The 115343-nt window shown below is 67.8% G+C and carries 88 protein-coding genes, 3 tRNA genes and 1 pseudogene (1 of these 92 running past the window's edge); 56 read left to right on the top strand and 36 right to left on the bottom strand.

Translation table 11 applies throughout. The annotated features are described in order from the left end of the window. The first annotated feature begins 71 nt into the window (after window positions 1-71). Window positions 72-656 (top strand): VanZ family protein, encoded by a 585-nt coding sequence (locus BQ8008_RS11445; protein ID WP_199907988.1) that lies wholly within the window; start codon window positions 72-74, stop codon window positions 654-656. Window positions 657-913: 257 nt separating this feature from the next. Here BQ8008_RS11445 and BQ8008_RS11440 read toward each other — a convergent pair. Then, window positions 914-997, bottom strand: a tRNA-Leu gene (locus tag BQ8008_RS11440). A gap of 257 nt (window positions 998-1254) precedes the next feature. On the opposite strand from BQ8008_RS11440, the gene BQ8008_RS11435 reads away from it, so the two are divergent. The 7 genes from BQ8008_RS11435 to pknB are packed head-to-tail and all read left to right on the top strand — an operon-like array spanning window position 1255 to window position 10280. After that, on the top strand, window positions 1255-1962 hold the full coding sequence (locus tag BQ8008_RS11435; protein ID WP_108834099.1) for an FhaA domain-containing protein: 708 nt from the start codon (window positions 1255-1257) through the stop codon (window positions 1960-1962). After that, window positions 1959-2435 carry an FHA domain-containing protein FhaB/FipA gene (locus BQ8008_RS11430; protein ID WP_108834098.1) on the top strand — a complete coding sequence of 159 codons (477 nt, stop codon included), beginning with the start codon at window positions 1959-1961 and terminating at the stop codon, window positions 2433-2435. The genes BQ8008_RS11435 and BQ8008_RS11430 overlap by 4 nt, the downstream gene beginning before the upstream one ends. Next, entirely contained in the window at window positions 2432-3862 is a 1431-nt protein-coding gene (locus tag BQ8008_RS11425) for a PP2C family protein-serine/threonine phosphatase (RefSeq protein WP_108834097.1), read from the top strand. The genes BQ8008_RS11430 and BQ8008_RS11425 overlap by 4 nt, the downstream gene beginning before the upstream one ends. 1 nt (window position 3863) lies before the next feature. Beyond that, entirely contained in the window at window positions 3864-5612 is a 1749-nt protein-coding gene (locus BQ8008_RS11420; RefSeq protein WP_108834096.1) for an FtsW/RodA/SpoVE family cell cycle protein, read from the top strand. After that, window positions 5609-7111 (top strand): peptidoglycan D,D-transpeptidase FtsI family protein, encoded by a 1503-nt coding sequence (locus BQ8008_RS11415; RefSeq protein WP_108834095.1) that lies wholly within the window; start codon window positions 5609-5611, stop codon window positions 7109-7111. Before BQ8008_RS11420 ends, BQ8008_RS11415 begins: the two co-directional genes overlap by 4 nt. Then, window positions 7108-8235 carry a serine/threonine-protein kinase gene (locus BQ8008_RS11410; RefSeq protein ID WP_108834094.1) on the top strand — a complete coding sequence of 376 codons (1128 nt, stop codon included), beginning with the start codon at window positions 7108-7110 and terminating at the stop codon, window positions 8233-8235. Before BQ8008_RS11415 ends, BQ8008_RS11410 begins: the two co-directional genes overlap by 4 nt. Continuing rightward, a complete protein-coding gene (gene pknB / locus BQ8008_RS11405) occupies window positions 8232-10280 on the top strand; it encodes a Stk1 family PASTA domain-containing Ser/Thr kinase (RefSeq protein ID WP_108834093.1) in 2049 nt (682 codons plus the stop codon). Before BQ8008_RS11410 ends, pknB begins: the two co-directional genes overlap by 4 nt. Before the next feature lie 95 nt (window positions 10281-10375). On the opposite strand, the gene BQ8008_RS11400 is transcribed toward pknB, so the two are convergent. Together BQ8008_RS11400 and BQ8008_RS11395 are read right to left on the bottom strand one after the other, a co-directional pair. Beyond that, a complete protein-coding gene (locus tag BQ8008_RS11400) occupies window positions 10376-11083 on the bottom strand; it encodes a response regulator (protein WP_108834092.1) in 708 nt (235 codons plus the stop codon). Window positions 11084-11218: 135 nt separating this feature from the next. Next, complete coding sequence (locus BQ8008_RS11395) at window positions 11219-12652, bottom strand: ATP-binding protein (protein WP_234415374.1); 1434 nt, start codon at window positions 12650-12652, stop codon at window positions 11219-11221. A 438-nt stretch (window positions 12653-13090) separates the two neighbouring features. Here BQ8008_RS11395 and BQ8008_RS11390 point away from each other — a divergent pair, with 438 nt between their 5' ends. Further along, window positions 13091-13855, top strand: coding sequence for a DUF4352 domain-containing protein (locus BQ8008_RS11390; RefSeq protein WP_108834090.1), 765 nt, complete (start codon window positions 13091-13093; stop codon window positions 13853-13855). Between the two features lie 268 nt (window positions 13856-14123). Then, a complete protein-coding gene (locus tag BQ8008_RS11385) occupies window positions 14124-15359 on the top strand; it encodes a Fic family protein (RefSeq protein WP_108834089.1) in 1236 nt (411 codons plus the stop codon). A 37-nt stretch (window positions 15360-15396) separates the two neighbouring features. Here the strand turns inward: BQ8008_RS11385 and BQ8008_RS11380 are convergent, their stop codons facing one another. Beyond that, window positions 15397-16587, bottom strand: a complete 1191-nt coding sequence (locus tag BQ8008_RS11380) for a phosphoglycerate dehydrogenase (RefSeq protein ID WP_108834088.1) — start codon at window positions 16585-16587, stop codon at window positions 15397-15399. Window positions 16588-16664: 77 nt separating this feature from the next. Beyond that, window positions 16665-17744 (bottom strand): 3-phosphoserine/phosphohydroxythreonine transaminase, encoded by a 1080-nt coding sequence (gene serC / locus BQ8008_RS11375; RefSeq protein WP_108834087.1) that lies wholly within the window; start codon window positions 17742-17744, stop codon window positions 16665-16667. Window positions 17745-18090: 346 nt separating this feature from the next. Here serC and BQ8008_RS11370 point away from each other — a divergent pair, with 346 nt between their 5' ends. Continuing rightward, window positions 18091-19668 (top strand): DUF4832 domain-containing protein, encoded by a 1578-nt coding sequence (locus BQ8008_RS11370; protein WP_108834086.1) that lies wholly within the window; start codon window positions 18091-18093, stop codon window positions 19666-19668. Window positions 19669-19898: 230 nt separating this feature from the next. On the opposite strand, the gene BQ8008_RS11365 is transcribed toward BQ8008_RS11370, so the two are convergent. The 3 genes from BQ8008_RS11365 to BQ8008_RS11355 form a co-directional block, all read right to left on the bottom strand. Beyond that, a complete protein-coding gene (locus tag BQ8008_RS11365) occupies window positions 19899-21407 on the bottom strand; it encodes a glycoside hydrolase family 36 protein (protein ID WP_108834085.1) in 1509 nt (502 codons plus the stop codon). 136 nt (window positions 21408-21543) lie between these two features. Beyond that, window positions 21544-22761, bottom strand: coding sequence for a Gfo/Idh/MocA family protein (locus BQ8008_RS11360; RefSeq protein ID WP_108834084.1), 1218 nt, complete (start codon window positions 22759-22761; stop codon window positions 21544-21546). Between the two features lie 78 nt (window positions 22762-22839). Then, on the bottom strand, window positions 22840-24330 hold the full coding sequence (locus BQ8008_RS11355; RefSeq protein ID WP_108834083.1) for a CCA tRNA nucleotidyltransferase: 1491 nt from the start codon (window positions 24328-24330) through the stop codon (window positions 22840-22842). 174 nt (window positions 24331-24504) lie between these two features. On the opposite strand from BQ8008_RS11355, the gene BQ8008_RS11350 reads away from it, so the two are divergent. The 8 genes from BQ8008_RS11350 (at window position 24505) to BQ8008_RS11315 (ending at window position 37582) form a co-directional block, all read left to right on the top strand. Further along, window positions 24505-25014 carry an NUDIX hydrolase gene (locus BQ8008_RS11350; RefSeq protein ID WP_003788538.1) on the top strand — a complete coding sequence of 170 codons (510 nt, stop codon included), beginning with the start codon at window positions 24505-24507 and terminating at the stop codon, window positions 25012-25014. Further along, window positions 25011-27614, top strand: coding sequence for a DUF6049 family protein (locus BQ8008_RS11345; RefSeq protein WP_108834082.1), 2604 nt, complete (start codon window positions 25011-25013; stop codon window positions 27612-27614). Before BQ8008_RS11350 ends, BQ8008_RS11345 begins: the two co-directional genes overlap by 4 nt. Beyond that, window positions 27611-31954, top strand: a complete 4344-nt coding sequence (locus tag BQ8008_RS11340) for a murein biosynthesis integral membrane protein MurJ (protein WP_108834081.1) — start codon at window positions 27611-27613, stop codon at window positions 31952-31954. Before BQ8008_RS11345 ends, BQ8008_RS11340 begins: the two co-directional genes overlap by 4 nt. A gap of 86 nt (window positions 31955-32040) precedes the next feature. Then, window positions 32041-32967 (top strand): thioredoxin-disulfide reductase, encoded by a 927-nt coding sequence (trxB, locus tag BQ8008_RS11335; protein ID WP_108834080.1) that lies wholly within the window; start codon window positions 32041-32043, stop codon window positions 32965-32967. 100 nt (window positions 32968-33067) lie between these two features. After that, window positions 33068-33394, top strand: a complete 327-nt coding sequence (trxA, locus tag BQ8008_RS11330; protein WP_108834079.1) for a thioredoxin — start codon at window positions 33068-33070, stop codon at window positions 33392-33394. A gap of 244 nt (window positions 33395-33638) precedes the next feature. Further along, the gene (gene thrC / locus BQ8008_RS11325; protein WP_108834078.1) at window positions 33639-35078 is read left to right on the top strand and encodes a threonine synthase; all 1440 of its coding nucleotides are present in this window, start codon (window positions 33639-33641) and stop codon (window positions 35076-35078) included. A 234-nt stretch (window positions 35079-35312) separates the two neighbouring features. Then, window positions 35313-36626 (top strand): aminotransferase-like domain-containing protein, encoded by a 1314-nt coding sequence (locus tag BQ8008_RS11320; RefSeq protein ID WP_108834077.1) that lies wholly within the window; start codon window positions 35313-35315, stop codon window positions 36624-36626. A gap of 8 nt (window positions 36627-36634) precedes the next feature. Continuing rightward, window positions 36635-37582, top strand: coding sequence for a D-alanine--D-alanine ligase family protein (locus BQ8008_RS11315; RefSeq protein ID WP_108834076.1), 948 nt, complete (start codon window positions 36635-36637; stop codon window positions 37580-37582). Window positions 37583-41266: 3684 nt separating this feature from the next. On the opposite strand, the gene BQ8008_RS11310 is transcribed toward BQ8008_RS11315, so the two are convergent. From BQ8008_RS11310 to rpmH, 8 genes are all read right to left on the bottom strand, one after another. Beyond that, window positions 41267-42919, bottom strand: a complete 1653-nt coding sequence (locus BQ8008_RS11310) for a ParB/RepB/Spo0J family partition protein (RefSeq protein WP_108834075.1) — start codon at window positions 42917-42919, stop codon at window positions 41267-41269. Continuing rightward, the gene (locus BQ8008_RS11305; RefSeq protein ID WP_108834074.1) at window positions 42919-43821 is read right to left on the bottom strand and encodes a ParA family protein; all 903 of its coding nucleotides are present in this window, start codon (window positions 43819-43821) and stop codon (window positions 42919-42921) included. The genes BQ8008_RS11310 and BQ8008_RS11305 overlap by 1 nt, the downstream gene beginning before the upstream one ends. Before the next feature lie 107 nt (window positions 43822-43928). Next, window positions 43929-44573 carry a 16S rRNA (guanine(527)-N(7))-methyltransferase RsmG gene (gene rsmG / locus BQ8008_RS11300; RefSeq protein ID WP_108834073.1) on the bottom strand — a complete coding sequence of 215 codons (645 nt, stop codon included), beginning with the start codon at window positions 44571-44573 and terminating at the stop codon, window positions 43929-43931. A 2-nt stretch (window positions 44574-44575) separates the two neighbouring features. Next, window positions 44576-45226, bottom strand: a complete 651-nt coding sequence (locus BQ8008_RS11295) for a Jag family protein (RefSeq protein WP_108834072.1) — start codon at window positions 45224-45226, stop codon at window positions 44576-44578. Window positions 45227-45280: 54 nt separating this feature from the next. Continuing rightward, on the bottom strand, window positions 45281-46477 hold the full coding sequence (gene yidC, locus BQ8008_RS11290) for a membrane protein insertase YidC (RefSeq protein WP_108834071.1): 1197 nt from the start codon (window positions 46475-46477) through the stop codon (window positions 45281-45283). A 94-nt stretch (window positions 46478-46571) separates the two neighbouring features. After that, a complete protein-coding gene (yidD, locus tag BQ8008_RS11285; RefSeq protein WP_108834070.1) occupies window positions 46572-46856 on the bottom strand; it encodes a membrane protein insertion efficiency factor YidD in 285 nt (94 codons plus the stop codon). Between the two features lie 27 nt (window positions 46857-46883). Next, the gene (gene rnpA / locus BQ8008_RS11280) at window positions 46884-47252 is read right to left on the bottom strand and encodes a ribonuclease P protein component (RefSeq protein WP_108834069.1); all 369 of its coding nucleotides are present in this window, start codon (window positions 47250-47252) and stop codon (window positions 46884-46886) included. Between the two features lies 1 nt (window position 47253). Then, the gene (rpmH, locus tag BQ8008_RS11275) at window positions 47254-47391 is read right to left on the bottom strand and encodes a 50S ribosomal protein L34 (RefSeq protein WP_026426261.1); all 138 of its coding nucleotides are present in this window, start codon (window positions 47389-47391) and stop codon (window positions 47254-47256) included. 577 nt (window positions 47392-47968) lie between these two features. Between rpmH and dnaA the strand changes: the two genes are divergently transcribed. From dnaA to BQ8008_RS11200, 16 genes are all read left to right on the top strand, one after another. Next, complete coding sequence (gene dnaA / locus BQ8008_RS11270) at window positions 47969-49573, top strand: chromosomal replication initiator protein DnaA (RefSeq protein WP_108834068.1); 1605 nt, start codon at window positions 47969-47971, stop codon at window positions 49571-49573. Between the two features lie 521 nt (window positions 49574-50094). After that, the gene (gene dnaN / locus BQ8008_RS11265) at window positions 50095-51225 is read left to right on the top strand and encodes a DNA polymerase III subunit beta (protein WP_108834067.1); all 1131 of its coding nucleotides are present in this window, start codon (window positions 50095-50097) and stop codon (window positions 51223-51225) included. Between the two features lie 13 nt (window positions 51226-51238). After that, complete coding sequence (gene recF / locus BQ8008_RS11260; protein WP_108834066.1) at window positions 51239-52456, top strand: DNA replication/repair protein RecF; 1218 nt, start codon at window positions 51239-51241, stop codon at window positions 52454-52456. Then, the gene (locus BQ8008_RS13485) at window positions 52449-53174 is read left to right on the top strand and encodes a DUF721 domain-containing protein (protein WP_199907987.1); all 726 of its coding nucleotides are present in this window, start codon (window positions 52449-52451) and stop codon (window positions 53172-53174) included. Before recF ends, BQ8008_RS13485 begins: the two co-directional genes overlap by 8 nt. A gap of 326 nt (window positions 53175-53500) precedes the next feature. Continuing rightward, complete coding sequence (gene gyrB, locus BQ8008_RS11250; protein WP_108834065.1) at window positions 53501-55528, top strand: DNA topoisomerase (ATP-hydrolyzing) subunit B; 2028 nt, start codon at window positions 53501-53503, stop codon at window positions 55526-55528. Between the two features lie 88 nt (window positions 55529-55616). Next, window positions 55617-58298: a DNA gyrase subunit A gene (gene gyrA, locus BQ8008_RS11245; RefSeq protein WP_108834064.1), complete on the top strand. Its 2682-nt coding sequence runs from the start codon at window positions 55617-55619 to the stop codon at window positions 58296-58298. After that, window positions 58295-58792, top strand: coding sequence for a DUF3566 domain-containing protein (locus tag BQ8008_RS11240; RefSeq protein WP_108834063.1), 498 nt, complete (start codon window positions 58295-58297; stop codon window positions 58790-58792). Before gyrA ends, BQ8008_RS11240 begins: the two co-directional genes overlap by 4 nt. Window positions 58793-58841: 49 nt before the next feature. Then, window positions 58842-58915 (top strand) — tRNA-Ile (locus tag BQ8008_RS11235). Between the two features lie 30 nt (window positions 58916-58945). Continuing rightward, the gene (locus BQ8008_RS13830) at window positions 58946-59080 is read left to right on the top strand and encodes a DLW-39 family protein (protein ID WP_234415373.1); all 135 of its coding nucleotides are present in this window, start codon (window positions 58946-58948) and stop codon (window positions 59078-59080) included. A 32-nt stretch (window positions 59081-59112) separates the two neighbouring features. Then, window positions 59113-59185, top strand: a tRNA-Ala gene (locus BQ8008_RS11230). A gap of 498 nt (window positions 59186-59683) precedes the next feature. After that, window positions 59684-60073, top strand: a complete 390-nt coding sequence (locus BQ8008_RS11225) for a hypothetical protein (RefSeq protein ID WP_108834062.1) — start codon at window positions 59684-59686, stop codon at window positions 60071-60073. Further along, the gene (locus BQ8008_RS11220) at window positions 60070-60273 is read left to right on the top strand and encodes a helix-turn-helix transcriptional regulator (protein ID WP_009396338.1); all 204 of its coding nucleotides are present in this window, start codon (window positions 60070-60072) and stop codon (window positions 60271-60273) included. Before BQ8008_RS11225 ends, BQ8008_RS11220 begins: the two co-directional genes overlap by 4 nt. Window position 60274: 1 nt before the next feature. Continuing rightward, the gene (locus BQ8008_RS11215) at window positions 60275-60775 is read left to right on the top strand and encodes a MarR family winged helix-turn-helix transcriptional regulator (RefSeq protein ID WP_108834061.1); all 501 of its coding nucleotides are present in this window, start codon (window positions 60275-60277) and stop codon (window positions 60773-60775) included. Window positions 60776-61013: 238 nt separating this feature from the next. After that, window positions 61014-61982 (top strand): quinone oxidoreductase family protein, encoded by a 969-nt coding sequence (locus BQ8008_RS11210; protein ID WP_108834060.1) that lies wholly within the window; start codon window positions 61014-61016, stop codon window positions 61980-61982. 56 nt (window positions 61983-62038) lie between these two features. Further along, the gene (locus BQ8008_RS11205; RefSeq protein WP_442778239.1) at window positions 62039-62494 is read left to right on the top strand and encodes a GyrI-like domain-containing protein; all 456 of its coding nucleotides are present in this window, start codon (window positions 62039-62041) and stop codon (window positions 62492-62494) included. Beyond that, window positions 62494-63342, top strand: coding sequence for an AraC family transcriptional regulator (locus BQ8008_RS11200; RefSeq protein WP_108834059.1), 849 nt, complete (start codon window positions 62494-62496; stop codon window positions 63340-63342). The genes BQ8008_RS11205 and BQ8008_RS11200 overlap by 1 nt, the downstream gene beginning before the upstream one ends. Before the next feature lie 87 nt (window positions 63343-63429). Here the strand turns inward: BQ8008_RS11200 and BQ8008_RS11195 are convergent, their stop codons facing one another. After that, on the bottom strand, window positions 63430-66078 hold the full coding sequence (locus BQ8008_RS11195) for a CshA/CshB family fibrillar adhesin-related protein (protein ID WP_108834058.1): 2649 nt from the start codon (window positions 66076-66078) through the stop codon (window positions 63430-63432). A 550-nt stretch (window positions 66079-66628) separates the two neighbouring features. On the opposite strand from BQ8008_RS11195, the gene BQ8008_RS11190 reads away from it, so the two are divergent. Then, on the top strand, window positions 66629-67387 hold the full coding sequence (locus tag BQ8008_RS11190; RefSeq protein WP_108834057.1) for a Rossmann-like domain-containing protein: 759 nt from the start codon (window positions 66629-66631) through the stop codon (window positions 67385-67387). 57 nt (window positions 67388-67444) lie between these two features. Here the strand turns inward: BQ8008_RS11190 and BQ8008_RS11185 are convergent, their stop codons facing one another. Both BQ8008_RS11185 and BQ8008_RS11180 read right to left on the bottom strand, forming a co-directional pair. After that, window positions 67445-68299, bottom strand: coding sequence for an aldo/keto reductase (locus BQ8008_RS11185; protein ID WP_108834056.1), 855 nt, complete (start codon window positions 68297-68299; stop codon window positions 67445-67447). 138 nt (window positions 68300-68437) lie between these two features. Then, complete coding sequence (locus BQ8008_RS11180) at window positions 68438-68983, bottom strand: hypothetical protein (protein ID WP_108834055.1); 546 nt, start codon at window positions 68981-68983, stop codon at window positions 68438-68440. Window positions 68984-69159: 176 nt separating this feature from the next. On the opposite strand from BQ8008_RS11180, the gene BQ8008_RS11175 reads away from it, so the two are divergent. Both BQ8008_RS11175 and BQ8008_RS11170 read left to right on the top strand, forming a co-directional pair. After that, on the top strand, window positions 69160-69681 hold the full coding sequence (locus BQ8008_RS11175) for a peptidylprolyl isomerase (RefSeq protein WP_108834054.1): 522 nt from the start codon (window positions 69160-69162) through the stop codon (window positions 69679-69681). A gap of 138 nt (window positions 69682-69819) precedes the next feature. Further along, complete coding sequence (locus BQ8008_RS11170) at window positions 69820-70662, top strand: rhomboid family intramembrane serine protease (protein ID WP_108834053.1); 843 nt, start codon at window positions 69820-69822, stop codon at window positions 70660-70662. A 325-nt stretch (window positions 70663-70987) separates the two neighbouring features. Here the strand turns inward: BQ8008_RS11170 and BQ8008_RS11165 are convergent, their stop codons facing one another. Further along, window positions 70988-71389: a cell division protein CrgA gene (locus BQ8008_RS11165; RefSeq protein ID WP_108834052.1), complete on the bottom strand. Its 402-nt coding sequence runs from the start codon at window positions 71387-71389 to the stop codon at window positions 70988-70990. Window positions 71390-71582: 193 nt separating this feature from the next. Between BQ8008_RS11165 and BQ8008_RS11160 the strand changes: the two genes are divergently transcribed. Both BQ8008_RS11160 and BQ8008_RS13480 read left to right on the top strand, forming a co-directional pair. Beyond that, window positions 71583-72356 carry a class E sortase gene (locus BQ8008_RS11160; RefSeq protein ID WP_108834051.1) on the top strand — a complete coding sequence of 258 codons (774 nt, stop codon included), beginning with the start codon at window positions 71583-71585 and terminating at the stop codon, window positions 72354-72356. Beyond that, window positions 72356-72514, top strand: coding sequence for a hypothetical protein (locus BQ8008_RS13480; RefSeq protein WP_199907985.1), 159 nt, complete (start codon window positions 72356-72358; stop codon window positions 72512-72514). The genes BQ8008_RS11160 and BQ8008_RS13480 overlap by 1 nt, the downstream gene beginning before the upstream one ends. A 68-nt stretch (window positions 72515-72582) precedes the next feature. Here BQ8008_RS13480 and BQ8008_RS11155 read toward each other — a convergent pair whose 3' ends face one another. From BQ8008_RS11155 to BQ8008_RS11145, 3 genes are all read right to left on the bottom strand, one after another. Then, on the bottom strand, window positions 72583-75480 hold the full coding sequence (locus BQ8008_RS11155; protein ID WP_108834050.1) for a cation-translocating P-type ATPase: 2898 nt from the start codon (window positions 75478-75480) through the stop codon (window positions 72583-72585). A gap of 297 nt (window positions 75481-75777) precedes the next feature. Next, window positions 75778-79194, bottom strand: coding sequence for a hypothetical protein (locus BQ8008_RS11150; RefSeq protein WP_108834049.1), 3417 nt, complete (start codon window positions 79192-79194; stop codon window positions 75778-75780). Between the two features lie 121 nt (window positions 79195-79315). Beyond that, the gene (locus tag BQ8008_RS11145) at window positions 79316-80692 is read right to left on the bottom strand and encodes an anaerobic C4-dicarboxylate transporter (RefSeq protein ID WP_108834048.1); all 1377 of its coding nucleotides are present in this window, start codon (window positions 80690-80692) and stop codon (window positions 79316-79318) included. Window positions 80693-81198: 506 nt separating this feature from the next. Here BQ8008_RS11145 and BQ8008_RS11140 point away from each other — a divergent pair. The 5 genes from BQ8008_RS11140 to rplI all read left to right on the top strand — a co-directional run bounded on the left by BQ8008_RS11140 (window position 81199) and on the right by rplI (window position 85703). Then, the gene (locus BQ8008_RS11140; RefSeq protein WP_199907984.1) at window positions 81199-83733 is read left to right on the top strand and encodes a transglycosylase domain-containing protein; all 2535 of its coding nucleotides are present in this window, start codon (window positions 81199-81201) and stop codon (window positions 83731-83733) included. 264 nt (window positions 83734-83997) lie between these two features. Beyond that, complete coding sequence (gene rpsF / locus BQ8008_RS11135) at window positions 83998-84285, top strand: 30S ribosomal protein S6 (RefSeq protein ID WP_003788455.1); 288 nt, start codon at window positions 83998-84000, stop codon at window positions 84283-84285. 27 nt (window positions 84286-84312) lie between these two features. Then, window positions 84313-84909, top strand: coding sequence for a single-stranded DNA-binding protein (locus BQ8008_RS11130; RefSeq protein WP_108834046.1), 597 nt, complete (start codon window positions 84313-84315; stop codon window positions 84907-84909). A gap of 86 nt (window positions 84910-84995) precedes the next feature. After that, complete coding sequence (gene rpsR, locus BQ8008_RS11125) at window positions 84996-85232, top strand: 30S ribosomal protein S18 (RefSeq protein ID WP_003783656.1); 237 nt, start codon at window positions 84996-84998, stop codon at window positions 85230-85232. 15 nt (window positions 85233-85247) lie between these two features. After that, window positions 85248-85703, top strand: coding sequence for a 50S ribosomal protein L9 (rplI, locus tag BQ8008_RS11120; RefSeq protein ID WP_009402575.1), 456 nt, complete (start codon window positions 85248-85250; stop codon window positions 85701-85703). A gap of 160 nt (window positions 85704-85863) precedes the next feature. Here the strand turns inward: rplI and BQ8008_RS11115 are convergent, their stop codons facing one another. Then, complete coding sequence (locus BQ8008_RS11115; protein ID WP_108834045.1) at window positions 85864-87309, bottom strand: MATE family efflux transporter; 1446 nt, start codon at window positions 87307-87309, stop codon at window positions 85864-85866. Window positions 87310-88119: 810 nt separating this feature from the next. Here BQ8008_RS11115 and dnaB point away from each other — a divergent pair. Further along, window positions 88120-89544: a replicative DNA helicase gene (gene dnaB, locus BQ8008_RS11110; protein WP_108834044.1), complete on the top strand. Its 1425-nt coding sequence runs from the start codon at window positions 88120-88122 to the stop codon at window positions 89542-89544. Here the strand turns inward: dnaB and BQ8008_RS11105 are convergent. The 5 genes from BQ8008_RS11105 to BQ8008_RS11085 form a co-directional block, all read right to left on the bottom strand. Further along, the gene (locus tag BQ8008_RS11105) at window positions 89535-90329 is read right to left on the bottom strand and encodes an ABC transporter permease (RefSeq protein WP_108834043.1); all 795 of its coding nucleotides are present in this window, start codon (window positions 90327-90329) and stop codon (window positions 89535-89537) included. The two genes, dnaB and BQ8008_RS11105, sit on opposite strands and share 10 nt — an antisense overlap. Beyond that, window positions 90326-91369: an ATP-binding cassette domain-containing protein gene (locus tag BQ8008_RS11100; protein WP_108834042.1), complete on the bottom strand. Its 1044-nt coding sequence runs from the start codon at window positions 91367-91369 to the stop codon at window positions 90326-90328. Before BQ8008_RS11100 ends, BQ8008_RS11105 begins: the two co-directional genes overlap by 4 nt. Then, window positions 91366-91716 carry a PadR family transcriptional regulator gene (locus tag BQ8008_RS11095; protein WP_108834041.1) on the bottom strand — a complete coding sequence of 117 codons (351 nt, stop codon included), beginning with the start codon at window positions 91714-91716 and terminating at the stop codon, window positions 91366-91368. Before BQ8008_RS11095 ends, BQ8008_RS11100 begins: the two co-directional genes overlap by 4 nt. Before the next feature lie 64 nt (window positions 91717-91780). After that, window positions 91781-92587 carry a hydroxymethylpyrimidine/phosphomethylpyrimidine kinase gene (locus BQ8008_RS11090; RefSeq protein WP_108834040.1) on the bottom strand — a complete coding sequence of 269 codons (807 nt, stop codon included), beginning with the start codon at window positions 92585-92587 and terminating at the stop codon, window positions 91781-91783. 96 nt (window positions 92588-92683) lie between these two features. After that, window positions 92684-93295, bottom strand: a complete 612-nt coding sequence (locus BQ8008_RS11085; RefSeq protein ID WP_108834039.1) for an NAD(P)-dependent oxidoreductase — start codon at window positions 93293-93295, stop codon at window positions 92684-92686. 123 nt (window positions 93296-93418) lie between these two features. On the opposite strand from BQ8008_RS11085, the gene BQ8008_RS11080 reads away from it, so the two are divergent. The 3 genes from BQ8008_RS11080 (at window position 93419) to BQ8008_RS11070 (ending at window position 98033) form a co-directional block, all read left to right on the top strand. After that, entirely contained in the window at window positions 93419-93862 is a 444-nt protein-coding gene (locus BQ8008_RS11080) for a winged helix-turn-helix transcriptional regulator (RefSeq protein ID WP_234415372.1), read from the top strand. A gap of 171 nt (window positions 93863-94033) precedes the next feature. Continuing rightward, on the top strand, window positions 94034-96037 hold the full coding sequence (locus BQ8008_RS11075) for an alpha-amylase family protein (RefSeq protein ID WP_108834038.1): 2004 nt from the start codon (window positions 94034-94036) through the stop codon (window positions 96035-96037). 310 nt (window positions 96038-96347) lie between these two features. Further along, the gene (locus BQ8008_RS11070; protein WP_108834037.1) at window positions 96348-98033 is read left to right on the top strand and encodes an L-serine ammonia-lyase; all 1686 of its coding nucleotides are present in this window, start codon (window positions 96348-96350) and stop codon (window positions 98031-98033) included. A gap of 69 nt (window positions 98034-98102) precedes the next feature. Here BQ8008_RS11070 and BQ8008_RS11065 read toward each other — a convergent pair whose 3' ends face one another. Then, on the bottom strand, window positions 98103-98495 hold the full coding sequence (locus BQ8008_RS11065; protein WP_159086797.1) for a MerR family transcriptional regulator: 393 nt from the start codon (window positions 98493-98495) through the stop codon (window positions 98103-98105). Here BQ8008_RS11065 and BQ8008_RS11060 point away from each other — a divergent pair. Beyond that, window positions 98484-99284 carry an MBL fold metallo-hydrolase gene (locus BQ8008_RS11060; RefSeq protein WP_108834035.1) on the top strand — a complete coding sequence of 267 codons (801 nt, stop codon included), beginning with the start codon at window positions 98484-98486 and terminating at the stop codon, window positions 99282-99284. The genes BQ8008_RS11065 and BQ8008_RS11060 overlap by 12 nt on opposite strands. Before the next feature lie 110 nt (window positions 99285-99394). Here the strand turns inward: BQ8008_RS11060 and BQ8008_RS11055 are convergent, their stop codons facing one another. The 5 genes from BQ8008_RS11055 to BQ8008_RS11035 all read right to left on the bottom strand — a co-directional run bounded on the left by BQ8008_RS11055 (window position 99395) and on the right by BQ8008_RS11035 (window position 105135). After that, window positions 99395-101200, bottom strand: coding sequence for a carbohydrate-binding domain-containing protein (locus tag BQ8008_RS11055; protein WP_108834034.1), 1806 nt, complete (start codon window positions 101198-101200; stop codon window positions 99395-99397). A 62-nt stretch (window positions 101201-101262) separates the two neighbouring features. Then, on the bottom strand, window positions 101263-102240 hold the full coding sequence (locus BQ8008_RS11050; RefSeq protein ID WP_108834033.1) for a polyphosphate polymerase domain-containing protein: 978 nt from the start codon (window positions 102238-102240) through the stop codon (window positions 101263-101265). A gap of 24 nt (window positions 102241-102264) precedes the next feature. Then, window positions 102265-103077, bottom strand: a complete 813-nt coding sequence (locus BQ8008_RS11045; protein WP_108834032.1) for a DUF4956 domain-containing protein — start codon at window positions 103075-103077, stop codon at window positions 102265-102267. A gap of 286 nt (window positions 103078-103363) precedes the next feature. Continuing rightward, window positions 103364-104185: a polyphosphate polymerase domain-containing protein gene (locus tag BQ8008_RS11040; RefSeq protein ID WP_108834031.1), complete on the bottom strand. Its 822-nt coding sequence runs from the start codon at window positions 104183-104185 to the stop codon at window positions 103364-103366. Next, a complete protein-coding gene (locus BQ8008_RS11035; protein WP_108834030.1) occupies window positions 104140-105135 on the bottom strand; it encodes a DUF4956 domain-containing protein in 996 nt (331 codons plus the stop codon). The genes BQ8008_RS11040 and BQ8008_RS11035 overlap by 46 nt, the downstream gene beginning before the upstream one ends. Window positions 105136-105839: 704 nt before the next feature. Here BQ8008_RS11035 and nrdH point away from each other — a divergent pair. Genes nrdH through nrdE form a run of 3 tightly spaced genes read left to right on the top strand, consistent with a single transcriptional unit; the run spans window position 105840 to window position 108653 of the window. Further along, the gene (nrdH, locus tag BQ8008_RS11030; RefSeq protein ID WP_003788409.1) at window positions 105840-106085 is read left to right on the top strand and encodes a glutaredoxin-like protein NrdH; all 246 of its coding nucleotides are present in this window, start codon (window positions 105840-105842) and stop codon (window positions 106083-106085) included. A gap of 16 nt (window positions 106086-106101) precedes the next feature. Continuing rightward, window positions 106102-106512 (top strand): class Ib ribonucleoside-diphosphate reductase assembly flavoprotein NrdI, encoded by a 411-nt coding sequence (gene nrdI / locus BQ8008_RS11025; protein WP_108834029.1) that lies wholly within the window; start codon window positions 106102-106104, stop codon window positions 106510-106512. After that, window positions 106497-108653, top strand: a complete 2157-nt coding sequence (gene nrdE / locus BQ8008_RS11020; RefSeq protein ID WP_108834028.1) for a class 1b ribonucleoside-diphosphate reductase subunit alpha — start codon at window positions 106497-106499, stop codon at window positions 108651-108653. The genes nrdI and nrdE overlap by 16 nt, the downstream gene beginning before the upstream one ends. Window positions 108654-109056: 403 nt before the next feature. Here nrdE and BQ8008_RS11010 read toward each other — a convergent pair whose 3' ends face one another. Continuing rightward, window positions 109057-109764 carry an NB-ARC domain-containing protein gene (locus BQ8008_RS11010; RefSeq protein ID WP_108834027.1) on the bottom strand — a complete coding sequence of 236 codons (708 nt, stop codon included), beginning with the start codon at window positions 109762-109764 and terminating at the stop codon, window positions 109057-109059. Between the two features lie 382 nt (window positions 109765-110146). On the opposite strand from BQ8008_RS11010, the gene BQ8008_RS11005 reads away from it, so the two are divergent. The 3 genes and pseudogenes from BQ8008_RS11005 to BQ8008_RS14140 all read left to right on the top strand — a co-directional run. Beyond that, window positions 110147-112780: a DUF7926 domain-containing protein gene (locus tag BQ8008_RS11005; RefSeq protein ID WP_108834026.1), complete on the top strand. Its 2634-nt coding sequence runs from the start codon at window positions 110147-110149 to the stop codon at window positions 112778-112780. 366 nt (window positions 112781-113146) lie between these two features. Continuing rightward, the gene (locus tag BQ8008_RS11000) at window positions 113147-114643 is read left to right on the top strand and encodes a sugar porter family MFS transporter (RefSeq protein WP_199907983.1); all 1497 of its coding nucleotides are present in this window, start codon (window positions 113147-113149) and stop codon (window positions 114641-114643) included. A gap of 98 nt (window positions 114644-114741) precedes the next feature. Next, window positions 114742-115343 (top strand): annotated as a pseudogene (locus BQ8008_RS14140) (IS1634 family transposase) (its annotated part continues 164 nt past the right edge of the window); the annotation flags it as partial.

Here is a 115343-nt window from a genome sequence, read left to right as displayed (position 1 = left end):
GGGCACACCCTTGTGCTGCGATCGTTACCGCCCGCCTTCCGGGTTCCTCGGAGGGCGGGCGGTAGCGTCGCGTGCTCACCCAGCAATCCGCACCCTCGCCCCTGGCATCCGCTGACTCCCCCGAAACGTCCGAGACCTCCCCCGAGGCACCCTCGGTGGCTCCCGCCGAGACCCCCACCGACATCTCGGCTGACCGCGAACCCTTCGTTCAAGCGCTCTCCCACCAGCGCCACGAGAGCCCGCACCCGCACCGTGCCCCGCACGAGCGGATGGCCCGCGTCGCGGCGGTCGTCCTGCTGGCCGTCGTCTGCGTGGCGGTCGTGTGGCCCTCCGGGCACGACGTCGCCGAGCTCAAGGACTCGCTGGGGCCGGCCTTCCTCAGCGCGGAGGGCAAGGACGTCATCCTCAACCTGGTGATGCTGGCACCGGCCACCTTCTGCGCCGTCGCGGGCTGGCGGGACGTTCCTTGGTGGATGTGGGCGCTGGTGGGCTGCGTCGTCGGGCTGAGCGCCGAGGTGCTCCAGAGCCTCCTGCCGATGCTGGAGCGCAGGCCCTCGCTGGCCAATGTCGGCCAGAACGCCGTCGGCGCCTGGGCCGGGGCCCTGGCCGCCTGGTACCTGCTGCGCCGCCTGCACCCCCGGTCCGCCTCGGCATGAGCCGGTCCGCCTCGACCTGAATCCCCTGTCATCACCGGAACGACGACGTACTTTCATCACGAGGACTGCGTTCTCTCAAAGACGGCAACGCCCAGATCCCAGTCATCCTGGACGAAACGCAGTCCTCACCACGGAAGTACGTCCGCAACGGCCACCGAGCCGCTGATCCGCACCAAGGCCGACGGCGTTGACCGCACGACAGGGACGCCGCGGACAGCGAAAGGCCCGGACCTTGCGGCCCGGGCCTTTCCGTTCTGTGCGCGGGGGGGGACTCGAACCCCCATGATCGTAAGATCACACGGACCTGAACCGTGCGCGTCTACCAATTCCGCCACTCGCGCGAGAAGCGAGCATGAGAATAGCCCGCCGGGACCACATTCGTCCAATCCCCAGCCCCACATCGGGCCGTGAGACCGCTCACGACACAATTACCTCACACAGACAGGGCCGTCTTCCCTGCAATGTCTTCGATACCGTTACGATGGGAGAACGGTATCGGCCTGCGAGCAGGTCCGTGCAGGCCCAAGCGAGGCGGGGCAGTCCCGCCTCCCGGCTCCATCCCGGGGGCCGCCACACCACATTGGGGGAGGTACTGTCCATGGGATTCCTGGACAAGTTCGAGAAGGGCGTCGAGAACGTCACGAACCGCGCCATGTCCCGTTTCTCGGACGACATCGAGCCCATCGAGATCGCCTCGAAGCTCCGCGAGACCATGGACAAGCGCGCCGCGTCCTTCGCGCGCGACCGTTCAGTGGTTCCCAACATCTTCCGCATCCACCTCACCCCGCCGAGCATCGAGCGCATCACAGCCTGGGGCCAGGATGAGATGGTGCGTCAGATGGAGGAGGTGGCCACCTCGCACGCCGCCGACCAGGGCTACTCCTTCGTCGGCCCGGTCGAGGTCTCCTTCCTGATCAACAACAACCCCAACGCCCCGGCCATCGAGATCGAGTCCTCGACGCGACGCGGCGCCGCCGCCCCCGCCGCCGCCGCCACCGCCACCCCGGCGCACCCGATCGTCGACATCAACGGCCAGCGATACCTGCTCACCGGCCCGGTCACCGTCATCGGGCGCGGATCGGAGGCGGACATCATCGTCGACGACTCCGGCGTCTCACGCCGCCACCTGGAGATCCGCCTGACGCACGGCAACGCCATCGCCAGCGACCTGGGCTCGACCAACGGAACCTTCGTCGAGGGCCAGCGGGTCGACGCCGTCACGCTCGTCGACGGCAACACCCTCACCATCGGCCGCACCCAGATCCTGTTCTGGGACGGCACCCAGAACAGCGGAGTCAACGGGTGAGCGCACTCGCCTTCACGATCCTACGGCTGGGCTACCTGGTCCTGCTGTGGTTCTTCCTGTACCTCATCGTGCGCGTCATGCGGCGAGACATGGCCGACTCCCCCGCCGCAGCCCCGTCGCGTCGACGCTCCGCGGGCGCCTCCGAGCAGCCGTCGGGCCCTCCCCCCAGGGGCCGACGCCGTAGCGCCACCCGCCTGGTCATCACCGAGGGGCCCCTGGCCGGCTCGACCGTGCCCCTGAGCCCCTCGTCGATCATCATCGGCCGCTCGCCCTCGTGCACCCTGGTCCTCGACGACTCCTACGCCTCGTCACGCCACGCCCGCGTCTTCCCCAAGGACGGCGCCTGGTGGCTGGAGGACCTCGGCTCCACCAACGGAACCATGATGGACGGCCGCCCCGTGCACGGCGCCGTGGAGCTCCCCATGAACATTCCTGTCAGAATCGGCCAAACGACGCTGGAGCTGCGCTCATGACCATCTCCCTGCGCTTCGCCGCGCGCTCCGACGTCGGCCTGGTCCGCCAGTCCAACCAGGACTCGGGCTACGCCGGCCCCCACCTGTGCGTCCTGTGCGACGGGATGGGCGGACCCGCTGGCGGAGACATCGCCTCGGCGGTCGCCGTCGAGCACCTCATGCCCCTGGACGCCGACTCCCACCAGGCCGGCGAGCTGCTGGGCCTCATGCGTGACGCCGTCCAGGCCGCCCACACCGAGCTCGTCACCCTGTCCTCGCAGGACCCCGACCTCGCCGGCCTGGGCACCACCTGCATCGGCGTCATGCGCAGCGGCAACAAGCTCGCCATGGTCCACGTGGGCGACTCGCGCGCCTACATGCTGCGCGACGGCACCCTCACCCAGGTCACCACCGACCACACCTTCGTGGAGTACCTCGTGGAGACCGGGCGCCTCACCCGCGACCAGGCCCGCCAGCACCCCCAGCGCTCGGTCCTCCTGCGCGTCCTGGGGGACACCGAGGGCGAGGTCCAGCTCGACGAGTCGATCCGCGAGGCCGTTCCCGGCGACCGCTGGCTGCTGTGCTCCGACGGCCTGAGCGGCCCGGTGACCGCCGAGACCATCGGAGAGGTCCTGGCCGGAGTCGCCGACCCCGGCCAGGCCGCGGACCAGCTCGTCGACCTCGCGCTGCGCGCCGGCGGACCGGACAACGTCACCGCCGTCGTCTTCGACGTCGTCAAGGACGACCCCGAGCCGCAGACCGTCCCCCAGGTGGTGGGCAGCGCCGCCACCGAGCGCCTGGCCCAGGAGCGTGCGGCGGCCGCCCATCGCAAGGCCGGAGGCCAGAGCGAGGCCAAGGACACTGAGGGCGCCAGCCCCGCCGCCAAGGCCGCGGCCCTCATGGCCACCCTGGAGGATCAGCCCGACTCCACGTCCACGAAGGACTCCTCCGACGTCGACGAGGCCATCGCCGCCGAGGCCGCCACCCAGGAGAAGGCCCGACGCCGTCACCGCCGTCGGGTCCTGGTGGGAAGCCTCGTCCTGCTGGTGACGATCGTCGGCGCCAGCGCCCTGTTCTACCGCTGGACCCAGACCCGCTACTACGTCTCCACCTACGACGGTCAGGTCGCCATCTACCAGGGGATCCCCCAGTCCATCGGCCCCCTCAAGCTGAGCCACTCGGTCAGGGCCTATGCCGACCTGCCGGTGAACAGGCTCGACGACAACATTCGCGAGCGCCTGGAGGACACCGTTGCTCAGGACTCGATGAGCGCCGCCAAGACCTACGTCGACAAGACGGTCCGCTCCCACGTCAAGCCGGCCGGCTCCCGGCAGGGCTCTCCGAGTGCCAGCGCCACGCCCTCCCCGACATCATCCCCAGCGTCCACTCCCGCACCGGAGGCGCCCGCCGATCCGGCTCAGCCCGATCAGGCCGGGCAGGAGGGATGAGATGACTGGAGCACCAGGCCCCCTCGGCGCCCCCGCGGGCGTTGCGACGATCCAGCCCGCCGGCACCGCGCGGCACTCGGGCCGGTGGGCGGAGGCGGTGCTGCTCGGCTTCGCCCTGGTTCTCGGCCTGGGCGGCTTCGTGCTCACCGCCCTCAACCGCACCGGCTCCTCCCCCGCGCAGACCGTCATGCTGGGGGGCGCTTTCCTCGGTCTGACCGTCCTCATGCACCTGTGGGTGCGCTACACCGCCCCGTGGGCCGACCCGGTCCTCCTGCCGGCGGCGGTGGCGCTCAACGGGATCGGCCTGGCCATGATCCAGCGCCTGGACCTGGCGTATGAGGCCAACGAGCAGTGGCAGTTCTACGTCGGATCCAAGCAGCTCATCTGGACGCTTCTGGGCGTCATCCTCTTCTGCGCCGTGCTCTTCCTGCTGCGCGACTACCGGCGCCTGCGACGATGGGACCGCTGGGCCATGTGGTCCGGTCTGGTCTTCCTCGTCCTGCCCTTCCTGCCCTTCATCGGCCAGAGCATCAACGGGGCCCGGATCTGGATCCGGATCGGCCCCATGAGCTTCCAGCCGGCCGAGCTGTCCAAGGTGCTCCTGGCGGTCTTCTTCGCCTCCTACCTGGTGGCCAACCGCGACAACCTGGCCCTGGCGGGTCGCAAGTTCCTGTGGATGAGCCTGCCCCGCGCCCGGCACCTCGGTCCCCTGTTCATCGTGTGGGGCGTGAGCATCTGCGTCCTGGTCCTCCAGAAGGACCTGGGCTCCTCGGTCCTCCTGTTCGGCCTGTTCGTCGTCGTTCTGTACGTGGCCACCGACCGGCCCTCCTGGCTGCTCATCGGCGCCGCCCTGTTCCTCCCGGCGGCCTGGTTCGCGGCCACCCACCTCCACCACGTCCAGCAGCGCATCAACGGCTGGCTTCACGCCACCGACAACGCCGTCTACAACGCCGCCGGCGGCTCCTGGCAGCTGCTGACGGGCATGTTCGGCATGTCCACCGGCGGGCTCATGGGCGCCGGTTGGGGCAAGGGCTCCCCGACGCTCGTCACCTTCGCCAACTCCGACTTCATCTTCGCCTCGCTGGGCGAGGAGCTGGGCCTGACCGGCACGCTCGCCATCCTCATGCTCTACCTCGTCCTCATTCAGAGGGGGCTGCGCACCGCGGTCTCGCTGCGCGACGGCTTCGGCAAGCTCCTGGCCGTGGGCCTGTCCTTCGCGATCGCCCTGCAGATCTTCGTCGTCATCGGCGGCGTGACCCGACTCATCCCGCTGACCGGGCTCACCCTGCCCTTCCTGGCCTACGGCGGGTCCTCGCTCCTGGCCAACTGGGTCATCCTGGCCCTCCTGCTGCGCCTGTCCGACGCCGCTCGCCGCCCCGCCACCCAGGCCCCCCGGATCATCGACACCGCCGAGCTGCCAACCTCTCTGCGCCGTCGGGTCCAGGACGCCGGAGCCGAGGAGCCGGCCGAGGCCGCCGTCGACGACGCGCCTACCGACGCTCCCACCGGAGGCTACGGTCCCACCGGAGGCTACGGCGGCGCCGGAGCCGAGCCGGCCGGCGCAGCCAACGGCTACGCTCTCCCGCCCGCCGCGTCGTCCCCGGGCAACGCGTTTGACGACGCGGCCCGCACGGTCACCGTCAGCCCGGAGGCGCCGCCCCCACCGCGTACCGCACCGGACGGGGAGACGCTGCGCTCATCGCGCGCCCCGGGTTTCACTGACGACAGCGACAGGAGGCAGCAACCATGAATCGACAGATCCGTCAGGTCGCCTTCCTGGTGCTGGTCATGTTCGCCGCGCTGTCGCTGTCCGTCACCAGCGTCCAGGGCCTGGCCCGCCCCGCCGTCTGGGAGCCGCTGTCCGCCAACGGCGCCCTCAACTCTGATCCACGTAATCGCCGCACGGTAAAACGGGACTTCGACACCGAGCGCGGCCCGATCCTGCTCGCCGGAAGCACCGCCATCGCCAGTACCGAGAAGTCCGACGACGGCCAAGGCTCGGAGAGCTACCAGCGGGTCTACGCCAACGGGCCGCTCTACGCCCCGGTGACCGGCTACTTCTCACCCGCCTTCGCCTCCATGACCGGCATGGAGAAGGAGGGCAACTCCGTACTCAACGGCGACGACCCATCCCTGTTCTCCTCGCGGATCAAGACCCTTGTCACCGGCGACTCCCAGAGGGGCGGCGCGGTCGAGCTCACCATCAAGCCGGAGATCCAGGAGGCGGCCTACGACGCCCTGGCCGGACGCGAGGGCGCCGTCGTCGCCCTGGATCCCAGCACCGGGGCCATCCTCGCCATGGTCTCCTCGCCCTCCTACGACCCGTCCGCGTTCGCTACCCGTGACGGGAACGCCGCCAACGAGGCCAACACGGCTCTCAGCGAGGACTCCTCCCGGCCGCTGGACAACCGGGCCATCGCTGGCAACCGCTACCCTCCGGGGTCCACCTTCAAGATCATCACCACCGCGGCGGCGCTGCGCACCGGCAAGATCACGACGGACGCCGAGGTCGACGCCCCCGACACCATCACCCTGCCGGGCACCAGCCACTCCTTGGAGAACTACAACGGGGAGTCCTGTGACGGCGGACGGACCAGCTTCTCCCACGCCTTCGCCGAGTCCTGCAACACGCCCTTCGCCCAGCTGGCCATGGACGTTGGAGACGAGGAGCTCGCCAAGGAGGCGAAGAACTGGGGCTTCGGTTCAGACCTGTCCATCCCGCTGAAGGTGACCCCCTCGGTCTACCCGGACAACGACTCGCAGGCGCAGACCGCGATGGCCGGCATCGGCCAGGCGTCGGTGCAGGCGACCCCGATGATGATGGCGATGGTGGCCGCCACCGTGGCCAACAACGGGGAGCAGATGACCCCTTACCTGGTCTCGCGCACGTTGGACCCTGACCTCAACGAGATCAGCACCACCTCCAAGAAGGAGGCCCGCACCCCGATCGACTCCGCCACCGCCAAGTCCCTGACCTCCCTCATGCAGACCGCCGTCGCCGAGGGCACGGGCACGAGCGCCCAGGTCGCCGGGGTCCAGGTGGCCGGTAAGACCGGTACTGCTGAGACCGGATCGGACAGCGGTCCCACCACCTGGTTCGTGGGCTTCGCCGGAACGGACATCAACAAGCCCCAGATGGCGCTCGCCGTCGTGCTCGACGGCAATGCCGAGACCCAGGACGGCGCCACCGGCGGCAAGGTGGCCGGCCCCGTCGCCGCCCAGGTCATCGACGCGGCGGTGGATCAGTGAAGCCATTCGCCGGACTCCAGCTCCAGGGCCGCTACGAGCTCGTGGAGCAGATCGCCCTGGGCGGCATGGGCCAGGTGTGGCGCGCCACCGACCTGCGCTCGGGCAGGGCCGTGGCCGCCAAGATCCTGCGGCCCGAGCTGACCGGGGACGAGATCTTCCTGTCCCGTCTGCGCGCGGAGGCCAAGAACTCCCAGGGCCTGCGCCACCCCAACCTCGCCGTCGTCCTGGACTCCGGGGAGAAGGACGGCACCGGCTGGCTCATCATGGAGCTCGTCCAGGGCCGTGCCCTGTCCGACATCATCGCCGAGAAGGGCACTCTGTCCCCCGCCGAGATCCTGCCGATCCTGGCGCAGGTGGCCCGCGCCCTCCAGGTCGTCCACGACTCCGGCGTCGTCCACCGAGACGTCAAGCCCTCCAATATCCTCATCAACCGCGAGGGCCTGGCCAAGCTCACTGACTTCGGCATCTCCACCGGCATCAACCAGCGCCCGCTGACGGCCTCGGGCATGGTCATGGGCACCGCCCAGTACCTCGCCCCCGAGCAGGCCATGGGCAACATGGCCACCCCGGCCGGCGACCTCTACGGGCTGGGCATCATCGCCTACGAGGCCCTGGTGGGGCGCCGTCCCTTCAGCGGTGCCACCCAGGTGGACATCGCCTTCGCTCACGTCAATGAGGAGGTCCCCGCCCTTCCCGACGCCGTCCCGCCGCAGGTGCAGGCGATCGTCCTCAAGCTGCTCGCCAAGAAGCCGGCCGACCGACCGCACTCGGCTCGCGAGGTGGCCCGCGCCCTGGACCGGGCAGTCGTGAACCTGCCCACGGACTCCTGGGATCCCCGTGAGGCGCTCAGCTGGGAGTCCACCGGTCGGCGCGGTCCGCAGACCCGCGAGCTGCCGCAGCCGGCCGCGGTGCGTCCCGGCCGTCACGCCGCCGAGGAGCCGACGCCGTCGCGCACCGCCCGGCACGCCTCGGGCCGGTCCTTCCTCGGTCTCAACCTGCTGACCCTGAGGGTCCTCATCCTGGCCCTCGTCGTCATCACCCTGCACAGCACGGGTACGCTTGCCCATGCGCATCAGGTCATGCCAGCCTTGATGCTGAGCATCCCTGTCAAGGAGGTACTGTGACCAGTCAGTTCCCCCAGGTCCTCGCGGGCCGTTATGAGATCCGCGACCTCATCGGACGTGGTGGTATGGCAGAGGTGCACCTCGGCTACGACACCCGCTTGTCGCGGGTCGTGGCCATCAAGTTGCTGCGTTCCGACATCGCCGGCGACCCGACCTTCCAAGCCCGTTTCCGCCGCGAGGCCCAGTCCGCAGCCGCGCTCAACCACCCCGCCGTCGTCGCCGTCTACGACTCCGGCGAGGAGGAGCTCCTTCAACCCGGCGGCGCCAGCCGCACCGTCCCCTACATCGTCATGGAGTATGTGGAGGGGCACACCGTCCGTGAGCTCCTCAGCGAGGGCGAGGCCGTTCCGATCCCGGAGGCGGTGGAGATCGTCTCCGGCGTCCTGGACGCCCTGGAGTACTCCCACCGGGTGGGCATCGTCCACCGCGACATCAAGCCCGGAAACATCATGCTGACCTCCACCGGCGCGGTGAAGGTCATGGACTTCGGCATCGCGCGCGCCATCGAGGACTCCGCCTCGACGGTGACCCAGACCCACACGGTGGTGGGCACCGCCCAGTACCTCTCACCGGAGCAGGCCCGCGGCGAGTCCGTGGACGCCCGCTCGGACCTGTATTCCACCGGATGCCTCCTCTACGAGCTCCTCACCGGTCAGCCGCCTTTCCAGGGCGACTCCGCGGTGGCCATTGCCTACCAGCACGTGCGGGAGATCCCTAAGCGGCCCTCCTCTCTGGCGGCAGACGTCCCCGAGTCCCTGGACCGGGTGATCCTCAAGTCGCTGGCCAAGAGCCGTGAGGACCGTTACCAGGACGCCGCCCATATGCGTGCCGATCTCCAGGCGGCCGCGCGGGGCATGTCGGTGGCCGCTCCGGCCGCCGACTCCTGGTCCCCGGCCACCTCGGTCATGGCCTCACCGGCCGCCGAGCCGGTCCATCCCACCTCCGCCTTCGCCCAGGTGCCCTCCGGGGCCTCCCCGACGCCCGCGGCGAAGGCGGCCGAGGAGCCCGAGGAGAAGCCCAAGAGCCACGCCTGGATCTGGATCCTCGTGTTCCTGCTGTTCGTGGCCCTGGCCGTCGTCGCCGGCCGGTGGGCCTCCGGCGCCTTCGACACCCGGCCGACCCCGACGCCGAGCGCCACCGTCAGTAAGGTGGACGTGCCTGACGTCAGTGGTCAGGATGAGGAATCGGCGAGGAAGACCATCGAGGACGTCGGCCTGAAGTTCGCCAAGGACGAGGTCGCCAACGACACCGTCAGCGAGGGCCTGGCCGTCTCCTCCGATCCCGAGAAGGGGACGAAGGTCGAGGCCGGCACCACTGTCACCGTCCACTTCTCCACCGGCTCGGCCATGGTCAAGGTGCCGGACCTGGAGGGCAAGTCCCAGAGCGAGGCCCGCGACGCCCTGAAGAATGCGGGGCTCGAGGCCGGCAACGTCACCCAGGAGGACTCCGCCTCGATCGCCAAGGACCGGGTCATCTACACCAACCCTTCGTCGGGCACCTCCGTCGAGCGCGGGACCACGGTGGACCTCGTGGTGTCCACCGGTAAAGCCTCCGTCCCCGACGTCTCCGGCCAGGACGAGGCCACGGCCAAGAAGACCATCGAGGACGCCGGCCTGAAGTTCAAGCGGGGCGACGACGTCACCTCCGCCGACGTCGAGCAGGGCAAGGCCGTCTCCTCCGACCCGGCCGCAGGCTCCAGCGCCTCGGCTGGAGACACGGTCACCGTGCACTTCTCCAGCGGGGCGGCAGCCACGCCGACACCGACGCCGACCGCCATGGTCACCGTCCCCTCGAATCTCAACGGGAAAACAGTCGACGATGCGACTGAAGAACTGCGGAATGTCGGCCTCACCGTCGGCACCCAGGTCCAGCAGTCCTCCGACAAGGTGGATTCTGGAAAGGTCATCGGCACGGAGCCAAAAGCCGGCACTCAGGTTCCTGCCGGTTCGAGTGTCAACCTCACGGTCTCCACGGGTAAAGGTGGGGGAGACAATGGCCACCAGCAACCAGCCAACCCCGTTCCTGGTGGCGGGGGCGGCAACTGATCATCGAAGAGCTCCCGTTCTGGACTCGATCTGATCCTTCGCTCATACGGCTGGCCCTTGAGACGTCGCAGTCTCAAGGGCCAGTTGCATAACTGTCACCCCAGCAGGCCGGCGCGCTCGGCGAGGACCGCCAGGTGCACCCGGTTGCGGGCGCCCACCCGGTCCTGGGCACTGTGCAGGTGGGTCTTGACGGTGGAGGGCGAGATGTAGAGCCTGCTGGCGATCTCCTCGGTGGTCAGCCCCTCGGCGGCGGCCGCGATGACGTCCAGTTCCCGCCTGCTGAGCCCGGCCGCGGCCTGCCTGGCCTGCGCCACGGCACGCCCGCGCTCCTCGGCACGGGCGTCGTAGGCCGCCGCCACCGGGGCCGCGGCTGTCGGTTGGGAGCGCACGTACCGCAGGAGCTCGGCCAGCGCCCCCGGGGACAGGACGGACTCGCCCGCCATGACCCGGCGCAGCCCGGCGTCGAGCTCCTCGGAGGCGGAGTACTTGAGCAGGTACCCCACGGCGCCGGCCTCGATGACCCGCACGACGGCGTCGTCCACGTCCCAGGTGGTCAGGGCCACGACGTGGGGGTGGCGCGGCGCCCGGCAGATCTGGCGCGTGGCCTCGATCCCGTCCATGACGGGCATGCCCAGGTCCATGAGCACGATGTCGGCCTCGACGCGACCGACGGCGTCGATCGCCTGACGGCCGTCTCCGGCCTCGGCGACCACCACGTAGTCCTCTCTCGGCCGCAGGAGCGGCTTGATGGCGGCGCGGGTGAGCGGGTCGTCGTCGACGAGGATGATGCGGACAGGGGACACCGGTGGCACGGGTGGGGCACGGGGCCAGCCTAGGTGCGCGCGCCGCCAGGTACACCATCCCTACGGCCCAGGCGCACTGTTTCTTCAGGCCGGCTGGCCAGCGCCCTCGCCGATATCTCCCGAGGCCCGGGCGGGTCAGCGGCCGGTTTGGCGGGAGTCCGCGGAGCGCCAGGGCAGGTGCGCGCTCACCACGAACCTGCCGCGGCCGTCGGGGCCGGCGTGGAACGTGCCTCCGCAGATCTCCGCCCGCCGGGCCATACCTCTCAGGCCGGAGCCGCCCTGGGAGTCGCCGGCCCCGGATCCGGCCCCGGAGCCGACGTCGTCGGCAGGGGGCGTGCTGGAAGCCTGGGCGCCCTGCTCGGTTGCCCGTTCCTGACGGGGGATCTGGTTGGCGCAGGTGATGTCGATGCCGGCCTCCGGCCCTCCCTCGACGCGCAGCTGGACGCTCATGCCGGGTGAGTGCTTGCGGGCGTTGGTCAGCGACTCCTGGACGATCCGGTAGACGGCGCGGGAGAGCACCTCGTCGGCCTCGGAGGCGCGATCGAGGTAGATCGATGAGCTCAGCGGCTGGCGGGCGGCGAGTACTCCGTCCACGACCTCCTTGAGGTCCTCCAGTCGCGGGGCGGGCTCGGACGCGCCCACCGGCTCACGCAGCACGGCGAGCAGGGAGCGCAGGTCCCGCATGGCACCCTGGGCCTCCTCCCGCACACGCTGGGCGGCGGCCCGGGGATCATCCTTATCCGAGGTGCCCGCCGGAGCCGAGCCGTCCTGCGAGTCCGACGTCGCCAGCACCCCTTGCTCGAGGGCGGCGGCGTGAAGGGCGAGCAGTGAGAGGCGGTGGCCGAGTCCGTCGTGCACCTCGCGGGCCACCCGCTCGCGCTCGGCCTGCAGGCTGACGGTGTCCGCCAGACGGGTCGAGGTTCGGGTCTGCTCCTGGGCGGTGCGCTCTGCGCGGGCCGAGGCGTCGGCGGCCTCCCGGGCCCGGCGCCGCGCCTCCTTCTCCCCGTCACGCGCGCGCAGCCACAGTCCGACGGCGATCGGCAGGGCCATCGCCACCATCGTGAGGAACAGCACCTGCGGCGTCGAGACGCGTGTGATGACATGCGGGTCGGGGGATCCGGAGGTGAGATTGCCGATCATCGAGTTCCCGGTGGAGCCGTAACTCGCGTCGCGGAAGAGCGCCACAAGGGTGCCGATGACCAGCAGCACGCCCGTGGCCCAGGGCACGGGGTCACGCAGGGAGCGGGCCCGACGCACCACGGTGGTGAAGGCGATGAGTCCCAACGTGGTGTCCAGGGCGGCCGCGATGCCCGCGAGCGCCGAGCCGACCGTGATCGTCACCGGCCAGCGCCGGCGTAGGAAGACCGCCACGAGGAGCACCAGCCCCATCAGGATTCCGGCGGCGTCGAGGAGTGGGTGACTCTCCTTGAGGACCTGCTCATGAGCGAAACGCGATCCCAGCGCAATGACGACCCCCAGGAAACACAGGGCGAACAGGCCCGCGGAGCGCAGGACCGCGAGGGTTACCTCCAGGGCCCGGCGTTGCGACTGCGACAGGGACGCCGCCATCGAAGGAACCGGACTCGCTGGGGCGAGGGGGGCGACGCCGTCAGGGACCGATGGCATCGGCGCCGGATAGGACGGCCCCGTTCCGACGGCGGTAGTCGGACGCGGAGGATAGGCGGAAGAGGCAGGGGGCGTGGAGTATGCGGGATAGCCGGGGACTGACATGTGCTCACTGTAGAGCCGGGCACTGACACGTGAGATCACCCGATAGGACACGATTCAGGCCGATGGAGCGCCGGCACCGCCGTCCTTTTGGACAGGCGCGATGAGTGCCCTTTTGGACAGCCGCCTCAGACTCATCGGTCGATGTGCACGGGGCGCCTCCGGGGCCATCGTTGTTCCCGTCAGCTGATCCCGTCAGCTCAAGCAATGACTCAAACCAGTACCGGCGCTGCCGCGTCCCGCTCAGCGCCTTCCCCCCATATCTCGAAGGACCCCATCATGACCAACCCAGTCAGCCCAGCCAGCCCAGTCCCGCCCTCGCCCGCCGGCACTCCCGTTCCGGGGTACCCCATGCCGCCCGCCTTCGGTCCTGCTCCCGAGCCGAAGCGCTCCTGGTTCGCCCGCCACAAGATCCTCACTGGTATCGGTGCGTTCGTCGGCGTCTGCGTCATCGCCTCGGCACTGAACGGTGGCGACGGCTCGGGGCAATCCGGCGCCGCCGCTCCCTCGCCCGTCGCCCAGTCAGTGGCCAGCGCCATCCCGCAGGAGACGGCCGGCCAGGACTCCGCCGCGGCACCCAACCCGGAGCAGCCGGCTCAGGCCGACGACGCGGGCAAGGCCGACGCGGGCAAGAGCGACTCCGGCCTGAGCTTCCCCGGGATGCAGAAGGGCGACGTCGTCGGTCATGCGGGCGAGGCGATCGACGACGACGGCATCCAGGTGACCGCCACGCCCGTGTCCGCGGGCGACGCCACTCTGGGCCCCACCGCCTGCTCCACCATCACGATCACCAACGGCTCCAAGAACACCCTGGACGTCAACGCCCTGGACTTCACGCTGCAGGACCCGGCCGGGGCGATCAGCAACAGCGGCTTCCTGGGCTCGAGCAACCACCTGTCCGCATCCAAGCTCATCGCGGGCGGCTCGGTCAGTGGCGATGTCTGCTTCGACGCCGACGTGTCGGCCGGGGGCCAGTACGTGCTCCTCTACAAGCCCACCCTCTCGCTGTTCGGACACCGCCGGGCCTGGGTCAACAATCTCTGACGCTCCACAGTGCCCACGGGTGCGTCTGACGCGTAAGGGGACATTCCGCGCGTCCGGGTGCGGTCCACAACTGGCCGGGGGCGTTCTGCGCGTGCGGGGACGGGAATCCTGTCCCCGCACGCGCCGTTTGTCCGCGGCTGTGCGGATTGTCCCCCGCCGCATGGATCGTCCCCGGCCACCAACCAAGGAGGATCCACGAGGAGTCGACACAACATCTGTTGACACTTATGGTGGTGAAATGTCATCAGATTGTCAGGAGGTGTCAGATATGAACCAGGAGCCCGCAGCCGCCAGCTCGGGCGGCATCGCCTCGTGGCCGCGCGTGACCTGGGAGACCCTGCCCTGGCGCCCCCGCGACGGCGCCATCCTCAGCGCTCGTCAACGTTCTCGCCTGCCGGCCACCTACGACGCAGCCGTGGCGCCGCCCATCGCTGAGGCCGTCGTCACCCTTCCGACGGCGGTCATGGCCCGTGAGGCAGCCGCGGTGGCCGCCGTGGCGCGCTTCGACGCGACCGCGGCCTCCGCTCTCCTTCCCTTCACCGCGTTGCTCCTGCGCAGTGAGTCGAGCGCGTCCTCACGCATTGAGCGGCTGACGTCGTCGGCCCGGCGCATCGTGGAGGAGGAGGCCTTCGGCGAGGACCGCAGCAGCGGCAACGCCGCCCTCATCGTGGCCAACACCCGGGCGATGGAGACGGCCGCCGGGGCACCCTGGCCGCTGGACCTCAGCTCGCTGCTGTCGATGCACCGGGTTCTGCTGGAGAGCTCGGACTCGACGATCGCGGGCAGGCTCCGACAGGAACCGGTGTGGATCGGCGGCTCGGACCTGTCCCCGGCAGGTGCCCTGTTCATCCCTCCTCACCATGAGGGGGTGCCGGCGGCACTGGAGGACCTGCTCGCCTTCATGCGGCGCCCGGATCTGCCGCCGCTGACCAAGGCGGCGCTGGCGCACGCCCAGCTGGAGACGATCCATCCCTTCGCGGACGGCAACGGCCGCACCGGGCGGGCTCTCGTGCACGTCCTGCTGGCGGGGGAAGGGCTGTCCCGCACCGCGCCGCTGCCGCTGTCGGCGATCCTGCTGACAAACGTGGAGACCTATTTCCAGGCCTTGGACGAGTACCGGTCAGGATCTCCACTGGCCGTGGTGGAACTGTTCATCGAGGCGGCGCGGCGCGCGGCGGAGCTCGGGTCCTGGGCGGGCCGGGAGCTCGACGACATGCACACGCAGATGCAGGAACGCGTGTCCTCGCGTGCCGGGACCCCCGACCGGGATCTCGTGCGTCTGCTGGTCTCCCAGCCGGTGATGGACGTTCGTGGGGCGGCCGCCGCACTGGGGGTGTCGGAGCAGGCGGCGCGGCGCGCGTTGGAGCGCCTGGAGGCCGCCGACGTCGTTCGGGGCTACCAGGTCTCCAGGGGCCGTCGCGCATGGAGGGCTCAGGACGTCCTGGACCTCATGGACGAGGTGGCCGCGGGGATCGGACGCCGGCAGGCGCCCGCAGACGTGTGAGGGGACGGGCGTTGAAGAATGAGGAGGCGGACGGCGCTCAGATGCCGCGGGCGGACAGGACGCCGTCGATCGCGCGCAGCTCATCGAGGATCTGGGAGTCGATCTCGCCCTCGATGTCGACCAGCGTCACCGCCAGCTCGCCGCGCGACTTGTTGAGCAGGTTGGCGATGTTCTGCCCGTGCTGGGCCACGATCGTGGAGACCTGGCCGACCATGTTGGGCACGTTGCGGTTGACGATGACGAAGCGGTGCGTGCCCTCCTGTCGCGCCATGACGGCCTCGGGGAAGTTGACCGAGTTGTGCACCTGGCCGTCCTCGAGGAAGCCGCGCAGGGAGTCAGCGGCCATGATGGCGCAGTTGCGCTCGGCCTCCTTGGTGGAGGCACCCAGGTGGGGCAGGGAGATGCACTTGGGGTGCTTATGGACCTGCGTGGAGGGGAAGTCGCACACGTAGCCGCGCAGCGTGCCCTCGTCGAGGGCGGCCACGACGGCGTCGGTGTCGACGATCTCGGCGCGCGCGAAGTTGAGCAGCACCGCGGTCTCCTTCATGAGGGCCAGGCGCTGGGTGCTCACCAGTCCGCGGGTGGCGGGGATGAGGGGCACGTGGACGGTGAGGATGTCGGCGCGGCGGAAGACCTCCTCCATGGAGTCGGCCCGCTCGACCTCGGCGCTCATGTGCCAGGCGTGCTCCACCGAGATGCCCGGGTCGAAGCCGACGACGTTGAGCCCCAGCCCCAGGGCGGCGTTGGCCACCTGCACGCCGATGGCCCCCAGCCCGACGACGCCGAGCGTGCGGCCGGGCAGCTCGAAGCCGACGAACTGCTTCTTGCCGGCCTCGACGGCCTTGGCGATCTCGGCGTTGTCGCCCTCGAGGGTGTGGGCGAAGCGGGCCGCCGGGATGAGATTGCGCGAGGCGATGAACAGGCCAGCCAGGACCAGCTCCTTGACGGCGTTGGCATTGGCTCCGGGGGTGTTGAACACGGGCACGCCGCGCTCGGTGAGTGCGTCCACCGGGATGTTGTTCGTGCCGGCACCGGCGCGGGCCACCGCCAGGACCGAGTCCTCGATGGGGGTGTCGTGGAGCTTGGCCGAGCGCACCAGGAGGGCGTCGGGGTCCTCCACGGAGCCGCCGACCTCGTAGAGCTCGTCGGGCAGGCGGGACAGGCCGGCCCCGGAGATGGCGTTGAGGGTGCGGATACGGAACTTGTGGTCAGCGGTGCTGGTGGTCACGGAAGTACTTTCTTCAGGGCGGTCTGGAAGGAAGGAGCCGGCTGCGGCTCGAGGGACAGAGGGAGCCGGAGGGGAGCTCAGGCCCGAGCGGCGAAGTCGGTCATGTAGTCGATGAGGGCGCGCACGCCCTCGATCGGCATGGCGTTGTAGATGGAGGCGCGCATGCCGCCCACGGAGCGGTGGCCCTTGAGGTTGGTCAGGCCCGCGGCCTGGGCGCCGGCCAGGAAGTCGGCGTCGAGGGCGGGGTCGGCCAGGGTGAAGGGCACGTTCATCCAGGAGCGCGAGCGCTTCTCGACCGGGTTGGCGTAGAAGTCGGAGGAGTCGATGGCGCCGTAGAGGAGCTCGGCCTTGGCGCGGTTGCGCTCGGCCATCGCCTCCAGGCCGCCGCCGTCCTCGATCCAGTGGCCGATGAGTCCCAGCAGGTAGATGGCGAAGGTGGGGGGCGTGTTGAGCATGGAGTCGGCGTCGGCCATCTTCTGATAGTCCAGGACGGTGGGAGTCACCCGGCGGGCCCGCCCCAGCAGGTCCTCGCGCACGATGACGACGGCCAGCCCCGAGGGGCCCATGTTCTTCTGGGCGCCGGCGTAGATGAGGCCGTAGCGGCTCACGTCGATGGGCCGCGAGAGGATCGTGGAGGAGAAGTCGGCCACGAGCGGGACGTCGCCGGCGTCGGGCACGTAGTCGAACTCGACGCCGCCGATGGTCTCGTTGGGCGTGTAGTGCAGGTAGCGGGCGGCCTCGGGGACGGCGAAGGAGCCGGGCTCGGGCGTGGTCGTGTAGGAGGAGGCGGCCTCATCGGCGGGCACGACGACGTCGAGCTCGTAGGCGCCGGCCTGCTTGATGGCCTTGGCGGACCACTGGCCGGTGTTGAGGTAGGCGACCGTGTCACCGGGGGCGGTCAGGTTGAGGGGGATGCCGGCGAACTGGGCGCTGGCCCCGCCCTGGAGGAAGAGGACGCGGTAGTTCTCGGGGACGGACAGCAGTCGGCGCAGCGTGGCCTCGGCATCGGCCGCGCAGGCCACGAAGTCGGCTCCGCGGTGGGAGACCTCCAGGACGGACATCCCCGATCCGCCCCAGCTGGTGAGCTCGGAGGCGGCCTGCTCGAGGACCGGCAGGGGAAGCTGGGCGGGACCGGCGGAGAAATTGAAGACGCGCACGGAGTCATCATTGCCGCTTATGCGCGCAGCGGCAATCTCGTCCCACCTGGCGACGACGACGCCCCGCGCCCTCAACCCATCCCCTCGGTCCCTCGCGAGCACTGGGCGCCCTCCACGGCCGACACCCAGTCGTGACGCTCAGCGACATGACTGTGACGTACGACCGTTGAAAAGCGGAGTAATCTGGATCTCACCAACCCCACGCAGGTTGATGACACCCAGCGCCGTGCGAAGAAGCACAGCGCTTCATGCCTGTCAACTCTGCACGTTGTCAGCGATAGCACAGAGACGTCGACCGACTGACCGGTAGGGTTGCCTTCACCCTCACGCCTACCTAAAAGTTCTCATGATCACATCACAGAACGACGACAACCGCTCGTCAGCCTCCGAAGCTCCCATCTTCGGAGCCACGCAGGAAGCGCCCTCCAACGGCGGAGGCACAGATCGTCCCCGCACACCGAGCCGTCAGGCACTGAGCCGTCAGATGCTCAACCGGCTCCGCAAGGGCCGCAAACCGCGCCTCGGCGTCATCATCATGGCGCTCGTCGCCGTCGTGTCCCTGTCGACCGGGTTCCGGGCCTGCAACTGCAGCCGGGCCTGGACCGAGGTCTCGGCGGGAACCACACCCGAGTCCAACCCGCTCAAGGGCATGATGCCCTTCGCGCCGTCGGACGCCTCCCACTCGCCCGGCCTGCCCGAGTCGGCCCCGCCCTACACGATGGAGTGGCTGACGCTGCCGGTCAGCGACGTCGTCACCGGGCCCGGCTCCTACTCGTGGGACAGGCTCGAGGCGCACCTCAACGCCATCGCCTCACGCGGGCACCAGGCGGTGCTGCGCTTCTACGTCGACTACCCCGGGCGCCCCAGCGGCATGCCGGCCTACATGCTGAGCTCCCACGAGGTCCCGACCCACGAGTACACGGTCTACGGCAACGCGCCGGGCCAGTCGCTCGCACCCGACTACAACGACCCCGAGATGATGTCGATGCTCACCGGCTTCGTCTCCACCCTGGGCCAGCAGTACGACGGCGATGCGCGCCTGGCCTTCATCACCCACGGCCTTGTGGGCTTCTGGGGCGAGGGGCACACCTACCCGATGAACGGTAAGGTCTCCGGGGAGAACCCCTCCGGTGAGAACTGGATGCCCTCGACGGCCAACCAGAACACCCTCATCGACACCTGGGACAGCGCCTTCCAGGTGACGCCGACGATGGCCCGCTACCCGTCCGCGGAGACGGTCAAGTGCGGCGTCGGCTACCACGACGACTCCTTCGGCTACGAAACCACGGGGACCGCCAACTGGCACTTCCTGCCGCAGCTGAAGAACGCGAAGGCGGACCAGGCCTGGCAGCAGTACCCGATCGGCGGCGAGGTCTACCCGGGGATCCAGGAGTGCTCGGTGCGCAACCCGGGCAGCTGCATGTCCTCGGGCTCCAACGGCGCAACGGTGGACATCGACGCCTCCATCAAGGCCACGCACGCCAGCTGGCTGGTGGACAACTGGGCCTTCACGACGACGCTGAGCGGCACTGAGCGAGAGCGCGCCGTGCAGGCCTCCGCCGAGACCGGCTACGACCTGTCGGTGGCGCGCTGGCGCATGCGCCACGGCAAGGTCGAGGTGCAGATCGCCAACAACGGGGTGGCCCCCTTCTACTACAACTGGAGCGTGGAGACGGTGGCCATCAACACCTCGACCGGAACGGAGGTCGGGCGCACGACGCTCAGCGGTGACCTGCGCAAGATCGAGGTCGGTAAGACCCAGACCTTCTCCGGGCAGCTGCCGGAGGACCCAGCCGGTGAGAACACGATCCTGGTGCGCGTGGTCAACCCGCTGGAGTCGGGCCAGCCGCTGCGCTTCTCCAGTGCCGGCCAGGACCAGACGCTCCCCGGCTACCTCACCCTGGGCCGCACACCCACCAAGTAGGGCGGGCCGGCCTTTCTGGCGACGGTTCCGACGACCGTTCCGACGACGCAGTCCCCGGTGCACGCATCGGGGACTGCGATTCGCTTCGGGGACGTACTTCTCCCACAGACGACTGCAGACGGACCGCAGCGGTCTGCGGGAGAACGCAGTCCTCACGGAAAAAGTACGTTCTCGATCGGACCCGGCTGACCCCGGCCGACTCCTAGCCCCGACGCCGTCTCAGCCCCGCCTCACAGCGGGTAGGCCGACGCCGTTCCCTCGATGGCCTCGGTGAGGTCGATCTCGCGCTCACCCAGGCTGAAGCGGTAGCGCCCCAGGATCTCCAGGGGCTCGTCCTCGGCGGAAAGGTAGGCGCGCACGGCCTCCTTCTCCTCGTCGTCGAGCCAGGTCATCTGGTCCGACAGGCACCGGTAGCGGCTGGCCTCGGCCACGTCGCGCAGCCACTGCATCTGGGTGTCGTCCAGGAGGTTGCGGCGGTGACGGAAGAAGACGACGTCGGGGTCGACCCCGATGACCCGCCCCAGCCAGAGCCGGTTGATGCCGGCGTGCAGGGCGTTGTAGGCCTTGGCGTCGGATAAGTCGTCGGAGGCGTAGTTCTCCCACATGGGGGCCACGTCCGGCCCCACCCGCACCGCGTCGAGCAGCCCGAGCGAGGGCATGATGAGGGCCCCGGACCCCAGGAGGAAGGTCTCGTCACCGGCGGTGTCGCGCACAAGGCGCAGCCCGGTGCGGTAGGCCTCCTCGCGGTCGATCTGCCGGTGGCGGTATCCGGGAATGGCGGCGGCGTTGATGAAGTCGAGCTTGAGGTAGCTGAAGCCCCACCGGTGGACGATCTTGGCGATGAGCTTGCGCACGTAGGTCTGGGCGGTGGGGTGGGTCGTGTCCAGCGCGTAGTAGTCGGCGCCCCAGTTGGAGCCGGCCACGGCCAGTCCGCCGTCGGCGTTGTGGACGAACATCTCCGGGTAGTCGCGCACCGCCCGGGAGCCGGGCAGGGCGATGAAGGGCGCCACCCACAGGCCCGGCTGCATGCCGGCCTCGCGGATCCGGGCGGCGGCGGCCTCCATGCCGTCGCCGAAGCTCTCGCCGGCCTCCCAGTCGCCGACCGCGACCTCCCAGCCGTCGTCGATCTGGAGGGTCTTGAAGCCCAGCTCGGCGACCTGCGGGATCTCGCGCTCAAGGGCCTCCTGCGAGATGCCCTCGTAGTAGGAGTACCAGGAGCACCACACGCTCTGCGGCTCAACGGGCCGGCTGCCCAGGCTCTCGCCGAGCTCGCGCGCGTAGCGGGCCATGACGGCGGTGGCCGGACCGGGCAGGATCACCCAGCGCGCCGGATCGCCGGACTCGGTGAAGGCCTCCAGGACCGCGGTGTCGGCACGCACCCGCGGCGTGCGCCCGTCCAGGCAGCCCACGAGCAGCGCCCCGGCGGAGTCCTCCAGGACCGCCATCCAGGCCGAGTGGTGGCGGACCGGGTCGTCCCAGGGGTCGTCGTCGGCGGTCCGACGGCGCTGCTGGCCCGCGATGCGCATCGGCGCCTCGCTCAGACGGCGCCATCCCGACGGCGACCAGGAGTTCTGGCCGGTGCGGTAGAACTCGCCGTCGCGCATGTCGTGCAGGAGGGTCAGGTGCGAGGCCTCCACGTAGACCGCGCCGGTGGCGCCGCCGGCCCCGTGCTGGGTGGACACCGTGCCGTCGCAGGCCAGGGCGATGCTGCGCCCGGTCAAGGTGATGTGGTGAATCATGCGCTCTCCTCGAATCCTGCCTAATCCTGCCTGCGAGCGAGGTCCCCGCGAAACCCCGGCCCCGCCCGGCTCGCACTGTACGTGATGGCGCCGCCCTATCGACGTCTTCTTCATAGGCGACGCGGCTCCGTGCAGTTTATGAAGAAAACGTCGGTGAGTGCGGATTCTGCTGGCCCCGGTGGAAGTAGGCCGCAAGATCCGCGTCGAGCTCGGGCACGTCGTAGGGCATGGACCCCGAGCGAAGGGACCGGGTGGCCAGCACGCCCGCCGCGACCGCCTCGCGCGCGGAGACCGGGGAGGCGTCGGTGAGGCCGCCGGCGCGCACGAAGCGCAGGAACTCGTTGATGGCGAGCTGGTCGGCGCTGTCGTGCCCGGTGCCCTCCTCGGCGATGACGTACTCCTCGGTGGCGCGCTCGGCGTAGTGCTCCGTGCGCTCGGTCCACACCTTGACGACGTCGCCGGCGCCGTCGCCGAGGTTCTCGGCCCGACCGCGGGTGCCGATGACCGTGTAGCTGCGCCAGTAGTCAGGGGTGAAGTGGCACTGCTGGTAGGAGGCCATGACCCCGTTGCGCATGGTCATCATGAGCATGGAGTGGTCCTCGACGTCGATGACCGGGTTCAGCTCGTTGACCTCGTCGGCCGGCCAGTGGTCGAGGCTGAACCAGTCCTGCATGACGGTGCCGGCGCTCCCGCCCGCGGCTCGGCGCTCGGCCTCGCCGTAGACCATGAGCCCGCCCATACCGACGACGCGGGCCGGGTCGGAGCCGGCCAGCCAGCTCATGACGTCGATGTCGTGAGCGGCCTTCTGCAGCAGCAGGCCGGTGACGTGGCGGCGCTCGGCGTGCCAGTCTCGGAAGTAGTAGTCGCCGCCGTTGCCCACGAAGTGACGGCACCAGATGGCCTTGAGCGCCCCGATCCGCCCGGAGTCGATGACTGACTTCAGCAGTCGCACCACCTCCATGTGGCGCATGTTGTGACCCACGTAGAGGCGGGTGCCGGTACGCCGGGCCGTGGTCAGGATGCGGTCGGCGCCCTCGATGGTGATGGCCAGGGGCTTCTCCAGGTAGACCGGGACGCCGGCCTCGAGGAAGAAGCAGGCCAGCTCCTCGTGCGTGTCATCGGGGGTGGTCAGGACGACGGCGTCGAGCCCGCACTCCAGCAGGTCGCGGTGGTCGGCCACCACCGCGATCCCCTCGGGCAGGAGGCGCTCGGCGCGCGCGGCGGCGTCGGGCGCGGTGTCGGCCGCGGCGACGAGCCGGGCCGGCACCGGTGAGGAGTCCGCGAGCGCCGCCAGGTAGCAGCGGGCTCCGATGCCGACAACACCGACCCGCAGCTCACGTGATGATTCAAGCATCTTCTCCGGTCTCATCTGGGTCGGCCCGGCCTCGCGGTCTCGTCCTGCCTGTGCGCCGGCGTCATCGGTTCACCGCCTTCAGCTCTTCTGACGGGCCGCCCACCAGGAGCGCAGTGCCTGACGGGCCAGGTCCTCGCCGATCGGTCCCTTCTCCATGCGCAGGTCCATGAGGAAACGGTATGCCTCACCGACGACCGGACCGGGGGGCACGCCGAGCTCGGCCATGATCTGGCCGCCGTCGAGGTCCGGGCGGATAGCGGCCAGCTCCTCGGCGGCGCGCAGGGCCTCGATGCGCTCCTCGAGGTCGTCGTAGGCGCGGTCCAGCATGGCCGCCTTGCGACGGTTGCGGGTGGTGACGTCGGCCCGGGTGAGCCGGTGGAGGCGCTCCAGGAGGGGACCGGCATCGGTGGCGTAGCGGCGCACGGCCGAGTCCGACCAGGCGGCGTCGGCGTACCCGTGGAAGCGCAGGTGGAGCTCGACCAGGCGCGAGACGTCCTTGATGGTCTGCTTGTCGAAGCGCAGCGCCCGCAGGCGCTTGGCCGTCATCCGGGCGCCGACGTGGTCGTGGCCGTGGAAGGTGACGGTGCCGTCGGGAAGGAAGCGACGGGTGGCGGGCTTGCCGATATCGTGGAGGATCGCGGCCAGGCGCAGGACCAGGTCGGGGCCGGGGACGGGGCCGTCGGGGCCGGTCTCCAGGTCGATGGCCTGGTCCAGGACGGTCAGGGTGTGCTCGTAGACGTCCTTGTGGCGCTTGTGCTCGTCAATGGTCTCGCGCAGGGCGCTCAGCTCGGGCAGGATCACGTCGGCCACGCCGGCGTGGACCAGCAGCTCCAGTCCGCGCCGGGGCCAGGGGCTGATGAGCAGTCGCTCGAGCTCGGCGCGCACGCGCTCGGCGGAGACGATCTCCAGGCGGGAGGCCATCTCCTCCATGGCGGTCATGACGTCCATCTCGACGTCGAAGCCGAGCTGAGCGGCGAAGCGGGCGGCCCGCATGATGCGCAGGGGGTCGTCGTCGAAGGACTGCTCGGCGCTGACGGGGGTGCGCAGGACCCCGGCGGCCAGGTCCGCCAGGCCGCCGCAGGGGTCGACGAGCTCGAGGTCGGGCAGGCGCAGCGCCATGGCGTTGACGGTGAAGTCACGGCGGGTGAGGTCCCCGGCGAGGGTGTCGCCGTAGGTGACCTGGGGCTTGCGCGAGCCGACCTCGTAGGCCTCGGTGCGGTAGGTGGTGACCTCCACGATGGTGGAGCCCTTGCGCGCGCCGATGGTGCCGAAGGCCCGGCCCACATCCCAGGTGGTCTCGCCCCAGGCGGCCAGGATCTCCTCGGTCTGCTCGGGGCGCGCCGAGGTGGTCAGGTCCAGGTCGTGGGGGGCGACCCCGAGGAAGGCGTCTCGCACGGGTCCGCCGACGAGGGCGATCTCATGACCGGCGCGCGCGAAGGCGTGCCCCAGGGCGGCCAGGGCGGGGGGCAGCCCTTCGAGGGCCGCGCGGGCCCGTGGCGTCAGGCCGCGGTCGTCAGCGGAGGCGTCCATGAGATCGGTGGGATCGACGGAATCGGGGTGCGCAGTCATCGGCCCAAGCCTGCCATGAACCGTGACGACGGCGCTGTCGCGCACCGTGCCGCAGGTACCGTCGTGAGGACCGTCTCCCACATGTCACACAGGCCGCCTACGGGCGGCGCGGTTGTGTGCGACGACGTACTCGGCCAGAGGCATCCGGCGGCCTCGACGCCCTAGAGTGTCCCTATGCCCTCGCCACGCACTCGCACGCCCCGCGCCGGAAACCCGGCTCATCGGGCGAGTGCACGCGCTCTGCCGATCGTCAACGAGACCAGTGCCGGCGGCCTGGTCGTTGACGTCCAGAACGGTCAGGCCTTCACGGCGGTCATTGCGCGGCGCAACCGCGGCGGCCGCCTGGAGTGGTGCCTGCCCAAGGGCCATTTGGAGGGAGCCGAGACCCCCGAGCAGGCGGCGGTTCGCGAGATCATGGAGGAGACCGGCATCACCGGCCGTGTTCTTCGGCACCTGGCGACGATCGACTACTGGTTCGCCGGTCACGAGCACCGCGTCCACAAGGTGGTGCACCACTTCCTGCTGGAGGCGGTCAGCGGGACCCTGACCACGGAGAACGACCCGGACCACGAGGCCGAGGACGTCGAGTGGGTGGCTCTGGACGATGTCTCCCACCGCCTGGCCTACCCCAATGAGCGCCGTATCGTGGCCGCGGCCTGGGACATCCTGGTGGGGGATGGATGACCGGCGCCACCGATCTGTGCGCGAAGGTGGTCACCACGCTGGGCTCCGGGCTGCGGAGGAGTGCGATGGTGACCATCGTCGCCCTGCTGGGCGTGGTGAGCCTGCTGGCGTTGCCACTGACCACCCCACCGGCGGCTCAGGCGAGCCCGATCTCCGGCGTCGTCATGGCCTCCGGCGGGATCCCGGGCGGGATCTCAACCGAGATCGCACCGGTCGCCCCGGCGAAGCCGTCCGCACCGCCGACGCCGTCGTCCTCATCATCGGCCTCGGCGACGAGGACGAGCCCGTCCACCCAGAACCCGGGTCAGGGTGCCGAGGGCTCGGTGGCGCCGCACACCGAGGGTGCCGCCAACCAGGTGACGATGAGTATCGACGCGCTGACCCCCGAGGTGCTTCACAGCGATCAGGACCTGACCCTGACCGGCACCATCACCAACGGGACCGGCCAGGTCCTGACCGGGGTGGACCTGGCCGCCCGGGTCCAGCGGTCCACGGAGGTCACGAGCCACAGTCTCAGGAAGTGGCTGGCCGGCACTGACGAGTCCGGTTTGTCCGACCCGTTCACGGTCCCGCTGGGACGCGACCTCCAGCCGGGCGAGGTCACCCAGTTCTCCGTCACGATCCCGGCCGACCAGCTGCCGCTGACCGGTGACGACCAGTGGGGACCGCGCGGCATCGCCGTGAGCCTGCAGTCCCAGGACTCGCCCCTGGCCCAGGATCGCAGCGTCCTCGTGTGGGACAGCGGCGCCTCCGTCGCGCCGGTGCGCCTGACCACCTTCATCCCGGTGACCGCCTCCGCGCAGGAGGCGGCGGTCCTGGCCGGTCCGCGCACCCAGGAGCGCGCAGAGACCCTCACCCGCATCCACAGCCGGGTGCTGGGGCTGCTGAGCTTGGCCGGTGACGGCACTGTGGTGGCCGTGGACCCGGCGCTGGTCGAGGCCCTGGGCGTGACGTCCGCCAGCCTGGAGGAGGCGGCCCGCAACGGCGGCTCCCAGCCCTCGACTCCGGACGCGGCCCCTCAGGCGCCTCAGGGTGCTGAGTCGTCCACGTCGGCATCGCCCACTGCGTCTGCGTCAGCCCCCTCGGCCTCCGCCGACCCGTCGTCATCGACGTCGTCCTCAGCCTCCTCGCCGTCCTCCGGCTCATCGGGCTCATCGGCCTCGTCGTCTCCGTCGGCGAGCGCAACCGCGTCGTCGAGCAGCAAGACCCCCGACGACGTCACCCAGCTCTCCGCCGCCGTCATGCGGGCCATCGGCAACGGCGGTCTGGTGGCCCTGCCGTGGGGCGACTCGGATACCGCCGCGCTGGCGCACCTGCAGCAGACGGGTCTCATCGAGACCGCCGCGCAGCGCACCCGGGAGTCGGCCATCGCCAAGGCGGGGGCGCCGACGTCGCTGTCCTGGCTGGCCTCCAGCGTCATGGACTCCACCACGGCCCAGGCGCTGCCGCAGTCGGCATCCACCGTCATCGCCTCGCCCACCTCCTTGCCGTTGGCCGAGGAGCTCACCTACACCCCCTCCGGCCTCGGCGCGCTCGACAACCGTGCGGTCCTGCTTCCCGAGCAGTCCCTGTCGGAGTCCCTGGCCGGCACGGACTCCGAGGCAGACGCCTCATCCCAGAGCCAGCAGGCGACCCCACCCAGCCAGACCGGCCAGACCGCACAGACCACTCAGGCCGCAGAGCTCGACACCCGCCAGCTGCTGCGCGGCAACAGCGCGATCCTCACCCGCCAGTCCCCGGCCCTGGGACGCGACATCGTCGTGGCGCTGCCCCGCCAGGAGGCCTCCACCACGGATCCCTCCGCCCTGCAGGAGCGCCTGGCCGCCCTGCGCTCCACCTCCTGGACCCAGCCCCAGAACCTGGGCGTCCTGCAGGAGCGCGCTCAGGCGGAGGTCGAGGCCGTCGATGAGGGGACCTCGGGGATCGAGCGCTCCGAGCCGCCGGACAAGGTGACCGACGACGATGAGCTGCCCACCGCGACCCTCGCCGCTGCCGCGGGCACGGCCGGTACGCTCCAGTCGATCTCATCGGTGCTCTCCGACCCGGCTGCACTGCTGGGTGACTACACGGACCTGGAGACCGTCGTCTCCTCCGCCTCATGGCGGGCCGACCCCGAGGCCCGCAGCGCCCAGGTGCCGGCCGCCGAGGCCGCCGGGAGCGCAGTGACCTCCTCGCTGGCCGCGGTGCCGTCGTCGACCATCAACCTCATCAGCTCTGAGGCGCAGCTACCGGTGCGGATCACCTCGTCCCTGGACCAGGACGTCACCGTCCAGGTCTACCTGGTCTCGGACAACAAGCGCCTCCAGGTCCCGCGCACCACCACCGTGACTGTGCCGGCCCACCATCAGGCCACGGTCACGGTGCCGATCCAGGCCGTCGGCTCCGGTGACGTGGGCCTGACGGTGCAGGTGCTCGCCGCGGACGGCACCACCGTGGGCACGCCCACCACCGTTCACATGCGGGTCCGCGCGGACTGGGAGAGCAGGGGAACCGGCGTGATCGTCGCGGTCCTGGTCTCCATCGTGGTGATCGGTACTGTGAGAACTGTACGACGAGGCCGCCGCACCGCGGTGACCCCGGCTGCACAGGAGACGGCATGAGCATGATCAAGCACGCACGAGCCCGGCGCTCCTCCTCCCAGGGGCGCAGCCAGGCGTCGCTGGCACGCTCCTCGGCCATCATGGCCTCGGGGACGCTGGTCTCCCGCGTCCTGGGCATGGTGCGCAACGCCCTCATCGTCATGGCGCTGGGCGCCACGGGTTCGGGAGCCGCGGACGCCTTCAACACGGCCAACAACCTGCCCACCTACCTGTACAACATGATGATCGGCGGCATCCTCAACGCCATTCTGGTGCCGCAGATCGTCCAGGCGCTCCGACGGCGCAACGGTGAGGAGGTCGTCAACCGGCTCCTGACCGCCGCGGCCACGCTCATGCTGACGGTCACCTGCATCGCGACCGCGGCCGCGCCTCTCATCTTCACCCTCAACGCCAACTCCCTGGCTCAGGGGCAGTGGCGCTCACTGTCCTTCGCCTTCGCGATCTGGTTCATGCCGCAGGTCTTCTTCTACGGCCTGTACGCCCTGTGGGGGCAGGTGCTCAACGCGCGCTCGAGCTTCGGGCCCTACATGTGGTCCCCGGTGCTCAACAACATCATCTCGATCGCCTCGATCCTGTTCTACCTCCATGTCTACGGCCGCTACACCGCCGGGCAGAGTCCCGACATCTGGGGCGACGGCTGGGGCACGTTCATCTCGTCCAGGACCATGCTCCTGGGAGCGATGACAACCCTCGGCATTGCGGCGCAGGCCATCATTCTCTACATCCCCCTGGTGCGCTCCGGCTTCAGACCTCGCATCATCTTCGGGGTGCGGGGCCTGGGGCTGGGCAAGACCGTCAAGGTCGCCCTGTGGGCGCTGGCGGGCGTCGGCGTCGCCAGCCTGAGCAACTGGATCACCTCCAACCTGGGGTCCTACGCGGTCACGGCCTCCGAGCAGCCCCAGTACGCCGATGTCATCGTGCCCTCGACGACCATGTGGCTCAACGCCTACCTGGTGTACATGCTGCCCCAGTCCCTGGTGGTCACCTCCATCATCACAGCCCTGTTCACCCGCATGAGCGAGAAGGCCGCGGCCGGTGACAGCGCCGGCGTGCGCGAGGACCTCTCCCTGGGGCTGCGCTCGGCGGGCGTCTTCACTGTCCTGGCAACGGCCGGCATCTGCGTCCTGGCCGTCCCGGCCCTCCAGCTCTTCACGCCGTCGATCACCCTGCCCGAGGCCCAGGCCAGCGCCCCCATGCTCATCGCCCTGGCGCTGGGCATCGTCCCGCAGGGCATCTGGTTCGGGACCCAGCGGGTCATGCTGGCCTACTCCGACACCAAGCGGCTGCTGCTGGCCGACGTCGTCGTCGGCGTCATCCCGGTGGTCCTGTGCGTCATGGCCTACTTCGTGGCCCCGGCCAACCACTGGATGACCTGGGCCGGCGCAGCCAACACGATCAGCCAGATCGGGGGCTGCGTGGCGGTCATCCCCATGATGCGCTCCCACCTGCCCAGCCTCGACGGCCGCAAGATCATCACCACCCACCTGCGTCTGGTCGTGGCGGTCGCGCCGGCGGTCATCGCCGGGATCGTCCTCAACCTGGTCATGGGCAACATCGACGGCGACTCCTCCCTGGCCAAGATGCTGGCGGCCTTCGGGCACATCGTCATCGTGGCTGCCGTCATGTCGATCATCTACCTGCTCATGGGTCGCGTCGTGGGGATCGAGGAGATCGCCGTCGCCTTCCGGCCCTTCTCGCGGATCCTGTCCACGGTCGGTCGTCGGCTGCCCGGTGCGCCCGGACGGGTGGTGCTGGCGATCGCGACCTGGTTGTCCCCGCCGGCACCCACGACGCAGGCCACCGCGCAGATGCCCGCCGTCGCCCCGGCGCCAGCACCGGCACCGCCGCCTCCGCCGGCGACGCAGTCCGTTTCCGACCCGTCGGGTTTTTCGACGGGCCCGGACGTGCATAGTGCTGTTGGCTACACCAATGGCGCCACCCACGCCCCTGCACCCGTGGCGTCGTCGAGCTCGCAGGTGCGAACTCACCCCTGGGGCCAACCGGGTCAAATGGGTCAGACTCCCGCCTACGGCTCGTCGCCACAGGCCCCTGCCGGCTACACCCGGGACGGTCAGCCGGTCTACCCGCTCGCACCCCCGCCACCGGCGCCTTCGCAGGCAGCGGCTCCACCGCCGCCCACGAGCGCCGACTACGCGGCCGACGCCTCCCGCCGCTCCCAGGTCCCCGGGCGCTTCCCGCCCAACACTCCCGGGAGTATCCCGCCCTCACTACCCGCCAGCATCCCGCCTTCCCGCGAGCCCGCAAGGCCGCCTTCCGTCCAGTCGTCCTACAGCCCGGCCCACACGAGCCACATCACCCCAGTTCGGAGCCCCCAGACAGTTACGATGGGGTCAACTGGTTCAGATGGACAACCATCTCAAGGAAGGAGACGCATGTCGGAGGCGACGCCTATCGGCAGTGGTCGCTACGGGCTCCTGGGAACACTGTCCACCACGCTGCCGCGCATCATCAGGCACCGTGGCGTTGACACGATCCTGGATAGAGACGTCACGATCCTGGTTCTCACCGACGCGACGCTTCACCGTGACAACGTCCTGGAGTCGGCCAGCCGGGCCGTCCTGGTCGAGGACCAGCGCCTCCAGCAGGTCTACGACGTTGAGCGCGCCGAGCCCTCCGTCATCATCACCGAACCACTGAGCGGACGCACCTTCTCCTCCCTGGTCTCCCGGGGTATGCCCCCGGCGCAGGTGCGCGCCATCATCGGAGAGACCGCGCAGGCGCTCGACGCCGGTGCCCGCAGGGGCCTGCACCACCTCAACCTGTCTCCCGAGTCCATCCGGGTTCTTCCCGACGGCATGGTCAAGGTCAGTGGCCTGGGGATCGAGGCCGCCGCCTTGGACCTGGAGAGCCGGGTGGCCAGCCATGACCCGTCGGCCGCCGACCGCGCCGACGCCCGTGCCCTGGTGGAGATCCTCTACTACGGCCTGACCGGCCGGTGGCCGGGCAAGCGTCCGGGAATTCCCTCCGCGCCACGACTGGGCGGGGTCCCGGTCAAGCCCTCCACGCTGGTGCCGCGGATCGACCCGATCCTGGACGAGCTGTGCGAACGCACCTGGAGCAGCCAGCCGCCCATCTCAGCGGCGGAGGTGGCGCGCTCGCTGGGTACCTGGGATCCGGTGGTCGGCTACCACGAGTCGGGCACGACGCCGGACCATGCCGTCCAGCGTCCGTCGTCGGCCACGGGCGGGGCCGGTGCCGCGAATGCCGGTGCCACCGCGGCCGTCAGTGCCGCGGGAGCCGGTGTCGCCAGCGCGGCTCGTGGGGTCCTGGACCGGCTGCGGCGCAGTGGTGTCGGCAAGGGGGCTACGGTCGCCCCGTCAGCCGGTTCGTCAGCGCCCGCTCAGCCCGGTCCGCAGCCGCCGTCCGCACCCGCCGGTACTGATGCCGCTCACGCACCGACCGCCGCCATCGAGAACTCGCCGGTCGCCGAGGAGGCAGCGGCCGCGCCTCCCGCATCGCCGGTCGAGTCGCAGCAGCCCGGTTCGCCGACCGTGCAGGAGCAGCCGGTCGATCACACCTACGTGCAGGTCACCGGGCCGGCGAACCCGATCCCGAACGTCCTTTCCACCGCCTCGGAGACGGTCCCTGGGCCCGCACCGGTTCCCGCCGAGCCCTTCACCGGCAGCTTCCCGGCCTTCGAGGACGGCGATGAGGAGGAGATCGATCCCGACGTGGCTCGCCGGGAGCAGCGGACCACCAACGGAATCCTGGTCACGCTCGTCCTCATCGTCCTGGTCTCGCTGGTGGCGGCCAGCTACATCGTCTACCAGACGATCGGTATCCCCTTCGCGGACAAGGACCGCGCAGCTGCGGACACCGTTCCCTCGGCCAGTGCCCAGGACGCCGGCAACGGGGGCGGGCAGCAGCCGGCTCCCACCACCAAGGCTCCTGCGGCCACGCCCGAGATCGCCGGTGTCACGGTCACCAACAACCCCAGTGCCCTGGCCCCTGACAACGCCAGGCTCCTCACAGATGGAGACACGGCGCGTGCCTGGACCTCTCACTACACCAGCAGCCCCGATCTGACGCAGCCGATCGACATCGAGATCAAGCTCAAGAGTTCCGCCAAGGTCTCACAGATCGAGCTTCAGGGCACCAATGAGGGAGGGCATGTCGAGGTTCGTGCCACGGACATCAACAACCCCGGCGGCGGCACGCTGCTCGCCGAGGGGGCCTTTGCCTCGGGAACCACGACCTTCGACATTCAGAAGCCTCAGGAGTCCAGCACGATCGTTCTGCGGGTGACTCAGCTTCCCAAGAACAATGTGGCCGGTGAGCTCGCCTACAAGGCTGCTGCGACGGAGATCACCCTCAAATAAGAGTCTCCCTGGGAACAGCTCATATTGATTACTAGTTGCACTAGGCGGTCGCTCACCGTGACCACCGCCCGTTCGTCAGGAGAGTCATGATTCACGACGTCGTCATTGTCGGCTCCGGCCCCGCCGGCTACACGGCCGCCATCTATGCGGCCCGCGCCCAGCTCAAACCGGTCGTCCTGGCCGGTTCGGTGACTGCGGGCGGCGCCCTGATGAACACGACCGAGGTGGAGAACTACCCCGGCTTCATCGAGGGGATCATGGGCCCCGAGCTGATGACCCGGATGCAGGAGCAGGCCGAGCGCTTCGGTGCGGAGATCCGCTACGAGGACGTCACCGCCCTCGAGCTGGAGGGCGACGTCAAGCGCATCACCACCCCCGACGGCGTCTACGAGGCCCGCAGCGTCATCATCTCCACCGGCTCGGAGTACCGGCACCTGGGCATCGACGGGGAGGAGCGCCTCTCCGGGCACGGTGTGTCCTACTGCGCCACCTGCGACGGGTTCTTCTTCAAGGACCAGGACATCGTGGTCGTCGGCGGCGGCGACTCCGCCATGGAGGAGGCCACCTTCCTCACTCGTTTCGCCCGCTCCGTCACGGTGTTCCACCGCCGCGACGAGCTGCGCGCCTCGGCCTTCATGGCCAAGCGCGCCCAGGAGGACCCGAAGATCTCCTTCGCCTGGAACTCTCGCGTCGTCGAGCTCCACGGCGAGGACTCGCTGACCGGCGTGACCCTGGAGGACACCGTCACCGGCGAGCGCCGCCGGCTCGAGGCCACCGGCCTGTTCGTCGCCATCGGCCAGATTCCGCGCAGCGAGCTCGTCTCCGACGTCCTCGAACTCGACGAGGCCGGCTACATCAAGGTCGAGGTTCCCTCGCAGCGCACCCGCGTTCCCGGGGTCTTCGCCTGCGGTGACGTCGCCGACCCCACCTATCAGCAGGCGATCACGGCCGCCGGCTCCGGCTGCCGCGCCGCCCTGGACGCCGAGCACTACCTGACCACCCTGCAGGCCTGACCGGGCCGCTCAGTTCAGCGAAAGGCAGGCCCCGACGTCGTCGGAGGACCTGCGCTGCGCTATCCCGACTCACCCATCCACAACGTTCGAGGAGAAAACCATGTCCGAGGCACTCGATGTCACCGACGCCACCTTCGAGGCTGAGGTCCTCAAGTCCGAGGTCCCCGTCGTCATCGACTTTTGGGCCGCGTGGTGCGGCCCCTGCCGCCAGATGGCGCCGATCGTAGACGAGGTCGCCGCCGACTTCGGTGACAAGGTCAAGTTCGTCAAGGTGGATGTGGACGCCAACCCGGCCACGGCCCGCTCCTACGGCGTGCGCTCCATCCCGACCTTCGCGGTGGTGCGCGACGGCGAGGTCTTCCACCAGTTCAGCGGCTCGCGCCCCAAGGCCTCCTTCAAGGCCGAGGTGGAGAAGGTCCTGGCCTGATACCGGGCTGCCACCAGCCTTGACCATCAGCCGCGACGCCGGCTTCGTTCGCCACCTTTCACCAGGTGATGAATGAGGCCGGCGTCGCGGTGTCCGTCGTCCATGCGCATGACGTGGGACCACGAGTTGTCTGATGACCTCCCCTGCCTGGTTGACCGCGTCTGTCCCCCTCGGCCGCAGCCCCGTAGAATCGCTCCGGAATCGCAGTGGCATCCCGACATGCGACACGGCAAGAAGGCAGCACATGCAGCACACCCAGTACATCTCCACCCGCGGCCAGATGGCGCCGGCCGGGTTCACGGACGTTCTTCTGGCGGGCCTGGCGCCCGACGGCGGTCTGGCGGTCCCGGACCGGCTGCCGTCGCTCACACCGGCACAGATCGAGGCATGGAGGCCCCTGGGCTACGCCGAGCTGGCCACCGAGGTCATCGGGCTCTTCGCCACCGACATCCCACGTGAGGACCTGGCCGCACTGACCCGGACCGCCTACGGTGAGTCCCGGTTCCCGCAGCCGGTCGTCCCGGTGACCGGGCTCGACGACGTCGCAAACGGCCTGGTCCTCGTGGGCCTGTCCGAGGGGCCGACGATGGCCTTCAAGGACCTGGCCATGCAATTCCTGGGGCAGGCGATTCCCTATGTGCTGGCCAAGCAGGGCAAGGTCCTCAATATCCTGGGGGCCACCTCCGGCGACACGGGCTCAGCGGCCGAGCACGCCTTCCGGGGGCAGGAGGGCGTCAGCGTCTTCATGCTCTCACCGGCCGGTCGCATGAGCCCGGTGCAGCGGGCCCAGATGTACGCCCTCCAGGACGCCAACATCCACAACATCGCGGTGCGCGGAGTCTTCGACGACTGCCAGGCGCTGGTCAAGGCCCTGAGCAATGATGCGGCCTTCAAGGCGACCCACCACCTGGGCGCCGTCAACTCCATCAACATCGGGCGGATCGCCGCGCAGGCCGTCTACTACGTCTGGTCCTGGCTGCGAGTGACCGACGCGGTGGAGGAGGGGGCTCGCGCAGGCTACCGCGTCGACGTGTGCGTGCCCTCGGGCAACTTCGGCAACATCTACGCGGGGTTCCTGGCCCGGTCCATGGGGGTGCCGATCCGGCGACTCATCCTGGCCACCAACGAGAACAACGTCCTCGAGGAGTTCTTCACCACCGGCGTCTACCGACCCCGCTCGGCGGAGGACACGCTGGCCACCTCCAGCCCGTCCATGGACATCTCGAAGGCCTCGAACCTGGAGCGCTTCATCTGGGCCCTGCTGGGGCCGGAGGCCTTCACGCAGCGCTGGGCCGAGCTGGAGACCACCGGCACCCTCGACCTGCGCGACCAGCTCGTGCGCCTGGGTGAGGAATTCGGCTTCGTCGCAGGAACGTCGTCGCACGCCGATCGGCTGGAGGCCATCCGTACCGTCAAGGAGCGCTCAGGCCGGCTCATCGACCCGCATACGGCCGACGGCGTCACGGTGGCTCTGCGCACCATGGAGCCGGGTTTCCCCACCCTGGTCATGGAGACCGCCAAGGCCGCGAAGTTCCCGCAGACCGTCGCCGAGGCGCTAGGGACGCAGCCCGAGACGCCCGACGTCGTCGTCGATCTGCTCGCTCAGCCGCAGAAGGTGGAGACGATCGACAATGAGGAGGCGCCCTTGCGCGCTCTCATCGAGGAGCGGGCTCTGACCTCCTGAACAGGATCGAGTCCTGCGGGGTCCTCCGGGACACCGTTCCTCACCGCGCCGCGCATCACGGAGACGATGCGCGGCGCGGTCTCGTCTGCCGCCTCCCACGGTGGTCCGCCCAGGTTCCGTGTTTCACGTGAAACACCGCGGATTTCTCCTGGCCTGGCCCTGTCCTGCTCACCGTCGTGGCGTGGCAGACTTGGGTCCACGGACGCGGCCACAGCGATCAAGGAAGGACCGCAGGTGAGTGAGGACAACAATCAGGTGAAGGGGAACCGACTCGATCCATGGCTGGATAACTATGCCGCGCGAGCTCATGGTCTGCGCGCCTCGGAGACGCGATCGCTGTTCGCCGTCGCCTCACGTCCGGAGGTCGTGTCACTGGCCGGCGGAATGCCGAATCTCAAGGATCTGCCGCTGGAGCGACTGGCCGACGCCACGGCGACGATGATCCGCAAGGACGGCGGCAGGGCGCTGCAGTACGGAAACGGCCAGGGGCTGCCACGACTGAGGGAGCAGATCACCGAGGTCATGGCCTTGGAGGGCATTGAGGCCGATCCGGAGGATGTCGTCGTGACCACCGGGTCCCAGCAAGCCGTCGATATCATCACCGAGCTCTTCGTCGATCCCGGCGACGTCATCCTGGCTGAGGCCCCCACCTACGTTGGCTCGCTGTCGATCTTCGCGACCTACCAGGCCGATGTGCAGCAGGTGCCCATTGACGCCGACGGCGTCATCCCCGAGGCCCTGGAGGAGATGATCGTCCGCCTCGAGCGCGAGGGGCGTCGCATCAAGTTCTTCTACTGCCTGCCCAATTTCCACAACCCCGCCGGGGTGACGCTGACCGAGGAGCGCCGCCCGCAGGTCATCGATATCTGCCGACGCCACCACATCCTCATCGTGGAGGACAATCCCTACGGACTGCTGGGCTTCGAGGGACAGACCTACACGGCGCTCAAGACTCTCGCGCCCGACGACGTCGTCTACCTCGGTTCCTTCTCCAAGATCTTCGCGCCCGGCTACCGCGTGGGCTGGGCGGTGGCGCCCCCTGCGGTGAGGGAGAAGATGAAGCTGGCCTCGGAGGCAGCGATTCTGTGCCCGTCCTCGGTGGGCCAGTACTCGATCTGCATGTACCTGGACCAGTTCGACTGGAAGCAGCAGATCGTGGACTTCCGAGCCATGTACCGCGGGCGTCGCGACGCCATGGTGGCAGCGCTGGAGGAGTTCCTACCGATGTGCCTGTGGAACGTCCCCGATGGCGGTTTCTACGTGTGGGTGAGACTCCCCGAGGGCCTCGACGCGAAGGACATGCTGCCGCGGGCGGTGACCAACCTGGTCGCTTACGTCTCGGGGACGGCCTTCTACGCCGGCGGCCGGGCAGGGCAGGACCATCTGCGACTGTCCTTCTGCTACCCCGAGCCCGTCGAGATCCGCGAGGGCGTACGCCGACTGTCCGGCGTCATCTCTCGCGATCTCGAGCTGCTGAACCTGTTCGGTCCTACTCATAGCTCCCGTCCGTCCGAAGGCGTCCACGCGCCCGCTCCCGACCAGATCTGAGGTTGACGATGAACCAGTCTCCACTCCGTATCGCCGTCCTTGCCGGCGGATTGAGCCACGAGCGCGACATCTCGCTGCGCTCCGGCCACCGCGTCGCCCAGGTCCTCAAGCACCTCGGGCACACCGTCCTGGTCCTGGACATCGACGCACGCACTATCGGTTCGCTCAAGACCTTCGGGCCCGATATCGTGTGGCCGCTGGTCCACGGTGGTCCCGGAGAGGACGGGGGCCTGCAGAACATGCTCATCGCACTGGGGCTGCCTTATGTGGGCACCCACTCCGACGGCTGCCAGCGGGCATCCTTTAAACCGACCGCCAAGGCGAGCGTCCGCACCGGAGGAGTGATTACTCCTGACTCGTTGACTCTTCCACATTCCTACTTCAGTCAGTTGGGGGCGCAGGAGGTCCTGGCAGTCGTCGCCGGCCACCTGGGCCTTCCGGTGGTCGTCAAGCCCCATCAGGGGGGCTCCGGACTCGGTGTGTCCTATGCGTCGACTGCGGATGAACTGCGGTCTGCCATGGTGGCCTGCTTCGCCTATGACGAGCGGGCTCTCATTGAGCGTTACGTTCCCGGAACCGAGCTGGCTGTGTCAGTCGTTGACACGGGAGAGGGACCACGTGCACTGCCTCCGGTCGAAGTCGTCACCGACGGTCAGTACGACTTCGATGCGCGATACAACCCAGGACGCTCGGAGTACTTCGTTCCCGCGCGATTGGACAGCTCCGTGATCGACATGGTCAAGAACACCGCCGTCACCGTGCACAAGATCCTCGGACTCGGGAACCTCTCTCGAACCGACCTCATTCTTGACGACGAGGGAACACCCTGGTTCATCGACGTCAATGTCATTCCCGGAATGACGGAGACCTCCTTACTGCCGATCGCTGCAAAAGCAGAAGGAGATCTGGAGCGGCTCTACGACGCACTGGCACGAAATCCGCTCGTGCACCCGTAGCTCCTGGTTTCACGTGAAACGGTGGCTCCACTCTGATCGAGTGGAGCCACCGTCGTTTTTGGATACGTCTCAAGATGATTCAGGGAGTAGCCTCCACTAACCACTGGCGCATGACAGTCGAACTCTCCACGCCTGACTGCGCGGAGCAGGACTCGACCCGTGGGCAGGATCCAACGACGTTCAGGGAACGTGTACGCGACGGTACGACGACGGATCTCTGCATGTTTCACGTGAAACCGGGCTGCATGCTCCTCACGTGGATCTGACGAACGTCCCCGGAAGCTCTTCCCCAGGGGAGCGCATATCAAGAAGGACCGGGCGATCGGGGCGCCCCCGCCCGGCGGCACGTTAGATGGATGTGGACCAATGGCGCCAACACGCTCCCTTGTTTCACGTGAAACGCGGAAATCTGCTGCGATCTCCTATGCCGGCTTCCTCCAGTAAGGTCCTTTCGATGTGTCATCGGAGCGTTGGACGTCCTCGCAGGCGCGTGGTTCGGTGCGCCGCGTTCAATCCTTCCGGTGTCTTCGACTATGAGATGGAGTTCTTTTCAGCGAGCGATTGATTCGCGAAGCAGGCGCATGATGTTCCACGTGAAACACCTACCTTGCCGGAATCACGGGCGCGCAGTACCGCGATCTGCTCTCACGGCTACTCACGTCCCTCCACTGCGCCCCGACGTCGCCCTTCACGCCACGATGCAAGGAGGACTCCTAACTCGTCGATCGTCGAGCGAATTTCAACAGGCCATCAGATCCCGAGGCAGCCTTCTCATGCGGAGTAGGGGCTACCTTTCTCAGGTCTCAACCGACTGTCCCATGGGGAGAGCACGGAGCAGACCGATCGACTTCCTGACCAGGGTTCTGCGGCAGCATCACTCCAAGAGGGTCTGTCTTAGAATGCAGCACCAATCAGTAGCACACGACTCGTCGCTTCAGTCGACCTTTCCTGCTGTTTCACGTGAAACCAGGACTCAGTCCACACACCATTTGACTCCATCCAGCCGTTCAGCTGTCGCCCCTCCTCCGAGTAGGCCGAATACAGCACCGACCTTTTGGCTCCTTGGCGACGCCGTGCTCCAAGCTCGCCGGCCATAGCAACCATTGGCCTCGTCCGTTACTCCGTTACGCGGAACCCTCGATGATGATCGAGTTGCCCGGTCTACGAGGGTCTCAAGCCTCATCAGCGAGTCGGATGACAATGACGGGCACCTACGCTTCGTCTCTCAGCGACCAAAGGACTCGTCGTCCGCATCACCTTCCTTCGACGAGCATGATCCTCGTCCTATGCTTCCGTTGCACTCCATCTCTGGGATCTATCGCCGCCATCGCAGGACCAGTGCGTACCCGGTTCTCTTATGATCCTAGTAGTCCGGTAGGAGACTAGGTTCGGCACCTCAACCATCGTTTGCTACTCAGTGTCCCGTCTCTGTTTCACGTGAAACCAAATCGAGCCTTGGCTGCATGAACTCTCCTCCGAACCGTACCCCCTGTCACGAACAGCAGATCGACCGCAGGCGTCACACAAGGACCGGCGTTTCACGTGAAACCTGATATCTACTCCAGCTCCGGCTAGATTGAAAGCCTCGTTACCTCCTTGACGTGAGCGAACCTGCATGGCGGCCTACAGCATGTGCCGCCACGACGACCTAGGGCACGTCGCCGAAACTATCGCTTGAGGTCCGCAACAGTTCTACGCCGTCACTGCAATCCGATATACGTTCCCCTTCTCGAGGCATCGATAGTTTCACGTGAAACGAGAGCCGTATCGTCGCATCGAGGAGAGCTCCCTGCCCTTCTTGCAATGGCGGTAGGCGATTCACCTGATCCGCTCCAGCTGGCCCACTGCTCGCCGTGCCGCGACTCAAGTTCGGCAGGACCTGCCCTTCACTCCCATCCCCGGATACTTGCACGCCTCGTTCGTCAGCGTCATGGTGCACGCCCCCCTCATGTCGACGATCCCCGCGGGGCTCCATGAACATCCTTCTCCCTCTCAGCAGGTCCGCGACCGGGGATATGGACGACGGCGTTCTGCGTGGCGGAATCCGGTTCCCCCTTCACGCTCTTGAAGCGCCTCCTCCCTCCGCATCGTCAGCCTCCGAGGCAATCGGCTAAGGGAAGAGGACACCGTCGTCACACCCCCGCATCAATTCTGATTCTCCTCATTGCGTGGCAGTGCTCGTTTCACGTGAAACCAGCCTCTTCAAGGCTCAGGCGGACAGCAACTCCCGCTCCTTTCAAAGAGCCACGGCAGCACGTCACCCTCGGAAGCTGTTGTCCCTACCGAAAGTAGACACGTGCTACAACGATCATCAGTCAACCCGTCCGGATTGTCTATGTTCCTCATGTCTGCGCATGATGTCGTGCATACCGAGCACCTCGAGCTTTTTAGGGGCTAGGTCCCAGACGTCTCCCTAATGCAGGGCAGCGCATGGCAACCGACAGAAAGGGAGGGGCGACCGCTTGCTCCAGCTGATTCTCTTACCTCACACGATTCAGGCTGAGACAACACGAAGACGAACAGCGATGTTTCCAGCCCGAACAGCGCACCGCCACTCGTAAGCTCGTTTCACGTGAAACCTGGTTTCACGTGAAACGAGAGCCCAACCAGCACTGATCGTGAGCATGCACCCGTTCACTCCGAAGCCCTTCGGTCTGACCGCTGCAACAGGCTCCTGTCGGATCGTTGTGCCGAGTTGTGACGGGTGAAGGAGCACGTCACGGTGCCAACGAACATCGATTCGTTGCATCGAGCAAATTCCTTGAGGATCGTATGCGGGATGTGCGATGCCCATCGGTCCTCCTCCGACTACTACCAACCAACGCCGGAATACGCATTCGCGTCGGGGAAGCGAATGCGGTGGGATCGAACGTCACTCTGCTCTCAGTCGTGCTACCTGAGAGCAGAGTGCGTGGATGTCTCGACGCGACGCACTCAGTTTCACGTGAAACTGTCTTCGGACGGAGGCAGCAGCGTCGTACCGCACTTTCTGTCACATGCATTAGCTGGGTACCCCCTCCACATCGATCCGCCCGCTGTCAAGGCAGAAGCGTTTCACGTGGAACCAAGCAACCCCGATGAAGCGGTTCAGACAGAGGTGTACTCAGGACTGGATCCTTCCCGTTTCGGTGAGCAGGCTCTCGTGTCACCGCAAGCTGAAGACAACGCCTCTACTGCATTCAGCGAAAGGAACCGTCACCCGACCGACGGGAGTGGAGCAAGCCTTCCTCTCTATCAAGGGACTAACTGGTTCTCCCCTCCAGCACACCATTCACCAACCAGTGGTTCGACGATCCCGGATAGTCTCGCGTTCCAGCGCAACTGCCGGATCGTCATCTCGGGACTCCTCGACGGCAACACAACGATGCCAGCGGCTACATGAAACAGGTAGTGCTGTTCTCCGCGGAGAGGTCGGTACGAACGACCACAGCAAGACGGTTTCTTCACAGACAAGCATCCCCGCAGCGGTGTCAGTCATCGCTCCACGGCGCTCGTGATTTCACGTGGAACAATGCCTGAAGCAGCCAAACGCGATCCTCGCACACTCCACTTCGATCCAACGCAGCAACGCAAACGGCACCGTTTCACGTGAAACATGGTTCCTTTACCCTTTCAGGACGAGAAGTGGGGGCCGAGACAGTTTCTGTCTCGGCCCCCAGGTGTTGTTCTCACGTTCGACGTCGGCTACTCCTCGTCGAGCGACGTCCCCGGCGCCAGCGCCCCGACGATGCGGGCGAGGTCCTCGTCCCCGGCGAATTCGATCGTAATGCGACCCTTCTTCGCCCCCCGTGTCACCTTGACGCGAGTATCGAAAGCATCGGAGAGCCGCGTCGAAAGAGCCGGGAGAGGGGTGCTGCGGGCCCGCAGTACCCGAGGCTGATCCGATCCAGGTTCCGACTCCTCATGAAGAGCAACGAGCTCCTCCGTCGCGCGAACGGACAGCCCTTCAGCCACTACTCGTTGCGCGAGCCGTTCCATCTCCGCGGCATTCGGAAGTCCCAGCAGGGCACGTGCGTGGCCGGCCGAGATGACATTTGCGGCGAGCCTGCGCTGGACCAGCGGCGGAAGCTTCATGAGGCGCAGCGTGTTGGAGATCTGTGAGCGCGAGCGGGCAATCCTCTCGGACAGCTCCGCATGAGTGCACTGGAAGTCCTCCAGCAGCTGTTGGTAGGCCGCGGCCTCTTCCAGCGGGTTGAGCTGAACCCGGTGCAGGTTCTCCAGCAGTGCGTCGCGCAGCAGGTCAACGTCATCGGTGTCCCGGACCACTGCCGGAATGGTCTCCAGGCCGGCCTCCTTGGAGGCACGCAAACGACGCTCACCCATGATGAGCTCATAACGCGGCTCCTCTCCCGGAGAGGTAGGTACCTGCCGCACCACGATGGGCTGCAGCAGCCCCACCTCTGCGATCGAGGCCGCCAGCTCAGAAATATCCTCCTCATCGAACACCTGACGGGGCTGGCGAGGATTCGGGTGGATCAGTCCTACCGGAATCTCAGCGAAGTGCGCACCGGGAACGGGAACCAGATCGGGCCCATCGCTCCCCTCAGTGGCGCCCTCGTCGTCAGTGCCGCCAGGAGATTCGACATGACCCTCCGGTTCATTCGATGCGTCGGAAGACTGCGCAGTCTGGGAATGCGAGGGTTCAGCCTCCGCACTCACCGAGTGCTCCTCCTCTGTTTCACGTGAAACAGCGGACTCTTCGGGCTTCTCACCCTCTTCCGAAGAAACAGAATCAGCGACGGCATTGTCGACCCCGGTCGCACCATCGTGCGTCGATTCATCAACTGCGGCAGGTACCTCAACAGCCTCCGGTCGCGATGACTGCTCCTCTACCTTGCCTGCGGCATCCGACTCGACGGAGGTCGTCGCCGACGTCGTCTCTGCCGATCTCTTCGCAGGACGCTTCGGAGCCGTCTTACCACCGGCCGACTGGGCGTGCTTCTTCGAGGTGGTTGCCGACACCGCACGCCGAGTCTTCTTCTTCGCGTCATCCGTCGAGTCAGCCGAATCCACCGTGGTTTCACGTGAAACGGAAGTCGTCTGCTTATTCTTCGCCGGCGTTCTGGAGGACGATGTCGAACGGCTCTTGGAAGCCCGTTTCCGTTGGGACGGAGCCAGGAGAGTAGCGGTCAGGTCGCGAGTACTCCGTGCCTCCGCCGCTGGTTCAGTCTCCGGAGCGTGATCGGCATGTGGTGCGGCGCCTTCATCCTGTGTTCCAGCTTCCCGTGAGTCGGGAAAGAACACGTCGGAGGGACGAGACGCGGATACCTTCTCCTTCTGAGCGTCTGGGATCAGCGCCTCCAGACCCCGACCAAGTCCGCGCCGTTTCTGAGCCATTAGGCTTCCTCGCCTTCATTTCTGGGAGCGCCCCGCAGAGCGACCTCACGAGCCATTTTCTTATACGCAATTGCGCCGGTGGACCGGGGATCCCAGAACACCACGGGAGCGCCGAAGGAGGGAGCTTCGGCAACACGGATCGAACGCGGCACCTTGGTGTCCAGCGTTGCATCAGGGAAATAGGAACGAACCTCGGACTCCACCTCACGAGCCAGGGTGGTGCGTCCGTCAAACATGGTGAGCACAATCATCGAGACACCCAGTCCGGGATTGTGGATACGCGCGATCCTGTCGATGGAGCGTGTCAGCAGAGCCAGCCCCTCGAGTGCGTAGTACTCGGCCTGCATTGGGATGAGGACCTCGTCGGCGGCGACGAAGGCATTGATCGTCATGATGCCGAGGCTCGGCGGGCAGTCAATGATGACGTAATCGAGAGATTCCTGTTCATCGGTTTCACGTGAAACCAGGTAGTCCACCAACGCACGGCGCAGACGCGACTCTCGCTCGGCAGTGGAAATGAGCTCGATCTCCACAGCGGCAACATCGATTGTTGCCGGTACGCACCACAGGGTCTCGCAGAAACGGGTCTTGGACACCACATCCTTGATAGGAGTTCCGTCGACCAGAACGTCGTAGATGGAGGCGTTGTCGTCGTCGTGCTCCACCCCCAGAGCTGTCGAGGCGTTGCCCTGCGAATCGGCATCGATGAGAAGTACGTGCAATCCGCCTTCAGCCAAGGCCGCGGCAAGATTGACTGCGGTCGACGTCTTGCCGACGCCGCCTTTCTGGTTAGCGACCGCGATAACGCGAGTCCGCTCGGGATGTGGGAACTCTCCACCCGCTACCTCGTCTAGAGCGAGGTGCTCGGCCTGGAGCTGATCGAAGATAGACGATCCGGACAAACCTGCTTCTCCTCGGACGACGACCCATCTGCCCGAGCCAGTCGGGCAGTTACGAGTCTACGCGAGCACGTCGATCCTTACGCGTTACACCGAACGCGCGCCGTATCTCACCGGTTCTTCGGGCGGCGAATCTCAACCACGGAAGTGGTTTCATCGCCGGGAGTAACTACCTCATGAACCACAGCGACTGATAATTTTGCCTTTTTAATCACGTACTTGGCGTCATCGACCTCGTCCTGCGCCCGCATCCCCTTGAGCGCGAGGAGTGCGCCCCCCGGCCGCAGCAGCGGCGCTGTCAGCCGCACGAGCTTGGACAGGTTCGCCACTGCGCGAGCCGTGACCACGTCAAAGCGGTCCTTGATCTCCTCGGCCCGGGCCCGCCGGATGGTCACGTTGTCCAGGTCCAGCTCTTCGACAACGTCGGACAGCCACTGGGTCCGGCGCTCCATCGTCTCAATGAGCGTCACGTCGAGGTCGGGTCGCAGCAACGCGACCACGATGCCGGGAAAACCAGCCCCGGAGCCGACATCGGCCACGGTTCCGCGAGCCGGTAGGAAGGGGACGACGGCGGCCGAGTTGACGATGTGCCGGCTCCACAGGCGGGGAAGCTCACGCGGCCCCACGAGGCCGCGCAGCTCACCCTCCTCAGCGAGCATCTGCGCGAAGTGCTCCGCCGCGGCGAAGGAGACCCCGAAGATCTCCCGCATCTCCGGCGTCGGCTGCTCCACCTGGGCCCGCTGCTCGTCACTCATGCTTAAGACCGCTCCACGACCAGCTCGTCGCCGACCTGCTGCTCGGTCTGGTCGTCAGCGGACTCGGCATCGACGTCGACGCCGGCCTGATCGACGTCGTCGACGTCATCCACCTCGTCGGCCGGCAGAACCACCACGTAACGGCACGGCTCAGCGCCCTCGGACTCGGAGACCAGGCCGGCTGAGGCGACGACGTCGTGACAGACCTTACGCTCGAAGGGATTCATGGGCTCAAGACTGACGGACTCTCCGGAGGTGAGCACCTTGGTAACCGCCTCCTGGGCGACCTTGGCGAGCTCGGTCCGGCGGGCGGCGCGGTAGCCGTTGATGTCGAGCATGAGTCGGGAACGGTTGCCGGTGCGCGCCTGGACGGCGAGGCGGGTCAGTTCCTGCACCGCCTCAAGGACCTCGCCGTCGCGCCCCACGAGATCGGCGAGCTCACGCTCGTCGCCCTCCTCGGAGGCGACCACGGCGATCGAGGCGCGCCCGTGGTCGATGTCGATGTCGATGTCGCCGCCCAGGTCGGCGATGTCGAGGAGCTCCTCGAGGTAGTCGGCACCGACCTCGCCCTCCTCCTCGAGGCGCGAGACGGTGCTGCTCACAGGGCGACCCGCGAGGTGGTGGGAGGAGTCGTTGCTGTGCTGCTCACTCATGATGTCATCCGTATCTATCGGTGGGAACCGGGTTGTGTCACCGCTGAGCGACTCTCAGCGATTGCGCTTCTTCTTGGCCTGGGCCTTGCGACGAGCCGCCGCCTCACGACGCTGGCGGGCTCGACGCTCGTAACGGCGTCGGGCGATCTCCTCGTCGGTGAGACCGCCACTCTTGGAGGATGGCGATGCCGAGTCCTCGGAGTCGCCCAGGTCCTCATTCATGTCCTGGTCGGTGGTGGACTCGCCGACGGCGTCCGTACGAGTCTCGCTCTGGACACCGGACTTCTTCTGTCGGTTCTTGCGCACCGGCTGGACCCGCTGGCCACCTGTACGCCCCTCGGCCTCGGCCTTCGCGACCGCCTCGGCCCGCTCCTCCTCCTCCAGCGAGGGCAGGCCCTTACGGGCCCGCTTGGCGTTGACCCGGGCGCGGTACTTCTTCTCGGCCTCGCTGCCGGGTGCCGGCATATTACGAATGGTGAAGAACTGCTGCCCCATGGTCCACACGTTGGAGACCACCCAGTAGACGAGCACACCGATCTGGAAGTTGACGCCGGAGACGGCGAAAATCACCGGCATCACGTACATCATCATCCGCTGGGACCGGATCATGGGGTTGTCGGAGTTCATGGACTCCGCCGACATGTTCTTCATCGTCAGCTGCGCCATGGTGTACCACTGCGTGACCGACATGATGATGATCATGGCGACCGTGACGATCTTGACCTGCGTGTTGTCCCCACTGTCCATGAAGGAGGAGGACAGGCTGGCGCCGAGGACGCTGGAGTTCTGGACCTGCTCGGCCAGCGCCTGCGTGAGTGGACCGATCGAAGGGCGTCCGTACTTGCCGTCGGCGACGGCGCCCAGTGAGGCCAGCACGCGGAAGAGGGCGAAGAAGATGGGCATCTGCACCAGGATCGGCAGGCAGGAGGCCATGGGGTTGGTCCCGTGCTTGCGGTAGAGCGCCATCATCTCTTCGTTCATGCGCTGGCGCGACTCGGGATCCTTCTTACCCTTGTACTTGGCCTGGAGCGCCTGCATCTCCGGCTGGAGGAGCTGCATCCCGCGCGAGGCCCGGATCTGCTTGACGAACAGCGGCATGATGAGCAGCCGCACCACGATCGTCAGACCGATGATGGACAGCACCCAGGCAATACCCGGCCCATCGGGGAACCCGATGAGGACCAGGCCCTTGTGGATCGTGACCATGACCCAGGCCACGGCCACCTTGAGGGGCCATAGCAACGTGTCCATCCGTACTCCTTGTATGAGGATCTCGTAAGAGAGCAGTATCAGTGCAAGATCAGGGTCCGAGTGGGCGCTTGGCCAGCTGATCCGCTGGGACCGATCAGGGTTCTTCGACTGTGAACCGGGGAATATCGCGGGGATGGTGGTAGCGCCAGCGTCCCTTGTCCGGAACATGGTCGACTCCACCGGGAGTCAGCGGATTGCATCGCAGCAGGCGCCACACGCTCAGCAGCGTGCCCTTGACCGGGCCATGCACCTCCAGCGCCGTGACGGCGTAGGTCGAGCAAGTGGGGTAGTAACGGCACGTCGCCGGCAGAGCCGGAGAGATGTAGCGCTGATAGAGATGCACTGGAGCCAGAAGGACCCGTGTGAACCATCCACTCATCGCTCGCTCATCACCGTTCCGCACGTCTCACCGCTGCCGCCCTTGGGCCTGGCGCTCACGGCACCGGCTCAGAAGCCGATCGAGGTCCCTTCCCAGGATGCTGCTGTCAGCGCCGTCAGCACCGGCGAGTCCACGTACGACGACGCGGGCGCCCGGCTCAAGCGCACCGACCCGCTGAGCCATGAGGGCTCTCACGCGGCGCTTGACACGGTTGCGGCGGGTGGCCAGCGGGATCTGCTTCTTGGGCACGACGACGCCGACGAGAGCCGGGGACTCATCCCCTCTCCCGCCGGCGCGGTAGTGCACGACCAGCCTGCGGTTCCCGCAACGCGTACCCCGACGAATCGCGGTAGTGAAGTCCTCACCCCGCGCTAACCGGTGCGCCGCGCTGAGCACCTCAGGCAGCGAGGCGAGCGCGACCCTTGCGGCGTCGCGAAGCGAGGACAGCGCGACCTGCACGGGTGGACATGCGCTTACGGAAGCCGTGCACCTTGGCACGACGACGGTTGTTCGGCTGGTAGGTCCGCTTGCTCACGGGCGTAACTCCTGCTTGAGGTGATCGGAACAGTGCATCGCGAGGCTCGCGGCACTGTCGCTCGCACGGCTGCCCCCTGGATCGGGACGTGACTCCGCGCGAACGTCTGCAACAGCCTACGTTTGGCCCTCTTGCCGGTCAAACGGATGCGGCCGACTGTGACCGATGACGTCGTCCACACCATGTCCACAGGCAAGGCCTCTTCGTGTCCACCGCTGTGGGAAGCAGTCCGTCCACAATCCTGCGGATATGTGGATAACTCACTGATCTGTGTGCATCTTCTCAATAGCTCGGAAAATCACTACACATCTGTCATTCCGCGGGCTGGTGCCGCACGATCGGACGACAAGAACCCTAGTAGTACCAGAGTTTATTCTGAAGATTACCTGTGAGTCATGGCTCGCTGTGTCCCCAGGTGTGGACAAGTCTGTGGAGAAACAGCATGATGGAACGCCCGGTCGAGACAGTCCGGTTCGCCAGGCCCACACATCCCTGTCATGATCGACGCAGTGCCCTGGCCGACACCGGTCGGGTTGCGATCACAGGGAATACCAACCATGCCGATCAGGAGTCCGTCGTGCCCGACGCCGCCAACACCAAATGGCTCTCCGCCCTCGAGGTGCTCTCCAGCTCCGGGGAGCTGGGCCAGGGCAAGATGTCGATGATTCGCATGACTCACCTCATCGACGTCGACGGCACCCTCGTCCTCGTCGTCGGGTCGGCCTTCGCCAAGGACATCGTCGAGCAGGCACGCGGTCCCATCAACGCCGCCGTCACCCAGGTCTGGGGACGCCCCATGCCCATCGAGGTCACGGTCGACACCTCCTCGGAGGTCTTGCGAGCACCGATGCCGCCCGTGGCTCCTGAGCCCGTCAACCTGGCCACCGCGCCGCCCTCACCGCCCCGCGCCATTCCCGCAGTCGCCCCCGCCGTGCCCGCCTACAGCGAGCAGCTCAGTGATCCGTCGGCCTACCCGACCTCGGCCCCCTCACCGATGCCCCGCTCCCAGGCCTCCGCCGCCTCGGCCCCCTCGCCCGCCATGCCCACCTTTCCCGGGGCCTACAACCCCGGCACCGCCGGAGCCCAGAGCTCCACCGGACTGCTCACGCCGACCGCGGCCCACGACGTCTCCCAGCTCAACCCGCGCTACACCTTCGACACCTACGTCACCGGCTCGTCCAACAGGTTCGCCCACGCCACAGCCCTGGCCGTCGCCGAAGCCCCGGCCCGCGCCTACAACCCCCTGTTCATCTACGGCGGCTCCGGCCTGGGCAAGACCCATCTCCTGCACGCCATCGGGCACTACTCTCAGACGCTCAACCCGGGAATCCGCGTCAAGTACGTCAACTCCGAGGTCTTCGTCTCCGACTTCATCGCCTGCGTACGCGATGGCAACCAGGACGACGGCCGCATGGAGGGCTTCAAGCGCCGCTACCGCGAGGTCGACATTCTCCTGGTCGATGACATCCAGTTCCTCCAGGGCAAGGAGTCGACCCTTGAGGAGTTCTTCCACACCTTCAACTCCCTGCACTCCTCGGGCAAGCAGGTCGTTCTCACCTCCGACCAGCCTCCCAAGGCTCTGGGCGGGCTCGACGAGCGCCTGCGCTCCCGCTTCGAGTGGGGGCTGCTGGCCGACGTCCAGCCCCCGGACCTGGAGACCCGCATCGCGATCCTCTCCCGCAAGGGCACCGCTGAGGGCCTCGATCTCCCCTTCGATGTCCTGGAGTACATCGCCTCGCGCATCACCACCAACATCCGCGAGCTCGAGGGAGCGCTCATCCGCGTGACGGCCTTCGCCTCGCTCAATAAGCAGCCCGTCGACCAGACCCTGGCGGAGATGGTCCTCAAGGACATCATCTCCGACCCCGAGGGCCAGGAGATCACTACCTCCCTCATCATGGCCCAGACCGCCGACTACTTCGGCATCACCATCGACGACCTGTGCTCGGCCAACCGCTCACGCACCATGGTCTCGGCCCGCCACATCGCCATGTACCTGTGCCGTGAGCTCACCGACCTCTCCCTGCCCAAGATCGGTCGGGAGTTCGGCGGGCGCGACCACACCACCGTCATGAGCGCCGACAAGAAGATCCGCACCCTCATGGCCGAGCGGCGCTCCACCTTCAACCAGGTGACCGAGTTGACCAGCCGCATCAAGCAGGCCGCCCAGTCACCCGCCTGATCCGAGCCCGGCAAGCGCAGCTGTGGACGGTGCTGAGGACGGCAGGTGGAGGAGCAAGCGTGTCGCTGTGGAGGTCGATCACCCTCTCTGTGGAATGACATGGGTGTCATTCACTCTCTCCACCGAGACCCTCGTGCGCTCACCAGAACCACCCACGTGTCGTTCCCCAACGGGACCGGCGTCGTCGCAGTGAAAGATCCTGTTATCCCCAGCATCCACACGTGCTACTACACCTACAAACCAAAGTGACATGAGACCGCGAAGCACGATCGGCCAACGAGGCCGGCCCGGACCCCGAGCACTTGTCATTCGGGGAAGCACATGAAATGAGGATGGGCGATCCCTGGTGACGGGAGCGATTGGTACGGTCTACCGTCTACACTCTCGACCCAGGACTGCGCTCCGAGCGGCGCGGTTCCTGCCGACTACCTGCCGGCGACCTGCTGGCATGCACGCACCTGTATGAGTCAGTTGTGCCGCGAAGCGTTTCTGACCGACCTACCATGACGGAGGCACCTACCGTGAAGCTCAGGGTTGACCGAGACATCCTCGCCGAAGCCGTCACCTGGACTGCACGATCCGTGCCCGCCCGCCCACCGGTGCCGGTCCTGGCCGGAGTGCGTCTGGAGGCCAAGGGCTCCAGCCTGGTCCTGGCCTCCTTCGACTACGAGGTTTCCGCCCACTGCGAGGTGGCCGCCGACGTCGAGGAGGACGGCGTCGTCCTCGTCTCCGGACGGCTCCTGGCCGACATCGCCAAGGCCTTGCCGAACAAGCCCGTCGACCTGGAGGTCGAGGGCAACAAGGTGGCCGTCTCCTGCGGCTCCGCCCGCTTCTCCCTGGCGGCCATGGCGGCCGATGACTACCCGGCGCTTCCGGTCATGCCCGCCGTCGCCGGAACGATCGACGCCCACGACCTGGCCCGTGCTGTGGCGCAGGTCTCCATCGCGGCCTCCCGTGACGACACCCTGCCCCTGCTCACCAGCGTGCAGATAGAGGTCGAGGGCAGCTCCCTGGTGCTGATGGCCACCGACCGCTACCGACTGGCCATGCGGGAGCTGACCTGGTCGCCCGCCAGCACGGATCTGTCCACGACGGCCCTGCTCAAGGCCCGCACCCTGTCCGACGTCGCCAAGTCACTGACCTCCTCGGGCGACGTGACCGTGGCCCTGAGCAGTGAGTCGGCCGCCTCCAGTCTCATCGGATTCGAGGCCGGTGGCAGGCGTACCACCTCCCTGCTCACCGACGGCGACTACCCTCCGGTGCGCCGCCTCTTCCCGGAGTCCACCTCGATCCACGCCACGGTGGGCACCGACGAGCTCATGGCGGCAGTGCGCCGCGTCAGCCTCGTCGCCGACCGCTCCACCCCCATCCACATGTCCTTTACTCAGGGCAACCTGGAGCTCGACGCCGGGCAGGGCGACGACGCCCAGGCCACTGAGCAGCTCGTCGCCCACCTCGAGGGCGACGACATCTCCACCGCCTTCAACCCCGGCTACCTCCTCGATGGCCTGGGCGCGCTCAACCAGCCCTATGTCCGCCTCGACTTCACCCACGCCTCGAAGCCGGCGGTGCTCACGGGAATGGACTCCATCGGCGGCACCGAGGACTCCACCTTCCGCTATCTGCTCATGCCGATCCGCTTCGGAGCCTGAGACTCCACGATGCATGTACGTCTCTGACCTCTCCCTGGACGACTTCCGCTCCTACCGGAACCTGGTCTTGTCCCTGGAGCCCGGCCCCAGCGCCTTCGTCGGCTCCAACGGGCAGGGTAAGACCAACCTGGTTGAGGCGATCGTCTACCTGGCGACGCTCTCCTCCCACCGGATCGGGGCCGACACCGCCCTGGTGCGCCGGGCGACGCCGGACCAGTCCCAGCCGGCCGGCGCCGTCGTCCGCGCCCGGGCCGTCCACGGTGAGAGACCCAGCGTCCTGGAGATCGAGATCATCGCCGGTAAGGCGAACCGGGCCCGTCTCAACCGGGGCAGTTGCCGTCCCCGCGACCTGCTCGGGGTTTTGCGCGCCGTCGTCTTCGCTCCTGAGGACCTCTCCCTGGTGCGCGCCGAGCCCGGGGTGCGTCGAGGGTTCCTCGACGACCTGGTGGTCACTCTGCGCCCGGGCCTGGCCGGGGTGCGCGCCGAGCACGACAAGATCCTCGCTCAGCGTGCCAGCCTCCTGAAGTCAGCGCGCGCTGCCCGCTCGTCGACCGCCTCCATGCTCTCCACCCTGGAGGTCTGGGACGGCCAGCTCGCCGCAGCGGCCGCCCGGCTCATGACCGCCAGGGTCGACGTCGTGCGGCGTCTGCGCCCCTGGGTGGCCTCCGCCTACGAGACCGTCTCGGGAAGTTCCGGGCAGCGTTCCCTCGCTCAGCTCGCCTACCGTTCGAGCCTGCTGATTCACGAGGGGTCCCCGGAGCCCGATCCGCATGACGAGGGGGCCTGGCTCGCCGGTGAGGAGGCGCTCCTCGATGAGGCCGCCGTCGCCACACGTCTGGAGACTGCCATGGGCGAGCTCCACGCCCGAGAGATCGACCGCGGTGCGAATCTCGTCGGGGCGCACCGTGACGACCTCTCCCTGTTCCTCACCGGTATGCCCGCCCGCGGATTCGCCTCCCACGGCGAGCAGTGGTCCCTGGCCCTCGCGCTGCGTCTGGCCTCCTACGACATGCTGCGCACCGACGTCGACGCCTACGGTGGCGATGGAGAGCCGGTCCTCATCCTCGACGATGTCTTCGCCTCCCTCGACGAGCAGCGCCGCCGCGCCCTGGCCCAGATGGTGGCCGGGGCCCAGCAGGTCCTGCTGACCGCCGCCGTCGACGACGATGTCCCCACCGAGCTCGCCGGCACTCGGTACCGTGTGGCCGACGGCGAGGTCACCCGTGGCTGAGCAGCCCCGGCCCACCGGTGACAGCCCCGTCGGTGCGGGCGGCGCCGCGGACGGTGCCCGCGGCGTCGATCCGTTCCCCGACGTCCTGGCGCAACGCCCCCTGACCCGCCAGCGGGCCCGGGCCTGGGAGAAGGGAGACAGCCGGGTCCCGGCTCGTAAGCTGCGAGAGCCGGTCCGCGATGCCCCCGCCGGCGCCGGATCGGAGGAGACAGCGCCCTGGGACCGGCGTCGTGAGCTGGCCCGGGCACTGGGACAGAACCCGGACGACCCGGCCGACCGCGGCCCCGGGCTGGCGCGCGGGCGAGACCGGCCCGGCCCCACCCCCTTCGACCCCCGCACCGGGCAGCGCGAGCTGCGTCGCATGGTGGCCGACAACGGTTGGGCCGGGAAGCTCGCGGTGGCCGGCGTCGTCGCCCGATGGCAGGCCATCGTGGGCGACCAGATCGCCGAGCACTGCACGATCGAGTCCTTCGAGGCCGGTCGCATCACCCTGCGCGCCTCGTCGTCGAGCTGGGCGCAGCAGCTCCGCCTCCTCCAGCCGACCATCGAGGCCAGGATCGTCGAGGCCCTGCGCTCCGGTCCCGGCGGACGCCAGGCCGGAGGCATCAGCACCGGGGATGGTGTGGAGCTACGGATCCTGGGGCCGGCCGGCCCCTCCTGGAAGCGCCGCGGCGTCGGCCTGCGCGGCACCCGCGGCCCGCGCGATACATACGGTTAGCGGTCCCGCGGTATCATCGCCAGCGCCCCGGCCACGGGTCGTCTCCGGTGGAAAGACACGAGCCGGACACGAACCACTGCGAAGTTCAGTGACCTACGCGCAACAGAGGTGACCACGGGCACGCTCCCAGCCGCCCCCTGCACAGCGGGTCAGGAGCCTTTCTACGCTAGAATGCGGTGAAACCGCCCAAGGTGCGCCCAGGACCGTCCTGATGTACCCACCTACGTGTGCGCACGATCCTCCTCAGGATCGTCGTGTGAAGGGCCCGGACGGAGACATCGGACCACCGGGGTCCCGATGCGCACAGATTGAGGAGCAACTGACACGTGTCTGACCAGGACGCCACTGTGAATCATGATTACGGAGCCTCGGACATCACTGTCCTCGAAGGGCTCGAAGCGGTCCGGAAGCGCCCCGGCATGTACATCGGCTCAACCGGTGAGCGCGGGCTGCACCACCTCGTCTACGAGGTTGTCGACAACTCCGTCGACGAGGCCCTGGCCGGCTACTGCGACCACATCGAGATCACCATCCTGGCCGACGGCGGCGTGCGCGTCAGCGACAACGGCCGCGGCATCCCGGTCGACGAGCACCCCACCGAGCACAGGCCCACCGTCGAGGTCGTCATGACGATCCTGCACGCCGGAGGCAAGTTCGGAGGCGGCGGCTACGCGGTCTCCGGTGGTCTGCACGGTGTGGGCATCTCCGTGGTCAACGCCCTGTCCACCCGGGTGGACACCGAGGTCCGCCGGCAGGGATTCGTGTGGCGCATGTCGTTCGCTGACGGCGGCCGTCCCATCACCGAGCTCGTCAAGGGCGAGGCCACCGAGTCCACCGGCACCACCCAGACCTTCTACCCGGACCCGAGCATCTTCGAGACGGTCGACTTCGACTACGAGACGCTGCGCCGTCGGTTCCAGCAGATGGCCTTCCTCAACAAGGGCCTGCGCATCACTCTGACTGACGAGCGCGTCGGCGTTCAGGACGCCGGTGACGAGATCACCGGTGACGACTCCGCTCCCGATGCCCCCGAGGTCGGTTTCCGCACCGACTCCTACTGCTACGAGCACGGCCTGAGCGACTACGTCGCCTTCCTCAACAAGTCCAAGAAGGCCGAGCTCATCCACCCCGAGATCATCGACGTCGAGGCCGAGCAGACTCTGGGCGAGACCCACTCCATCAGCCTTGAGATCGCGATGCAGTGGACCAGTTCCTACTCCGAGTCGGTCCACACCTACGCCAACACGATCAACACCACCGAGGGCGGCACCCACGAGGAGGGCTTCCGCACGGCGCTGACCACGCTGGTCAACAAGTACGCCCGGGACAAGGGCCTGCTCAAGGAGCGCGACGACAACCTCACCGGTGACGACATCCGTGAGGGCCTGACGGCCGTCATCTCGGTCAAGCTCTCCGAGCCGCAGTTCGAGGGTCAGACCAAGACCAAGCTCGGCAACACCGAGGCCCGCACCTTCGTCCAGCAGACCGTCTACGGGCAGCTCGGTGACTGGCTGGACTCCCACCCGGGCGACGCCCGCGCCATCATCACCAAGGCATCCCAGGCCGCCGCCGCGCGCCTGGCCGCCCGCAAGGCCCGCGAGGCCACCCGCCGCAAGGGCGTCCTGGAGTCCGCCTCCATGCCCGGTAAGCTGCGGGACTGCTCCTCGAAGAATGCCGCGGACTCAGAGATCTTCATCGTCGAGGGCGACTCGGCCGGTGGCTCCGCCGTCGGTGGCCGCGACCCCGAGCACCAGGCGATCATGCCGATCCGAGGCAAGATCCTCAACGTGGAGAAGGCGCGCCTGGACCGGGCCCTGTCCTCCGACACGATCCGCAGCCTCATCACCGCCTTCGGTACCGGCATCGGTGAGGACTTCGACATCACCAAGCTGCGCTACGGCAAGATCGTCATCATGGCCGATGCCGACGTCGACGGCCAGCACATCGCCACCCTGCTGCTGACCCTCCTGTTCCGTTACATGCGTCCTCTCATCGAGCACGGCCACACCTACATCGCCATGCCGCCGCTGTACCGGCTCAAGTGGTCCAACGCCGAGCACGAGTTCGCCTACTCCGACGCCGAGCGCGACAAGCTGCTGGCCGCCGGTCAAGCCAAAGGCCTCCGCCTGCCCAAGGATGGCGGGATCCAGCGCTACAAGGGTCTGGGCGAGATGAACGATCACGAGCTGTGGGAGACCACCATGGACCCCACGACCCGCATCCTCAAGCAGGTCACGCTCGACGAGGCGGCCGACGCCGATGAGACCTTCGCGATCCTCATGGGCGACGACGTCGAGCAGCGGCGCTCCTTCATCCAGCGCAACGCCTCCGACGTCCGCTTCCTGGACATCTGAGGGTCAATGTCCGGCACTGACCGGCACTGAGCGACCCGTGAACCGCCGGCCTGCTTCCGGCGACATCCTCTGAACACGAAGGAATCCTGTGAGCGACGAAGTTGAAGAGATCATCGACAACGAGGGGTTGACCGACGCCGTCAGGCCCGAGCGCATCCAGCCGGTCGACCTCCAGATGGAGATGCAGCGCTCCTACCTCGACTACGCGATGAGCGTCATCGTGGGCCGCGCCCTGCCGGACGTGCGTGACGGGCTCAAGCCGGTCCACCGCCGTGTCCTGTACGCCATGTACGACGGCGGCTACCGCCCCACCGCCTCCTTCTCCAAGTCCTCCCGTGTCGTCGGGGACGTCATGGGGACCTACCACCCCCACGGCGACAGTGCCATCTACGACGCCCTGGCCCGGCTGGTCCAGTGGTGGTCGATGCGCTACCCGCTGGTGGCCGGTCAGGGGAACTTCGGCACGCCCGGCAACCTGGGGCCCGCCGCCCCCCGGTACACCGAGTGCAAGATGGCGCCCCTGGCCATGGAGATGCTTCGGGACATCGACGAGGACAGTGTCGACTTCCAGGACAACTACGACGGGCGCAACCAGGAGCCGGTCATCCTGCCGGCGCGGTTCCCCAATCTCCTGGTCAACGGCTCCGAGGGCATCGCCGTCGGCATGGCCACCCGCATTCCTCCCCACAACCTGCGCGAGATCGCCCGCGGCGCCCAGTGGTACCTCGAGCACCCCGACGCCTCGCGCGAGGAGCTGCTCGACGCCCTCATCGAGCGGATTCCTGGCCCGGACTTCCCGACCGGCGCCACGATCCTGGGCCGCCGGGGCATCGAGGACGCCTACCGCACCGGCCGCGGCTCCATCACCCAGCGCGCCGTGGTCAACGTCGAGGAGATCCAGGGGCGCCAGTGCCTCGTGGTCACCGAGCTGCCCTACCAGGTCAATCCCGACAACCTGGCGGACAAGATCGCCCAGCTCGTGCGCGACGGCCAGGTCACCGGCATCGCCGACATCCGTGACGAGACCTCCGGGCGCACCGGCCAGCGGCTCGTCATCGTCCTCAAGCGCGACGCCGTCGCCAAGGTGGTCCTCAACAACCTCTACAAGCGCACCCAGCTCCAGGACAACTTCCCGGCCAACATGCTCGCCCTGGTCGACGGGGTGCCGCGCACCCTGAGCCTGGACGGGTTCGTGCGCCACTGGGTCACCCACCAGATCGATGTCGTCGTGCGCCGCTCGCGCTTCCGCCTGCGCAAGGCCGAGGAGCGCCTCCACATCCTCGAGGGCCTGCTCAAGGCGATCGACGCCCTCGACGCGGTCATCGCCCTCATCCGGCGCTCGCCCACCACCGAGGAGGCCCGCACCGGCCTCATGGGGCTGCTGGACGTCGATGAGGCCCAGGCCGAGGCGATCCTCTCCCTCCAGCTGCGCCGCCTGGCCGCCCTGGAGCGTCTCAAGATCCAGCAGGAGTCCGAGGAGCTGCGCGCCCGGGTCAAGGACCTGCGCGAGATCATCGCCTCCCCGGAGCGTCAGCGGGGCATCGTCTCCGACGAGCTCGCCGAGATCGTTGAGAAGTACGGGGACGAGCGCCGCACCCGGATCGTGCCCTTCGACGGCGAGATGAGCATGGAGGACCTCATCCCCGAGGAGGACGTGGTCGTCACCATCACCCGCTCCGGCTACGCCAAGCGCACCCGCACCGACTCCTACCGCTCCCAGCACCGCGGCGGCAAGGGCATCCGCGGGGCCACGCTGCGCGAGGACGACGTCGTCGACCACTTCTTCGTCACGACGACGCACCGCTGGCTGCTGTTCTTCACCAACTACGGCCGGGTCTACCGCGCCAAGGGCTACGAGCTGCCCGAGGGCGGCCGCGACTCCAAGGGCCAGCACGTGGCCAACCTCCTGGCCTTCCAGCCGGGCGAGGAGATCGCCCAGGTCATGGAGCTTCAGGACTATGACCAGGCCGACTTCCTGGTCCTGGCCACCCGTCGAGGCCTGGTGAAGAAGACGCGCCTGAGCGAGTACAACTCCAACCGCTCCGGCGGCGTCATCGCCATCAACCTGCGCCAGGACGAGGACGGCAACTACGACGAGCTCGTCTCCGCCAGGCTCCTGAGCAAGGGACAGGACCTCCTTCTGGTCTCCCATGCCGGCCAGTCGCTGCGCTTCCATGCCGACGACGGCACTCTGCGTCCCACCGGGCGGGCCACCAGCGGCGTGACCGGTATGCGGTTCCGTCCGGGCGACTACCTGCTGGCCATGGATGTCGTCGACCCCACCTGGCAGGATGCCGACCTGTTCGTCGTCACCGAGGGCGGCTACGCCAAGCGCACCAACGTCGTCGACTACCCGGTCAAGGGCCGTGGTGGCCTGGGCGTCAAGGTCGCCAACCTCGTTGAGGCGCGCGGTAATCTCGTGGGCGCCCTGGTGACCGACTCCGGTGACGAGGTGCTGTGCATCATGGCCTCGGGCAAGGTGGTCCGCTCCGCCGTCGTCGAGGTCTCGCGCACCGGACGAACCACTCAGGGCGTGACCTTCGCCAAGCCCGACGCCGGGGACCGCATCATCGCAGTGGCCCGCAACACCGAGCGGGATATGGAGGAGGCGGTCGATGCCGCCGGTAGCAGCCCGAGCGCCGAGTCGGCCGGCACTGCCGATGAGGCTCCGGCCGGCAGCGCATCAGAAGGTGAGACTGATGACTCTCCTGCAGACTCAGTGGCTGACACGGTAGCGTTGGAAGACAACGAGAGTGAGGTCGAAGCATGAGCCAGCCGGTTCCCATGTCCCCTGACGGCGGGCAGTCCACAGGCGCCGAATCCATCGTGGGCGGCGCGGATGCCTCCGGCAGCACGCCGGGCGGTAAGAGCAAGAAGAGCAAGAAGACCATCGCCGGACCGCGCCGTGTGCGTCTGGCCCTGACCCGGGTGGACCCCTGGTCGGTGATGAAGGCGAGCTTCCTGCTCAGTTTCGCCGGCGGCATCATGCTTATCGTGGCCACGGCGGTCGTGTGGTTCATGCTGGACGCCATGCACGTCTTCGCCACCATCGAGGACCTGGTCAAGACGGTGGCCGGCGAGCGCTCCAACACCTTCTCCGCGATCGTGGCCTACCTGGAGCTGCCGCGAGCCCTGGCCGTCTCCACGATCATCGCCGTGGTGGACATGGTGCTCGTGACGGCTCTGACCACGCTGGGTGCCTTTCTTTACAACATCACCGCCACCCTTGTTGGTGGGATCCATCTCACGCTTGCGGACGAGTGATCGGATTTGGTCTCCCGTGCCCGGGTAGGTTAATCTCTTCCGGTCGCAAGGGCCTATAGCTCAGTCGGTTAGAGCGCATCCCTGATAAGGATGAGGTCGCTGGTTCGAGTCCAGCTAGGCCCACCGTCCGCGGTGAGACGATGAGGAGGTTTCATGAGGAACCGTGCTTTCGTATCAGCCGCGGTCTTTTCGTTCCTGGCCGCAGCCGGTTACGCCGCATGGCTCAGGTTCGAGGCGGCTCGCATGGAGCGGGCCGCATGGGCCGAGGTCACTGATCCCGTCGATTAAGAACCGACGCGATCGGACGATCGCTCCCGAAAGGGGCCATGGCGCAATTGGTAGCGCACCTGCTTTGCAAGCAGGGGGTTACGGGTTCGAGTCCCGTTGGCTCCACTGGTAAAATCCGCTGAAGCAATATCACATTGCTTCAGCGGATTTTTTGGCGCGAAGCGTCGATATCCGAGGTGATCATACGCAGAGGTGCTCCGCGGGTACTGCGCGATCCTTGGATGTGACTCGCCAGCACGTGGGTGTACTCCACGAGGCCTGGGTGCTACTGGCCGACATTCGGGTGTACTCCACGAAGGTCCGGGTCTCGTGCAGTACGCACAACCCCTGGCCAGTACACCCCCACCCTCGTGCAGTAGCCGGCCTGAAGGGGGCCCCGGCCGGACGCGGCCCGCTGATCGAGCACCACCGGGCTGAATTCCTCCAAGGAGTCCAGTGGGGCAGAACCTGGCGACGAAACAGCGGTCAGGAGAACGCTGTCGAAGAGGAAAGTAACCTTGACTGAATGACAAGTTTGCTTTATACTAACGGTGACAGTTGCGGGCGAGTCGGCGGGAAACAGCGACCGTTCCGTCTCATTGTCTCCAGCCAGGGAAGGCAGTCATGACCATTGAACGCAAGGTGGGTGTCGCCTACTCCATCCGGTTCGGCATCGGTGCCGTTCTCTACTCCGTCGGCGTCCTGGTCGGCTTACGGTGGGCACGATCCATGGGAGATGACCCGTGGCGCTTCGTCGTCGTAATGCTTCCCATGATCGGAGCGTGTATCTGCGTCTGGGCCCTCATGAGGTTGTCCCGGGAGGTCGATGAGATGCAGGCGCGCAAGGTGCAGGAAGCGCTCGTCATCTCCGCAGCAGGAACGGTGATCGTCTCAATGGCTTACAGCTTCATGGAGGAAGTAGGTGCACCACATGTCAGCCTCATATGGGTCAGCGCCATATGGGCCTTCTTCTTCGGTGTCGGGATGCTGTGGTCCACTTGGCGGTACCGGTGAGGAACGATCTCAAGGTGCTGCGCGCCCAGCGCAGCTGGACCCAGGCCCGGCTCGCCGAGGAGCTGGGGGTTTCCCGCCAGACGGTCAACGCCCTGGAGGCTGGTCGCTACGACCCCTCCCTGCCCCTGGCCTTCACCATTGCGCGCGTCTTCGGCCTGACCATCGAGGAGATCTTCTTCCCCGACGACGACGCATCCTAGGATGACCACTGTGAGCCGCATCGTTGACATTCCGCCCCCGAGGCGGGGGCGTCGTGAGTTCGTTGAGGACACCGGGATGCGACTGGGCCTGCACATCAAGGCGGCGGAGCAGGCCATGATGGCCGCTAAGACCGAGGCCCTGCGGAGCTTCGGCATCACGGTGGCGCAGTACGCCGCCATGCTCTCCCTGTATTACGTGCCCGAGCAGTCCTCGGCCCAGCTGGCCAGGGCCGCCGCGGTCACCCCGCAGACGATGGCCACCGTCATTGCCAAGCTGGAGCAGAAGCGACTCGTCACCCGCCACCCCTCCTCCGACCACGCCAAGGTCCTCATCGCCTCACTGACGCCCGAGGGTGAGGCCCTGGTTCTGCATGCCGATGAGGGCGCGCGGCGCATTGAGCGGTGCATGGCGGAGGCGTTCTCCGCGAAGGAGCGCGAGCAGCTCACCGAGATGCTTGAGCGGGTCACCGCCGTCCTGCGGGGCTACTCCGCCACTGAGTAGCGGCGGAGCGGTCACCGGGGTCCCCGTCCCAGGGCCTGTTGCGACAGTGGGGTGAGGCGCTTGTGCACCCATGTGTTCGTACCTTACGCGCGAGTTCGTCTCCCTACCCCTCGGACGCAAGCCCTGAGATGCGGTCGCTCGGTCGGAACTGCCGCCACGGATCATGACGGGAACCGCCTCTTCTCAAGTATCAGATATCTGATACAGTGTTGATTGCTGATATAGAAAGGTGTCTCAGATGAAGGCCATGCAGATCGTCAGTTTCGACGGCCCCTCCGGGCTGCGGTACCAGGATGCGCCCGCACCCGAGCCCGGACTGGGTCAGATCGCCGTGGATGTGGACTACGCCGGCGTCGGCTATGTCGAGGCGCTCTTCGCCGAGGGCTTCGTGCCCATCGACCTGCCCTGGACTCCCGGGCTGGAGGTGACTGGTCGCGTCCGCGCCCTCGGCGACGGAGTGAACGGGTACCGGCTCGGGGACGCCGTCGTCGCCCTGACCATCACCGGGGGCGGAGGCTACGGGCAGGTGGCCGTGGCGCCCGCCGAGCTCGTCACGCCGCTGCCGGAGGGACTCGACCCGGTCCTGGCCGCCGCCGTTCCCGCCAACACGACGACGGCGCTCGTCGCCCTGGAGGAGATCGCCCGCCTGCGCCGCGGTGAGAGCGTGCTGGTCCATGCCGCCGCCGGTGGACTCGGCTCGCAGATGGGTCAGGTGGCCCGCCTGCTCGGGGCGAGTCGCGTCGTCGGCGTCACCCGCAGCGAGGCCAAGCGCCAGGAGATCCTGGACCTGGGTTATGACGAGGCCTGGCTGACCGAGGACCTCGCCGACGCCGAACCCGCCCAGTTCGACGTCATCGCCGACCCGGTGGCCGGTCCGGCCAGACTGCGCAGCCTCGATCTGCTGCGCACGGCAGGACGGCTCCTGGTGCTGGGCGATGCCTCCCAGGCGGAGGATCAGCGGGTGAGTACCACCTCGCTGTGGCTGCGGGGCATCGGCGTCATCGGCTTCAACCTCGGGGCATTCAGCCGGGTGGACCCGGCGCTCGTCGGTCGCCACCTGAGGCGTGCGGTGGAGCTCGTGGCGGCCGGAGAGCTCAGCGTCCATGTCACCGACCGAGTTCCGATTCAGGACGCCGCGCAGGCGGTTACCGCCGTCCGCTCAGGCTCCACCACCGGCAAGATCGTCCTGACCCACGTAGACGACTGACGGCCTCTCCAAGTCCGCAAGAATCGTCGGTGAACTCCGGGCGCCATGCGCGCATCATGGTGCGCATGAGAGAAACAATCGAGTCCTTCGACGTCGTCGGCCTGCCTCTTCGGACATCGAACCGCGAGGCGGCCCGTAGCATTCCTCCTCACTGGCAGGCCGCGGCTGACGCCGGGCTCCTCGAGCCGGGGGAACCGGGCGTCGGCTCCGGCATCTACGCGGTCTACACCGACTACGAGACTCCCGGAGACGATGTCGACGGCGTCTACACCCTCGTCATCGGCAGGCGCATCGAGGCCGGAAGCCCGGCTCCCCCGGGCCAGGTGGTTGTGACGATCCCGGCTTCCACTCACGAAGTCGTCCCGTTGGTCGACGCCCGCCCGGAGAGCGTCTACGAGGCGTGGGCGGGTATCTGGGCACGTGACGACCTGGCCCGCGACTACCGCGCCGACTACGAGTACTACGCCCCTGACGGCTCGACCCACCTGTCCATCGGAATCCGGCCCGACTGATGAGGGCGGATCAGTATCAGCGCCACCTCGACGCCGTCACCGACTACATCTACGCCCATCTCGACGACGACCTCAGCCTGGAGACTCTCGCGCACGTCTCCGGGTTCTCCCGCTTCCACTGGCACCGCATCTACCGGGCGGTACGCGGGGAGACGGCCGCTCAGACCGTGCGCCGGCTCCGCCTGGAGCGGGCGGCCGCCATGCTCAGGGAGACCTCATGGCCGGTGGAACGAATCGCCCGGAAAGCCGGATTCACCGGCAGCGAGGTCTTCAGTCGATCCTTCCTCCGCTCCTACGGGACGACTCCAAGCCGATTCCGCACTGGCCAGCGCCCGGCGTCGACCGACTCAGCGTTGACGAGCAGCGGTTCAGGCTCGACGTCGTCGGTGAGAGACGTCCCGGGATGGCCGGTGCGCGTGGAGGCGCGGTGCGGCTATCGACTCGCTGCATCCGAGCATCGCGGGGCGTATATGGATATCGGCCGGGCCTTCAGTCGAGTCAGAGACCGTACGGGAGCCGGGAGCCCGATGGTCGCCATCTATGAGGACGATCCCGACGCCGTTCCCCGGGCCGATCTGCGCTCGGCGGCTGGAACCGTCGTCGATCCCGGCACGAAGATCCCCCACGACCTCGTCGAGAGGACAGTGCCGGCCGGCCGGTACGCGATCATGCGCTACATCGGTCCGTACTCCTCGATGCACGCCGCCTACCTGTGGCTCTACGGTCAGTGGCTGCCGAGCTCGGGCGAGGAGCCGCGAGACCATCCGATCGTCGAGGAGTACCTCACCGATCCGGCTACCACCCCGCCTGTCCGCGCGGTTACCGACATCCTCCTGCCGCTCCTGTGAGATTTCCGGTCCGATGCCTCGTGCGGATGGGCTGCCGACGCCGAAGCATCCGCAGCCCATCGGGTGAGTTCTGACTGCTCGCTCAGATCATGAGTCGAGTCGTGAGCTCAGGGCGCGACGGCGTCGGTACGCCTGGATCGCCATGACCAGCGCCGTGATCCCCAGCACCGCCCCTCCGGCGATGAGGTAGGTGGTGGCGGCGCTTCCACCGGTGAGGGGGATGGCGGGAACCGCTGACTTGCGGTTGGAGATGTTGCCCAGCGCCACCACCTGGTCCGGAGTGGAGATGGTGATGGTGCGGGGCGTGGCGTCGAGGACGTAGCCGGCCGGCGCCTTGGTCTCAATGAGCTGGTAGGAGCCGTAACCCAGGTCCACCAGCTTGAAGGCCCCAGGGGCTGCGTCGGTGTCCAGGCTGCCTTGGGGGCAGGTGCCTGCGCAGTCGGTGATGGTGCGGGCCTGATCGGACAAGGGCCTGCCGTTGGAGTCCAGAGGGGTCAGTGACCACTGTGCTCCCTTGATGGCGTTGCCCTGCTCATCGGTCTTGGTCCAGGTGGCCGACCCCTTGATCCGGGTATTGATGATCTGACCGAGATCAAGCGTGGGGGTGGTGTCGTCGGCGCCGGCGGCGGGGGCCGATCCGTCCAAGGTCTTGGTCAGCGTCTCGCCGGAGATGCGGTACCCGGTCGGTGCCTGGGTCTCGGTGAGGGAGTACTCGCCCCAGGTCAGCCCCACGACCTTGAAGTATCCGGCTCGGGGATCCTGATCGACGGAACCGTTGGGGCAAGCGGTCTTGCCGTTGTCGGTGGCGCAGTCGGTCACCTCCACCTGGCCGTTATTCAGAGAGCTCGAGGCCACAGCGAAGACGGCTCCGGCCAGGGCGTTGCCGGCATCGTCGACCTTGCTCCAGATGATCTGGCCAGGCATAGCAGTGTTGAGGACCGTGCACGTCATCCACTCGCCCGTGGCGAGGTCCAGAGTGCTCGATGCAGTGTCGAAGGTCGATGTGGGAGTCTTCAGGTCCGAGTTCGGGTGCGGTGCGCAGGTGATGGTGGCCTTGTACCCGGCGGACTTGGCCGACGAGGAGGACTCGGACAGGACCGTCTTGCCCTGGGGCAGGTAGGACGCGCTGAAGCCACCGGCTCCGGATACCGCTGTGCCGCTCTGGGGAGAAGCGGTGAGTGTCCAGTCGCTGGCGGCCAGTCCCAGACCGCCGGCCGCCGTGTTGTCGACCTCCTTGACCATGGTGAGGTTGGGGAGCTGGACCTGCACCTGGTGGTCCTCGACCTCGCCGTTGAGTGCGATACCGGTGGGCTGAGGGTCCTCAGCCGCCTGACCGTTGGCCAGGTTGCCGGTGATGCGCAGACGCATGAAGGTGGCTGCACCGTCTCCGCTGATGGTGCTCCGCTTGGCATCGTTGGGGACGGTCCAGGTCAGGGTGGCCGTGCCCTCGTCGGAGCAGGAGGTCACCTCGGAGCGCTCGCCGGCGGAGAAGGTGCCGTCCCGGTTCCAGTCCACCCAGCCGGCAACCTTGGTCTGGTTGCCCGAGCAGGTGATCTCCTGGCTCCACTTCTTGCCGATGTCGGTCCAGATGACGCGGTCCCAACTGGCAGGGAGGGCGTCCTCGTCATCGATATCGGCAGTATCGTCGCCTGAGGCGTCAGTGGTGTGAGGGATGCTGCTGTTGTGGTCCGTCAGGGAGCCCAGGCGCACGACTGCGGAATTGGTGGTGGCCACGCGCCCCTGATCCGCGGCCTGACTCAGGTTGTACCAATCGCCGGGGTCGCCCTCGTACGGTGTATCACCGTAAGCGATGTTGCGGTCTCCCTTGTTAGACAGCTCCCCGCCGTTCCATGCGGGCTGGAACACGCTGCCGGCGGTGCCGTAGCTCTCAGGTGCGTCGCCGTAGTCCATGTAGGAGACGATGCCGAGGGCGACGGCGCCCTTACCGCCTCCGTGGATCTCAACGTAGCCACTACGGGTGTTGCTCAGAAGCATGACCGAGGAGGGTCCATAACCCGGGTTGAAGAACGAGCTGCACTCGGCGTTGTCCGGGCGGAACTTTAAGCCTGACCTGTAGCCGAAAGGTGTGGAGACGGTAACTTTGCCCACCAAGGAGTTCGTTGTGCACCCTTCTGTCCGGGCGCTCTCCAATAGACGGAAGGAAACGGCCTGGTCGGAGATGTAGGGAAGCGGGGAAACAGAGATGTACTCCTTCTGGCCGTGCGGGTTGTGCCAGCTCGAGGACTCCGCATCGGCGAAAACCATGCCCTCCATGGGAACCTCCACCTTATCGGGGAGACGTTCCAACTGGCTCTTCGCGGGTTTGGAGGCGGAGGTGACGAGGTAGGAACTGCATTCAACCTGGAACTGGTGGGTTGAGGAGTCCTGCAGGTTGGCAATACCCAGGGGCAGGTTGGATGAGGTCACGTTGGGTCTTTTGATATCCCCGGCCGTGTAGTTCGTGCCGTCATTATAAAGATGAGGCAGGCCATCTCCTCTCCAGCTACCCGGTCTGTATCCGATGCTCAGGCCCCGATCCGTGGGTAGACCCGACTCTTTTCTCCCTACAGCAGTGGTTCGCACATTGGATACGGTGCAACGACTGGTGCGCCACATATTGCCGGAGACCTGTGTCGGAGTCGACCAGACCACGCCGGTGCTTCCATCAGGAAGGATCGCCATGCCCTTGCCCGGCACGGTGTTGGTCATCTCGGTCCAGTCGATCCAGTCGATCACTTGGGCGAACTTTCCCGACCCCCCGGAAGGATTGCCGTGAATGGCTTCGGCCGGGGGTGTCGGAATCGTCGCCGTGCCCAGTGCGGCAGCGATCAGAGCCACTGCCGAGACGGCGGCACCACTCTTCAGCCTCTGACGAGACTGGTGTGATGGTTGACGTGATGACGTCAGTTTCCTCCGACGTGAGCGGACGAAAAGTCGGCGAAGCATGAAGCGCTACCTCAGTCTTAGGGGTATGGGCCTTGACACGGTAGCAGCAAGGAATTCTATGGAGAGCCCGGCCAAGACCCCTGCAACTCAACAGCAATCAATATTACGGTTGAGTGTCGATAATGAATCACGTCGTCGGTCGGAAAGTAATGCATCGGTGTTCTTTCGCATCAGTAATACGCGCACTGCCGCGGTGTGAAGAGCTCCGCTCAGGCCTGTCCCCACTGACGTGATGTCGTGGGGGACTGTGAGGCGGCCGGACTCGAAAGGCTGCGCCGGCGGTCGGGACTGCTTAGGATAGGTGAGGCTCAGTTACCACCCGGTGCAGAAGGATGAGGTCATGTCACAGCCTTGGGAGATCTACGACGCGCTTCTTGACGGACTGCCCGGAGACGTCGTCGTACGGGCGTCAGGTCAGGGTCCGCGTTGGACCCGTGTCCTCAACTCCGCCGGAGGTGTCGGCACGGCCTGGACCATGGATGTTCGCAGCCGCCCGGCCCTCGCCGATGGCTCGCTCGACGGACGACCGCTGCGCGACGTCGGCGCCCTGGTGAAGTCCTGGAACCTCGCCGAGGCCAGCATCGGCCAGGCCGCCATCAACTCCTGGTACTCGCGGGAGGAGACGGCCGCCGCTAACGGGTTCGAGCCCACCGGGGAGGGCCTGACCTGGCGCCAGGTCTTCGACCCCTACCGGGAGCGGATCGCCGGCAGGAAGGTCGCAGTGATCGGGCACTTCCCCTTCGCCGAGGCCGCCCTGGCCGGTGCCGGGGAGTACATCTGCCTCGAGCGCAATCTTCAGCCCGGTGACTGGCCCGACAGCGCCTGCGAGTACGTCCTGCCCGAGTGCGACGTCGTCTTCATCTCCTCATCGAGCTTCGTCAACAAGACCGCACCGCGGCTCATCGAGCTCTCCCGTGACGCGCACACCGTTCTGGTCGGCCCGTCGACGCCGATCAGCCCGGTGCTCCTCGACTACGGTGTGGACACCGTCACCGGCTTCGTCGCAGCGCGCTCGCTCTCCGACCCGGCCGCGCTGGCTGAAATGGTCCCGGCCGGCGACATCGGACCCGGCTTCCGGGTCCACCGCCACCGGGCCTGACACGGAACGGGCTCGACACCCGGAGCGACGCAGGAGTGCACGGCTCCTGCGCGCCGCTCACACCTGGATCCGGTCAGGGTGGGACCCGGTGCGCACCCCCTGGTCCAGAGCGTCCAGCGCCGTCATGTGAGCGTCGTCGAGAGTGAAGCCGACGACGTCGGCATTGGCGGTCATGCGCTCACGGTGAGTCGACTTGGGGATGACCACCAGCGAGCTCTGCAGGTGCCAGCGGATGACGACCTGGGCCGGGCTCACCCCGATAGCGTCCGCGATCTCGATGACCTTCGGGTCCGTGAGCAGCCTGCCCCGGCCCAGCGGTGACCAGGACTCGGTGACAACGCCCAGCTGCTCGTGGACGGATCTCAATTCGGACTGCGTGAGCCACGGGTGCAGCTCCACCTGGTTGACCGCCGGGACCACGCCCGTGGCCTCCACGATCCGGTTCAGGTGCTCGGGCTGGTAGTTGGAGACCCCGATGGCGCGCACCCGCCCACTGTGGAGGATCTCGATCATGGTGCGCCAGGTGTCCACCAGGTCGATCCCGGGGGAGTCCGCCAGTGGCCAGTGGACGAGGAACAGGTCGAGGACCTCCAGGTCCAGCGCCTCCATGGTGGCGTCGAGGCTGCGCAGCGCGTCCTCGCGCCGATGATTGGGATTATTGAGCTTGGAGGTGATGAACAGGTCCTGGCGCGCCAACCCGGACGCCTTGATCGCCCGCCCCACCCCGGCCTCATTGCCGTACATCTGGGCGGTGTCGATGTGCCGGTAGCCGACTTCGAGGGCGTCGCAGACGACGCGCTCGGCCTCGTCGTCGGAGACCTTGTAGGTTCCCAACCCCAGCTGGGGGACGAGCACCTCCTCCCCGTTGGTTCCGCGAGTCAGGGCAATGGCGGGAACGGACAGCGCGCACATGCCTCCAGGCTACCCGCGGCGTGCGACGACGTCGCCGGGAGAGACACAGCGTCTCAGTGCGACGGCCCTATGGGACGACGACGGCGCCGCGCCGGTGGAAACCAGCGCGACGCCGCCGTTGACAGGTCTGTGTTGCTGTCAGGCCTGAGCGTCCTCGGGGCTGATGCCGTAGCCGGCCTCATCCTCGGTGGAGTCGGCCCAGTACTCCTCGGCCCACGGGTCCTCGACCGGCTGGCTACGACGCCACACGACGTAGGCGCCAGCGGCGGCCGCGCCGGCGACGGCGAGCCAACCCAGGGTCTTGAGCACGCGGTGCTTCTTCTGCTTCTTCACGGGAACCTCCAATGCGGCGGACTTTGCGGCAACAGCCACGCGCTGGGCGCGCTCTGTCAGGGTACCGTCCGTACCCGCAGCAGTCTGGGCAGCCACGGCGGCGCGCTGCGCGCGTGGAATGTAGTCCTCGACAACCCGGTAGCGGGCCTCGTGGACCACCGGCTCCAGACGCTCCTGTGCGTCCTTGGCGGCGCGGGCAACGCCCCCGGCGGCCTTGCTCACGTGCGGAGCCGCCCACAGGGCTGCCTTCTCAGCCTGGTCGACGACCGACTCGGCGAAGGATGCTGCTTCCTTCCGCAGATGAGTGGTGTCAAGTTTCTTGTCGCAGCATGTCTTCGTCAGGCAGGACATGGTTGCCTCTCAGGTCGGATACGGATACAGACGGTTGTTGTGCAACGTGCATCAATGTTCGCACCGTTGGGCGACTGGGCCCATCAGTTGTCCAGACGTTTTGCCTGGGGTGAACAGTGCCGCACGCCGCTCAGGGTTCATCCCGATGGACGTGCGGACATGCCACCATGGCCCCTATGGAAGCGACTCTTCACACCAACCTCGGCGATATCCGCCTGGAGCTCTACCCCGAGCAAGCGCCCGAGACCGTCTCCAACTTCGTGGGGCTGGCCACCGGTCAGAAGGCTTGGACGGATCCTCGTACTGGCGAGGAGTCCCACGCGCCCCTGTACGACAACGTGATCTTCCACCGGGTCATCCCGGGCTTCATGATCCAGGGCGGCGACCCCCTGGGCACCGGCACCGGCGGCCCCGGCTACGTCTTCGACGACGAGATCAACGCCTCGCTGACCTTCGCCGCCCCCTACGTCCTGGCCATGGCCAACGCCGGCCGCCGCCTGGGCAAGGGCACCAACGGCTCGCAGTTCTTCATCACCACAGCCCCCACCGAGTGGCTCCAGGGCAAGCACACGATCTTCGGTGCCGTGACCGATGAGGCCTCCCGCGCCGTCGTCGACGCGATCTCCGCCGTCGAGACCGACCCGCGTGACCGTCCGGTGCAGGACGTCATCATCACCTCGGTGGACATCACCGACTAAGTCGCGAGGAAGTCGCTGAAGGCACCACTCGTCACCAGCACCGGGTGTGAATCGCCCCTGTGACGCCGCCGGGACCCGCGTCCCGGCGGCGTCGTCGTACCCAGTCCTGCCCGTCACCCGCCAAGGAGTACCTCCCCGATGACCTCAACGAACTCGTCCGCCGAGCAGGCGCCACCGGTCTGCCCCCGGCACCCGGACACGGTGGCCTACGTGCGCTGCCAGCGCTGCGACCGGCCCACCTGCCCCGCCTGCCAGGTCCCCAGCACCGTGGGCGTTCACTGCGTGGACTGCGCGCGCCAGTCGCAGGCCGGCCGGCGCCAGGCGCGCACCCTGCTGGGTGGGACCGTGGTGTCGGGCGCCGTCGTCACCAAGGTGCTCATCGGCCTGTGCGTTGCTGCCTACGCGATCCAGATTCTCGTCCCGGCCCTGGACTTCCAGCTGGCCTTCGTGCCAGAGCTGGCGGCGAGCGAGCCCTGGCGGTTCCTGACGACCGCCTTCCTCCACGCGAACTACATGCACCTCGGCTTCAACATGTGGGCGCTGTGGGTGCTGGGCGGTGTCCTCGAACCGGTGCTCGGACGCTGGCGCTTCACCGCCATCTACCTGCTCAGCGCCCTGGGCGGCTCGACGGCGATCTACTGGCTCTCCTGGCCGGGCACCGACTCCTGGATCACGATGACGGTGGGGGCCTCCGGGGCGGTCTTCGGCCTGTTCTCCACCATGTTCGTGGTTCAGCGTCGCTTCGGTCGGGACACCTCGGGGATCGTGGCGTTGCTGGCAATCAACGCCGTCATCTCCTTCCTGGGGGCCAACATCTCCTGGCAGGGGCACCTCGGCGGACTCGTCGTCGGAGGGATCGTCGCGGCGATCTACGCGTGGGCCCCCCGCGGAAAGCGACAGTCGGTGGGGATCGCCGGAACCGTCGCGGTGGCGGTGGTGCTCGTGGGACTCAACATCGCACGCGCCCTCGTCATCGTCTGAAAGTGCGGCCTCTCAGTGAATCGCACTGAATCGTCCTGAATCGCGGCGCATGACGGTGAACGACACCGGTGGAAGAACACCCGTGTGGTTCATCCACACCTGGGGACACAGGTGTGGAAACACATGGGTGTAGTTATCCACAAGTGTGTCCACACTTGGGGAAAGTCGGGGTGGGTTGTGGGGAGGAGGCTATCCACTGATCCACAGGCCGTCTGTGGACTGCCCGGGATGGCCCTGGCCGGTCGGGCACGGCAAGGCCCCCGAGCTGGTGCTCGGGGGCCTTGCGGGGTGGTCAGATGGTCGTGCGGAGGTGCCTGGGGCCCTGCTACTTCCAGCGCAGCAGGCCGAGGAAGCCCGACATCATGATGAGGAAGCCGATGTAGAGGTTGCCGTTGAACAACCAGTCGGTGGCGTGGTGCTTGGCGAAGTACGGCAGCGGGTACAGGCCGTTGAACAGGTAGGTGGTGACCACCCACAGCAGCCCGATCACCATGAGCGTCACCATGGTGGGGGCGTACCAGCGCGGCGAGGCGGTGTCCTTGACCCTCGTGGGTGTGCGAGAGACCCGGTTCGCCGCAGCACGCGACTCCTCCTCCCGGGCCTTGGCGGACTTGGCCGGGTTGCCCGAGCGCTCAGGGTGCTTCTTCTTCGACGACGAGTTCTTCTTCGAGACCTTCTCCGAGCTCTTGTCGGCGTCGTCCTTTGTGGACTTCTTCTCCAAGGCCACTCTGGGTCTCCTCACTGCTGGGGGACGGCGGTTCGAGGCCACCGCAATACATCTGGTCCTAGCCTAGGACATGCGGAGAAGCTTCCTCACGGTGTGCTCTGTGATACGTCCACCACTCCCGGTTGGTCACGGACGGGACATGTCGCCTTAGACTGGCCGCTGACCCGATGATGTCTCATCTTGAGGAGGGGTGATGGGTAGAGGGGGTCTTGTACGACACCGAGCGTCTGGCCAGAGCCGAGCTGTACGAATCATCAATGGCACCTTGACCGGGATCGGTGAGCTGCTCATCACCGCCGGTCTCGTCGTCGCGCTCTTCCTGTGCTGGCAGCTGTGGTGGACCAGCATCGACGCCAACGCCAGTGCACAGGCAGTGGCCACCCAGTTCCACGACACGCAGGTCGAGTCCCCGAAGACCGAGGGGACCAAGCACTACGACGATCCTCCGGTGATGGACAAGGCCGGTTACGGCGAGACCATCGGGATGCTCGTCGTCCCCAAGTGGTACGGCGTCACGAACAACAACATGCCCATCCTTGAGGGCACCGGCTCCGATGTCCTCGATCAGGCGGCCGCGGGCCACTATCCCGACACCCAGCAGCTCGGGGAGCCCGGTAACTTCGCCATCGCCGGGCACCGCCGTACCTACGGCAACTCCTTCCGTCGTATCGACCTGCTCCAGGAGGGCGACGAGATCATCGTCTCCACCGCCAATACCTGGTACGTGTTCAAGGTGACCGGCCATGAGCTCGTCCAGCCCGAGCAGGTGGAGGTCATCGCCCCGGTGCCCAACCAGCCCGACGTTCAGCCAACCGAGCGGTACATCACGCTGACCACCTGTCATGGGTCGACCACTGGCGAGTTCGGCAACGACCAGCGCTGGATCGTCCACGCGAAGTTCGAGTACTGGATGGACCGCGCCGAGGGGCGCCCGGCCTCCGTTCTCAATGATTCGGGGGTCAACTGATGTACGGCTTCGTCTGGCGCCACCTGCCCGGGCCGGCCTGGCTCAAGGCCATCGAATCACTCATCCTCATCGCCGGGATCGTCTACGTGCTCATGCAGTACGTCTTCCCCTGGGCCAACGAGACCTGGCACCTCTCCGGCAACGCCGACGTCGGCTGACCCCCGTCGATCGACCAGACCGGCCACTGAATCGGATGTGAACGGGTCCTTGCGCCCCTATCGGTTCTCTACCGCGCCATGAGTCGGCTGATGAGCTTGCGCAGCTCATCGACCCATAGGACCAGGGAGGCCATGACGATGACGACCGCCCAGTGGACCGGGTCCAGCGACGTCGTCGAGAAGGCAGTCTGAAGGAAGGGCACCTCCACCGCGGCGACCTGGAGCACCAGGGTCAGGCAGATCGCACCCCACAGCCACTTGTTGACGAAGAGGTGGCTGAAGGCGCTGACCGTCTCCGAGCGGGAGCTGACCGTGTTGAACAGTTGCGCCAGGACCAGAGTGGAGAAGGCCGCCGTGCGCGCGGTGTCAAGGCTGTCTGTGGACAGGGAGGTCTCGACGAGGCCGCCTGGCAGGAAGATGTCCAGCGTGGCCAGGGTCGAGACGGCCATGACGGCGCCGACCAGCAGGACGCTGCTCCACATGGCGCCGTCGACCACCCGGTCGGTGGGCTCGCGTGGCGGATGGGCCATGACGTCCTCCACCGAGGGGTCCGCACCCATGGCCAGGGCCGGTCCGGAGTCGGTAACCAGGTTGATCCACAGGATCTGGGTGGCCAGCAGCGGCAGGACGACGCCGGACTCACTGTGCCCGCTCAGGCCGATGACTCCGGAGAGCACCACGCCGCCGAAGACGGTGAGGACCTCGCCCATGTTGGAGGACAGCAGGAAGCGCAGAAACTTCTTGATGTTGTCGAAGATGCGCCGGCCCTCGCGCACGGCGTCGACGATGGTGGCGAAATTGTCGTCAGCCAGGACCATCGCGGCGGCTTCCTTGGTCACCTGGGTCCCGGTGATGCCCATGGCCACGCCGATGTCCGCGGCGCGCAGGGCCGGGGCGTCGTTGACGCCGTCGCCGGTCATGGAGACCGTGTGGCCCTGAGACTTCAGGGCGTGGACGATCCGCATCTTGTGCTCGGGCGCGACCCGCGCGCACACGCTGGTGGCGGCCACGGCCTCGGACAGGGCGCCGTCATCCATTCTCTCCAGCTCGCGGCCGGTCAGAACCGGGGCGCCGCGCTCGACGATGCCCAGGTCCGCTGCGATGCGCCCGGCGGTGGCCGGGTGGTCGCCTGTGATCATGAGGACGCGCACGCCCGCCCGGTGCGCCTCGGCGACGGCGACAGCCGCCTCGGGGCGCGGCGGGTCGATGATGCCGACGACGCCGGCCAGCACCAGGTCCCGCTCTAGGTCGGACAGGTCAGCCTCGCCGTCGCCGGCGGCGGCCTCGTGCACGCGGGCGGCCTCCTCATCGGTGAGGATCCGGTAGCCGACCCCCAGGGTGCGCAGCGCCCGGCCCGACATGCCCGTGATGTGCTCGACGAACCGGGCCCGGGCCTCCTCGGTCAGCTCGGTGGCGGCGTCGCCCAGGCGCATCTGTGAGCAGTGCTCCATGAGGACGTCGGGGGCCCCTTTGGAGACGATGATTGTGCCGTGCTCGGTATCGATGAGCAGCACCGACATCATCTTGCGCTCGGAGGTGAAGGGGACCTCGCCGACGCGCTCGAAGCGGCCTTCGCGCTGCCCGTGTGTGCCGAGCTTCTTCTCCGCGACCAGGAAGGCGCCCTCGGTAGGGTCGCCGACGACGCTCCACACGTCCTCGGTGACGTTCAGCCCGGCGTCGGAGGCCAGTGTCCCGCCGGAGAGGACCACGGTGACCTCGTCGCGCAGGGGCCCTTCGAGGGGATCGGCGTCGGGGCGACCGTCGCGGTCGGCGTCAGGGGCGACCTCGCCGTCGGGCGCGTACCCGATGCCCGTGACCACACAGGTGCCCGAGGCGGTGACGACCTCCTGGATCGTCATCTCCGAACGGGTGAGCGTGCCGGTCTTGTCCGAGCAGATGACTGAGGCGGAGCCAAGGGTCTCCACGCTGGTGAGCTTCTTGACCACTGCCTTGTGAGTGGCCATGCGCTGCACTCCCAGGGCAAGGACCACCGACAGGATCGCGGGCAGCCCCTCGGGCACGGCGGCCACGGCCAGCGAGACCCCCAGCAGGAGGGCGTGGACCATCGTGTTCGGCGTGTGGTCCTCGGCCAGGAGCAGCAGGGTCCCCACGACGACGACGGCGATGGCGACCACGACGATTCCCAGCATCTTGGAGATTGAGTGGATCTCCTTCTGCAGGGGCGTGTTCTCCTCCTCGACGGATTCGAGCATCTGCGCGATCGCGCCCATCTCGGTGTTGGCTCCGGTGGCGACGACGACGGCGCGCCCCGTCCCCTGGGCCACGGAGGTGCCCCGGTAGACCATGCAGGTGCGGTCGGCCAGGTCGGTGTCGGCACCGACCGCCTCGGGGGTCTTGACGACGGCGTCGGCCTCACCGGTCAGGGAGGACTCCACCACGCGCAGGGCGGCGGCCGAGACCAGGCGGGCATCGGCGCCGACCTGGTCGCCCTCGCCCAGGACGAGGACGTCGCCTACCACGAGTTCGGAGGAGGGAATGACCAGCCGAGAGCCGTCGCGCAGCACCGTGGAGGTCGCCTCGGTCATGGCGGACAGGGCGGCGACGGCGTCAGCGGCCTTGTTCTCCTGCACGAACCCGAGGACGGCATTGAGAGTGACGACGGCGAGGATGACGATGGCGTCCACCGGCACGCCCTCTGCACCCTCCAGGACCCAGGCGATGGTGGAGATGACGATGGCGGCCAGCAGGAGGTAGACGAGCGGGTCGTTGAACTGGCCCAGGAAGCGCAGCCAGGCGGGCGTCGGCGGCTTGGAGGGCAGTTCGTTGGGGCCGCCGGCGGCCAGACGGTCGGCCGCGATCTGCGGGCTCAGGCCGGAGGAGGTGTCGGTACCGAGGTCGGTGGCGACGGTATCGGCCGGCCGGGAGTGGGAGGCCCCGGTTGTCGCGGCGGCAGGGGTGGCTCCGGCCGGCTCGGTCGGTGTGTCCATGGCGGGCGCTGCGGGCATGGGTGCAATCCCATCAGCGGCGGTGACCCCTCACAAGTCTCCAGGAGCGTTTCTGGTGCGAGTCGTTTGGGTAGCAGCTGCCCGGTGCGAGGGTTGACGCGATATCAGTGTGACCTTCGGTGAGCGGCGGCGTCGGGCACTTTCTCCAGTACTCGTCCCCGTCTCTGCACGGGCGGAGAACCCGCGTACGGGCACGGAACACGCGTGGGGGAACAGGATTCCTGTTCCCCCACGCGTGGAAGGTCCCCGCCCAGGGGAGGGGGATGCGTCAGGCGCGTCGGCCGGCCGTCGTCAGCCTCAGGCCAGCGAGGGCTGGAGGCCGAGCGTGCCCACGAGGTGCTCGCGGTAGGCCGGGGCGCTGACCTTGTCCAGCCAGGCGCGGGCCTCGGCCAGGCGGCCCTCGATGCCCAGGCGCTCGATGACCTCCTCGTTGTTCTCCGCGGTGTAGAAGCGGGTGAGGTCCTCGATAGCCTGGTGGGCCTGACGGGTGTCGCGGGCGACCTTGGCGTCCAGGCGCGCCGCGTACCACGACGAGCTCAGGATGTTCTCGCGCTCGAACAGGGCGCGGAACTCCGGGCTCGTCAGGTCCCAGCCCTCACGGGAGGTGCCGTCGATCATGATCTCCAGCAGGGCCCGCAGGGGCGGCACGGCCCACTCGATGGAGCCGTCGGCCCGGTAGTGCTCGGCCACGACCTTGTGCGTGGTGACGATGATGTCCACCGAGTCGGCGAAGACCGCCTCGTCCTGCAGCTCGGGACGCAGCATCTCCTCGGTGAAGACGACGTCGGGATGCAGGAAGATCCGCCCGAAGAAGGTCGAGGCGAAGGCCTGGTTCATGCGGTAGCCCAGGCGCGAGGCCTGAACGGTGCGGCCCTCGTACTCGAAGTCCTCGATGCGCTCGAGGTACCCGTCCTTGATGAGGCTGCCGGCGTCGCGCTCCTCGGTGCTCATGCGGGAGAAGATCTCCGGGATGAGCAGTGAGATGTCGTGGGCCACCTGGACCTTCGGGCCGATGCATCCGGCCGAGGACAGCCAGCCGTCGTAGCCGCTGAGGGCGTAGGACAGCAGGGCCGCGTTGAGGTCGTAGATGGCCGGCAGCGCGTTGAACGGAGACTTGGTGAGCGCCCCCTCGCTGCCCGCCCCCGTGGTCGAGGGGGACTTGCCGGTCATGGAGGAGATGAACTCCATGAAGAGCTCGGGCAGCTCCATGTAGTGCAGCGGGTTGTAGGCGCACAGCGGCGGAACCCCGTCCTCGGGCGGGTTGTTGCGGCGCCCGGCGGCGACGACGTCGACGCTGTGATGCAGCGGCTCGGCCAAGGGCGTGTCACGGAAGAGATGGTTGGTGAGGTCCGCCAGCACCACGTCCTTCGGGTTGGCGATGTCGGGACGCACCTGCAGGTAGCGGGGGTTCTTGGTGGGAGTCCCGTTGACCAGGCGCGGGTCGGCCGTGGAGACCCAGTAGGTCTCCTCGGCGGGGTCCTCGGCTTCGGGCAGGGCGGCGGCGCGGGCCACGAGGTCCTGCATGGGCTGGGTGAAGCGGGACAGGCCGGGGGCGTCGGCGGCCATCGCCCGGGCGTCGTCGGGGGTGAGCGGCTCGAAGTTGGAGATGAACAGGTCCGCCTGAGGATCCGACATGTCCGACTCGGTCTGCTTGTCGTAGCCGCGCACGATCGCGTCGTCGGGCCGCTGGAAGAGCAGGGACTCGCAGTTGGTGACGAACTTACGCGACAGCACCGAGTCCGGGGTGGAGATCAGGCCGCCGGGGGCCACGATCGAGGCCGTGATGTCGTCCTCGGTCTGGACCTTGGCCGCCGGGGAGAAGTCCGGGCGCAGGGACAGCAGGCGCCAGGCGCCGTCGTCCTCGAAGCCCACGCGCAGCATGTTGACCTTGATGACCTCACCGTCCAGGCGCAGGGAGTTGCCCTTGCGGCCGTTGATGATGCCCACGGAGAAGTGGCTGCGCCAGTCCTTGCCCCAGCTGGGCTGGTAGAAGCGCTTGACGGTGAAGATGAGCTCCTTGATGTGGGCCGGGATCGACTCCAGGAAGGCGTTGTACTCGTCGGTGTACATCGACGACGGTGTCAGCAGCTTGATGACGCTTCCCAGCGAGCGGCGCTCGGAGAGGATCGAGCGGTGGTTGTCGCTCTTGTTGGCCGGGTCGACGAAGCGGTCGGCGTAGTTGCCGTCGAGGATCTTCTGGACGGTGTCGAAGTCCTCGTCGACGTCGCCGACGTAGGCCTCACCGAAGACGAAGGCGTCCAGGAGGGACTTGGAGATCTCCGACTTGCCGCCACCGGAGACGGTGGCCGGCTTGTGGGCCTGCGTGGACCAGGGGGCGGTGCCCACCAGGTGCCACTGGGTGGCGTCGCCCTCGCGGTGCTTGGCGTGGACCCGGTAGCCGTTGGGGGCCACGTAGGTGTTGCTCACCAGCAGCGGGATCGAGGACTCCTGGCCGTCGGTCCGGGTCCAGGTGATCGTCTGGTTGCGCATCGAGTAGTGGGCGCCGGCGGGGACCAGCACGATGGTCGGGTCGTCGACCACGACGGCGGAGCCGTCCTCGCGCACCTCGAAACGGCCGGGGTTGCGCTCGACGACGTGCTCGAGGGTCAGGCCCTCGGGCGTGTGGGTGTCGGTGTACTCCTGGCTCAGGTTGTAGCGCGGGTAGGCGACGGCGCCGCCGGCGTGCTCCTCCTCCACGCAGCCGAAGAGGTTGGCCGAGTACCCGATCTGGGTCTTGACCTCCTTCTTGCAGTAGCCGAAGTAGTTGTCCGCGATGACGGTGACGATGACGCCGCGCTCGTCGCGGGCCACGCACTTGAAGGCCTTGCCGCCGTTGTAGAGCTCGTCCTCGCTCTTCCAGCACTGGCCGTCACGGCGCTGGCGCTCGGTGGCCTCCTCCCAGGATGGCAGGCCCAGCTCCTTCTTGGTCAGGGTGGTCAGGTGCGGGGCGAGGATGACGCAGCCGGTGTGGCCGGTCCACGACTCCGGAGCCAGGGAGGCGTCGTTCTCCGGCAGGTAGGGGTCGCCGCCGTTGCCGAAGATGCCCTCGACGAAGTCCAGGTTGGAGACCAGGCCGCCGGGGGCGATGAAGCGGATCTCCATGGAGCGCTCGGCGGAGAAGCCGGGGACCTCGGGCACGACGACGGGGCGCAGCAGCAGGGACACGAAGCAGCGGGCCGGCTCGTCCTGCGTGGAGGCCCACGGCAGGGTCAGCAGGTCCTCGGGGGCCTGCACGGCGTGGGCCAGCAGGCGGGCGAAGACGTCGCGTGGGACGGCGATCTTGTCATCGGGGATCGGCAGGCCGCCCTCGGCGACGTGGAAGACGCCGGCGGTGGTGCGCCGGTCGTTGCGGGGGTTGTGCAGCACGCCGCCGAGCACCTGGTAGCTCTCGACGTAGTCGGAGGTGAAGCTGGTGGAGTCCAGGGGCAGCGACAGGGCCCGCGCCAGGCCGGGATGGTCCAGGACGAAGGTCGAGCGCGGCAGCCTCGGGGTGGCGGCAGCGCCCTCCAGGTAGGAGTCCAGGAAGGACTGGATGCGCTGGTCGGCAGCACAGGGACGGTGGGCCAGGCGGCGGGAGAGCTCGCGCTGACGCGCCAGGATGGGGGACATGAGGCGGTCCGCCTCGCTCTGCTTGACCTGTGCCGGGGCGGAGATCCCCAGCAGCTCCAAACGCAGGGCGATAGCGGAAGTGGTGGCCGCGTCTGTAGTTGTCATGGCACGAGCCTAGACAGCCCCGATGACACGGCCCTGTTACGTTCTGCCCAGAAGACGGCCTCAGAGACGTGTTCGACGTCGCACTTGCCCATCGGTCGCTCACGTCCGCCGGGCGGCCGTTTCACGACAGCAGCAACTGGGACAGCGCGGTGCCCACTAGGCAGGAGGTGATGACTCCGATGAGTCCCGGGACCAGGAAGGAGTGGTTGATGACGTACTTGCCGATGCGGGTGGTGCCGGTGGGGTCGAATCCGATCGCCGCCAGGTCCGAGGGATAGGTGGGCAGGATGAAGTAACCGTAAGAGGCGCCGATGAACCCGACGACGACGACCGGGCTCACCCCGAGCGACAGGGCCATGGGGGCGACAATGAGCAGCCCCGCCGCCTGGGAGTTGACCAGCTTGCCGATGAGGAACAGGACGATGGCGTACATCCACACGTGGTTCGACAGGACGCCGGCGAGGCTGTGCTCCAGGTCCTCCAGGTGGGCGTGGACGACCGTCTCGGTCATCCAGGCGACGCCGAAGATGGAGAACATGGCGGTGGCCCCGGCCTTGAACACGGCCGTGGAGGCGATCTTGCCGGCCTGCACCTTGCAGGTCAGCAGGATGAATGCCCCGGCGGCGAGCATGACCATCTGGATGACGAGGTTCATGCTCAGGTGCTCCATCTTCCCGCCGTCGCCCGTGGGGAACTCGGGGCGCAGCACGTCGAAGGCGCCCAGGACGACGACGACGGCGATGGCCCCCAGGAAGATCCAGGTGGCCCGGTAGGCCTCGGGCGAGAACACCTTGCCGATGAGGGTCTCGGAGCTGGAGTGGACGGTGGCGCGGAACTCCGGGTCCTCCAGGCGCTTCTGGTACTCCTCGTCCTTGTCCAGGTCCTTGCCGCGGCGCATCGACCACAGGGCGGCCAGAAGCACCCCGCACAGCGACGCCGGGATGGAGACGGCCAGGATCTGGAGGACCGACCAGTGCCGGTCGGTGTTCTTGGCGATGATGGAGACCATCGAGACCGTGGCGACCGAGACCGGTGAGGCGGTGATCCCCATCTGGGCGGCGACCGAGGAGGCGGCCATGGGCCGCTCGGGCCGGATGTCCTTCTTGATGGCGATGTCCGCGATGATCGGGAGCATCGTGTAGACCACGTGGCCGGTTCCGCACAGGACGGTGAGGAACCAGGTGACGCACGGTCCCAGGATGGTGATCTGCTCGGGATGTCGACGCAGCACGCGCTCGGCCATCTGCATCATGACATCCAGTCCGCCCGACTGCTGGAGGGTGGCCGCGCAGCCGATGACGGCCAGGATGGTGAGGATGACATCGACCGGAGCCTCGCCCGGCTCCAGACGGAAACCGAAGACGAGGATCAGCAGGCCGATCCCGGCGATGAGACCGAGGGCGATGCCGCCCTTCTTCGCCCCGACGAGGAGGCAGGTGAGGATGATGACGACTTGGAGGATGATGCTGAGGGTCTGGAGGGCTGAGCTGGCGTCCAAGGCGTATCTCCCCGGTGAGCAGAGCGGACGGTAGCCAGTGCTCCTCGTACTGGTGAAGGGACGAGGAACTGACACGTTGTCAGTGTCACATCCAGTGTCTCACTTGTACCGCAGGACCATTGTCCCGATTGATATCTGCTGTTTTCGGTGCATCTGGTCGCCTTCTGGGCGCGAACTCACATTCTGGTTCTGCCGCAGTCGGCTGCCTGCGCGCAAGGCGCGTGAGCATGCTGGTCAGAGCGGATCAGGTGGAGTTACGGTAACGCCCAGCAGAAGCATCATGGCTGTTTCCCAGGCGTGCATCGCTACCATCACTCCCCACTGTTCCCTCATACTGGACCGCAGCCGACGCCCGATGTGGCTCGTCCGCAGCGATCGCCGTCGGCAAGCAGCAGGATGTCGGCCCTCGTCCGAGTCGGCGTCCTCGACCAATATCGGTCATGATAGGACCGAAGACCGCAACCGGAGCGTTATCCCCCGCGCCGTCGCGGTACCCAGTCACCTCCATGACAGTCAACCGAAACGAGGAGCGCGTGGCAGAAGGCACGAACGGGGGCGGACCCAGCCGCCCCGTCGGCAAGAAGCTGACCCAGGTGGCCAGTGCCGGTCGACAGGTTCTGGGCAAGACCGCGGGGCCGGCCAGGAAACCCGGAAAGGGTCGCAGGCCCTCGGCCGAGCGGTCCAAGGGCGTCTCCTCGGGGCGCAAGCGCCGTTTCTTCAACTACCCTCGCGCAGGCAAGGGCAAGATTCATCGCTGGATCCCCAGCTGGCGATTCGTCCTGGGCTCCTTCCTGCTGGTCACGCTGGCCCTCATCGGCGCCTTCATGTGGGCCTACAACACCATCAAGGTCCCCAGCCCCAGCGAGTTCGCCCTGGCGCAGACCACCACGGTGTACTACGCCGACGGCTCGACGGAGATGGGTAAGTTCGCCGAGATCAATCGTGAGTCCGTGGACGACTCCACCCTGCCGGAGTACGTGGGCAACTCGGTCGTGGCCTCGGAGGACCGCTCCTTCTACTCCAACAACGGCGTCGACCCCAAGGGCATCGCCCGCGCCCTGGTGAACAACCTGCGCGGAGGTGACACCCAGGGTGCCTCGACCCTGACGCAGCAGTACGTGAAGAACTACTACGTCGATACCACGAGCTCTTACAGCGGCAAGTTCCGCCAGGCCATCATGGCCATCAAGATCGACCGGGAGAAGTCCAAGAAGGACATCCTGGGCGACTACCTCAACACGGTCTACTTCGGTCGGGGTGCCTACGGCATCGAGGCCGCCTCCAAGGCGTTCTTCAACAAGCCCGCCAAGGACCTCTCCCCGTCGGAGGCGGCCCTCCTGGCGGGAATCCTGCCGTCCCCCAGTGCCTGGGACCCGGCCGAGAACCCGGAGAAGGCCCAGGAGCGCTGGGCTCGAGTCCTGCAGTTCATGGCCGACGACGGCTACATCACCCAGGAGCAGTACAACGAGGCCAAGCAGGCGGGTATGCCGGCCACGGAGGCGCCCAAGACCGATCAGCTCTACGCCGGGAGCAAGGGCTACCTGCTCCAGATGGTGCGCACCGAGCTCCAGAGCAAGGCCGGACTCTCGCCGGAGCAGATCGACACCGGCGGCTTCAAGATCGTCACCACCGTCAGCCAGAAGAACCAGGATGCCGCCGTCAACGCGGTGAACTCCCTGCCCGAGGGCGCCTCGCCGAACCTGCGCAGGGCGCTGGTGTCCATCGACCCCAAGACGGGGGGCATCCTCGCGCTCTACGGGGGTGAGGACTACCTGACCAGCCAGGTCAATACCTCGACCGACGCCATCGCCCAGGCAGGCTCCACCTTCAAGCCCTTCGCGCTGGTGGCCGCGTTGGAGAACGGGTGGTCCCTGGGCAGCAGCTATTCGGCCGCCTCGCCGATGACCATCGAGGGGCACGAGTTCCAGAACTTCAAGAACGTCTCCTTGAAGTCGGCGGACCTGGCCGAGGCCACGGAGCGCTCGCTCAACACGCCCTACCTCCAGCTCAACCGGGACCTGTCCAACCAGGTCGACTCGCAGGCGACGGCCGAAGTGGCCAACCGTGCCGGCTACCCCAAGAACACCGCCGGGCTGGAGTCCGATGTGGAGCGGGAGCTCATACAGAACGTCCTGGGATCGGCCTCGCCGCACACGATCGACATCGCCTCGGCCTACTCGACCTTCGCCGCGCAGGGTGTCAAGCGCGATCCCCATATGGTGGCCAGCGTGAAGAACCCCGACGGCTCGGACCACTACACGGCGCCGACCGCCGGCAAGCGGGAGTTCGAGGAGGACGTCATGGCGGACACGACCTACGCCCTCCAGCAGGTCGTCTCCGGTGCGAACGGCAGCGCGGACAAGGTGGCCGCCCAGATGGACCGTCCGGTCGCCGCGAAGACCGGATCGTCGTCGGACAACAAGTCCGCCCAGTTCGTGGGCTTCACCCCCCAGGTGGTGACCGCCGTGACCCTCTACCAGACCGGTGACGACGGCTCGGAGGAGTCGATCACGCCCTGGGGCGAGTACGAGGAGATCACCGGCTCGACCTACCCGGCGGACATTTTCATCGACTACATGAAGGTCGCCCACGAGGGGCTCAAGGTCGAGGAGTTCCCGGAGCCGGCGGACATCCCCGCCACGCGCGGCGGCAACACCGCGAAGCCCACCGCCGAGCCGGAGGACGAGTCCACCGCGACCCCCACCAGCCAGCCCGAGGAGACTCAGACCCCCACCGCCGAGCCCACACCCGAGGCGACGCAGCCCGAAAGCACGCCGTCGCCCGGCGGTGAGCCGACGGCGGAGCCGTCGAACGGAGGCAATATCGGCGGCGGTGAAGGCGGCTCAACCGGAGGACCTGGTGGTGGCCCAGGCGGCGGTGAAGGCGGCGGGGACCGAGGTAATGATCCTGGTCGCCCAGGCGGTCAGGGCGGTCAGGGCGGCCAAGGTGGCCAAGGCGGTCAGGGCGGCCAGGGCGGCCAGGGACAAGGCGGTGGCGCGCAGCAACCGGGTGCGGTCAAGCCCCAGGGCGGTGTCGGCTAAGCCAGGATCCGGTACAGCCGACGCCCGCCTCCCGGCGCGAACGCGAACCTGACGGTGGGCCGGCGACGTGTTGCATGGCACGTCGTCGGCCCACCGTCTCGACTTCCAGGGCCGACGGGTTGTCCGGTAATGTGGCGATCTGGCTGCGTCGTCGGGCGGAAGGCGGAGTGAAGCCTGTTTCCGCCGGATGGTGCGCCGCACGCATCACCCTCCTGTCACGGAAGGACCGTGACCGCCACAGACCAGAGGAGGTGGGTACCAAGCATGCGTCACTACGAGATCATGATCATCCTCGACCCCGAGACGGACGAGCGCACCGCCAACGCGACGCTCGAGAAGCTGCTGCAGGTCGTCCCCAGCAACGGGGGCACCGTGGACAAGGTCGACATCTGGGGCAAGCGCCGGCTGGCCTACGACATCAAGAAGAAGTCCGAGGGCTTCTACGCCGTCGTGGACATGACCACCACGCCCGAGATCGCCCAGGAGCTCGACCGCCAGCTCGGCCTCAACGAGACCGTTCTGCGCACCAAGCTGCTGCGTCCCGAGGCCTGAGCCTCTACCGGGAACGGAGACAACGCCATGGCCGGAGACACCATCATCACCATCGTCGGGAACCTCACCGCGGACCCCGAGATGCGCTTCACGCCCTCCGGGGCAGCGGTGGCCTCCTTCACCGTCGCCTCCACGCCGCGAACCTTCGACCGCCAGGCCGGCGAGTGGAAGGACGGGGAGACCCTGTTCATGCGCTGCTCGATCTGGCGCGACGCCGCGGAGAACGTGGCCGAGTCGCTGACCAAGGGCACGCGCGTCATCGTCCAGGGCCGCCTGGTCCAGCGCTCCTTCACCACCCGTGAGGGTGAGAACCGCACGGTGGTGGAGATGCAGGTCGATGAGATCGGCCCCTCCCTGCGCTACGCCAAGGCCCAGGTCACCCGCCAGCCGCGAGGCGGCGGCCAGGGCGGCTTCGGGGGCGGCCAGGCCGGCCCCCAGGGCGGAGGCTTCGGCGGTCAGGGTCAGGGCGGATACAACCAGGGCGGCCCCCAGCAGGGCGGCTACAACGGCGGTGGCGGCATCGGCCAGGGCCAGTCCGGGTACAACGCCCCCGCCGGCGGCGCCGCGGACGACCCGTGGGCCACGGGCGGCTCCACCTCCTTCGGTGACGAGCCCCCGTTCTAAAGGTCGCCACGACGTCGACCCGTTCCCTTCACCACACACTTTTCATCTCGTAGAGCGCCCAGGCGCTCAGACCAAGGAGTACCACCATGGCGAAGCCCCAACTTCGCAAGCCGAAGAAGAAGGTCAGCCCCGTCAAGGCCATCAAGGTCGGCACCATCGACTACAAGGACACCGCCACGCTGCGGAAGTTCATCTCCGACCGCGGCAAGATCCGCGCCCGTCGCGTCACCGGCGTCTCCGTCCAGGAGCAGCGCAAGATCGCCAAGGCCGTGAAGAACGCCCGCGAGATGGCTCTGCTGCCCTACTCGAGCTCGGCTCGCTGATCGGAGGCACGCGCAATGACCACCAAGCTCATCCTCACGCACGACGTCTCCCACCTCGGCTCCGCCGGCGAGGTCGTGGAGGTCAAGGACGGCTACGCCCGTAACTACCTCCTGCCCCGCAAGCTCGCCACCCCGTGGACCAAGGGCGCCCAGCGCCAGATCGACCAGATGACCGAGGCGCGCCGCAAGCGCTCCATCGAGTCCCTCGAGCACGCCCAGACCGCGCGGGCCTGGCTGCAGGAGAACGTCGTCACCGTCTCCGCCACCGCCGGTGACAACGGCCGCCTCTTCGGCGCCGTGACCACCGCGACCCTGGCCGACGCCGTCAAGGCCGCCGGCGGCCCCGCCGTCGACCGCCGCAAGATCCAGGTCGTGCCGCCGATCAAGTCGACCGGCCGCCACAGCGCCTCCGTGCGCCTGCACGCCGACGTCGTGGCCCCTCTCGAGGTCAACGTCGTCCCCGCTCGCTGAGCGCCGGGCATCCTGCCGTCGTCGGGCCGGGCCTCCTTTCGGGAGGTACCCGGCCCGACGACGTCGTGTTCGTAGCCGCTCCCGTCGAGCCGGGCATTTCTCGCGTACCCCTACAGAAAAACCGTAGGGGTACGCGAAATCTGTCGGTCTCGGTGGAACATCAGTGGCGCCAGGCGGTACCGCGGGCGCGCAGGTAGGTGGTGGCGCCGCGGGCGGCCATGAAGACCCACGCGAAGGCGATCCACAGCTGGACGAGCCCCGACGTCGAGCCTGAACTCGCCGGAAGCGCGTCGCTGCCGACCAGGAGCGCCAGGGGGACATAGGGCACCAGTGTCATCAGACCCGCCCACGCCAGGTATCGGCCGTCGCCGGCACCCATGAGAACGCCGTCGAGCAGGTAGACGACCCCGGCCAGCGGCAGTGCGCTCGCCGCCACCAGGAGGGTGGGCGTTGCGGCCGCGATGACGCCCGCGTCCGAGGTGAAGGCGCGCGGCAGCCAGGCAGCGCCCGCTGCCATGAGCATCCCGATGAGCACGCCGGTTCCGGCGCCCCAGACCAGCATCCGCCGCAGGAGCTCCTCAATGGACCAGCCCGCCGTGGCTGAGGCGGTCCGAGTATCAGTGTCGCTGTCGGCCGCAGTGTCGGCCGTGAGGCCGGCCTCAGCGTTGGTGGCAGCGGCACCGGCTCTCTGCGCCTGCCCCAGGGCGGTGCCGATGAGCGCCTGCGCCGCCACGGCCAGCGCGTCCAGGGCGAAGGCCGCAAAGGTCCACAGGGCGTTGACCACCTGGTGGGCGGCCAGGGGTACCTCTCCGAGCGCCGTCGCCGCCCACACGGTCGCCAGGATCGCCACGCGCAGACTCAGTGAGCGGATGAGCAGCGGCGTGCCACTGCCCAGGGACGCTCGCAGGCCCGCGCGGTGGGGGAGCAGGCTCACGCCGGCAGCCCGGGCCTCCCGGATGATCGGGAGGGCCAGCGCCAGCGCCATGGCCGTCTGCGCGATCGCGGTGCCGGTGCCGGAGCCCGCAATCCCCATCCCGACCCCGTACAGCAGGATCGCGTTGACGACGACGTTGAGGACCGCCCCGGCGGTGGCCACGACGAAGGGCGTGCGCGTGTCCAGAAGGCCACGCAGCACGCCGGTGGCAGCCAGGACCACGAACATGCCCGGCAGCCCCGGGCATGAGGCGCGCAGGTAGGCGACAGCGGCCTGCGCCACGGGGCCGTGGGCGCCCATCGCCTCAGTCAGCCAGGGGGCGGTCAGCCCCAGGAGGGCCCCCGCCCCCAGACCCAGCAGGAGCGCCAGCCATATCCCGTCGACGCCGGCGCACAGCCCCTCCCCGCGCCGTCCCGCCCCGAACAGACGCGCCGTCGTGGCCGTGGTGGCGTAGGCCAGGAAGACGAACAGGCCCACCGTCGTCGTCAGGATCGTCGAGGCCAGGGACAGACCGGCCAGGCTCACCGCACCGAGGTGGCCAACCATCGACGAGTCCGCCAGCACGAAGAGCGGTTCGGCGATCAGCGCCCCCAGGGCGGGCAGGGCCAGGGACAGGACCTGGCGGTTGAGACCGGGGGAGGCGGGGCTGCTGGCTTCGGGCACGGCCTCCATTGTGGACCAGGGCGGGCCGCATAAGAGCATCGGCAGGGCTCCGGCGCAGCTCGAGCACGTGGGGGTGGAGGCCGCACGGGGCCTGCTCGGTGGCGCCTGCCGCCGTCACGCGTCGGTGCACGTGACAGCCGGGATCGAGCACCGAATACGCCTGTGCTGAGGCCGTCCTCACGGCCAGGTTGAGGATCAGGTTGAGGATGAGGATGAGGACAAAGGGACGGGTCGTGGACGCGACCGAACCGACTGAGCCCCCTGATTGTCCTGGAGGATCGCACAACTATTCCTCCTCAAGGAAAGTACTGGAAGGCTGAATAGTTGCTGAAGATATGCCTGATGGGGCCGGTGTCTGACTGAGATGACGGGGTCTGGGGATAACTGGCGCGGACCACCCTGTAGGAGAACCACAAACGGCGTGGACCTCAAGTCGAACGTGACGTTTGTCCACAGGTTTACCCACTTGTCCACAGATCACATTGTGATGTCGTGGGAAGTACCTATAGGAAGTCTGAACTCGTGAATCGCTGTTATATCAACGAAAAGTTGTCTACCGTTGGAACGGTCGCACCACATGCACACACCTGTGTCCACAGCGTATCCACCTCTGTCCCCAGGCTTCGGGGGTCTTCCCACAGGAGGGGTGCGGATATCCCCAGCATCGGCGAACTTGAGAGTTTGCGAGGCCTCCCCGATGGCGTTATGGTCACGCGCGCGCTTCATGCGGGCGAGCGTCTTCCTGGCGGGGGACGACGTCGTCGGGAGCGGTAGGACGGGCCGGTGCCAACCGGCGTGACAGTGCGGAAGGTGGCCGGGATGGACAACGGCATGGGCGGACAGGCCGGCTCAGACGGCGCCGGCGGCGGAAGCGTCCGCACCGACAGCTCCGCCTTCGACCGCCTCCCGCCCCAGGACCTCGAGGCCGAGATGGCCACGCTGGGCGGCATGCTGCTGAGCAAGGAGGCCATCACCGACGTCATCGACGTCCTGCGCGGCCCGGAGTTCTACCGCTCGGCCCACGAGTCGATCTTCGACGCCATCGTCGAGGTCTACAACCGCTCCGAGCCCGCCGACCCGCTCATCGTGGCCGACGAGCTCTCCCGGCGCGGCGAGCTCGAGCGCATCGGCGGCGCCCCCTACCTGGCCTCCCTCATGGCCACCGTCCCCACCGCAGCCAACGCCGGCTACTACGCACGCATCGTCAAGGACAAGGCGCTCATGCGCGGCCTGGTCCAGGCCGGCACCCGCATCACCCAGCTCGGGTACTCCACCGACGCCGGGGACATCGCCGAGCTCGTCACCCTGGCCGAGGCCGAGGTCTACTCGGTGGCCCACCACGACGGCGAGAAGGAGGACTACGTCGCCGTCTCCGAGCTCCTGGGTGAAGCCAACCTTGAGATTGAGGCCGCCCAGAACCGCGACAACGGGGCGCTGACCGGTGTGCCCACCGACTTCATCGAGCTCGACGAGCTCACCGGCGGGCTCCACCCCGGCCAGATGATCATCGTGGCCGCGCGCCCCGCCATGGGTAAGTCCACGCTCGCCGTCGACTTCTGCCGCTCGGCCTCCATCCACCACGGCATCACCAGCTGCTACTTCTCCCTGGAGATGGGGCGCATGGAGCTCATGATGCGCATCCTGGCCGCCGAGTCCAGCGTGGACATGAACAAGCTGCGCGGCTCGCGCCAGATGGAGGACCGGGACTGGACCGACGTCGCCGTGGCCTACAACCCCGTCTCCAACGCGCCCCTGTTCATCGACGACTCGCCCAACCTCACGATGCCGGAGATCCGCTCCAAGGCGCTGCGCATGAAGCAGCAGCACAACCTGGGGCTCATGGTCATCGACTACCTCCAGCTCATGAGCTCGGGAAAGCGGGTCGAGTCGCGCCAGCAGGAGGTCTCCGAGTTCTCCCGGTCCCTCAAGCTGCTGGCCAAGGAGCTGGAGATCCCGGTCATCGCCGTCGCCCAGCTCAACCGCGGTCCCGAGCAGCGCACCGGCAACAAGCCCCAGATGAGCGACCTGCGCGAGTCCGGCTCCCTGGAGCAGGATGCCGACATCATCATCCTGCTGCACCGCCCGGAGTACTACAACAACGAGGAGCGCCCCGGCGAGGCCGACATCATCGTGGCCAAGCACCGCAACGGGCAGACCCGCACCATCCCGGTGGCCTTCCAAGGGCATGTGTCGCGCTTCGCCAACATGGCGCGCGACGTCACCCCCGAGCCCGCCTACGAGTAGGCCGGTCGGGCGCCGTCGGGAGCCGGGAGGCTGACCGTGCGCAGGCGCAGCGCGCCCACGGCCCAGCTCGCCGCCGTCAGCAGGAGGGCCGTTCCTGCCCCGTGAGCCAGCCCCCGGTGCAGATAGGCGCCGGCGTCCGGCCCCAGGCTCTCCACGACGACGCTGGCGAGCTCCCGGGTCGACCACAGCGGCAGGACGCGGGTCCAGCCCTCAGAGGGGTCGACGAGGACCTGGACCGCCATGACCGACAGCAGCAGGAGCGCACCCTCCAGGTCCCGTGGAACCAGGGCGGCCGCCAGCGAGCCCAGGGGAGTGGCGACGGTGGCCGTCAGCAGCAGCATGACCGGCACCGCGCCCGGGCGGGTCAGCTCGTCGCCGATCGTGGCCAGCACGAGCCCGGTGTAGAGCAGCCCGATGGTCCACCCCAGGCCAAGAACGGCGAGGTATCTGCCCAGGAGCAGCGCAGCGGGCGGCGCCCCGCTCACGGTCAGACGGCGGTCCACCGACCGGGACGAGACCTGCGTGAACAGTGCCAGCGTCGCCGTCGCCCACCCCAGGCCGATCGACAGGAGCCGGATGGCGGTCCAGTGCACCTCCAGGCGGACCAGGTAGAAGGTCAGCGGCAGGAGGGTCGCCAGCGCGAGGGCACCGCGCCGTCGGGCGAGCTCGCGCAGGGTGATGAGGGCGACGAGGGCCGTGGTCGCCGCCGTCGGCCCAAGTCTGGTGCCCTCGTCGTGGGACGGCGTGGCCAGTGAAGCGGGTGGGTGAGGAGGTGGGGTGCTCATGCGGGCTCCTTCCGCTGAGGCAGGTGTGGTGTCCATGGGGGCGTCCGGCGGGCGCTGTCCCGAGGGGCCGGCAGCTCGACGACGCGGTCGACGAGGTCGACGTCGCGCAGCAGGTGGGTGACGAGCAGGACGCCCGCGCCTGAGGCGCGCCACGAGGAGATGAGGGCCCACAGGTCCTCGTAGGCCAGGGTGTCCAAGCCCTGGTAGGGCTCGTCCAGCAGGAGCAGATCGGGCGCGTCGAGCTGGGCGAGGGCGACGTTGAGCTTCTGCTGGGTTCCTCCGGAGAGCGTTCCGGCGGTCTGGTCCCCGCGGGCGGTCCAGCCCAGGCGGGTCAGGAGCCGGTGACCCGTTGAGATGGAGCGGCCCCGCCGCATGCCGCGCGCCGCCCCGAAGAGTCGAAGGTGCTCATCGACCGTCAGCAGCGGTGCCAGGGAGTCGAGCTGGGGCGCGTAGCCGAAGTGCGGCGTCCTCTCGATGCTCCCGCCGCTCGCGCACAGCAGGCCCGCGCAGACCTGAAGCAGGGTCGACTTGCCGGCGCCGTTGGCTCCGACGACGGCGACGACCTCGCCCCGGTGGACGGTGAGGTTGATGCCCGACAGAACCGTGCGGCGACCGAGACGCGCGGATATGTTCGTCAGGTGCAGCACGACGGGCCCCTTGGACTGAGCTGTGCTGATCGGGGTGGCGGCTGAGGCTGGTTCCCGCCTGACGGTATCGACTGGGTCGTCCCGATCGACGACGTCGGTGAGGCCGGCCGCACCGACGTCGTCGATGTTGCCGGTAGCGAGCCCGGCCGGGACGGACGCCGTTGCCTGATAGTCCCGTAGGGCGGAGGCGACTTCCCGGGCGTAGAGGACCGCCGGGCCGTACAGATCTCCGGGTGGTAGGCCGGCCGCCTCCGCCTCGGCGCGGGTCGAGGCGACGGTGCGCACGACCTCGGAGGCCGGCAGGCCGCGAGTGGCGAGCTCCGCCTGGAAGCCTCGGTACCAGTCGGCTGTCGCGTTCGGCGTCGGGCCGCCGGCTTCCTCGGATCGGCTCACGAGGGGGCCTCCGCCTGGGCGATCCGACCCTCGATGAGACCGCCGACCGCCGTGGAGAAGGTTCGCCACTCAGCCTGGCGTGCGGCGAGCTCGGTGCGTCCGGCGTCGGTCAGCTCGTAGTACTTGCGGGCGGGGCCGGAGGTGGAGGGGCGCCAGGAGACGGCGACGAGGCCGCGCTTCTCCAGTCGCATGAGGGCTGGGTAGAGCGTGCCGCCGGGAACCTCGTCCAGGCCGGCGGTGGCGAGCCGCTGAGCCAGGGACAGGCCGTAGTCGGCCTGCTCGGCCAGCAGCGAGAGCAGGCAGGGTTCCAGGAATCCGCGCAGGAGGCGGGCTGTCGAGGCGTTCACAGTTCATAGACTACCTAGTTACTAGATGATCTATCTACTGGAACGTGTGTGCGCCCCGGTTCGCTCAGGCCGGCTGATACTCGCCCTGGTAGACGTAGAGGAAGGGCATGTTGCCGCGCAGCCCGTGCCTGATGGATGAGGAGACGACCTCCTTGGCGGTGACGGCGGCCTCAAGCGGGCCGGCGCCCTTGGCGAGCTCCGCGGTGACCGCGGCCGCCAGGGTGCAGCCGGCGCCGTGGACGCGCTCGGTGCCCACGGCCTCGACCTCGAGGACCTCCAAGGTGGTGCCGTCGTAGAAGACGTCCAGCGCGGTGCCGGTGCCCAGCGACGGGCCGGCCTTGGCCAGGACGTTGGGGACGCCCTGGTCGTGGATGCGCTTGGCGGCGTCCTTGAGCTGCTCGACCGTCGTGATCTCCTCCATGCCCGCCAGGGTGGCCGCCTCGAAGAGGTTCGGGGTGGTCATCGTGGCGCGCGGCAGGATCTTGGAGCGCAGGGCGTTGTCCACCTCGAGGGCGCCTTCGAACTCCTGGCCCTTGCAGATGAGGACCGGGTCGAGCACCACGGTGGGGAAGCTGTAGCTCTCCAGCGCCTGCTCCACGACGTCGATGGTGGGGGCCGTGCCCAGCATGCCGATCTTGACGGCATCGACGCGGGAGTGGACGGCGGCGCAGGTCTCGATCTGGTCGGCGATGACGGCCGGGTCGACCGGGACGAAGCGGTGGTTCCAGCCGTCCTTGGGGTCCATGGACACGATGCAGGTCAGGGCCGTGCAGCCGTAGACGCCGAGGGTGTGGAAGGTCTTGAGGTCGGTCTGGGCGCCGGCGCCGCCCGAGGCCTCGGAGCCGGCGATGGTCAGGGCGATGGCAGTCATGGGTCAAGCCTGCAACGACCGGGGCGCACGAGCCAAGCCGGGCCGGCTGCATGGAACCGGCCCGGCTTGGTGGGGGTGCTGTGGGTGACCGCGGGCTCAGGCGTTGGCGATAGTCCAGCGCCGGCCTCGGTGGCCGTCCTTCTCGGCCTCGTCCACCAGGGCGACGGCGAAGTTGGCCACGGAGATCTCGCTGCCCACGGGCTGGTCAGTGCCCTCGACGTAGCTGCCGGTGCGCGGCTTGTCGGTGAATGCGGGCGCGGGGGAGAGCAGGGTCCAGGTCAGAGCGCTGCCGGCCTCGCGGTAGAGGTCAAGGATCTCGGCGAAGGCCTGGGCCTCGGCCTTGTACTCCTCAGGGAAGCCGGGGGTGTCCACCAGGCGGGTACCGTCGGGGGTGAGCAGGGAGCCAGCGCCGCCGACGACGATGAGCCGGCCGGTGGGGGTGGCCGCGATGAGGGCGCGGTGGGCGTCGATGACGGGCTGGGCGGGCTCTCCGCAGCCTGCGGAGACGGCGATGACGGTGGCGTCGGAGCTGTTGACGAGGTCGACGACGGCCTGCGTGTCGGTCAGGGTGAGGCTGACGTCCTGCACGGCGCCCTCGGCGTGACGGCCCGAACGGGAGGCGGAGACGACCTCGTGCCCACGACCGGCGGCCTCGGTGACGGTGGCCGAGCCGACCATGCCGGTTCCTCCGATGATGGTGATCTTCATGGCTTCCTCCTGGTAGGTGGGGTGTTGTCCGAGGCGAGTGCGTCGGGGGTGCCGGCGCTTTCGCGATGACTTGACGGTATGATATGGATACTGAGTACCTCAAAGTAACCAAAGGAGTGCGTTGTGTCACGGGATGAGGGACTACTTGCTGAGCGGCGGGAGACAGCTCGAGGTGGCGCCGCCGACAGCAATGTCGAGACGGCGGTCTTCGACTTCGACATCCTCTCGCCCGCCTGCCCGTCGCGTACGGTGCTGCGCCACGTCGTCGACCGTTGGACCCCGCTGGTGGTGACGGTCCTGGCCGACGGGCCGAGCCGTTTCGGAGAGCTGCGCTCGCGGGTCGGCGGGGTGACGCCCAAGGTCCTCACCCAGACGCTGCGATCCATGGAGCGCGATGGCCTGGTGACGCGCACCCAGCTGCCGGGCGTGCCGCCGCGCGTCGACTACGAGCTGACCGACCTGGGCCGCAGCCTCCAGGGGCCCATTGGCGCACTGCGCACCTGGATCCACGACAATTCCGCCCAGATCCTGGCCCATCGCGAGTCTTACGACGCCGTCGGATCCTGATGCCCGGGCGCTCGCGGGACCCAGTCGGTGGCCGGCTCCCCGTCGGTGGTCGGGTCCTGTCAGTAGTCGGCTGCCCTGCCAGCAGCGGGCTGCGCCGGCTGCCCGCCCCCAGCCGTCGCGAGGGTGAGGAAATCAGTACCGCGACGGCGTCGAATCGGGGACCATGGTTCCATGAGCGCCATTACGCCCCTCCCGCCGTCACTCGACGACATCGTCTTCCACGTCCTGGACCCGCTTGAGGCCGCCGAACGCGACGTCTTCCTCACGCGCGTGGAGACCTGGTACCCCGACCTCCTCGACGGGCTGACCACCCTCTACGGCGAGGCCGCCGAGGAGGAGGCCCTCAACCTGCTGGCCCTGGCCGCCCGGGCCTACACGGAGCGGGAGCACGAGCTGCGCCGCCTGGACCTGACCCGCACCCTCGACCCCGCCTGGGCCCAGCACCCCGGCCGCGTCGGGTATGCCGCCTACACCGAGCGCTTCGCCGGCACCCTGCGCGGTGTGGAGGACCGCATCGACTACCTGCGCGAGCTGGGCGTCACCTACCTCCACCTCATGCCGCTGCTCACTCCGCGCCCCGGCGACTCCGACGGCGGCTACGCGGTGGCCGACTACCGCACCGTGCGCCCGGATCTGGGCACCATGGACGACCTCGAGCACCTGGCCGGTGAGCTGCGCGCCGAGGGCATCTCCCTGGTGATGGACCTCGTCCTCAACCACGTGGCCGCCGAGCACGAGTGGGCGGTGCGGGCGCGCGCCGGCGAGCAACGCTACCGCGACTACTTCCTCATCTTCCCCGACCGCACCGAGCCCGACGCCTACGAGCGCACCCTGCCGGAGATCTTCCCCGACTTCGCCCCCGGCAACTTCACCTGGGATGACGACGTCAGCGGCTGGGTGTGGACCACCTTCAACTCCTTCCAGTGGGATCTCAACTGGCGCAACCCCCGCGTCATGGCCGAGTTCGCGAGCATCGTCCTGGACCTGGCCAACCGCGGCGTCGAGGTGCTGCGCCTGGACGCCATAGCCTTCACCATCAAGCGCCTGGGCACCGACTGCCAGGGCCAGCCCGAGGTCCACGCCATCGCCGAGGTCCTGCGCGCCCTGACCCGCATCGCCTGCCCGGCCGTCGACCTCAAGGCCGAGGCGATCGTCGCGCCCACCGAGCTCCTCCAGTACCTCGGCCAGGGCAAGTACACCGGCAAGGTCTCCGATCTGGCGTACCACAACTCCCTCATGGTCCAGGTCTGGTCCATGCTTGCCGCGCGCGACACGACGCTGGCCGTCGAGGCGCTCCAGAACCTGCCGGTCGAGCCGTCCACCGCCACCTGGATCACCTACCTGCGCTGCCACGACGACATCGGCTGGGCCATCGACGACGCCGACGCGGCCGCCGTGGGCCTCAGCGGCTACGACCACCGGGCCTTCCTCGCCGACTGGTACAGCGGCGAGTACCCCACCTCCGATGCCAGAGGCCTCGTCTTCCAGTACAACCCGGCCACCGGGGACCGGCGTATCGCCGGGACCGCGGCCTCGCTCATCGGGATCGAGGCCGCCGCCGAGGCCTGGGAGGGCGTTAATGACGCCACCCCCGAGCACCAGGTCGAGTCGTTGTGGACCTGGCGCGAGGAGCGGATCCACGCCCTGCGCATGGCCCACGCCATCCTCTACGGGTGGGGCGGCATCCCCGTCCTGTGGAGCGGGGATGAGCTCGCCCAGTCCAACGACCCTAACTGGGACACCGAGCCTGGCCACGAGGCCGACTCGCGCTGGGCCGGGCGGCCCCGACTCGATGAGGCCCGGATGGCCAACCGGCACGACCGTTCCACCGTGGAGGGGCGCGTCTTCACCGACCTGGCGCGGATGGCGCGGGTGCGCGCCGATTTGCCCCAGCTCGACGCCGCCGTGCGCACCCAGGTGCAGGACGTCGACGATCCCGGGGTGCTGGTGACCTACCGGGACCACCCGCGCGGCAGCTTCGTGGGCGTGTACAACGTGACGCCGCAGTGGCGTTCGGTCGCCGCCGACCAGCTCGCCCGGCTCGGCGTCATGGGGGCCACCGACGTTCTGACCGACACGATCCCCTTCGGCTCCACCTCGCTGGAAGGCGCCGGGGACGGCCGCGTGCCGGTGCCGCCCTATGCCGCCTGGTGGCTGGTGCGCCCGACGGACTGACGTCCGGAGCTCTTGTGCGAGAACGTGCGCGGGGTGCTGAGCGGGCTGTTGTGTCACACATGGAGACTTTTAGGTCGGCGTTCACGTCCTCAAAGACGGCGTTTTGGGCGTTTTCGCAGGTCAGCGGGTTGCCGATGTCGCCTCGGTGGCCAACCCTGGCTTGAAAAGTCTCCAATCGTGACACCGAAGGGCTGCTCGGGGTGGCCTGAGTGCTCCTGAGCCGGCCGCTACGGCTTTGTGATGCGGCAGTAGCCGGTCAGGTCGGGTTCGCAGACTTGGGTCCTCGGCACCGGGCGTGCATCATGGGGACGTGACCCGCCACAGCCTCTCTGCCTCGACAAACGCCCCTGATTTCGCAGCCGGTTCTACGACCACGTCGGCCACGAGGGAGACCGGTGTCGAGACCACCATGCTGTCCGCCGTTGCCCCCGACACCGCCCTCGTTTCCAAGGCGCTGGACTCGGCCACGCCCGCGGCCCTCCTCGCTGGTGCGATCGATGCCGAGCGGGCGCCCCGCCCGCTGAGCGTCTTCGACCTCATGCGTATCGGCATCGGGCCCTCCTCCTCCCACACCGTGGGCCCCATGCGGGCCGGCCGCGCCTTCAGCCGGGCGCTGGCCGAGGCGGTCCGCCCAGGCGGCGCGGGGGCATCCGACGGGGAGTGCGCCTCACAGGTCCCTGGCGCCGGCCTGCCGCAGCCCACCCGCGTCACCGTCGAGCTCTACGGCTCGCTCGGTGCCACTGGCCGCGGGCACGCCACCGACCGCGCCGCCGTCATGGGAATGGCCGGCTATGAGCCCGAGACCGTCCCCGCCGTCGTGTGCGAGTCCCTCATGGAGGAGGTCGAGGCCGCCGGGGAGCTGGTGGTCGACGGCGTCGGCCCCGTCCCGTTCAGTCCGGGTGCTGACATCCACTTCCTGCCCGGCCGCGTTCTGCCCTACCACGTCAACGGCATGACCCTGACCGCCTACTGCGCCAGCGGCGCCGAGATCCTGCGCCGCACCTACTACTCCGTGGGCGGCGGCTTCGTCATGGAGGACGTCGGCGTCCCCGGATCGCCGTCGATCCAGGCCCTGGCGACCGCATCCACCACCGAGGCTCACGCCACCCCCGCGCCCTTCCCCTTCACCACGTCGGCCGCGATGCTGGCGATCTGCGAGCGTGAGGGGCTGAGCGTGTCCGAGATCGTCCTGGCCAACGAGCTCTCCGCCCGCAGCCGGGAGGAGGTCACGGGCTACCTGGACCGCCTGCGCGCCACGATGCGGGCCTGCATCGAGGCCGGTATGAACGCCGAGGGCATCCTGCCCGGCGGGCTCGGGGTGCGCCGCCGCTCCAAGGCCCTCCACGAGCGGCTGCTCGCCCAGTCGACCGGCCCGGCCGCCGCCTTCACCATGGCCGACCCACTGCGCGGCATGGACTGGGTGGACCTGTTCGCGCTCGCGGTCAACGAGGAGAACGCCGCCGGGCGCCGCGTCGTCACCGCCCCCACCAACGGCGCGGCCGGCATCGTCCCGGCGGTCCTGGCCTACTACGAGCGTTTCATCCCCGGGGCCGACGACGACGGCGCCCGCCGCTTCCTGCTGGCCGCCACCGCCGTGGGCGGGCTCATCAAGACCAACGCCTCGATCGCCGGGGCCGAGGTGGGCTGCCAGGGCGAGGTCGGATCGGCCTCCTCGATGGCGGCCGCCGGCCTGGCCGAGGCCCTGGGCGGGACGCCCGCCCAGGTGGAGAACGCCGCCGAGATCGCCATGGAGCACAACCTGGGGCTCACCTGCGACCCCGTGGGCGGACTCGTCCAGATCCCCTGCATCGAGCGCAACGCGGTGGCCGCGGTCAAGGCCATCAACGCCGCCCGCATGGCCCTGTGGGGCGAGGGCCGGCACGCCGTCAGCCTCGACACCGTCATCGAGACGATGCGCCAGACCGGCGAGGACATGCTCGCCAAGTACAAGGAGACCTCCCGCGGCGGCCTGGCCGTCAATGTTGTGGAGTGCTGAGGCGGCCTTCGGTCCGGGCAGTGACGGGGATGAACCCGGGCGGGGCCTAGTCCTTGACTGATTTTCCCTTCACAGGCTGTATGGGCAGGAGGAGTTGGAAGATGTGCGCGTGGCGCGATCGACGAGGCCGATGGCACGAGTCAGCCGATCGCGCTGCTCAGAAAGTGCCGACCTGTGATCGTTCAGCAGGGCCTTGCGCTCCTGCGCGGTCGCTCGGATGAAGCGCCTGATTTGTTCCAGGGTGAACCCCGCCTCCTGCGCGCGTCTCACCGCCGCGGCGCGACTGAGGTCCTTGAGGCGATACCGACGGTGCCCGAGGGAGTCTCTGACAGGCTTCAGAATCCCCTCATCCTCCCAGTGCCGTAGAACGTGTGCTGCGATCCCGGTCTCGCGGGCCACGTCGCCGATCCGCTTGCCTTGAGGTCGACCTGAAGGGGGAGTCTGGCTGTCATGACGATTCATCATCTCAACTGTGGCACACTCCACCCGCCGAGCCAACTTCTTGTGAACGGTCGAGGAGGTCTGACCGCTCCGGCCACGCTGGTGTGCCGCTGCCTGCTGGTGCCAGCAGGGAAATATTGGGCTCTTATCGATGCGGGGCTGGGGATGTCAGATCTGCGTGACCCTCGAGGTCGTTTAGGAGATACTTTTCTGCGCAGGGTTCGCCCCGCACTCGATCCAGAGGAAACAGCGATCAGACAGGTGCAGAAACTTGACATAGACCCACATGATGTGCGGAGCATCATCCTGACTCATCATGATCTTGATCATGTGGGTGGTATCTCGGATTTTCCGTGGGCAGACGTCTATGTGTCGCGCAAGCAAGTTGATCTCATCATTCCGGTGCTGCGCAGGGACATGGCGCGCAGACTTCACCCTGCTCAGTGGTCTCATACCCCTCAGTGGGCACCTGTCGATCTGCTGGAAACGTGGCGTTCACGACCTGCTCGACGAGTCAGTGACCAACTGAGACTGGTGGCGCTGGACGGACATATCGATGGGCATTGTGCCGTCGTCATCGATCGTGAGGGCCGTTCACCACTTATCCATGCCGGGGATGCGATCATGGATGCACGAACAGACTTATTCGGGGGAAGGGCACCTTTAGGACTGCTTGCCTTTCAGTACAAGACTCGGACTGACGCTCGTGCGTGGAAGGAATCTCGGGCGTGGCTCAAAGAATGTGTCGATGAAGGCATAGATGTCGTCTGCTCGCATGATCCGAATCCGCGTATCACTGGATCTCACTGACTTACCTGTCCCAGTATCTCCCGTCGGAACCAGGGTCCTCTTGTGTTGTAAAGCGGGTGGGGGGCCGCAGCGTTGTGCGCTGCGGCCCCCCACCCGGTTCTCGGCTCAGCTCAGCTGCTCTGGGCGGTGCCGGACTGGGTGCTCGACTGCTGGTTGCTCTGGTTGCCGGGCTGCTGGCCGTTGGACTGCTGACCTTGACCACCGTCGGGCTGCTGGCCCTGGCCTCCACCGGGCTGACCGCCCTGACCGCCGGGGCCTCCCTGACCACCGGCGCCACCACCCATGGGGCCTCCCGTCCCGGCCGACAGCGCCGAGGCCGTCCCCGTGGCCGAGCCGCCGGACGACGTCGCCACCGTGTACTGCTGGCCCTCGGTGAGCCCCAGCACCGTGATCGCCGCGGCCGTGAAGTCGACCTTGACGGAGGCCACCTGCGACCCGGAGGAGTCCGTGACGGTGAGCGTGTCTCCCGCGCTCACCGACGGCGACCCCGTCACCCCCACGAGCTGGGTCTCGCCGTTGGCGTCCACCGCCCCGTCCATCTCACCGGCCTGGCCCAAGACCACGACGATACCGCCCTTGACGTAGGCCGAGCCGTTGGAGTCAATGCCGTCGGAGGAGGCGTAGGAGACCTCGACCTCGCCGCCGCTGATCGTGAGCACCGAGCCGTCGTCGGACTCGGTGTCCGCGTTCTCGTGGCCCTCGATGACGTGGTCGCCGTTGGAGGCGTTGATGCCGTCGTCGCCCGCCGCGATGGACAGCTCGCCGCCGGCCACGTTGATGAACGGCGCCTGCAGCCCCTCGTCGGCCGCGTTGACGGTGACGCTCCCGGAGTCCTGCGTGTAGCTCACCCCGGCGTTGATGCCCTTGGGTGAGGGCGTCGTGGAGTCCGCCGTCGACTCCTGCCCGGGCGCAGCCTGCTCCTCAACGGTGGCGTTGGCCTGCCCTCCGCCGGCCGTGATCGTCAAGGTCGTGTCCTTGACGGTGACGTCCGTGGTCGCGGTGATCGCGTCGTCGGAGGAGGTCAGGGTGACGCTCGCCTTGCCCAGGGAGATGAAGCCCTTCGTCTCATCGTTGCCCTCACTGGACTTCAGGCCGTCACCTCCGGCCTCCACCGTCAGCGTCCCGGACTCCACCACCAGGTAGTCCTTGCCGCGCAGGCCATCGTCGGCGGCCTTGACCTTGATGGTGGTGCCGCCAGTGATGATGAGACCGTTCTTGGAGGAGATGCCGTCCTTGTAGGAACCGGTCACGTCCAGCGACCCGGTCCCGGTGACGGTGAGCGTGTCGGAGGAAAACAGGGCCGCGGTGGCCTCCTGCCCCGAGGCGTAGCTCTGGCCGTCAGTCAGCGTGTTCTTGGAGTCCTTGGCCAGGACCACGATCGCCTTGCCGGCGTCCTGGACGTCGATGGCCGGCCCGTCCGAGCTCGTGATGCTCGCGCCGCTGAGGACCAGGCGCACATCGGCCTTGGGGGCGTTGACGACGATCCGCCCGTCGGTGAGCTCGCCGCTGATGACGTAGGTGCCGCCGCTGTTGATGGTCACGGTCCCCCCGTCGACCTTCACGCTACTCGACGACGACCCGCTGGCCGAGGCCGAGGATCCCGACAGGGTGATCGTGGTGGCCGACGACGTGTCCGGGGTCCCGGCGTCGTCCTCGGAGCTGGAGGCGTCCTCCACGGAGGCGTTGGCACCCAGGATGTCTGAGACGCTCGCGCCGGTCGACGCCGTGGCGACCGATGAGGAGATCGTCGTCCACGTCGTCTCCGAGCCGCTTGAGCTGGAGGCGCTCGCCTTGCCGGAGGCCGAGGAGGTTGAGCAGCCGGCCGCCAGGGCGAGCGCGGCCAGGAGCGCGACGGCTCCGGTCGCACGACGGCGACGTCGGTTGAGGGGCTTGGTCGTCGTCTTGGTGGTTTTCATGGTTCCTGTTCTCTCTTCTTGTCGGTTCCGGTGCCGGTTCTGCGGTTGGTTTGAGGCGGCCCTCAGGCCGCACTGACGGCCGTGTTGGTCAGGGGGTGGCTGGAGGAATGACCCGTGCTGATGCTCTCCAGGCTGGAGCGGTCGGTGCCGAACAGGTCGGCGAGCTCGTGGGTCAGGGTCCGGTACCACTTGTTGGCGGGCAGCTCGGGGTGGAGCAGCGCCATCCCGGTGGCGTACTTCGAGATGCGGGTGGGCCGGTGGCCGGCGTCCCACAGGGCTCGGTCCGCAGGCGACGGCGTGGCCGGGTTCTTCGTCTCGACGACGGCGATATCCGCCACCGCCACCGGTTCGCCGTCATTGATCGCCTCGGCCAGGTGGGACGGGCGCAGGGCCTGCGGGCCCGTCGGCGTCCCCGGTGAGGTTGCTGCTGAGGCGCCTGTGAAGGGTGCCGGCCCCAGGCGCTGCCAGGTCAGGGCCGTGTCGATGGTGGCCCGGGCCTCGGCGCGCGGCAGGTGCAGGGTGGTGCGCTGGTAGGTGGTGGCCAGCACCGGCCGCAGTACGGCGGCGACCTGGTGGGCGGCGGCCGAGCCGGTGACTCCGGTGCTCGCCAGGCAGGCCGTCACGAAGGCGCGGCCGGGGCCGGTGAGGCGGGAGGCGTCGTCGGCGTGGTAGCCCATGCGTCGCTTGACGGTGGTGCCGCGTGCCCCGCAGGTCTTGACCTCCAGGAAGCACAGGCCGGAGTCCAGGTAGGTGCGGGTGCGGACCTTGAAGCGCCGGCGCCGTTTGCGGGCCGTGAGCATGAAGGCGTCCAGCTCCGGGGTGTCGAAGTAGGTCGACGCGTAGGAGAAGCGGCGCCGCTCATCGATGGCCAGGACCTGGGCGTGAGGCGCGAGCCGGTCGACGAGGTCCTGCGCGCTCTTCAGGGGTACAAGGTACTTGCGGTCCACGCGGGTGAGCAGGCCGGCGGCGCTGTTGAGCTCGGCGAGGGTGGTCGTGGTCAGGTGCTTCGTGCTCACAGACCCGGCGGTCGTTCGTGTCATCGTCGTTCTCTCAGTCTTCCGGTCTCAGCGTGCGGCGACGTTCTGCTGCGCGGCGGAGCGGGTGACGTACTGGGCGGCCGGCGTGATGGTGACGGGCTGGGTGTCGGTCTGGCCGGTGCGGGTGCTGGTCTGCACGGTGCTCAGGCGTGTGCCGGCCCAGGCGTGAGCGGTGGGGGAGGCGGGCGCACCGGCCGGCTCCAGGGCGGGGGCGACGTCGTCGGAGGCCTGGGAGGCGTAGGTGGGCTTGGAGACCTTAGCGGGTTCGGCCTCGAGCTCGGCGGGGGTCTTGCGAGGCACCCGGAAGCGGACGTCGACGATGGTGGTGTCGTTGACCAGATCGAGGCGCTGGACCTCGACCGAGCGGACCTGTCCGCCCAGGGTGTGCTCCAAGTGGGCCATGAGGGCGGTCTCGTTGGTGATGGCGTGGTCGAGCACGATCACCTGGTGGCGGTTGCGGCGCATGAGTGCCGGGTGGTCGCCGATCCATAGTGCGGCGACGACGGTGGCCATGAGGGATGCCACCATCCCGATCGGCGCGGTCTGGATCCCGCCGAGCAGGCCCAGGGCCAGGGCCGCGAAGAAGTAGGCGACCTCGTGCTGGGCCAGCTCGGTGGAGCGCAGGCGGATGATGGACAGGACACCGAAGAGCCCCAGGCCCAGACCGGCCGCGACGCTCGCGGTCGACAGCAGCAGGGTGACGGCCAGGACGCCCACGTTGACGCCGATGTAGGCGGCCATGAGGTCCTTGCGGGAGTGGCGAGGGGCGTAGAGGGCGCCGACCAGGACGGCGAGGGCGACGAGGTCGGCAGCGATGTAGGTCAGAGTGGTCAGGCTCATCCGGTGGCTCCTGTCAGGGTTATTCGGACCGGCGACGGGGCCTGGCCGTGAGGCGGGCGCCTGAAGGTCGAGCATGCGCTCTGGGCGCGCCGCGGCGGTGTGGCTCCGTCCGGTGAACAACAGTCAAGGGGCGCATTTCATGAGCGGGCTGTGAAAGGGGCATGGGTGAGGCATGACTTGTCCCGCCGCCGGTGTGAAGCAACGAACAGCGACCCCGGGACGGGCGAAGCCCGTTACTCCCGGAGTCGCTGGTGAGGGGGTGAGGCTGATGTGTTTCGGCTGCCGTTCAGGCCGCGACCTGGCGCTGCCGCGTCTGACGTTGGTAGCGCCCCAGGTCACGCTTGATGGTGCGGTGCCACCGGTTGGTGGGCAGGTTCGCGTACAGCAGCGCCATCCCGGTGGCGTACTTCGAGATACGGGCCGGCCGGTGCCCCTGGCGCCACAGCAGGCGGTCCGTGGGAGAGGCCGTGGACGGGTTCTTCGTCTCGACGACATTGAGATGTCCCACTGATATGCCCGTCTTGAGGCGTCGCCCGTCGGGGTCGAACAGGTCCCAGGTGAGCTCAGTGTCGAAGGTGGCCCGGGCCTCGTCGTGGGGCAGGTGCAGGGTGGTGCGGCTGTAGGTGGAGTCCATGACCGGCACGAGGGCCTCGGCGATGGTGCTCGCCTCGTCCGGGGAGCAGGTGGAGGACTCCACCAGGCGCTCGATGATGAACAGGCGGCCGTCGGGTGTGACGCGGTCGGCGTCGTCGGGGTCGTACTTGAAACGGTCCTTGACGGTGGACTCGCGTGAGCCGTTGGTCTTGACCTCCAGGAAGCACAGGCCGGAGTCCAGGTAGGTGCGGGTGCGGATCTTGTATCGCCGACGGCGTTTGCGGGCGGCCAGGAAGTAGGCGTCCAGGCCGGGGGTGTCGAAGTAGGTCGACGCATAGCGGAAGTGCCGCAGGCCGTCGATCTGGAGGACCTGCGCTCGCGGGGCGAGGTAGTCGATGACCTCCTGGGTGTCGCGGGGCGGGACCAGGTACTTGCGGTCCATGCGGGTCAGGAGGCTTGCCTCGGAGTTCAGCTGGGCAAGGGTAATGGTCTTGATGCCTTCGGTGTTCGGCACAGTGCGGTCCTTTCCGGGTGCGGAAGGAGGTGGGGAGGGCGTGCGGCGCCGACGTCGTGGACCGAGTCGGCAGGACCGGCGGTCAGTTGTGGCGGGGGTGCGCCACGGGCGGTTGACTGGCTGTACTGGGGGGAGATGTGCCGCTGCCTGTTCCCGGTGATCCAGTCGTAGCGGGGTGGGGCGGTGGCTGTTGTTGCAGCGCTGTCGGTCGTGGGGGCCTCAGGCCAGAGCTGCTGCCCGGTGGGCTGAGTCTGGGCGGGAGCCTGAGACGCAGCCTCCTGGATCAGGTGGGCCCCCTGCGGGGCCTCCTCCCGATGCGCCTGGGCGGACTGCGGTGCACCGGCGGCCTCGAGCTGCGCCATCGGCTTCGCCGTGCGGGGCTGACGACTTAGCCGGTAGTGGACCTCGACGATGGTGGTGTCGTTGACCAGGTCCAGGCTCTTGAGGTCGACGCTGCGCACCTGGGCACCGAGCAGGTCCTCGAGCTCGAGGATGAGCTCGTCCTCGTTGCTGATGGCCTGGTCGAGTGTGACGGTCTGGTTGCGGTTGCGGCGCATGAGGGCAGGGTGGTCGCCGACCCACAGGGCGGCGAGGATGAGGACCATGAGGATGGAGACGATGACGAGGTGACTCTGGATCCCGCCGAGCAGGCCCAGGGCCAGGGCTGCGAAGAAGTAGGCCACCTCGCCCTGCGCCAGGGAGGAGGAGCGCAGGCGGATGATGGACAGGACGCCGAAGAGGCCCAGGCCCAGGCCCGCTCCGACGTGGCTGCTCGATGACAGGAGGAGGGTGACGGCCAGGACGCCCACGTTGACGCCGATGTAGGCGGCTACGAGGTCACGACGTCCGTGGCGTGGGATGTAGAGCGCTCCGACCAGGAGGGTGATGGCCACCAGGTCGGCGCCGATGTAGGCCAGCGCGATTAGCAGTTCTTGCATCAGCTGCTGCATGTGGAGTCCTTAGGGGAGGTGGGTTGGGAACCGGAATATTACAAATCCGTAACGATAACGATAAATCGACCCCTGTGAAGATTTCTAGAGCAGAAGCCTCTCTTTCTGATGTGAGACTGCGTACTTTCAGCGCATCTGTCCGTCGCCTTGCGGGCGTCCGCGTGCGTGTCTTGTGCCCTCAGGCGCGGTGCTGCCGGTGGCGGGTGTCCGGAAGAATCATTTTCAACCATCCCCGACCCTGAGTGTCGGCTGGTGTTTTGCTGGGAGTGGTGACACGCCGAGCGTGCACGTGCCCGAGGGTGAATTTCTCCTCTTCGTCCCCAGGGGTGGGGGTAGATAGCCGACGGCGACCGAACCTCCCTGTGGCTAAGGGCTCTGAATAGATGTCACACCCGTGTAAGACCATCGTTCTGCGGATCGTGGGGCCGGGGTGCGGCGTCACCATCAAGGTGGCTGTCAGCCGTCTCCACTGGCCGTCCACAGCTCGGTGAGTGTTTTCCACAGAAGGGAGGGGTGGTGTGCACAGGACCATGTCAGACACAGCATCTTGGGGTGGTGGACCCGGCTTACCCCAAGGGGTAGTGTCTTGCTCCGCGGGGCCCTTCTGGCCTCCCGTGAATGACAAGCGTGTGGTGCTGCCGGCTCAGTCCCTGCCCAGGGACGGGCCGCAGTCACCGCCACCGGACCCTGAGGAAGAGACGGCCATGGCGATCACCATCTACAGCAAGCCCAACTGCGTCCAGTGCACGGCCACCTACCGCGCCATGGACAAGGCCGGCCTGTCCTACGAGACGGTGGACATTTCCCTGGATGCTCAGGCCCTCGAGCAGGTCAAGTCGCTGGGCTACGCCCAGGCTCCCGTCGTCGTCGCCGGAGAGGACCACTGGTCCGGCTTCCGTCCGGACAAGATCAAGACCCTCGCGCTCGCCGTCGAGTCCGTCGCGGTCTGAGACCGCGGGGCGCGCCGTGAGCAGCAGGCCCCTTCTGGTCTACTTCTCCTCCACCTCGGAGAACACGCACCGATTCGTGGGCAAGCTCGGCTTCCCGACGGCGCGCATCCCCCTACGGCGCACGGACCCGCCGCTGGTGGTGGACGAGGAGTACGTCCTGGTCGTGCCCACCTACGGCGGCGGCTCCGTCAAGGGGGCGGTGCCCAAGCAGGTCATCGCCTTCCTCAACAACCCGGACAACCGGGCCCTGTGCCGGGGCGTCATCGCCTCGGGCAACACCAACTTCGGCCAGGCCTACTGCCTGGCGGGTGACATCATCGCCAGCAAGCTGGGGGTGCCGTTCCTGTACCGCTACGAGCTGCTCGGCACCCCCACGGACGTCGCACGCGTCAAAGAAGGATTGGAAGACTTTTGGCAGACACGCTGACGGACACCGGATCAGAGACCGTGTCCTCCCCGGATCTGGACTACCACGCGCTCAACGCGAAGCTGAATCTCTACGACGCGAACGGCAGGATCCAGTTCGACGCCGACCATGAGGCGGCCCGGCAGTACTTCCTCCAGCACGTCAACCAGAACACGGTGTTCTTCCACGACCTGGAGGAGAAGCTCGAGTACCTGGTCGAGGAGGGCTACTACGAGGGCCACATCCTGGACAAGTACTCCCCGGAGTTCGTCAAGGACGCCTTCAAGGCCGCCTACGCCCACAAGTTCCGCTTCGAGACCTTCCTGGGCGCCTTCAAGTACTACACGTCCTACACGCTCAAGACCTTCGACGGGAAGCGCTACCTGGAGCGCTTCGAGGACCGCGTCACCATGGTGGCTCTCACCCTGGCCGACGGCGACGAGCAGCTCGCCCTCGATCTCATCGACGAGATGATGTCCGGCCGCTTCCAGCCGGCCACCCCCACCTTCCTCAACGAGGGCAAGGCCCAGCGCGGCGAGCCCGTCTCCTGCTTCCTCGTGCGCATCGAGGACAACATGGAGTCGATCGCCCGCGGCATCAACTCCGCCCTCCAGCTGTCCAAGCGCGGCGGGGGAGTGGCCCTGCTGCTGAGCAACCTGCGTGAGATGGGCGCCCCCATCAAGCGCATCGAGAACCAGTCCAGCGGCGTCATCCCCGTCATGAAGCTGCTGGAGGACTCCTTCTCCTACGCCAACCAGCTGGGAGCCCGCCAGGGCGCCGGGGCCGTGTACCTGCACGCCCACCACCCCGACATCATGCGGTTCCTGGACACCAAGCGCGAGAACGCCGACGAGAAGATCCGCATCAAGACCCTCTCACTGGGCGTCGTCATCCCGGACATCACCTTCGAGCTGGCCCGCAACAACGAGGACATGTACCTCTTCAGCCCCTACGACGTCGAGCGCGTCTACGGCATGCCCTTCGCGGACGTCAACGTGACCGAGAAGTACCGCGAGATGGTGAACGACGGGCGCATCAAGAAGAAGAAGATCAACGCCCGCACCTTCTTCCAGACCCTGGCGGAGATCCAGTTCGAGTCCGGCTACCCGTACGTCATGTTCGAGGACACGGTCAACAGGGCCAACCCCATCAAGGGCAAGGTCGTCATGTCCAACCTGTGCTCCGAGATCCTCCAGGTCTCCGAGCCCAGCGAGCTCAACGAGGACCTCACCTACGCTCACGTGGGCAAGGACATCTCCTGCAACCTGGGCAGCCTCAACATCGCCAAGACGATGGACTCCCCGGACTTCGCCCGCACGATCCGCACCGCCGTGCGCGGCCTGACCGCGGTCAGCGACCAGACCCACCTGCCCAGCGTTCCCTCCATCGACCGGGGCAACCACGAGTCGCACGCCATCGGTCTGGGGCAGATGAACCTCCACGGCTTCCTGGCGCGCGAGCGCATCCACTACGGTTCCGAGGAGGGCCTGGACTTCACCAACGTCTACTTCGCCTGCGTCCTGTTCGCCGCCCTGACGGCGTCGAACGAGATGGCCGTGGAGCGAGGGGAGAGTTTCGTGGGCTTCGAGGACTCGACCTACGCCAGCGGCGAGTTCTTCGAGAAGTACGTGACCCAGGACTTCGTGCCGGTCACCGAGCGGGTGAAGGAGATCTTCGCGGCCTCCAGCGTGCACGTGCCCACGCGTGAGGACTGGGCCGAGCTGGCCGCCAAGATCAAGGAGGGCGGCCTGTACAACCGCAACCTGCAGGCGGTTCCGCCCACCGGCTCAATCTCCTACATTAACAACTCCACCTCCTCGATCCACCCGATCGTGGCCAAGGTGGAGATCCGCAAGGAGGGCAAGATCGGCCGCGTCTACTACCCGGCGCCCTTCATGACGAACGACAACCTCGAGTACTACCAGGACGCCTACGAGATCGGCCCCGAGAAGATCATCGACACCTACGCCGCGGCCACGCAGCACGTGGACCAGGGCCTGAGCCTCACGCTCTTCTTCCCGGACACGGCCACCACCCGCGACGTCAACCGCGCCCAGATCTACGCGTGGCGCAAGGGCATCAAGACCCTCTACTACATCCGCCTGCGCCAGGCCGCCCTCATCGGCACCGAGGTCGAGGGCTGCGTCTCCTGCATGCTGTGAGACGGCCGCCGTCAGCTGCCCGCCAATGATCGACGTCGGGGGCAGGAGGGTATGACTCCTCCTGCCCCCGACGTCGCACTGGATGGGGGAGTTGTCGGTGCGAACCGCTTCGATGATGCGCAAAACCCGGCTCGCCCACCGTCCGGAAGGCTGCCGGGTCTACTTCACAGGGCTACTGCCCTGAGCAGTTTGAGCATACCCGATGATCGGGCGGTATCTGGAACAGCGCAAGCGCCGGGCCCACATGACCACACGGGTGCACCGGCGCAGCTCGCGTACGGTGGCGTGCGGGTCCTCCCCGGTCGGGAATCCGCGCAGGCGCCAGTGCATGGCCAGCAGGGAGCCGGTGATCGCGTGCCAGAAGGTTGCCACTGCGCGGACGCCGGTGCGGGCCGCCGAGGCGCTACTCGAGCTCGTCGTCAGCGCTGTCGTCGGAGCTGGACTCATCCTCGGGCTCGCGCCACACCTCGTCGCAGCGGTGGACGCTCGTGGCGATGAGGCGGGCGTTGGGCAGGTCCACCGTGCGCACCCAGTGGCCGGCGTCGAGCGCGTTCTTGCCGAAGTCCTCGTGCCGGTTGATGAGCCGGGGAACGAGCACCTCCTCGGGTACGTCGATGTGGATGAGCAGGTCGATCCGTTCACGCACCGCGCCCCAGCCGCGTGTCTCAAGGGCCAGGTAGTTGCCCTCGGTGATGACGGCGCCCGGCCCGGTCACGATGCGCCCGGCCGCCACCGGCTCGTGCAGGTCTCGCCGGTAGACCGGGACGAGGACCTGCTTGGCGCCGTCGGCCCGCACCCGGTCCAGGGTCGCCAGGTAGCCCTCGACGTCGAAGGTGTCCGGTGCGCCCTTGCGGTCGTGGCTCCCCAGCTCGTTGAGGACGGCGTCGGACAGGTGGAAGCCGTCCATGGGGACGAGGCCGGCGAAGATGCCAGCTGCTTCGAGTCCGGCCTCCAGCTGCTCGGCAATCGTTGACTTGCCCGAGCCGGGAGCCCCGACGAGCCCGACGACGAGGCGTGCGGGTGCGTCGTCGGCCGCCAACCGCTGCGTGAGCTGATCGACGAGGTTGCTGACAAGGGTGGCGATCTCGCCCACCCGAACCGTGGGGCTCATGGAACTATTATCTCAGTCAACTACCTGACTGAGCGGTGGATGCGACGTTTGTATCCATTGTGATGCCTTGGAGATCGCGTGCCGGGACCAGAAGTGACGTCGTAGGAAAAAAGGCGTTCCTCAGAGGGGGCGGGCAGCCGCAAGTCAGCGGAGCCGAGTGTCGGTGAACCTGGTGCCGAGGGGGTGGCGGGAACTGGGTGAGCTCGGGCCCGTGATGGCGATTAGCGGGCCGGCTGCGGTGGCACGTTCATGCAGGTCGGAGACCTAACGGACGCCGATTCGTGACTGCGGATGAGATCCGCGCCATTGGAGAGCGCCTGCTGTCGACGTTAGGTTCAGTCGGTCATCAGGTAAATCTCAGAAATCTTCCGAAAGGTTGCCCGTGTCCTCCATCCCTATTCCCAGGGTGCATGGCACTCCTGCGCGTGCGGCGGGTGCTCTTGTCGCACTTGTCGCGCTCGTCGCCACGCTCCTGGCGGTCCTGCCCACGCAGGCCCGAGCCGCCAACAATCCGTCGATCGCCGTCTCCGGCCTGTCGCTCGTGGCCTCCAGCGCCAACGGCGTCGAGGAACCGGACAACACCTCGGTCAAGGTCGATGAGATCCTCAAGCTGAAGTTCGCCTGGGATGCCCGCAACGCCAACGCCAAGAGTGGCGACTCCTTCCAGATCCAGCTGCCCGAGCAGCTCCGCAACCGGGAGCACCTCTCGGAGCCGATGAAGGTCTCCCACCAGGGCGCGGATCGCACCATTGGTGAGTGCGTGATGGACGACCGCACCATCACCTGCACCTTCAACAGCACTCTCGACACCATCCTTGGCCAGGGCTTCACCGGCCTGCAGGGCAACGGAACGGCCCTGGTGCGGGCTTCCGCGGCCATTGACTCGGCCAACGTGATGATCGATGCCAACGGCAAGCAGATCGAGGTGCCCGTGCCCGGCGGCAAGATTGCTGACAATGTCGGACTTGAATATAAGCCGCAGTGGATGAGCAAGTGGGGCTCCGATGTCACCAGCACCTCCAAGAAGGTGGACTGGGTGGTGACCTTCGGGCCTGACCAGGTCAAGGAGTCCCTTGAGAACAAGGGCGGGTCGCTGGTCGTGGACGGCAAGACCCGATCGACCATCACCTTCTCCGACCAGCTCGGTCCTGGGCAGGCCTACGTTCCGGCTAAGAGCGAGTGGAAGCTGAAGATCGGAAACGCTCAAGGGCGGAACCGCCTCTACGGTCAGGTCACGGATGCCAGCGGCGCCGACCAGGACACCAGTCAGGGCGACTTCGACCTCGATGTCACCGTCCAGGGCAGCACCGCCACCATCACCGTGACCGGTCCCTTCGCGCCGCAGACCAACTACTTCCTCTACTACACCTCCACCCCGTCAACGGCCGACGGCGTCATCCAGGCCGGCGTGGAGTACACGAACAAGGTCTCCGTGGTAGGGAGCGATCTGGAGCACTTCTACTCGGTGTACTACTCCAAGTCCTTCACCATTGACGTCAACCTGCAGCCAGGATTCGGTGGACTGGATGTCACCAAGCTCCTCACCGGGACCGAGACTGCCAAGGTGCCGGCCGGCACCACCTTCAACGTCAACATCAAATACACCCTGCCCGGCGGCGCCACCACCGACACCTATCCGGGGTGGACGGCTCCGGGGACCGTCAACCAGGACCGTACCGGTGGAGACACATCGATGACTGTCACCGTCGGTGAGAAGGCCGTGTATAACGGCACCTTCCCGGCTGGGACGGTGCTGACTCTGAGCGAGGACACGACGACGGCCTCGACCAATCCTGCCGGCGTCGTCTGGGGCACCCCGGTCTTCATGGTGGGGGACGAGGCCACCTCCACCCTGACCATCGAGAACCAGAAGTCCACGGCCGTGAAGTTGCGCAACGCCGCTGACCCAGTTGCCGTGGAGGAGGGTGACTTCACGGTCACCAAGGCCCTGGCCGGCGACGGTGACTTCAGTGGCTCGACCTTCGAGTTCTCCTACACCTGCACCGACGGCACCGAGGGGACTCTGACAGTGACCGGGGCGGCGACCTCGGAGAAGTCCAAGAAGATCAAGGCCGGTTCAACCTGCACCGTGACCGAGAACGGCGCCAAGGCGGCTCAGGGCGGCTACACCCTGACCGCCCCGGATGCGCAGACCGTGACGATCGCCAAGGACCAGACGGCCCAGGTGACGATGACCAACACCTACGCCCGCGACATGGGTACCTTCTCGGTGACCAAAAGCGTCACCGGCGCTGAGGTGGGGGACAAGGAGTTCACCTTCTCCTACACCTGCGACAACAACGCCAAGGACACGCTGAAGGTCAAGGCCGACGGCGCCGCGGTCTCCGGCCCCCAGCTGCCCGTGGGCACCAAGTGCACCATCACGGAGGACGCGCAGGCCGCCCAGATCGAGGGGCACACCCTGGAGGCACCCGCCTCCCAGGAGGTGACCATCGGTGAGAAGAACCAGGTGGTGGCCACGACCTTCACCAACACCTACACGCCCAAGGCAACGCCCTCACCGTCTCCATCGGCGAGCGAGTCCCCCTCGCCGTCGCCGAGCGCCTCGTCGACTCCCAGCGAGTCCTCGACGCCGGCGCCCTCGCCGAGCTCTTCGCCGTCCCCCAGTGAGTCGCCTTCGCCGTCGGCGAGCGAGTCCCCGACGCCTGGTGGGACCCCGGACCCGAGCGAGTCCCCGACGCCGGCGCCCAGCGAGTCGCCGTCCCCGGACCCGAGCGAGTCCTCGACGCCGGTGCCCAGCGAGTCGCCGTCCCCGGATCCGAGCAATACCCCGGACCCGAGCGACCCCGCCACACCTGGCGACCCCTCCTCGCCGAACGAGCCCCCGCAGGCCGGGCCCAGTGACCCGCCGGTGCCGGACCCGACGCCCGGGGCTCCCAGCGATCCCTCCGGGAACCCGCTGGCCAGCACCGGTGTCAGGATCGGTCTGCCGTTGGCGGTCGCCGTATTCGCCGTCATGGGAGGTGCCCTGCTGGTGAGCCGCCGCCGCGCCTGAGGCTGGTTGCCAGCCCTCACCCATCCGGGGACACGCCCCCGAGCACGCCCAGTCCTACGACGGGGTGCGCTCGGGGGCGTCGTCGTCGGCAAGCCGTGACATGAGCCGGACGCCTTCACCGTAGGCCGGCGCCGGTAACGGGTCCGGTTCGAGCGGAGACTCCCGCCACTCGAATCAATCGACTGAACGTCAAGGACTTGGGTCCTGGCCGGGCGCCGTCGAACCGGGGCGGAGGCGAGGGCGGGGAAGAGGATGACGAAATAGCCACTGTGGCACCGGGCACGGTCGTAGCCTGAGGGGGTCCGCCATGCCGCACGGCACGAAGCGAGTGCCGTGTGCGACTCTTCCGACGTCAGGAAACACACCATGGCAGAGTCATCCTCGTCATCACAGTCGTCATCCTCCCGGACACCAGCCGCCTCCTCCCCGGCACCGACCTCGGACGATCCGGCTTCGACCGTCAGCCGCATCAACGCCCGGATCATTGGCATCTGCGTGGCCGCGGCCCTGGGTGGGTTCCTCTTCGGCTTCGACACCGCCGTCATCAACGGCGCCGTCGACGCCCTCTCCGACCAGTTCGCCCTCAGCGATGCCCTCAAGGGCTTCTCCGTCTCCTCGGCGCTCATCGGCTGCACGCTGGGTGCCTGGTTCGCCGGGCCGGTCTCCAACCGGCTGGGCCGCGTGCCCGTTATGCTCATCGCCGCCGTCATGTTCCTTGCCTCCGCACTCGGCTCGGGGCTGGCCTTCGGTGTCATCGACTTCATCGTGTGGCGCGTGGTGGGTGGCCTGGGCGTGGGGGCGGCCTCCGTCATCGCCCCGGCATACATCGCCGAGGTCTCCCCGGCGAGTGTGCGCGGTCGCCTGGGCTCCCTCCAGCAGCTGGCCATCGTCGTCGGCATCTTCTCCTCTCTGCTGGCCGACGCCTGGTTCTCCGGACAGGCGGGTGGGGCCGCCAAGGAGCTGTGGCTGGGGATGGAGGCCTGGCGGTGGATGTTCATCGCCGAGGCCCTGCCCGCCCTGGTCTACGGGCTCTTCGCCTTCCGGCTGCCGGAGTCCCCGCGCTTCCTCGTGGCGCGCGGCAACTACGACAAGGCCTCCCAGGTGCTCTACGACTTCACCGGCATCGTCAACGTCAACCTCAAGATCGAGGAGATCCGCTCCACCATCGACTCTGAGAAGCGCGAGTCCCTGTCCGACCTGCGCGGGTCGGCGCTGGGTCTCAAGCCGATCGTGTGGGTGGGCATCCTGCTGTCCGTCTTCCAGCAGTTCGTGGGCATCAACGTCATCTTCTACTACTCGACGACGTTGTGGCGCACCGTGGGCTTCGAGGAGTCCGACGCCCTGACCATCACGGTCATCACGTCGGTGACTAACATCCTGGTGACGATCCTGGCGATCCTCCTGGTGGACAAGGTGGGACGCCGGCCCATGCTGCTGGCCGGCTCGTTCTTCATGACCGTCTCCCTGGGGCTCATGGCGCTGGCCTTCTCCTTCGCCAATGTCAGCGGTGGCGAGGTGACCCTGGAGGCGCCATGGTCACCGATCGCGCTGGTGGCGGCCAACCTGTTCGTCGTGGCCTTCGGGGCGACCTGGGGGCCGCTCGTGTGGGTGCTGCTGGGCGAGATGTTCCCCAACCGGATCCGTGCCGGGGCGCTGGCGGTGGCGGCCGCCGCCCAGTGGGTGGCGAACTTCTTCATCTCCACCACCTTCCCGAGCTTCTCCAGCATCAGCCTGACCTTCGCCTACGGCTTCTACGCCTTCTTCGCTCTGCTGTCCCTCATCTTCGTCTTCTTCCGGGTGCCCGAGACCAAGGGCAAGGAGCTCGAGGAGATGGAGGACCTGGCGGTCTGGCCTGACTCATGACAGTTTGGTGGGGTTTGGGTTTTGAGGTGGGTTTTCGTTGGTATCGCGTGGTGTTTGGGGGTGTGCTGACACACTAAAGGGCTAGTATGGTCGGGGTGGTGAGCCCGTTTCTGCGTAAGGTCAGGACCTCCTCGGGGGCCAGGGCGGTGCAAATCGTGTCCAAGTCCGGCGGTGTGCGCCGGATTGTGGAACCCCTGGGATCAGCCCACGACGAGGCCGAGTTGGAGGTCCTGCACGGGCCTACCTACCTGGGGCTGGGGGACGCCGCTGGTGGTGATCGGGCTTTTGAGCAGATGGGTCTGGCGCGTTTGATCGAGCCGACCTCCAAGGCCTAGGTCCCCCGTGTCCTGGGTGACCTAGGCCTGGACGCGGTCAGCGTGCGGACCTTGTTCCGCTCCCTGGGACACTGCGCGGAGCGGGGCTATCGGGAGGCGATCTCTCAGGCCCTGTTCGAGCACGTCACCGCCACCAGGGGGCTGTCCCTGTGCCTGCAGGCATGACCACGCTCTACTTCGAGGCCGAGCATGAGGATGACCTGCGGCGGGTGGGCTACTGGCAAGGAGAGGAGGGTCGATCCCCAGGTCATCGTGGGCCTGCTGGTCGACCGCCACGGGTTCCCCCTCCAAGTCGGATGCTGGGAGGGTAACCGGGCCGAGACCTCCACGATCATCCCCGTCGTGGAGGCCTTCCAGGCCGCTCA

Origin of the sequence: Actinomyces sp. Marseille-P3109 (assembly GCF_900323545.1) — a bacterium.
Taxonomy (GTDB): Bacteria; Actinomycetota; Actinomycetes; order Actinomycetales; family Actinomycetaceae; genus Actinomyces.
This window is presented reverse-complemented; position numbering and strand designations above follow the sequence as displayed.

Excerpts from the sequence above, each read along its gene's own strand:
- BQ8008_RS11340 (WP_108834081.1), top strand. The coding sequence starts at position 27,611 with ATGAGCATGATCAAGCACGCACGAGCCCGGCGCTCCTCCTCCCAGGGG.
- BQ8008_RS11045 (WP_108834032.1), bottom strand. The coding sequence starts at position 103,077 with ATGAGCCTGACCACTCTGACCTACATCGCTGCCGACCTCGTCGCCCTC.
- rpsR (WP_003783656.1), top strand. The coding sequence starts at position 84,996 with ATGGCGAAGCCCCAACTTCGCAAGCCGAAGAAGAAGGTCAGCCCCGTC.
- trxB (WP_108834080.1), top strand. The coding sequence starts at position 32,041 with ATGATTCACGACGTCGTCATTGTCGGCTCCGGCCCCGCCGGCTACACG.
- BQ8008_RS11350 (WP_003788538.1), top strand. The coding sequence starts at position 24,505 with ATGCCCTCGCCACGCACTCGCACGCCCCGCGCCGGAAACCCGGCTCAT.
- BQ8008_RS11090 (WP_108834040.1), bottom strand. The coding sequence starts at position 92,587 with ATGACTGCCATCGCCCTGACCATCGCCGGCTCCGAGGCCTCGGGCGGC.
- nrdH (WP_003788409.1), top strand. The coding sequence starts at position 105,840 with ATGGCGATCACCATCTACAGCAAGCCCAACTGCGTCCAGTGCACGGCC.
- BQ8008_RS11050 (WP_108834033.1), bottom strand. The coding sequence starts at position 102,240 with ATGACACGAACGACCGCCGGGTCTGTGAGCACGAAGCACCTGACCACG.
- BQ8008_RS13830 (WP_234415373.1), top strand. The coding sequence starts at position 58,946 with ATGAGGAACCGTGCTTTCGTATCAGCCGCGGTCTTTTCGTTCCTGGCC.
- BQ8008_RS11130 (WP_108834046.1), top strand. The coding sequence starts at position 84,313 with ATGGCCGGAGACACCATCATCACCATCGTCGGGAACCTCACCGCGGAC.
- recF (WP_108834066.1), top strand. The coding sequence starts at position 51,239 with ATGTACGTCTCTGACCTCTCCCTGGACGACTTCCGCTCCTACCGGAAC.
- BQ8008_RS11345 (WP_108834082.1), top strand. The coding sequence starts at position 25,011 with ATGACCGGCGCCACCGATCTGTGCGCGAAGGTGGTCACCACGCTGGGC.
- BQ8008_RS11060 (WP_108834035.1), top strand. The coding sequence starts at position 98,484 with ATGACGATTCATCATCTCAACTGTGGCACACTCCACCCGCCGAGCCAA.
- rsmG (WP_108834073.1), bottom strand. The coding sequence starts at position 44,573 with ATGAGTGACGAGCAGCGGGCCCAGGTGGAGCAGCCGACGCCGGAGATG.
- BQ8008_RS11065 (WP_159086797.1), bottom strand. The coding sequence starts at position 98,495 with ATGAATCGTCATGACAGCCAGACTCCCCCTTCAGGTCGACCTCAAGGC.
- BQ8008_RS11295 (WP_108834072.1), bottom strand. The coding sequence starts at position 45,226 with ATGAGTGAGCAGCACAGCAACGACTCCTCCCACCACCTCGCGGGTCGC.
- BQ8008_RS11385 (WP_108834089.1), top strand. The coding sequence starts at position 14,124 with ATGAACCAGGAGCCCGCAGCCGCCAGCTCGGGCGGCATCGCCTCGTGG.
- BQ8008_RS11415 (WP_108834095.1), top strand. The coding sequence starts at position 5,609 with ATGAATCGACAGATCCGTCAGGTCGCCTTCCTGGTGCTGGTCATGTTC.
- BQ8008_RS11010 (WP_108834027.1), bottom strand. The coding sequence starts at position 109,764 with ATGAGCCCCACGGTTCGGGTGGGCGAGATCGCCACCCTTGTCAGCAAC.
- BQ8008_RS11370 (WP_108834086.1), top strand. The coding sequence starts at position 18,091 with ATGATCACATCACAGAACGACGACAACCGCTCGTCAGCCTCCGAAGCT.
- BQ8008_RS11315 (WP_108834076.1), top strand. The coding sequence starts at position 36,635 with ATGAACCAGTCTCCACTCCGTATCGCCGTCCTTGCCGGCGGATTGAGC.
- BQ8008_RS11155 (WP_108834050.1), bottom strand. The coding sequence starts at position 75,480 with ATGCCCGCAGCGCCCGCCATGGACACACCGACCGAGCCGGCCGGAGCC.
- BQ8008_RS11395 (WP_234415374.1), bottom strand. The coding sequence starts at position 12,652 with ATGGCGGCGTCCCTGTCGCAGTCGCAACGCCGGGCCCTGGAGGTAACC.
- BQ8008_RS11210 (WP_108834060.1), top strand. The coding sequence starts at position 61,014 with ATGAAGGCCATGCAGATCGTCAGTTTCGACGGCCCCTCCGGGCTGCGG.
- BQ8008_RS11000 (WP_199907983.1), top strand. The coding sequence starts at position 113,147 with ATGGCAGAGTCATCCTCGTCATCACAGTCGTCATCCTCCCGGACACCA.
- BQ8008_RS11055 (WP_108834034.1), bottom strand. The coding sequence starts at position 101,200 with ATGAAAACCACCAAGACGACGACCAAGCCCCTCAACCGACGTCGCCGT.
- BQ8008_RS11240 (WP_108834063.1), top strand. The coding sequence starts at position 58,295 with ATGAGCCAGCCGGTTCCCATGTCCCCTGACGGCGGGCAGTCCACAGGC.
- dnaB (WP_108834044.1), top strand. The coding sequence starts at position 88,120 with ATGGACAACGGCATGGGCGGACAGGCCGGCTCAGACGGCGCCGGCGGC.
- BQ8008_RS11150 (WP_108834049.1), bottom strand. The coding sequence starts at position 79,194 with ATGACAACTACAGACGCGGCCACCACTTCCGCTATCGCCCTGCGTTTG.
- BQ8008_RS11425 (WP_108834097.1), top strand. The coding sequence starts at position 2,432 with ATGACCATCTCCCTGCGCTTCGCCGCGCGCTCCGACGTCGGCCTGGTC.
- BQ8008_RS11160 (WP_108834051.1), top strand. The coding sequence starts at position 71,583 with ATGGGTAGAGGGGGTCTTGTACGACACCGAGCGTCTGGCCAGAGCCGA.
- BQ8008_RS11035 (WP_108834030.1), bottom strand. The coding sequence starts at position 105,135 with ATGCAGCAGCTGATGCAAGAACTGCTAATCGCGCTGGCCTACATCGGC.
- BQ8008_RS11200 (WP_108834059.1), top strand. The coding sequence starts at position 62,494 with ATGAGGGCGGATCAGTATCAGCGCCACCTCGACGCCGTCACCGACTAC.
- BQ8008_RS11175 (WP_108834054.1), top strand. The coding sequence starts at position 69,160 with ATGGAAGCGACTCTTCACACCAACCTCGGCGATATCCGCCTGGAGCTC.
- BQ8008_RS11420 (WP_108834096.1), top strand. The coding sequence starts at position 3,864 with ATGACTGGAGCACCAGGCCCCCTCGGCGCCCCCGCGGGCGTTGCGACG.
- BQ8008_RS11140 (WP_199907984.1), top strand. The coding sequence starts at position 81,199 with ATGACAGTCAACCGAAACGAGGAGCGCGTGGCAGAAGGCACGAACGGG.
- BQ8008_RS11360 (WP_108834084.1), bottom strand. The coding sequence starts at position 22,761 with ATGCTTGAATCATCACGTGAGCTGCGGGTCGGTGTTGTCGGCATCGGA.
- BQ8008_RS11365 (WP_108834085.1), bottom strand. The coding sequence starts at position 21,407 with ATGATTCACCACATCACCTTGACCGGGCGCAGCATCGCCCTGGCCTGC.
- BQ8008_RS11310 (WP_108834075.1), bottom strand. The coding sequence starts at position 42,919 with ATGGCTCAGAAACGGCGCGGACTTGGTCGGGGTCTGGAGGCGCTGATC.
- trxA (WP_108834079.1), top strand. The coding sequence starts at position 33,068 with ATGTCCGAGGCACTCGATGTCACCGACGCCACCTTCGAGGCTGAGGTC.
- BQ8008_RS11075 (WP_108834038.1), top strand. The coding sequence starts at position 94,034 with ATGAGCGCCATTACGCCCCTCCCGCCGTCACTCGACGACATCGTCTTC.
- yidC (WP_108834071.1), bottom strand. The coding sequence starts at position 46,477 with ATGGACACGTTGCTATGGCCCCTCAAGGTGGCCGTGGCCTGGGTCATG.
- rpsF (WP_003788455.1), top strand. The coding sequence starts at position 83,998 with ATGCGTCACTACGAGATCATGATCATCCTCGACCCCGAGACGGACGAG.
- thrC (WP_108834078.1), top strand. The coding sequence starts at position 33,639 with ATGCAGCACACCCAGTACATCTCCACCCGCGGCCAGATGGCGCCGGCC.
- BQ8008_RS11180 (WP_108834055.1), bottom strand. The coding sequence starts at position 68,983 with ATGTCCTGCCTGACGAAGACATGCTGCGACAAGAAACTTGACACCACT.
- BQ8008_RS11390 (WP_108834090.1), top strand. The coding sequence starts at position 13,091 with ATGACCAACCCAGTCAGCCCAGCCAGCCCAGTCCCGCCCTCGCCCGCC.
- BQ8008_RS11435 (WP_108834099.1), top strand. The coding sequence starts at position 1,255 with ATGGGATTCCTGGACAAGTTCGAGAAGGGCGTCGAGAACGTCACGAAC.
- rplI (WP_009402575.1), top strand. The coding sequence starts at position 85,248 with ATGACCACCAAGCTCATCCTCACGCACGACGTCTCCCACCTCGGCTCC.
- BQ8008_RS11190 (WP_108834057.1), top strand. The coding sequence starts at position 66,629 with ATGTCACAGCCTTGGGAGATCTACGACGCGCTTCTTGACGGACTGCCC.
- BQ8008_RS11185 (WP_108834056.1), bottom strand. The coding sequence starts at position 68,299 with ATGTGCGCGCTGTCCGTTCCCGCCATTGCCCTGACTCGCGGAACCAAC.
- BQ8008_RS11215 (WP_108834061.1), top strand. The coding sequence starts at position 60,275 with ATGACCACTGTGAGCCGCATCGTTGACATTCCGCCCCCGAGGCGGGGG.
- yidD (WP_108834070.1), bottom strand. The coding sequence starts at position 46,856 with ATGAGTGGATGGTTCACACGGGTCCTTCTGGCTCCAGTGCATCTCTAT.
- BQ8008_RS11205 (WP_442778239.1), top strand. The coding sequence starts at position 62,039 with ATGGTGCGCATGAGAGAAACAATCGAGTCCTTCGACGTCGTCGGCCTG.
- BQ8008_RS13480 (WP_199907985.1), top strand. The coding sequence starts at position 72,356 with ATGTACGGCTTCGTCTGGCGCCACCTGCCCGGGCCGGCCTGGCTCAAG.
- BQ8008_RS11225 (WP_108834062.1), top strand. The coding sequence starts at position 59,684 with ATGACCATTGAACGCAAGGTGGGTGTCGCCTACTCCATCCGGTTCGGC.
- BQ8008_RS11085 (WP_108834039.1), bottom strand. The coding sequence starts at position 93,295 with ATGAAGATCACCATCATCGGAGGAACCGGCATGGTCGGCTCGGCCACC.
- BQ8008_RS11105 (WP_108834043.1), bottom strand. The coding sequence starts at position 90,329 with ATGAGCACCCCACCTCCTCACCCACCCGCTTCACTGGCCACGCCGTCC.
- BQ8008_RS11170 (WP_108834053.1), top strand. The coding sequence starts at position 69,820 with ATGACCTCAACGAACTCGTCCGCCGAGCAGGCGCCACCGGTCTGCCCC.
- BQ8008_RS11115 (WP_108834045.1), bottom strand. The coding sequence starts at position 87,309 with ATGGAGGCCGTGCCCGAAGCCAGCAGCCCCGCCTCCCCCGGTCTCAAC.
- BQ8008_RS11355 (WP_108834083.1), bottom strand. The coding sequence starts at position 24,330 with ATGACTGCGCACCCCGATTCCGTCGATCCCACCGATCTCATGGACGCC.